Here is a 115343-nt window from a genome sequence, read left to right on the forward strand (position 1 = left end):
CGACCCGAACTGCTATCAGGCCAAGGTCGCTGCTCATCTTGCCAAGCGGGTCGCCGCGAAGCCGCAGCTCGTCCAGATCAGCACCGCTTACGGCAAGCAGCAGGAAGGCAGTAAGGTCTTGCCCCGTAACCAATACACCGCCATTCGGGACGAGAAGCCGAAATCAAAGGACGAGGCAAAGCGGCCCGAGTTCAAGGTCTGCAAGTTTGCCACAGAGGCCATCATCGCCGAGGGCAGCGATGTTGGCACCGTCCACAAGGTCTGCGCCAATTCCACTTGCCCGGTACATCGTCCCAAGCAGGAGAAGAATCGTGACGATGTGAAATGGAAGGCAGAACAGGAGAAGCAGCGCAAGGAGCAAGCCATCGCCAACACCACGGGCATTCGCGTATTGAAGGTTATTGGAGACGCTGTCCCGGTACGACTCATGAAGAAAGACTTGCTCTTCGTTCTGATCCAAACGTTTCCGCTGTTGAACGAGTGGCAGTTGCAAACACTGGCGCGGCAGCATGGTATCCGCAAAGACCGGGAAACCGACATGCTGGACAAGATGTTTCCCGCTCTCCTGCGTCGTGCTGACGAGGGAACACTATCTCGTTTGCTTGTCGAGGTGAGTGTCGTCCTTGCCACTGGCCGAAACAACGGAACGAACGCTCTTCGCGAGGCAGCCACCGTTTACAAGGTGGACACCGATGCGATTACTCTCAAGGTCAAGCAGGAATTCGCTGCCAAGGCGAAGACCAAGAAGGAAACCAAACCGCCAACTTCATCCACGGGCAAGAGTCGTAGAGCAGCGTAGGAAACTTTGGGGAGCCGCGAGGCTCCCCACTTTTCTTGTTTGCATTCTCGGCTCCGCGCCGGGCAGCAGGGCGACGTTCCCCCTTCCTGCACCTGCCCCCTTTACTGCCTGCGGCGCTCTCGAGAGACTACCTGCGAGGTCGATTAGGTTTCGAAGATTTATAAGAAGCGCGGCGCCCCCAACCACTTTCGTCCGATAAACATCCTGACCCACAATCCAAGCAAACCCTGCCAGGCATCAACCGTACGTAAGATCTGTGCTCTGACCGACCTCGATGATATAGCCGTCAGGATCGCGGATATAGCAGCGGATCTCGCCGTACTTGGGGATCGGCTCCGTGATGAACTCTGCTCCGCGACTCTTCCACAGTTCATAGCGCGCTTGAATATCCGCAACCCGGAAATTTAAGAAACTGTTGAGGTGGTTCGGGTCAGGGACGCTGAGCGATACCGTCGGCTTATCCGGGGTTGGTCCGCCCCCCACGTTGATAATCATCCAGATATTCGCAAGCTGAAGGTACCCGGGCGCGTTGCCGTCGCCCCTGCTCAAGATGCGAGCACCGAAGACCTTCTCGTAGTAGTCCAGCGATCGTTGGATATCGGCCACGGTTATAAAATGCGCGATGCTCATCCCCTCCTTCGGGGGCATCTCATAGCTTTTCTGATCGATTTGTACATTACTCATTTGACGACTCCAATTCGGATAGATTTACCAGCAGGGGGAACCGCGGAACCAGCCCTTACTTACCGACTCACTTTTTCTTCTCGTTGAGTGCTTGTAGAAGAAGTTTCAGAACTGCTTCATCAGAGAACGGGTTCTGGCCCGAGATCAACTCTCGATCCTGAAGGGCGTAGCTCCCCCATGGAGCGACAACACTCACGTCGCCACCCGCCGTACGCAAGGCGAAGTCCGGGTAAAACAGAACCTTACCACCAATCTCAAGCGGCTCGCGCTGCTGCTCTTCCGCCGTCGCAAAGATAGTCATCTTATATCCGGCATAGATCCAGCCTTGAGCCTTGGCCTGCGCTCCGGCGACATCGCCCGCTGCCAGCGCGGCGACGAACTCCCACGAATTTGGAAGAGCCGATAGCAGTGAAATCGGGCCATGGCAGAGCACAGCCGTAGGCTTGGACGTTTCGTGAAAGTGTCTCAGCACGATGCCGGCATTGGGATCATCCAGAAGATCGATCATCGGGCCATGGCCGCCCGGAACGAAAACAGCGTCATATTGATCCAGGCCCGACGCGATGACATCCCTGATGCGAACTGGATCTCTGAGCCCAAGCAAGCCGTCGCGGAATAGCAGGTAGTCCTGCAGCTTGGCCGCGTCCCCGCCGAAAAAGCCGATGACCTCGGAATAGACATCCACCTGCGGCGTATTGCCGGTGGGGTTGGCGAAGGTGATCTCGTAGCCCTCCTCCATCAGGGCGCGAACCGGAACCGTCACTTCGTTGAGGTAGTAGCCGGCGCCGGTATAAATCTTGCCATCCTTCAAGGGCAAACCGCGACCGCTCGAGATCAATGCCAGGATTTTTCCTTTTGTAGTCATTTTGTTCTCCTCTTTAAATCGGTGAGTTATGCCATCGGGGATGGTCTCTAGGTTCCGGTTATGGCAGCGCGATCCGGTCCGCGAGTGCCTCGGCCCCAGCCACCGTGGTCATGGCGTCCACCAGTACCCGCGTCGTGCTGGCCGAAGATCGACGTCGACGTGGCCGGATCAACACCGAGCGGCTCACCAAAAGGCCTTGGCCGCTCGCCGACTATGGCCTTTCCCAGAGCGGTAAGGATGTTGACGCCAAGTGTATTCGACGTGATGCGGCGGTCATGGGCCTGCTCTCCTTAAGTTCATATGGCGCTCCTCGCCTGACCCAGGGCGCCTGTCGATTCAGGGCCTTGTGTGTCTGATTAAGCCTGACAAGAGAAGGTAGAACAATTGGACCAAGGTATCGGGCCACACCTTGGTATTGATCGACACGTTCGTCCAATAGATTCATCGTTGGGCTTCTGGCCTAATCGACTTTTACGGGTGTCATTTCGGGGAGAAGAAAAGATGTTGAATGGCAGGATGGTCATCTATGGGCGCGCGAATTCGGCCGCGGGTTATGAGATACGCGATTTCCTGACTCGTAACTGCTCTGACTATGACTGGGTCGAACTGAATACGGACGAGGAGGCCCAGAGGCTGGCAGGAGTTTTAGGACTCACAGACCCCAGGCTCCCACTCTGCGTCGTTAGCGAGAGTTTGAGACTGTATTGTCCTAGTCTGCGCGAACTGGCGACGGCCCTGGAGTGGTTCAAAGGACCGAAGTACCAGTGCTACGACCTGGCGATCTTTGGCGCGGGACCGGCGGGTCTGAGTGCCGCTCTCTACGGTGCGTCTGAAGGGTTGCGAACTGTACTTTTTGAGAAGACTGCAGTCGGTGGGCAGGCTGGCAGTACCTCAAAGATTGAAAATTATATGGGGTTTCCGGATGGAATCAGCGGATGGGAACTCGCAAGCAGGGCGCGCCGACAAGCGATTCGAATGGGAGCAGAGATCATCGTAGGTATCGAGGGAGTGGCCGGAGAGCATCAGGATGGCTGGCAGTTAAGCTGGTTCGCCAGCGGCGAGCGGATCGCTTCGAAGGCCACGATCTGCGCCACCGGCGTCGAATACTCGCGGCTTGGGCTTGAACGAGAGGGTGATTTTCTGAATCGTGGCCTCTACTACGGTGCCGGCTCCAGCGAAGCTGGAATCTGCAAGGGACATGTCGTGATTGTGGGCGGCGGGAACTCCGCCGGCCAGGCTGCGTTGAACTTCGCGCGGCAGACGCAGGTAACGATGCTCGTCCGAGGGGAGTGCCTTAAAGATACGCTTTCGACGTATCTCCTAGAGCGCATTGAAGACACCTCGTCGATTACGGTGCTGACGAGGACTACGTTGATCGAACTCGAAGGGGATGATGCGTTGGAGAGAATTACGTATCGCAATGAGACTTCCGGCAAGACGGCAACCATCGAGACGCATAGCGTTTTCGTTTGTATCGGAGGCAGGCCTCGCCTCGAATGGGCAAGACCTGGGGTGCTGCATTGCGACCCAGCGGGCTACATTTTGACGGGCTCGGATCTCAACCGGTCGAGCCTGTCAGCGGAGATGTGGGCAGATGGTCGAGCACCACTCTTCATGGAATCGAGCATCCCAGGCTTATTCGCTGCCGGGGATGTCCGTCATAACTCGACGAAAAGGTGTGCGGCGGCAGCGGGAGATGGTGCAACCGCAGTCGCTATGGCCCATCAATTTCTACTTTCCGTGAAGTATCGGCTTTACGGTACTTCGCGGTCTGCGTTGAGATGATGCCGGGACTTTCTGAGATGGCGGACTACACGGCTGGAACCCAATTCCAGGGACTGATGTCCGGGCTGGCGGAGCGCCCGATATTCTTTATGCTGAATCATTGCGGCAGGCAGGTTCAAGTGAAAAATTGCGCCGCGCCCGACGGCTCTCTCGGCCCACAAGCGTCCACCATGAGACTCAACGATTGATCGGCTGATTCGAAGACCCATGCCAGTGCCGTTAGGTTTAGTCGTAAAGAACGCGGCAAATATCTGTGCCTCCAATTGTGACGGGAGCCCTATGCCCGTATCACTGAATGAAACAAGAATCTGCTCGTTCTCAGCTCGTTGCGACTTGATGACCATTTCTCGTATTCCATCAACGTCCTTCATCGCCTCGATACTATTGACGATTAGATTCATCGCGACCTGTTGCAATTGAACGCGATCCCCGACGATTTGAGGAAGATCGGCTGCCAGTTCAGTCCGGACCGATATGTTGTACCGCATCGCTTCGTCGCGCAGGAGGGCGACCGTTTCTCGAACGATTTCGCTTACATCAAGTGTCTCCTGCTTCAAGGATCCTTTCTCGAATTGCGATCGAATCCTGCCGAGAATCTCAGCGGCACGTTGTCCGTCTCTCACCATTCTGGCGACAGCCTCGCCCACTTCATTGAGATCGGGCTTCTCCCGCCCGAGCTTTCGGAGAGAGACATTTCCGTTGGTGATGACACCGCTGATCGGCTGACTGATTTCATGAGCCAGGGAAGCTGCTAACTCTCCCATGGTTGTGACCCGATTGATGCGGGCGAGGTCGCTCTGCGCCTGGCGCAGAGCCTCTTCGGTGCGCTTCTGATCATCGATGTCGGTCGTCGTACCGACGAATTTGAGGACTCGCCCTTCCGCATCGCGCAAAACCACGGCTTGTTGGAGATGCCAACGATAGGTGCCGTCCTGAGCGCGGAGAGACCGAGTCTCGAATGCAAAATTTTGTCCCGAATGCACGCCATCCCAAAAGCTTCTGACTGCTATGTCCCGGTCGTCAGAGTGGACTGCGGTCATCCAAGCCTCGGGATGCGACTGGACGAAGTCACGGGTCTGACCCGCGAATTCAAGCCAAACGTGATTCACAAAATCCGGTGTCCCATCGGGCCTGAGCGTCCAGGCGGATACGGGAAGATTCTGCAGCAGTCCAACCTGGAGCTGCAGATCGGCATAGAGACGCGTGTTCTCCAGCGAGACCGCTGCTTGTGCCGCCAGCAGATCTAAGACCGCGATTCGAGCCGCGCTGAATGCGTCTGTCAGCAACGTGTTCTCAAAAAGGAGAATCCCAATCAACTCATCTTGCTTGATCAAAGGAAGGCAGAGGACCGACTTCGATTGTCTCTTGCGTAGATAGTCGTCGGCGGAGAACAGGTTAGGCTTGCAGGCATCCGCGAGAGCCACGCTTTCACGCGTACGGATGACATGATGGATGAGCAATTCGGGACAGTCCATCCTGGTAATCGGCTTTTGACGCAAAGCGACTTCTATTTGATCGCCGGTCGCTCTCGCCTCCGCCTCAATTAGATATCCATCCTCAGACGGTAGGACCAAAAGGCCACGGTCAGCGCCCGAATTTTTCATTGCAATCTTCATTAGCCGCTCGATCAACCTGGGCAACATGATCTCGCTGGACAAGGCCCGGGAGGAATCAGCAATGTCTGCGAGCATATTGGCGCGGGCAACGCCAGCATAGAGCCTCGACGTTTCGGCAAGTAGAGCGATCAAAACAACTGTCGAGGTGAGGAGAGAAAACAGGCGGCCGGTATAAAAACCAAGAGAAGCCGTGCGCGGCCCACGTCCGCCGATCAGTGCTGTGATCGTCAGCTCTACGATCATGGCAAGCATGACTACCATGAGCCATTGATCCAACACTGAGCGCCTAAAAGTCCACAGCAGGGAAAGCGCAGCTGCGCATATCAGCATGGTGATTGCAGTGAGCCATCTCCCTCCTATCGGATCTACGGGCGGCAGTAAGGCGAGCCATGCGATGCAACTCACGAGGGCTAATGCGCCCAGACCTCCGAAGGTAGCTGCGATCTCTGTTGACGTAGGCGGGCCAGTCTTCGTACGGTCTTTCTCCCTAAGCCATATATATACAAACAAAGCCACGGGCAGGCCAAGATGCCACAACAGATAGATTCTGAAATTGGTGTGGGGACTTCCGCCTAGATTTCCTGTCGGCGAGATAACGCCCGGGAAGGTCAGCCCGTGTACGACGACCAGCGCTGCTGAAAAAAGATATCCGCACGCCAGCGCCCTGAGCGCTTTCAAGCGAGTGATTGAGAACTGCGCCAAAAGGAGGGCTGCGGTAATGAGGTCGGCGACAGAGATAACCGCGTCGAACGCGGTAATGAAGCCATTAACCAGCGGCAGCGGTCTGGCCGCGAAGGGAAGCAAAACGATCAATCCGAAAAGCAGAACTATCGCCCCGGCAAGTGCCATCCGCGTCTGCCGCAGCGTCGGCGGTAAATAGGCCAGCGAAATTGGAGGATGGTCGGCGCCAATTTCCTTCGAGCTGAGTTCGGAAGATATTCTCACTCGCGTACCTCGCCGCTGGGCCGTCAGGTGTAACCGGCACTCTGTGTAGTTCAACACAAACGGAAGATTTGTCGACACAAGAATAACCGAAAGTTGGAAAAGATTCGCTTTGAAGCGGATGTGGGGTTGAGCTGCCTTCGGTCGGGAGGCATTTCCACGCTGCCGCGTGCCCATCGCCAAGCTCGCTATCTATTTGTGAAGTCGCCAATGTCAGCTATCCGACATGTGAATTTCGGGATTGTCACAAGACTGCTAAATTATCCAGTTCCCGGCCGGTCGATGTTTTCGCTTTCCCATCTCTGATAAGAGGCTGACCGCACGCTTAAGTGTTTGGTTTGACATACGCGTCGCAACTACAGACGCTAGCTAGCCATACGATTCAGCAGGCTGGTCGCATCCGCAACGAGCGACGCGACGAGCTCGGAAGCGCTGTGGTGCCGTAAGAGACTTATACTCTGTCCTGCCCATAGTTGCATCAGTTCCGCTTGACCCTGTTTCTGAGCCTCGGCGACGACGGTCTTCATGAGGGACCGCTGGAGTGGGTATGGAAGAACCGCAAGGTTGCCCGTCTCTAATTCATCCATCAAGCGATTTCTGATTCCTCGCGCGAGTCTGCCGGTAAAGGTCTTGGTGAGATCTGTATATGCGCCGTTGCGGCCGAAGAGAGCGGCTCGATGTTGAGCGCTGGCTCCAGATTCATCGCATGCGAGGAAGGCCGTTCCTATTTGTACGGCTTCGGCGCCGAGTGCGAATGCTGCCACCATGCCTCTGGCATCGGCAATGCCGCCGGCTGCGATCACGGGAGCTAGAACGGCATCGACCACTTGAGGAATGAGAGAAATTCCTCCGGTTAGAGATCGCTCGGAGGAACGGATGAAAGAGCCGCGATGGCCGCCAGCTTCAAATCCGGAAGCGACGATAAGATCGACCTCTGCAGCATCGAGGGCCATGGCCTCTTCCGGTGTCGTCGCCGTCCCCATCGTAACGATGCCGAGGTGTTTGCATTCGTCGAGGACTTCCCTCGGGGGAACTCCAAGAATGAAACTGAAAACCGCTGGTTTGGATTCAAAGACGGCGCGAATCTGCTCGTCAAAATTTTGTGGTTTGAACTCTGGTGGCGGGGGCGGGTCGACACCGAGTTCGACGTAATATCGGCTGAGGGCGGCGACGCTTTCCTTGATGGTTTTGCGCGAAACGCTCTCGGCGCCATCGTCCGCCATTGATAGCCAGAGGTTGATGGCAAATGGTTTCTTCGTTATCGCTTTGATCTCGCTTACGATGTCTTTGATTGCTGTGCCGGACTGTCCGTGAGCACCATACGATCCAAGACCGCCTGCGTTGGAAACAACGGCAGCGAGCAGTTGGGTTGAGATTCCGCCCAACGCTCCCTGAATGATTGGATACTCGATGCCGAGGAGAGCAGTTGCTCTTGTGGATGTCCAACGCGGGGCAGGTTCGTTCGCGGCACTCATTATGTATCTCCCCTGAGATTTTAGATCCCGCTGCCGAGACCAACTGTCTCTGCGTTACGAGATGACAGCCGCGCCTGCTTTGCTGACGACTTCGTCCTGGGAATCTGTGCCTCCCGAACAGCCGACTGCGCCGATGATTACACCTTGATCGATCAGTGGAATGCCACCTCTGGATGCAATGATTCCGTCGAACGCGAACAGGTAGTTGAGGTGCATGAGTTGGACACCGTCTTCGAAGATTTTCGTCGGACGCCGAAAGGTCGCGGATGCGCGCGCCTTGTGCTCTGCAATCTTGATCGAGGCAAGCATTGCGCCGTCCATGCGTTGAAAGGCAACGAGGTTGCCGCCGGAATCGGCCACAGCTACATTCATCTTCCAATTCCTCTTCTTCGCCTCTGCCACAGCGGCTCCGATAACTGCCTGGGCACGGTCCAACGATATCGGCAGGCCGTAGGGGACGTCGAAGGGCATTTCGTCCGGGATGGCATCGAGTGGGTTCAGTTCAACTGGATGCGCTTCCGTGGAGACTACTGTTTTCTGGTTTGGCATGCGTCATCCTTTCAGTTCTCAATCACATCGCAATCAGAGCAGGAGAGCACGGACGGAACAATCAGACGAAGGTGTTGGTAATACCTTCGTATTGGTCCGCGATGCGCGTCGATGTCGCAGTTCGAGTTGATACGAAGGTATTGGCTACACCATCGTCCAATAGCGCAGGCCAAGGGGTTCTGGCTAAATGAATGCATTGCGAACTGACCGACGGCAACGACGTCCCCGATCAACCGATTTCAGTGACTAACAAATACAACGGAGAATCTTATGACAACTTTGATTGCACCCACAGAAACTGCACAGATTCGCCTTACGAAGCGGACGCCCGCCTACTGGTGTGTCACTATCGACAATCCGCCGATCAACGTCATGGGACCGGAGATGGTCAAGCAGTTCCAGAAAGTCATCCAGGCTCTTGAAGCTGACGAGCAGGTTAGGGTCGTGGTGTTCGACAGCGCCGTCGACGCATACTTTCTGAACCACTCCAATTTTCTGGCCAAGCTTGAGGATTTGACCTCGCTGCCGGAAGGGCCTACAGGTCTGACCCCATGGCCGGACTTTCTCGTGCGTCTGACCCGCTTGCCGGTGGTCTCCATCGCTCTCATCCGCGGCCGTGCGACGGGTAATGGCAGCGAGATTACGCTTGCTTGCGACATGAGCTTTGCGAGTCGCGAGAAGACGATCATTTCGCAATGGGAAGTTGGCGTGGGAATGGTCGCCGGTGGCGGTCCAATGGCGCGGCTGCCTCAACTAATTGGCAGGAACCGCGCCCTCGAGGTGCTGCTGAGTTCGGAGGATCTGAGGGCAGATCAGGCTGAAGCGTACGGCTACATTAATCGCGCGCTGCCCGACGCTGATCTGGATGCGTTTGTGGAATCGCTCGCGAACCGGATTTCCAAGTTCGACAAGTGGGCGATCACCCAAACCAAGCGCCTGGTCAACACCAGCCTGCCGCCGGACGTCGAGCTCGGAGCGGGATGGCATGCGTGTATTGCTTCGCTCGGACGACCTGCCGCGCAGGAGGGGATCAAGGCGCTGATCGCGCGCGGCTTCCACAAGCCTGGAGACATAGAGGATCGGCTCGGATACTATTTGGGTGAACTCGCCGCGCAATAAGTCGGAAGCCGTGGATTGGCAGATAATACTGAGGAGACATCGTGATTGCATCTTCTGATTTGCGGACTATGAGGATATCGCTGAACCACGGAACCGGCCAGATGCCAGCTCTTGGTTTTGGCACCCTGATCCCTGATCCAGCTGAAACGAAGCGCGCCACAACAGACGCACTGGAGGCAGGATTCCGGCACTTCGATTGTGCAGAGCGATACCGGAACGAGAGCGCGGTAGGTGAGGCCTTGCAGGCAGGACTTGCTGCCGGGAGGCTTACTCGCGAGGAACTCTTCGTCACCACAAAATTGTGGAACACGAATCACCGGCCCGAGCGCGTCGAACCCGCTTTCGAGGCAAGTCTTGGGAGGCTTGGACTGACCTATCTGGATCTCTATCTCGTCCACACGCCGTTTGCGTTTCAGCCGGGAGACAATCAGGATCCGCGGGACCAAAACGGCAATGTCATTTACGATTCTGGCGTGACATTGGTCGAGACCTGGAGGGCGTTGGAGAGTCTTGTGGACGGTGGCAAGTGCCGCGCCATCGGATTGTCTGACATCACGTTGGAGAAACTATTGCCTGTTTATGAAGCGGCGAGAATAAAGCCGGCCGTGATTCAGGTTGAAGCGCATCCGTATCTTCCCGAGACGGAGCTTCTAGAATTCTGTAAAGAGAAGGATATTGTGCTCCTGGCTTTTGCGCCCCTGGGTCATGGAGCGAGACCCGGACCGCTCGAAGATCCAGTGATCACCGCGATCGCGACGCGGGTCGGAAAGACGCCTGCACAGGTGTTGTTGGCTTGGGCGGTACAACGCGGCACCGCCTTGCTTACGACTCCCCGGACAGCGGACCGCGCGAAAGAGAATTTCAACATCTCCGCGCTTCCACAAGAGGCGCTGGAGGAGATTAATCGCATCCAGATCAGGCAGAGGCTCAATGACGTTGTGAATACTGGCAGCCCGGGTTTCATTCCGCGAGTGAACCCAGCTTGAAAATCAACGCGGCTACTGAGAGTCGTGGCAGCAGGGAATTGAGAAGGCAAATGTAGAGCCTGGGCCGTCGTTTCTGGCCGCCCATAGTTGGCCATGATGCGCCTCGACAATCGAGCGGCTCACGGAGAGACCTATACCCATTCCTTCTTCTTTGGTCGTAAAGAATGACTGAAAAAGCCGGTGCGTCATTTCGGGATCAAAGCCGACTCCGGAATCCTGTATCGAAACGCGCACAAGATCTCCATCCGCGTCCGTATGGATGATCAATTGTCTTGGCCTGTCATCCACTATTGTCATGGCGTCTGATGCATTGCGAAGCAGGTTGAGAATGACCTGTTGTAGTTGAACGCGATCTCCCATGACGCGGGGTAGATTTTCACTGAAGCGAAGCTGTAGAGCCACTCCGTCCTTCTGTAACTCGCCCAACAGGAGTGCGACCACCTCTCGAGTGGCTTCATTCATGTCCACCGATTCGATGTTGATCTGTTTCGTGCTGTAGAGCGTTCGCAGTCGAGTGATTACGTCTGTGGCACGATGTCCATCGCGAATTGTGCGTTGCGTCGTTTCTCGTGCCCCGTCGACATTCGGAGGATCGCTGTTCAACATGCGGAGACAGGTGCCTGCGTTGTTGATTATTCCCGACAGGGGCTGGCTCACTTCGTGCGCGATCGAAGCGGTCAATTGGCCCATGGTCATTACCCGCATCATTCTGGCGAGTTCTGATTGTGTGTTGCGTAGTTCTTCCTGGGCCTGCTTCCAATCATGCATGTCCACAACAGTGCCGTGCCACTTCAAAATGTGGCCATCATCATCGTGTAGAGGAAGCGCGCTTGTTACACACCAGCGATACGTTTGATCGGCAGCATGAATCGTACGAACTTCAACCCGGTAGGGCGTGCCACTCTCGACACAAGACTTCCATGTCTCCGCTGCAGGCCCGACATCGTCGGGATACAGAAGTTTCATCCAGCCGTCGCTCATAATGTCTTCGTGCGAAAAGCCGGTGTATTCGAGCAAGCGACCATTGCAGTAATCGATGGCACCATCCGGCGTCGCACTCCAAAGCATCTCCGGTATGGTCTCCGTTATCTGCAGCAGGTTGAGTTCGCGTAGACGCAGCGCTTCCTCCGCTCGCTTGCGATCGTCGATATCGGTGTTAGTGCCGTACCATTTGACGATGTTGCCTGCGTCGTCGCGCAAGGGGTTGGCACGGAACAGGAACCATCGATACACCCCATCGAAGCGGCGCATGCGTGCTTCCACGTCAACATCGGTGCCGGAAACCATTGCCGCTTGCCAGTAATTCAAAAGCCTTTTCGCGTCCTCCGGATGAATCGCAGCAGCCCAACCCCACCCGGCGCCTTCTTCCGCAGACATGCCGGCATAATCGAGCCAACGTTGATTGAGAAACTCAACGAAGCCGTCCGGACCGGTAGACCATGCAAGCATCGGAATCGTATTGATAATCAGATCGAGGTTGCGGGTGCCTGCTTGTACTGCCTCTTCGGCACGCTTCCGGTCTTCGATGTCGACGATGAGACAGTACCAGCGGATGATTGCGCCTTGCGTGTCCTTCACAGGAAGAGTGTGAAACTGAAACCAGCGATATACCCCGTCGGCACGACGATAACGGACTTCAATGTCGTAGGGAGTTCCGGTCGTCATGGCGTGTGTGAATTTCGCGATCACGCGCGGAAGATCTTCTGGATGGACCGAACCGTTATCGCCTTCCCACATGTTCAATTGCTCAACCGTCATGCCGAAGTATTCGGTAAGTGGCTGATTGGCAAGTTCGATCAGACCCGCCGGATTTAGCGTACATACCTGCCCGGGAATGCTGTTGAGAATCTGACGCAGCTCTTCCTCGCTTGCTCGCAACTCTTCGGCACGCTTCTGGTCGTCGATGTCGGTGGTCGTGCCGACGTATTTGAGGACGTTTCCCTGGGAGTCGCGCAAGACCACAGCTTGATTCAGGTGCCAGCGATATAACCCGTCTTGAGCGCGGAGAGACCGGGTTTCGATCGCGAAACCCTGTCCCAACTGCACAGCCTCCCAAAAACTTTTGCCTGCCCTCTCTCGATCTTCAGGGTGGATCGCAGTCATCCAGGCCTCGGGATGCGAGCGGACGAAGTCGAGGGTTTGGCCGGAGAACTCGAGCCAGACTCGATTCACGAAATCCGGTGTCCCATCAGGCGTGAGGGTCCAGGCAGACACAGGAAGATGCTGCAGTATTCCAACCTGGATTTCCATCTCGCTGTTGGTTTCGACAAGCTCCCTTGTGCGTTCCGCGACTCGGAGATCGACTTCACTTGCAGACCGCTTTTGCTCATCCACGCGTAGTGCGTGCAGCAAACCGATGGCCGCCTGATTCGCCGCTACACTTAGGACAAGCCTTTCGGTCTGTTCGGGAAAGCCTGATCTGCCGGATCCGGCAACGATGAGTCCAACCTCGCCTTCTGCTCCCATTTGCAGAGGGAAGATCGATACCTCCTTATCCCCCAGAGTTACCGAGGACTTGGTAATCCGTCGCTGCACACCTTCGCCAAACAATGGGTCCAGAGCCTGGCGAATTTGCTTTGGACTATGACTCGCGCCATAAGACTGAGCGGTTTTGAGCGCCTCGATCGGGATGCCGATGGAACCAATTCTGACTTGCACATACAGGAAGTCGAGATCGAGCATTCCTACCAGAGCATCGAGAAAAGTTTCAACGACTCGACCCGGTTCGCTACCGCTCCAAAGAGCTGGCAGAGCAAGCGCGCTTACCAGATCGTTCATGGAACGCTGTAGGCGTTGGACTTCAATAGCGGGATCGGAAGGGTAATTGTGCATGCTTGTATGCCGCAATCAAACCCTTGGCCAGAAAGGGTCTGCAGGATTTGAAGAACCGTCGGGACAAATCCTATTCTACTGTCCATTTTCCATCTCCAGGCAGCAATTGACCGGAAAACCGCCGCCAGCAGGTCTCCTCGACGTCAGACCAGAAAGGTAGAGGTCGAGTTGGAACCACTCCAGCGATACCGTGCCTATGCGCGCCGGTGAAGAAAGCGCAATCGGTGAATTGCCTTCATCACGTCCAATGTGAACAGGATTTGTTCAATAGCCGTCAACATCCACGACGGCCTGGGCAAAGTCAGTCGGGGCTTCCTGAGGTAGGTTGTGGCCGATGCTGCCTGTGATGATTCGATGAGCATACTTGCCGGAGAATTTATTGGCATAGGCACTGGCGTCCAGATGCGGTGCGGCATTGGCATCACCTTCCAGGGTGATAGTGGGCACGGCGATGACGGGACTCGCGGCTAGTCGCTTTTCCAACTCGTTATACTCCAGCTCTCCTTCAGCCACAGCCTGCCGCCAGCGGTAGTTGTGGATCACGATTTTGACGTGATCCGGATTATCGAAGGATGCCGCGCTGCGATCGAATGTGGCATTGTCGAAGTTCCATCCCGGCGATGCGAGCTGCCAAATGAGCTTCGCGAAGTCACGCCGATATTTCTCGTACCCCGCCTCGCCGCGTTCGGTGGCAAAGTAAAACTGATACCACCACTGGAGTTCAGCCTTCGGAGGCAAGGGCACTTTGCCGGCGGCGTGGCTACCGATCAGATAACCGCTCACGGAGACGAGAGCCTTGCAGCGTTCGGGCCAGAGTGCTGCGATGATGTTGGCCGTTCGCGCTCCCCAATCAAAGCCGGCAAGGATCGCCTTACTGATTTTCAGTGCGTCCATGAGAGCGATGGTGTCGAGAGCAACCACCGACTGCTGACCATTGCGCATGGTCTCGCCGGAAAGAAAACGGGTTGTTCCAAAGCCACGCAGATACGGAACGATGACCCTGTAACCCTTTGCTGCCAGCAACGGCACAACATCGACGAAGCTGTAGATATCGTAGGGCCAGCCGTGCAGAAGGATCACGGCGGCCCCGTCGGCGGGTCCGGCTTCAGCATACCCAACTTTGAGGAGGCCGGCGTCAACCTGCTTGAGGGGAGCGAAGGACGTGTTTGTGCCTCGCTTCGGCGCGGGAGTATCGGTGTCGACCGATTCTCCGGGCAGGGTTCCACTCCCCTGTGCGGAGAGTCTGTGCGATGAGAACAGGGCAGCGCTCGCCGAAAGTGCGGTCACCGCAAGGCGACGACGGGATAGAACTTCACGATTAGCAGCCATCTGATCTTTACCTTCATTTCTGTGATGTATACGTGGCGCTCCACTTGATGGACGCGGTAGCAAAATCACAACAGACCAGTGTGTCCGCAGCCATTAGACAATGGTTTCGGTCGATACGTTTGTATTGGTCAGCCTGATGGTGATGGCTTTATGTCTCTTAAAATCAGGCGGTTCTGCCACATGATCTGAATGTTCAAACTGATTGCAACGCGTGACGCCGTCGCGACTCTTCGGCATTGCTGAAAAGCATGGAATTGAGAATGAAAATGTGGCTCCGGGGCCGTCGTTTGGCATTGCCCATAGATGACCGCTGAAGCGCTCCACGATAGACCTGCAGATGGATAGCCCGATGCCCATGCCGCTACTCTTCGTGGTGTAGAACGCTTCGAAGAGCATCGCGGTGGCTTGAGCGTCGAACCCGATCCCGGAGTCTACAACGGTCAAGCGAACATGGCCGTGTTCGTCGAGTCCGGTTCTAATCAGCAACTGCCTTGGACGGTCTTCGACATCTTTCATCGCCTCCGATCCGTTTCGAAGCAGATTTAGAATGACCTGCTGAAGTTGCCCACGCAAACCTGAGACAGGCGGGAGACCGTCTGTAAGTTCCAACTGAAGGACTACGTGGTTTCGCTGCAACTCGTCCCATGTCAGTGCGATGACGTCTCGCGCGGCATCATTCAGATTCACGGGTTCGGTCAGGGGGTCATTGTTGGCGAAGAGTGCGCGGAGTTGTGTGACGACCTCAGCGGCGCGGTTGCCGTCGCGGATCGTGCGTCGTGCCGTTTCGAGTGCGCCGTGAATGTTGGGAGGATCAAGCGCCAACATCCGCAAGCAGGTGCTGGCATTGGTGATGATCCCCGATAGCGGTTGATTGACTTCGTGTGCAATCGACGCGGCTAACAATCCAAGTTTTGCAACGTTGATGGACGCGGGGACTTCAATGTTTACTGAGTTCTGGGGCAACGAATTTGCAAGCAGATTCATATCTAACTCCCTGTTTCGTTACGTGTCGCCGCTAAAAGAAAGTTGAACTCTTTTATGGTTGGGTCGATTCTGAACGAATGCGCTGATTCTGTGAAAGCCCAGATAGAGTCGTGCGCGAACTGCATTACGTCTGTGCAGGCCTCTTTCGAGTCAATAAAATCAGGAGCCCGCAGATTTGCTTCAGTCTCCGAGGTCGATTCTTTTCCACCCGAAGAGCCTGGCATCCAACGACCATGCTCCTGGTCCTATGAGTGCCAGGCCTGCACCGATCACGGCCGACAAAACAGTGGAGTACAGGTTTGCATGCTGGGCAAGAATGCTCCACGCGGCGAGTATCACCACGAGAGACCCTGCAACTGGGGTCCAAAGCCCCACCATAACCAGCACCCCGTCTGCGATGGTAAGAATATCGAGAATTGTCAGTTCAGGGGCCTGTCCGGAGCGGAATCTCACGATTCCGTTGGCAATCAGAGAGACACCCACCGCTGTTCGAATCAGTAAAAGCCCAACTCCTGGCCAGCCACAGGCAAAGGTAGAAAATAGTCGACGCAAGTAAACCTCTGTTAGAGGTTAGCTGGCTGTCGCACCCTCTCGATACCCCCAGAAGAGTCCAATGCTGACTCTTTCGAGGCGCTAAAGTTCGATGATTCCACGCCTTAATCCGATCGTTGCGGCGTGGGTTCGATCGTTTGCACTCAACTTCGACAGAATATTCTTGACTCGGCCTTTGACTGTCTCCTCGGTAATCGAGAGTCGATCGGCGATCTGTTTATTCGCGTTTCCTGCTGCGATCAGCCGCAGCACTTCCACTTCGGCCTTTGTAAGCTGGTCATCTGTCGCATGCTCAGCAATTTCGAAAGATGCTTCGGGCGATAAGGCTTTCTTGCCTGCGTGAACAGCTCGGATTGTATCCAGAAGATCTTTGTGAAGAAGGTTCTTTAGCAAGTAGGCTTGCGCACCGGCCCTTAGGGCGCGCAACACCTGAACGTCGCCGGTATACGTGGTCAACACAATGAGCTTGGCTTCGGGAAACTCCCCACGAATTGCAATGACGGCGTCGAGTCCGTTCATCTCGGGCATCTGCATGTCCATGAGAGTGATGTCCGGACGATGGGCGCGGTACTGCTGAATTGCGTCGCGTCCGTTGCAGCCTTCGGCGACAAGCAACATATCAGGCTGATCGGCCAGAAGACCCTTAATCCCGCCGCGGAAAATGGGATGGTCATCCACCGCCAGGATTCGAATCGGATTGGAATCACTATTCATTTTTTGGCTCGAAGAGATACAAGAAAAAATAACCAGCGCGAAGCTGAGGGTTTCGCGTAAGCGTTCGCCGACGGTATCTTCAGTTCAATCTCAGTGCCGGAGCCGAGCTTACTCCATATTTCAAAACTGGCCCCGATAAGTTTGGCCCGTTCGCGCATGCCGCGCAAGCCCCAGTGGCCGGGGACGTGTTCCTTATCGAGAACGCTGGTATCGATACCAGTGCCATCATCGCGGATTCGCAGCGTCAAGTGCCCATGGTCGTAACGTATCTCCACTTCGATTCGTTTGGCGTCCGAGTGTCGAATCGCGTTTCGCAGCGCCTCCGCTGTAATCCGGTAGGCTTCGTCCCGGACCACGGGATTCAGGTCATTCGGAGTGCCCTCCACCTGGACATTGAATTCTGGCAAACTCCCACTTGAAAAATTGCCGAGCAGTTCTTTGGCAAAACTTCTGATGGACTCCGCTAGATCGATGGTCGTCAGTCCCATGGAGCGCAGTTCATGCACGGCGTCTCTGCCCTCGGTAATCGCACCGGATCCCTCCTCGATCGCACTATCGATTCGCGTCTTGGCGTCCTCGGGCCGCGCTGGCAGCAAATTCGACACGGTCTGAAAGCGGAGAAGCAGCCCTTGGAAGCTTTGCAGCAGAGTGTCGTGCAGCTCTCGCGCGATGCGGGTCCGCTCATCCACGCGCGCTCGTAGCGTCGCGTTGAATTGCCGCTCAAGTTGGCTGAGGCGAAATTGATATAGTGCCCAAAGCAACAGAAGAAAGACTCCAACGCAGAGGACTTCGAACCATCTTGTCTGAAACCATGCGGGCGCGATGCTGAAGTCAAGGTTAGCGCCCTCTTCGTTCCATACACCATCGTTATTGCAGGCGATAACTTGGAAACGATAATGGCCAGGCCCAAGACCGGTGTAAAAGGTCTCGCGGCGTGTTCCGGCGTCCTGCCAATCGTGGTCCGATCCCTCAAGCTTGTAGCGAAACAGGACGCGTTCAGGGATCGCCAGGCTAAGCGCGGTATAGTCGATTTCTATCCTTCCGGTGCGTGGAGGTACCACGAGTCCTTTCAGATTCGAATGTGTTTTCCCATTCCAAGCTAGCGACCTGATGAGGACGTTTGGCGGCGTTGAATTGCGGGCTTTAGCAAGCGACGCCGGATCGAGCCATGCAACTCCTTTAATCGTGGCAAACCACAATCGGCCATCGCCGGCTTCAACAATCGACGGGATATATCTCTCTACAGCGAGGCCCGGAAGCCCGTCTAAGGTATCGAACTTCTCCCCTGAGACGGCGTAATCCGGGTTCTGTAACCACTTAAGCCTTAACATGTGCGATGCCTGAAAATCCGCTGGTCCAAAGATCCCCTGCTGCCGTTTCCACCATACCCGTCACTCGTCCCGGCAGGCTCGGATCTTTCCACCGCAACATGTGAAACTCGCCCTTGCTGAATAGTTGAACGCCATCTTCCGCGCCAAGCCAGACGTGCGTCCCTTTCACTGTAAGAGAAATGGGATAGCGGTTCTTTCCGGTAAAGGTGTATCGGTGGTAGTTGGCGCCATCCCACTCGATCACGTGGTTCGAAAAAGCGAACCAAACATTGCCTGCCTCATCTCCTTCCATGGCGCCTAATATGCCAGGTTCTCTTCCGAGCGCTTTGTTCTCGTTTCCCCAAGTGTCGCCGATGCGCCGATCTACCTGTTGATCAAAGGTGATTAGCCAGAGGTTATTGTTTTTGTCGACTGCCATCGAGGCGACTAATTCGACGGCATCATTAGGGAAAGTGACGGGCTTTATCCCATCCCAGGAGGCCTTCCAGAGGTGTGGGCCGGCACCCAACCCACTCGACCATACATCGCCTTTGAGATCGCGCCGGATCGTCATGGTTTGCTTGGTTTTGGCAAACGTCTTCGTCCTGCCATCGGGACACACCTCGGTGAGAGGCAGGCTTCGGTTACCAGTCCAAACACAACCATGGTCGCCGGACCCGACTGCAAACTGGTATTCATTGGTTGGCGGGGTCTCAAGCTGCGATATTACATTCCGTCGAAGTTGATCGAGCCCAGCGTTCGTCCCGATCCAAATGCTGCCTTCGCGGTCCACCAGAAGCTTCCGAACGACATCGGAACTCAGTCCCTGAGCAACGGTGAAGTTTTGCCCGGCCGCTGGATCGATACTCACCCCGATTGGCACTCCAGTCGCGTCTGGAATTCGTTTCAATCCGGTGCTGCTTCCAGCCCAGAGTGTCCCGCTGCTATCGAAGGTAAAGTTTACGAATCGCGGACCTTTCGGACGGTCTGGATCTGGCGCGGAGGTTGCTTCGAACGGCACGCCATTCTCCGACACCCGCCGCAGTCCCACAGCGTCGGAGAGCCACACCGAGCCATTTGGCCCATTATGCAAATAACAATTATTTCCAGCCGCGCCGTCGCCATACCGGCTCAGCTTGAACCTAGTTCCACCGTGCGGCAGATACAGGAGTTTGCCTGAATCCATCTTCACCCAGAGAGTGCCAGCTCTGTCAAACAATATGGCGTAAGGAAGGCCGTTGGGAAGTCCATACTTCTCGCCTACCCGTTCGCACCTTCCTTCGCCCACGATGAACAGGCCGGCTGACCCGCCGACCCAAATTGTGCCGTCAGGTCCCTCAACAGTCGATTCCGTTGGCAATCCCGGCGTGCAGCCCTTGATCGGATATGCCGATAATTTCCCGTCTCGCCAAAGTAGAAGTCCAGGCAATCGAGTTCTGAACCAGACATCTCCTGAAGACGAGACGAAGGCTGAGAAAAGTTCGAAACCTTTCGTGGCTCCCGAAGTGATTTCGTCGGCAGTCTGAAAACGAGATCCGTCGAATCGGAAGACTCCCCTCGAAGTGCTCAGCCACAAATACCCGTCTGGACTTTGCTGAATGTCCAACACTGCACCCATCGCGCCGTTAGAGGACCACGCAGTGTGATGAAAGTTTCTCAATTCCTGCGCGCCAACAGTCTGGATCACCCAGAACATCGTTGACAGCACAAGGAAACCGATCTGCGATCGTGTGATCGCACTGAGACGTGCCCGCAACATCCCACTCCCCATATACTGCGGAAGGGATGCTATTTGCTTCTTGATCAGCACGCCTGCCTGCCGTTCCCTTTCTCGCCAGCCTCATTCAGCCGTGGATCATCGCGACTCTTTTCAACTCTTCACTTATTCGCATGCCGGTCAACTATAGAACGGGTTCGAAGGCAGGCACCATTATGCTTTGGTATTGGTCAATTTATCCCGGAAGGAAGGGAGACAGTCGTTGCGTCTGAAATGAAGTATTTAGTGGATGGATCATGATGGCGATTCCGTCTCATGTCGAGGGACCCAATACCAAAGTATTATCGACATCGGAATGACTTATAGCGCATGCTGTTGCTACTGAGCACTGCCAGAAAGGACCCCGTGGAGGATGAGTCCAGTCGCGTTGTCAACGCGTTACCCGGATTGATTTGGATTGCGCTTACGAAAGGAAATGTTGATTTTGTAAATCGATACTGGTGCGAATATACCGGCATCGGTATGGGTGGAGCATGTGGTGTCGGCTGGCAGACTGCAATCCACCCCAAGGATCTTCCTGAGCTCCTCGAACGTTGGCAATCGATTATTGTCTCTGGTGAACCGGGTGAAATGGAAGCCCGCTTGCGGCGCTTCGATGGCGAATACCGTTGGTTTGTCTTCGCGGTAAATCCGATGCGCTACGAAGCGGGCCAGATTCTTAGATGGTATGGATTGAACTCCGATATCGAGGACCGCATGCGTGCTAAAGAAGACTTGCACGCTCACCAGGGAGGCAGTTTTCTCTCGATCGGCGACGGAATTCCAGCGTTGATTTCATTTACGAGTCCTACGGGCGAAATCGAAAGCGTGAATCGCCACTACTTGGAATACTTCGGAATCACGCTAGACGAAGCAAAACGCTGGGGAACGAATGACATGGTTCATCCAGCTCATCGTCAGACGACGCTTGATTCTTGGAGGCGTTCGGTACAGACGGGTAAGACCTTTGACGTAGAACACCGTGTGCGACGAGCCGATGGCGTCTATCGTTGGTTTCAGAGTAGGGGACTGCCTCTCAAGGACGTCGAAGGTCGAATCGTCAGCTGGTTTGTAACTGCGACTGATATTGACGACCGGAAGCTGGCGGAGGAGGCCCTGCAGAACAGCGAACGTAATTTCCGCCAGATTGTCGATAGTATTCCTGGGCTTGTGTGTACCCTGAGCCCAACCGGTGAGGTTGAACAGCTCAACCGGCCCCTCCTGGAGTATTTCGGCAAGGCTTCCGCTGAACTCAAGGGCTGGAAGATGACCGATGCTGTCCATCCAGAGGACCTTCCTCGCGTCGTCGCCGCTTTTACTGATTCTGTAACGACAGGTACCCCCTACGATGTCGAACATCGTTGCCGCCGTTTCGATGGGATATATCGATGGTTTCAGGTTCGCGCCCTCCCTGTGCAAAATTCGGACGGTCAAATCGCCGGCTGGTACGTCCTGCTGACGGATATAGAAGACCTCAAACAAGCCGAAGAATCGCTAGAGTCCGGTGAACTTGACCTGAGATCGGTCATCAACACGATTCCTATGACGGCATGGTCTACCGAAGCAGACGGCTACTGCGATTTCGTTAATCGGCGCTGGCTCGACTACTCCGGCCTCTCTTTAGAGCAGGTGCGAGGCTGGGGCTGGGGTGCTGTGATTCATCCCGATGACCTCGCTGACCTTGTGGAGCATTGGCAATCCTGTCTGGCCTCTGGTGCGTCAGTCAATACCGAAGCGCGCATGCGTCGGTTCGATGGTGTCTATCGTTGGTTCCTGTTCCTGGGCAACGCTTTACGGGACGAATCCGGTGACATCGTCAAGTGGTTTGGAACGAACGTCGACATAGAAGATCGCAAGCAGTCCGATGAAGCCTTGCGGGCAAGCGCCCGCAATCTCGACCTGATCATTAACACGATTCCTATGCTTGCATGGTCTACGGGGCCAGACGGCTTCGTCGAGTTTCTCAACAAGCGTTGGCTCAACTTCGCGGGCATGTCCGCAGAAGAGGGAGCTGGTTGGGGGTGGGCAGCTGTAATCCATCCAGAGGACTCGACGCGCCTTTTGGACTACTGGCAGGCGGCGATGGCTTCAGGCACCGATGTTGATGTGGAAGCACGCATACGTCGTTTTGATGGGGTGTATCGATGGTTCCTGTTTCGTGCCAGCCCGCTGCGCGATGAGCAGGGTACCATCCTCAAATGGTATGGAACGAATGTCGACATAGAAGATCGCAAGCGTGCCGACGAGGGGTTGCGGCGCAGTGAAGCGTTTCTCGCAGAGGGTCAGAGGCTAAATCTAAGCGGCAGCTTTTCCTGGCGCTTGGACACGGAAGAGATCACTTTTTCGGATCAGCTCTATCGTATCTATGAATTTGATCAGGACACTCCAATTACGCTTGAACTGATTGCCGGTCGATTGCATCCTGAAGATGTCTTGCTGGTGTCTGAAAAGACGGAGCTGGCGCGAACCGGCTGCAGCGATCTTGATCTCAACTATGAGTGCCGTCTGAAGATGCAAGATGGCTCAGTGAAGTATCTGCGCACGGTCGCTCATGCAACCAAAGACCGGGAAGGCAGGCCTGAGATCATCGGGGCGGTTCAGGATGTGACGGAGCGAAGGCTATCGGAAGAGGCGCTTGGCAAAGTTCGATCGGAGCTTGCCCGCATGGCAAGGGTTGCCAGCCTGGGAGCTTTGACAGCCTCAATCGCGCACGAAGTTAGTCAACCACTATCGGGGATCATTACAAACGCCAACACGGGAATACGAATGCTCGCCACTGAACCACCAAATGTCGATGGCGCCCTCGAAACTGTACGGCGCAGCCTCCGCGATGGTAACCGTGCATCTGAAGTCATCTCTAAATTGCGTGCGCTGTTCAGCAAGAAGAGCTTCACGGCCGAACTAGTGAACCTCAATGAGGCAACGCGTGAGGTAATTGCTCTTTTGCTAAGTGAACTCCAAAGAAATCGTGTGCTGCTGCGTACCGAACTTGAAGAGGATCTTCCCCCTGTCATTGGGGATCGCATCCAGCTTCAGCAGGTCATTTTAAACCTGCTGCTAAACGCTTCCGAGGCTATGACCGACGTCTACGATCGTCCAAGAGAGATACTCGTTAAAACGAATCGAGACGTCGACAATTCGGTGCGCTTCACTGTTCAGGACTCAGGTATTGGGATCGATCCGGAAGATCTGGACCGACTGTTTGACGCCTTTCACACTACAAAAAACGACGGTATGGGGATGGGTTTATCTGTCAGCCGGTCCATTATTGAGGCTCATCATGGACGCCTTTGTGCAATGTCCAATGATGGTCCCGGAGCCACTTTTTTCGTCTCTATGCCTGGTGCAAGAGAAAACAGAAATCTTTACTCAAATCAGGAACCTGCTCTGAACGACAAGCAGAGTGAGATGAGGGATCTATGAAAATCAAACGCTCACTCGTCTCCGTCGTTGATGATGATGAATCGATACGTGAATCGCTGCCAGACTTGCTGAGGGAGTTGGGCTATGCCGCGCATACCTTTTCGTCGGCAGAAGAGTTTCTTGAATCAGACTATCTCCATCGGACCGACTGTTTAATCCTCGACATTGCAATGCCGGGCATGACAGGACCCGAACTCCAAAGCGAATTGACGATTCGTCAACAGAGGATTCCGATCATCTTTATTACCGCCAAAAGAGATGAAGCACTCCGGCCACGCTTGCTCAAACTGGGAGCAGCAGAATGCCTGCTAAAGCCCTTCAGCGAAGCAGATCTTCTGGGAGCGCTCGATGCTGTGTTTCAAAAAAACTGAAGACGCGAGACGGCTTAGCTGCTTTATCGAATAAGCAATACCAGTAAGTCACGGGCCATAGGACACCATTTGAGGTCATCGCTATGTCATATCCCACGCCAATAGTTTTCGTTGTAGACGACGATATTTCAGTACGTGAGTCGCTGGAAATGCTGATCCGTTGCGAGGGATGGGAATCTGAGACTTTTGCGTCTGCTGAGGAGTTTTTAAATCGCCCGCGTGCTCTTGCTCCTAGCTGTTTGATCTTGGATGTTTCACTTCCTGAACTGAATGGTCTCGATTTGCAGAAACGTATCGCTGTCGATCGAAAAGACATGCCGATCATATTTATCACCGGTTATGGAGACGTCCCCACGACAGTCAAGGCCATGAAAGCAGGAGCCGTCGAGTTTTTGACGAAGCCGTTCGATGACACAACGTTATTGAACGCCATTCGGCACTCGATTGAACGCAGTCATATTATGCTTCGCCGGGAGACCGAGACTGGGACGCTCCGAGATTGTTACGCATCACTGACACCTCGGGAGAGGGAAGTGCTAGCGCTCGTTGTTTGCGGACTTCCCAATAAACAGGTGGGTGCTGAGCTGGGCATCAGTGAGATTACCGTAAAGGCGCATCGAGGCAAGGTAATGCAAAAGATGCAAGCCGAATCTCTTCCCGACCTGGTAAAAATAGCGACGAGGCTTCGACTGACACCCGCGCACAAGGTTTGACTTTTGCTGCAGAGAGCACTCCGCTCGTCCATCTGTTACGCACGACTACTCCGTTTAGCGATCGCAGCGCGTTGTCCCCCAGCTCAAAATGTGTGTCACTAAAGCGGGAAATAACTTGGGGGAACGTCCATTTTCGAGAAGCCAAACAACACGACACTGAGCACAATGCTAATCAATCGGAGGTTTTCTAAGTCACGACTCGAGCATGTTGTGCAAGTATGCACGCAAGCCGATCTGCCGTAAATTATCTGATTTCCCGATGCCGGTTTGATCCGTATCTGTCGTCGAACCAGCTACCGCTAATTCCACTTGATGGTGACAGTGGGGGCAAAGGCATTCGAAGCGCAGCAACTTCGTGTTTTGCAGACAATGAGGAAAAGTTCTCAAACATTCTGGGCAAGAGATTGCGAAAATAGCGAGAGCCTCGTCGTCGATCGGGACACGTGGTATCCAGATCGGTGCTGCGCCACGTATGGAATTACGTGTCGCCTCATCTTTGATCGAACGTAGAATCTCGAAGAATCGTGCGACGCTCGTTGAGCCTTTGGCATAAAAAGCATCGGCTGCAACCCCTTGGGGCACGGCTACGCCGAAATACGATCCGCTCATCGCAATGACGGCAATCGAAGGAAATCGCCGTCGTACGATTGATAGAAGTTCAAACCCGGACATACGAGGCATGTTCAGATCCGATATGAGAACATCCGGCACTCGCTCCCGTATCGACGCGAGTGCGGCAAACCCATCTGAGGCCGTCCGAACGGTATAACCGCTTTCTCGAAAGATCTCAGAGAGTATGTTAGCTAATATCTGGTTATCATCTATCACTAGAACGTCGTTCATTTCATTTGGCAAAGCTTTCCTCCTTTCAAGACCCCGAGTTTCAACGGAAGCGTCAGCCCAGTCTTCCCTTTAGAGTTATAGAGAGACATCGCAAGCCTCTTTTTGGAGGGAACCGTCGCTCTAATCAGCGCAATGAGTGGAAGGCTGCTCGTAACTCGGCGCTGAAGAGTTCCGGCTGCTCCCAGGCTGCGAAGTGGCCGCCCTTTAAAGGCCGGTTGTAATAGATCAGCTTCGGATATGCTCGCTCTGCCCAGGACCGCGGAGCTTGATAAATCTCGTCCGGAAAAGCGCTTACAGCAACCGGGACGGTCACACCCCTGGGGTCAAAAAAACCACCCTTATATTCCCAATAGAGACGGGCCGATGAGATCGCTGTTTTCGTCAGCCAATACAGTGTGATGTTTTCGAGGACATCGTCTCGAGTCAGCCCCTCGGTCTGACCAGCAAAGACGCGTGCGACCAGCGAGTAGCTGGCGGCATCGTGATCGAGAATCCAGGCTGCCAAACCGATCGGTGAATCCTCAATCGCATACAGAGTTTGTGGGCGCCCCGCCATTTCTTGGGCATATCCAAGTCCACGCTTATAAAAGAAGTCAAGCTGGTCCCAAGCGCGCTTCTCTTCGGCTGAGAGGCTATGGGGTGGCTGTCCCCCTGACTGGAGAGCTTTCTCCACGTCCCCCGGAACAGTAGCCGCCATATTAGTATGGATACCAATCAACTCAGAAGGTGCCTGCAGAGCCATGGTCTCGGTGACAGCGTTTCCCCAATCGCCGCCCTGGGCGACAAATCGGTTGTATCCGAGCCGCTTCATCAACACGGTCCAGGCACTTGCGATACGAACTGGACCCCAGCCGCTAGTAGCCGGCTTCTCTGAAAATCCATAGCCGGGCAGGGAGGGGATAACTACATCAAAAGCGTCTTCCGGCATTCCGCCGTAGGCGGCAGGGTCGGTGAGCGGGCCGATCAGCTTCAGCTGCTCGATGATCGATCCGGGCCACCCGTGGGTGATAACGATTGGCAGAGCATTCGCATTCTTCGAACGGCCGTGGATGAAGTGGATGTCAAGGCCGTCAATCTTCGTGACGAATTGTGGCAGAGCGTTCAGTCTTGCCTCAACCTTCCGCCAGTCATAGTCGGTCACCCAATAATTCGCGAGCTTTTGCATGGTCGCGAGTTGGACGCCTTGTGTTGCATCGCTGACCGTTTCGCACTCGGGCCATCGTGTCGCGACGATACGACGCCGAAGATCAGCGAGGTCCGCATTCGGGAAGCTAATGCGGAAGGGGCGAATGGCAGTGTTCTGTTCCTCTTCGCGAGAGTGGACAGAAAGTTCACTGAACGCGGAGGCTACGGCAAAACCGAAAGAATCCCTCGGAAAGAAACTCAAAGCACCTGCGGTCATCGATGCAGCGATAAAACTGCGTCGTGATGGACCACTACCGATGCTGCTGATGCCATTTCTAATTGCGAGCTGCACTTTGTCGAGTTGCGTCATAATGGTTCTCCTCGGACAGATGTTTTGGCATGGATAGAATTAGCCACGAGCTTGCTACACAGTTGCGATCAGACCAGAAGCAAGAATGAGAATCTATTAAACGTTGGTATTGATACGTACTTAAGTCTCACTCGGATAAACGTGCTTGAGGTGCCCGTTTACTTCTGCCTTTTCATGAACTCACGGACGAGCGAAGCAATATCATCCGCTTTCGTATCCAATGCGAAGTGTCCTGCGTCAAGTACGTGGACCTCAGCGTTCGGCACATCCATGCGATAGCGTTCCGGCTCTCCAGGATCGAATGAGAGATCATGCTTACCCCAAAGAACCAAAAGCCGCGGTTGGGCCTTTTGCATCCACTCCTGCCATCTCGGATATGCGTCCACGTTCGTACGGTAGTCGTAGAAGAGATCGCTTTGGATCTGGGCCTGTCCGGGTGAATTCAGGAACGCATACTCATCCGTCCAAAGATCTGGATCATAGAGCTCGACCTTCGGATCGTCTCCGATATGACGTCTCTTTGTGGCCGACAGCGACAGCAAGTCAGTTCGTAACGCGGCTTCTTGAGCGGAGCGGTTCGCCCAGAAGGCCCGCCTCGTTGCCCAGTTCGCCCCCAGGCCTTCATTGTGTGCAACTGCATCTTGGACGATGAGGGCCTGCACTCGCTCCGGGTGAGCCAGCGCCAAGCGAAAGCCAACCGGGCCGCCGTAGTCCTGCATGTAAAGCGTGTAGTGAGACAGGCCCAATGTCTGCGTGAAATCGTTCATCACATCTGCAATATTGTCGAAGGTATATTCGAACCGTTTCGGGTCGGCCCAGTCACTGTGTCCGTAACCCGGGTAATCGGGAGCAATTAGATAGTAGTGATCTGCAAGACTTGCCATTAGTGGTTGAAACATCCGTGACGATGACGGCAGGCCATGCAGGAACAAGATCACAGGAGCATCCTTTGGCCCAGCTTCCCTGTAGAAAATATTCAGACCATCGACTTTTGCAGTGCGGTAGAAGACGTGTTGAACCATTGGTTCCTTCTGTTCTGAGCGTTGAGGCCGACATTGATAGCAAATGCGACCGTCAAAGTCGTGAAGATGTGGAGAATAGATTTCGCCATGCTTTGCTTATCCTTGGTTGAAGCAGACGGTTCAGGCCAGTCAGGAGATTGCATGCTTTTCTTTCGCTTTACACCGGGAGACCGTCAGCGAACTGAGCGTGGTGCGTGCCCTATAGAGCCTCGACTTGGCGGCGGATTCGGAGATGCTCAAGCGGGCCGCAATATCCTTCACCGAACAGTTGTCTGCTAGGCGCATTCGAATTGGTATTCGGAGTTCCGGAGAGAGGTTCTGTATGGCGTGCAGAAGTTTTTCGAGCTTCTCCTGCTTTGCGTAAATCTGTTCAGGGTCGGGAGCTAGATCTCTAAATTCCTTGAGCCCATCCTCATTTTCCGACTGAATATCTAAGTTCAGTGCGCCTTCCGGCCGCGAGCGGCGCCTGCGTAGAATGGCCAAGCCCGAGTTGATTGCGACGCGAGTCAGCCATGAATAGAAGCTCGACCGACCCTCGAAGCTTTCAAGCGCCAGAAAGGCTCGAAAGAACGCGTCCTGCAGTGCGTCTTCGGCGTCATCGGCGTTCTTCATAATCGTCAAGAGGGTTCGGTACACGCGTCGCCAGTAAAGCTCCCACAATTCCCGAAATGCAATCTGGCAACCCGATCGAGCGGCAAGAACCAACTGTTGTTCTTTCGGCGTAGCAGTCTCACAAAGATGCTTACCGAGATTGCCGCCCGATCCGATGGGAATCGTCACTCGAAACGTGTAATCGTCCTGGGTATCCACTGTTTCCTCCATTCGCAAATACGTAACTTCTCGCATGCCTTGCTTGCGGATCATCATCAAGGGCCCAATTAGCTGGTCCAGCACCTCGGGCAATTACCGACGCCAATGTCGGCAGCGAGGTCGTGTACTTATGCGATGACTTCAAAGATGACTTCCAGTTCGATCGGCATGCCGAGCGGAAGACTGGCAACACCGATGACCAGCCGGACCGATGACTTTTCTTTACCGAAAACGTCTTGAAAGAGATCCGAAACTGCGTCCGCTACTCTTGGTTGATCGAGGAAGTCTCCGCAGGTGGCCATGAATACGCCAAGTCGCACGACTTTGCTGACCCGATCGAGAGATCCGAGATATTGTTTAGTCGCGGCCAGGGCACTCAGAGCGGCGGTGTAGGCGGCATCCCGCCCCGCGTCGGTATCGAGCTCTCTTCCAATTCGTCCTATGTACTTCGGACTATGGTCAACGACCGGAAGCATACCGCTTAGGAAAAGTAGATTTCCAGTCTGGACGGCTTCGACGTAATAACCAAATGGCGTTGGTGCGGCTGGGAGTGTAACGCCGAGATCTCGAAGCCGGCGCTCTGCACCGTGCTGCTGGAAATCCCCACCGCTTACCATCGGCCGGTGTGCGCACCACCGTCCACGTGCAGCACCTCCCCTGTAACATGATGAGCTTCGGCAAGATATAGGACGGCCTCGGCAATGTCCTCTGCGTCGGTGATCGTGCCGAGTGGTGAAAGAGTTTTCATGAAGTCCTTTGGAGTTCTCTTATGAAGCGGTGTATCGACGACACCCGGCGCTACTGCGTTGAAACGGATGTTCTCCTTGGCATATTCACTTGACAGGCTACGAGTGATGGCTTCGAGTCCGCCTTTAGTGATCATCGGAATCGATGCATTGACGCCGGCGATTGGGTTTTCCACCAAGGATGATGTGATGGTGGTAACGCTGCCTCCCACGCCCTGCGCCAACATCTGCTTTACTGCTAGTTGGGTGATAAAGATGAAGCCTTCAAGATTGATAGAGACGAAGCTTCGGAATTCGTCGATCGTGTATTCCGTGAAGGGCTTGGCCGAGAAGATTCCGGCGTTGTTGATGACATGGTCGATCGAGCCGAACTTGGCTATCGCGGTTTGCGTGACGCTCTCGGCCGTTGCTGCCAAGCTGATATCACCATCGACGATTGCAAGATTAGGCGATGCCGCGAGTCCTGCCTTTGTGGCATTGCGCGATGTTGCGACAACCTGATAGCCGTGATTAATAAACTCTCGAACGATAGCTGCTCCGATCCCCTGGGAGCCGCCCGTCACGAGGACTGTTTGTTTTCTTGGCATACGAGACCCTCTCTTCAGCTATTCCGGTAGTAGTACTCGGCCAGGATGTTATGGCCGTTATCCTGGCCTGGGGTGTTGACAATCGCTTAGGCGGCCTTTTGAACTGTAAGCGACTCCAAAAGCGCCAGGGCTGAGGAAGTCGACGAGGCGGGATTTGTCCTGTCACCAAGAGCCCATCGACGACGGAGAAGGGCTGCCAATCGGCCTTGGTGAGTTGCATCTCTTCCTCTTCCCCGTTCGTGAAGCCCGCCACATGTTTGCCCTTCACAAGCGGCACACCCTGATATTTGGCGTGACTGAGCACTCCCGGAGAATGACACACCAACGCAATGAGCTTACCCGAGTTGTAGAACGACTCGAGAAGAGCGATCGAAACGGGGCTCTCGGCAAGGTCCCACATGGGTCCGTGCCCACCCACATAGAAGACGGTGTCGAAGTCTACTGCTCTCATGTCGGCAAGTTTAGAAGTTTGGGAGAGTGGTTTTCGCACTTCTTCGTCCTTCTTGAACCGTGTCATCGCGGGCGCCTGACTTTCGGCAAGATCACTCTTTCGATCAAGTGGTGGCTGCCCGCCGTTCGGTGATGCAAGGGGTAACTCGACACCGGCATCTCTAAAGACAAAGTAGGGAGCCGCGAACTCTTCAATCCAGAACCCGGTTTTGTGGCCTGTCTCGCCGAGCTGATCGTGCGACGTCAGTACCATCAGTATTTTCATGGTGCTTCTCCTCGATTCCTCGGTTCGCGCCTTGATCAGGGCGACGGCACAACGCGATAACACCAGAAGCAGGGAGACTGAACAATTGGACTAAGGTATGTGTCGATACGAAAGTGTCGACACACAGTAGACGGTTGTATTGACTGAGACCTAAGTGTTTATCAATACCAAAGTTCAATAGATTTCCTTTCATCCTTCTGGTCTGATCCTCCCAAGAAAGCTGACGTGATTTGATGTCCCGCTTTCCCCAGAACTTCCGAGAGCTCGATTCGACATGAACCAGGAAATCAAGAAGCAGAAAAGGTACCGGCTTTTCACCGTAAATCTACGGGTCGGACTCCTGCTTATCACCTTCGGAGCGACGAGCCAACGGATAGAAGCACAGATTGAAACATCCAGAGGCTCCGGCATCGAAGCTGTAATGTCCCCGGACGCAGCTTCTGACATCGAGAACCTTACGCTAGTCGCGGCTGTTGATCTGGCGCTCAAGCAGAATCTCGACATCCAGATCGCCAATATTGAAACCGCGAGTAAGCAGCAAGAACGTTTGATCGCTCGCTCGGACCTGCTTCCACATGCTGGTTTCAGCGCAAGCGAAGCTGTCACAAGATACAACGCTAAAGCTCAGCTCGGGGTTCAGCCTTCCGTTATTCCGCATGACATCGGCCCATATCAGTCCATCCATGTTGGACCGACATTCTCGACTCCGATTTTTAATCTGACCCTGATCCGTCAATACCAGGCGAGCGGACACCGTCTGCTCGCGGGACGCGCCGATGAGCAGACAGTCCGCGAAGAGACTGTCTTGCTGACCGTGAGCGAATACATGGCCCATCTTCGCGCACTAGCCAGCATCACCGCTACTGAGTCGCGCGTCGAACTGGCCGACCGGTTGGCGCATCAGGCGCAGGACCTGCTCAACGATGGCGTAGCGAGCAAAATTGATGTATCGCGTGCTCAAGTCCGGCTCAGAGAAGAGAAGCAAGGCCTAATTGATAACCAGCGGGACGCGGAGACTACTCTCCATGCGTTGAAGCGCATTCTAAACATTTCGGACAGCGCGAAAATCGGATTCGTTGACCAGCGGAACTTTTTCTCGACACCTTCGCTCGATGTTTCTGATCCGCTAGCGACTGCGCTTGAGCAGCGATACGAATTGAGCTCCCTGTCTGAGAGCATCAAGGCTGCTGAATCGGCATACAAGGCAGCTATGGCCGAATCTATCCCGAATCTGACTTTTGATGGAAGGTGGAATGAGCAAGGCCAGACGCTCACCACGCTGGTTCCTGGATATGACTATCAATTTGATTTGAAAGTTCCTATCTTCACAGGGGGACGGCTTAACGCTGAACGCAAGAGCACAGCACTCGCAGAGCAGCGATGGCAGAAACAGCTCGCTCAGGAGCGAAATCTGATAACCGAGCAGGTGCGCGACGGGCAGGTCGAGTTGCAGGCAGCCTTGCATCAGGTAGAGCTTAGCCGAGAGGAGGTGCAATTGGCCAATGAGGAGGTCTCGCTTTCGCAGGGACGTTTTCAGTCTGGTGTTACCGACAATATCGAGGTCACCACTGCGCAGGATTCGCTCGCTCGCGCGAACGACGCGGAGATCGGTGCGCTGTTCCGCTACAACATCGCGCGTGCTCAACTTGCGCGTGCGATTGACACTGTGGAGAAGACGTATACCCATCCTTGATACATACACGTTTGAGAGAGGGGCAAGGCAATGAGTGAAGTAGCTTTAGCACCGCCGATTGAAGAATCAGTCATAGTGCCGGAACCTCCGAAGGCTGGCGGGATTGCCGCGAGGAAAAAAGCACTATTGATATGGGGAGGGGTCGCCGTTCTGGTCTTGTTGGTGGTGCTTGGCGTTCGATACATCATCTGGTCTGCACATCATGAGGAGACGGATGATGCGTATCTGGAAGGACATCTCCACCCAATTAGTGCTCGCGTCACGGATACAGTACAACAGGTCCTGATCGACGACAACCAGCACGTAGTTGAAGGACAGACCCTCGTCATCCTGGACCCCAATGACTACAAGGTGAGACTGGACCAGGCGAAGGCAGCCCTTGATGTTGCACGTCGCGAAGCTGATACCGCGGAGTCTGCGATCCGATCAACTTCCCAATCCGCTACGGCGCAGACCACACAAGCAGTGGGCACGATTGGTGAGACCAAAGCTTCAATCCAGGCGTCAAAAGCCGCAGTTGTCGCTGCTGAGGCAGGTGTTCCGCGTGCGCAGGCCCAGCTTCAAGAGGCAGATGCAACTCTTCATCGCGACGATGTTGACCTCCACAGGTACGAAGATCTCTACGCGAAGGAGCAAGTCTCGAAGCAAACCGTCGATCACCAGCGCGCAAGCTACCAAGTAGCTATTGCCGCGCAAGCCGCTGCTCAAGAGCAGGTGCGGCAGGCGCAGGCACAATTGGTTGCTGCACAACAAGGCGTCGTCCGCACGGAGGCGTTGCTGACGAACTCGGTGGGCGGATTGCAATCCGCGAAAGCTTCACGGCTTGAGACACGCGTACGGGAGGGCCAATTTGCAACGGCACAGGCCGCAGTCGCACAGGCTATGGCCGCGCTGGAGGAAGCAAAGCTTCAGCTTTCCTACACGCTCATCAAAGCTTCCGCGAGCGGACGCATCGGCAGAAAGTCAGTTGAAGCAGGGCAGCGAGTCCAGATAGGGCAGCCGCTGATGGCGATTGTGGAAGACAAGCCATGGGTGGTCGCTAATTTCAAGGAAACACAACTGCAGAATATGCGTACCGGCCAGCGTGTTGAGGTAGAGATCGATACATTTCCCAAGCACAAGTTTTACGGTTATATAGACAGTCTCGCTCCTGGCTCTGGTAATGAATTCGCGTTGCTGCCACCGGACAATGCGACCGGCAACTTCACCAAGATCGTGCAGCGCATTCCGGTTAAGATCGTGCTCGATCAGGATAGCGTGCGCGGCTATGAGAACCTGCTTTCACCCGGTATGTCGTCCATCGTCACCGTAGCCACGAAATAGGAAAACTCCATGGCAACTGCGATGATGAGTCCGGCGATACCCGCAAGAAATCCCGCCACAGAGACTGCCGATCATGTCTCGGTGAAGACCTGGATATGCGTTACAGGAGTTCTTCTTGGGTGTTTCATGGCGGTGCTCGATATCATCGTCACAAATTCTTCGCTTCGCGACATCGCAGGAACCCTGGCAGCCAGTTCAGATGAGATTTCATGGGTTCCGACGGCATATCTGGTCGCTGAGATTGTTGTGATCTCGTTGACCTCGTGGCTCTCTGCGGCATTTTCACTGAAGAAATATCTTCTAGTGAACTCGATCCTGTTTGTAGTCTTTTCTGTCTGTTGCGGACAGGCGCGTTCTTTGGAGTTCATGATCCTCTTTCGCGTACTACAGGGATTCACGGGGGGCGTACTCATTCCACTCTCTTTCGACGTGATCCTCAGATACCTTCCGACGACGAAGAGGGCAATTGGCATGGCCATGTTCACCATCACGGCGACTTTTGCTCCTGCCGTAGGACCTCTACTCGGCGGATGGCTGACGGACAACTATGGATGGCCATTCATCTTTTACATCAACGTAATTCCGGGAGCACTGCTAATCACAGCGGTGTGGTTCACCATGGAACAGCAGCCCATGAACCTAAGCCTGCTAAAGAAGGGTGACTGGTGGGGCATCCTGACTATGGCGATCGGCCTCGCTTCATTCGAGATCGTGCTCGAGGATGGAAATCGTAAGGACTGGTTCGGCGATCCGGAGATTGTGAAGCTGGCCGTGATCGCAGCGATCTTCATTCCCGCTTTCATTATTATCGAGTTGCGAGAAAAAGAGCCGCTCGTCGATCTACGACTCTTTGCGCGCAGGAATTTTGGGCTCGGCAGCATCGTCAATTTGGCTCTTGGAATTGGCCTCTATGGTGTCATCTTCATTCTGCCCACGTACCTCGGCCAGATTCATGGATACGATGCGACTCAGATAGGGACGGTGATCATCTGGCTGGGCCTTCCACAACTTGTTGTTATCCCCCTGATACCGAAATTGATGAAATTTATCGACGCGCGAATCATTATAGGCATCGGGATTCTTCTTTTCGGCGGTAGCTCTTTTTTAGATATTCATCTCGATTCCGATTTCGCCGGCCCGCAGTTTTATATCCCGCTTATCATCCGCGCGATAGGCCAACCTCTCATCATGACTCCTCTTTCCGCCGTCACCACGGCCGGCATGGCCGAAGGACGTGAAAGTGGGGCGGCATCGTCGCTCTTCAACATGATGCGTAATATAGGCGGATCGATCGGTATCGCCGGACTATCGACGTTGCTCTCTGTGAGAGAGCGGTTCCATTCGGAGCGCATCGGCGAATCGGTGACCATTTACGCGGGACCGGTGCAGGAACGCCTGCAGCGGTCTGCGAATTACTTCGCGTCTCAGGGCAGCGATCCGTACTCGGCTCGCGCTCGCGCGATCGGCGCTGTCGGCTCCGCGATCCGACGCCAGGCGTTTCTACTCGCCTATGGAGATTGTTTCCTGGTGCTGGGCTGCGTATTGCTCGTCAGTGGAGTCGCCTTATTTTTTATGAAAAAGGCAAGAATATCGGGTCCCGCGGGGGGGCATTGATAGATATAGGCGATGTATTCTTCTTTCAAGAACTGCGGAAGCTAGCCATCCGGAGCGCATTAGACGCATCCGATGAAGTAGATTCGGCTACTACTGCTATGTGGAGAATAGTTTGAAACATATACAGGAGCAAGAGCAGGGATTGCCGTTGAGCCATGATCGCGAACAGCAGCAGATGGGTGTGCTGGCCGGCGAAAACCGCGCCGGTACATCGGCTGAAGAAATTGCAGTTTCGTTCCGCAATCACATGACGCATAGCGTAGGCCGACCGCTGGAATCGTCCAGCATGATCGATAAATATCATGCGCTGTCAGCCGCTGTGCGCGATCGCTTGATGGATCAATGGCTAGAGACGATTCAGACCTACAGACAGAAAGATGTTCGGGTCCTTTCGTTCCTGAGCGCCGAATACCTGTTGGGGCCTCACCTACAGAACGATCTGTTGAATTTGGATTTGACTCCACAAACCGAGCAGGCGCTCAAGAGCCTCGGGCTGGATCTGACGGCCATCGCCGTCGAGGAGCCTGAGCCTGGCTTGGGCAACGGCGGGTTGGGTCGATTGGCGGCGTGCTTTCTTGATTCGCTCTCGACGCTGGATGTACCGGTGATTGGATATGGTCTGCGTTACGAGTTCGGTATCTTCCGCCAGGAGATCGTGGATGGATGGCAGGTAGAGAAGTCGGATAAATGGCTCCAGTTTGGCAATCCATGGGAGATTCCGGCTTCGATGTCTATGGAAGTAGGGCTCTTCGGGCACACCGAGACGTACACGGATGATAAGGGTTCAGTTCGTCGCAGATGGGTGCCTGGTTATACGGTGAAGGGCATTCCGTTCGATACGCCGATTCCGGGCTATAAGACGCGCACAGTCAACCGGCTGAGACTCTGGGAGTCTGAAGCTGTCGATTCGTTTGATTTGAGGCTATTCAACAGCGGCGATTACGCAGGGGCCGTGCACGCAAAGATGGAATCCGAGACCATCAGCAAAGTCCTGTACCCGCCGGACGAAAAGGTTGAAGGCAAGCGTTTGAGGCTGACGCAACAATTTTTCTTTACGTCGTGCTCTTTGCAGGACATGGTGCGGTTACATCTGGCACTCGGCAAACCGCTGACAGACTTCGACAAAAAATGGACGGTGCAGTTGAACGACACCCATCCTTCGATCGGTATTGCGGAGCTGATGCGGCTGCTGATGGATGAGCACGAGGTAGGCTGGGACGATGCGTGGCGGGTGACACAAGCTACTTTCGGTTATACCAACCACACGCTTCTGCCTGAGGCGTTGGAGCGTTGGCCGTTGGACATGTTTGCAAATCTGCTGCCACGGCATCTTGAAATCATCTACGAGATTAATCGCCGGTTTCTGGATGATATGCGCGCTCGCTTTCCTGACGACGACGCGCGACTTCGACGAATGAGCATCATCGGCGAGGACGGGGAACGCAGCGTGCAGATGGCACATCTTGCCGTCGTCGGCAGCAAAGCGATCAATGGCGTCGCGCAACTCCATACGGAATTGTTGGAAAAAACTACTCTGCATGACTACTACGAGGCCTTCCCGGAACGTTTCAGCAATAAGACCAATGGTGTCACTCCGCGTCGCTGGTTGATGCTTTCAAATCCGGAGCTTACAGGGCTAATCAATGAGACCATCGGGACTGATTGGCACAAGGATTTGTATGGTTTGAAGTCGTTGGAGCCCTTTGCCAAGGATACGGGCTTCCTCGATCGTTGGCGGAAGACACAGGAGGCTTCAAAGGGCCGGCTTGCTGCCTACATCAAGGAGACGATGTCCATAGACGTGGATCCGAAATCGATGTTTGACGTTCAGGTAAAACGGCTGCACGAGTACAAGCGCCAACACTTGAATGCACTGCATATTCTTTCGCTGTACTGCCAGATCAAGAGCGGAACAATAAAAAACCTTGCGCCGCGGACGTTCTTGTTTGGAGGAAAAGCCGCGCCCAGTTATTCGATGGCGAAGTTGATCATCAAGCTGATCTGTCAGGTCGGTGAGTTGGTCAACAATGATCCCCAGGTAAAAGATGTTTTGAAGGTCATTTTCCTTCCGAATTACTCGGTCTCGCTGGGCCAGCGTATCTACCCCGCTGCTGATCTCTCCGAGCAAATCTCTACTGCAGGATTCGAAGCGAGCGGAACCGGATGCATGAAATTCATGATGAATGGGGCCGTCGCCATTGGCACACTGGACGGCGCGAATATTGAAATTCGCAAAGAGGCGGGTGAAGAGAACTTCTTCCTCTTCGGCATGACGGCGCCGGAGATCAGCGATCTGCAGCAGGCAGGCTACAACCCACGCCGCTACTACGATAAGAGTCCGCTGCTGCGTGAGGTACTGGACGGCTTGCGTGATGGGAGGTTCTCAAATGGTGATCGCGATCTATTTTCGCCACTGGTAAATGACCTGATGAATCATGACCGTTATTTCGTGCTCGCTGACTTCGATGCCTACGCCGCGGCGCAGCAGGAAGCCGGCAAAGCCTATGCCGACATTTCACGTTGGGGGACCATGTCACTGCTGAATACAGCACGTTCAGGCAAATTCTCATCCGATCGCACGATCCGCCAATACTGTGAGGATATTTGGAAGCTTCCGCTCGGAAGCTAGCCAACAAGAAAGCCGCGCGCTATCGCACTTCCTCACTTCAAGAGCACATAATGTCCCCCGTCCGTGAAGGCGATCACTAGATTGATTAGGATGAACATTAGGTCGTAGTGCCAGCCGTAGGTTGTTTGCCCCCAGAATCCTATGTGCCAGGAAAAGATTTTCTTCTCGATCGCTCCTAGCATGAGGAAGATCAGTCCAAAAGCGGCGAGTTGTGTGAGGACACCAAAGGTGACCCCCAGGCTGCCAGCGACCTCGGCGATCCCGAGAAAAATCGTGAAGCCCTTCGACATCTCGATGCTCTTCGAGCGCGCCTCCGGATCCTTCAGATGACCATAGCCGCTTGTGATGAAGACTAAGCCCACCATAAGCCGCAGCAGGAGCAGACCGAGATCGGTAAAGTGAGCGAGTTGCGGGAACATCATAAATATCTCCTAAGATTTCACGAGCCAGCCGCGGTTGGTGACATCATCGAAAGAATGCGTAAGCGTTGAGCTTTTTGCTTGATTGCTTCGGATGGTGCCGCGGCAGTGGTCATAAAGCCTCTTCTTCAGATTTCAACTCTGGGCTCCGCTGGCTAGACGGCTACGAACTGCTGGCCACCATCGATGTCGTAGGTGGCACCCGTAATGGCGGTGTTGCTCATGATGTGCACCGCCAGCGAGGCGACATCTGCTGGTTGAATAACCCGCCGGATGGGGAGTTTGGCTCGAAGCTGGTTGCGACGTTTTTCAAGTTCATCGCCCAGGAGTGATGCGGACAGCTCCGTGTCGACGAATCCGGCGGCGATGAGGTTTACGCGAACCGGTGCGAGTTCAAGAGCTAGATTGGCGGTGAGGGCGGGAAGTGAGGCCGCTACCGTCGATGCGATCCCGATGCCAATGCCTGGACGACGGCTATCGGCGTCGCCCATAAATATCAATGTTCCTCCATCTCTTACCTTGCCAGCTGCGTTCCGCGCGACTTCGATAAAGAGTAAGAGGCGGTCGGTCAGAGCACGGCGTGCGCGGTCGTATTCCTGATCAATGATGCGCCCGTAGGAAGGCTGGCCGGCGGTCACCATGATGTGATCGATTGGAGCCTGCAGATCGCGGAAAAACTGAGCGAGCAGCGGAGGATCCGTGGCGTCAAAAGCACTACAGCTCAGCGCATTTACCTCGCTCGCTGCGCGCTGCAGACGCTGAAGATCGCGGCCGGTGAGGATGACCTTTGCTTGCTCCGCACTTGCTCTTCGGGCGGTTTCGAGCCCGATTCCTAAGCTTCCACCGATGACGACTACGGTTTGCCCTGAGAGGTCCGGTTTCCGCTCAACATGACGGACAGCGATTATTGCGCTCATAATTCCTCCGACCAGCTTCAAGGTGATTAAGCAGGAATCGCGATGACAAATCTATTGGACGAACGTATTGACTGCCACCAAAGTATGGATTGGCAGGAGCGCGGAGCGGTGCGTCCTCTATTCTGCGGGTTCCGATACAAAGGTATTGCCGATACCATCGTCCAATTGCTTCACCGGAATACCTCGGGTGTAATCGCTCCATCTCAGTCGGGCATCAGGCTCGCTGCCAGGAGAAAATGATGAGCATAATTGATAAGGCATTAGAAGCAAACCGTAAGTACGCGAAGGGCTACGACCCATCTCACGGAAAGCCCCCGGCTCCCAAGATCGTAGTCGTAACCTGTATGGACCCACGGCTCTCAGACCTGCCTGCGATCCTGGGCTTGCCGGAGGCCGATATCGACGTTATCCGGACTGGCGGACCAGCGGTAACGGAAGATGTCCTGGGAGAGCTTGTTGTGTCGAACCATGTGCTCGGAACCAAAGAGATATTGCTTCTCAACCATACCGGCTGTGGGTTCACAACCTTCACTGACGCTGAACTGAACGCGAAGCTGAGCGCTTCTACCGGTGATGCGTCGCCGGCCCCGATGCGGTTCTTCTCCTACAAGGACCCGGAAGAACACACGCGGGAGCAGATGAGAAGGATCAGATCGCATCCATGGATTGACAAAGATATTCCCGTGCGCGGCGTGGTTTTCGACATGGAAACGGGGAGATTGCACGAGGTCAAAGACCTGAAACATGAGCACGCCGCCTGATTCGCGATCACGTTTCTTTGTTCGTCGGCGGTCCTGCAAGGCTTGTATGTGATCGGGCCGTCGGCGGTTAGTCTGCTGGATGTTGGCAATGTAACGTATCTCATTTCGCACCAGGACCTTTCATAAGAGGAAATATGGACCACAATGAGGTAGTCCGCAAATTTGATCATTTGTTGAGCAGAGAGGCTGAGCGCGCGCACGAAACGGCGATCGAACTTGAGGCTTTGATACCGCTTCTGCTCGGGCACAAATCTCGACCGCTCGCTCAGCTCCAGCTAAAAGCGAGTCACAAGCGGGCGAAAGATTTCCGGGAGTTAGCGCAGAAAGTCAGAGAAACGTAGGAGTCTTATGAAGGCAATCGTTGTGACCGAATATGGTGGTCCGGAAGTGCTAAAGTTCGAGGATTACCCTGACCCAGTTCCGGGACCAGGCGAGGTACTGGTGCAGATCGCCGCAACGAGCGTGAACCCCATCGACTACAAGCGACGTGCCGGGTTAACGAAAGACTTCTATCCGATGACTTTTCCGGGATTGATAGGAATCGATATTTCTGGAACCGTGGTGAAGGTCGGGCCGGAAGTGGAAGGCTTTTCCGTCGGTGACCAGGTATTCGCCATAGCGGACAATACTTATGCCGAGCTCTGCGTGGTAAAAGCAGAGGTTCTGGCGAAAATTCCGCAAGGTCTGGATTTGATTCAGGCGGCGGCGCTGCCGCTGGCAACTATAACTGGCAACCAGCTCCTTTCATCTACGGGGATCGAAACGGGCCAAACGGTTATGGTCGTAGGTGCTGTGGGAAATGTCGGACGTTCGGCGGTATTCACCGCGAAGGACCGCGGGGCGATTGTAATCGCGGGGGTTCTGAAGCGGCAGATGGATGAGGCGAAGACTCTTGGCGCAGACTGGGTAGTCGCAACCGACGATGACACCGCGATTGCGAATCTTCCGCCGCTCGATGCGGTGGCGGATACGGTCGGCGGGAAGATCGCCGAGAAGCTGCTTGCCAAGGTCAAGCCTGGAAGTGTGTTTGCTTCAGTTAACGGGGCACCGCAGAACGCCGCGAAGTATCCCTCTGTAAAAGTGGTGACAGTGTTCTCGAAATTTGACAGGAAGACGCTCGTGTTTATGGCAGAAGCCGTGCGAGATGGCAAGCTGGTCATCCCGATCAGCCAGATACTGCCTCTGAGTGGCGCCGCGAAGGCTCATGCAGCGGCGGAAAAGGGCGGCATCGGGAAGATATTGCTGGTGCCCTGAAGATTTCTGGGCCGACTCTGGCAGACCGATCGGGGTATTTCATTGCAGACCGCGTCTCATCTCGCTTATGAAATCCAGAGGCTATCACGGGCCAGCTTGCCAACTCATACGGCTGAGCTGGCCAGATATCTCATCGGCAAAACCATTGCACATAAGATCGGAAGAAGCACACTTAGCGGTCGTATTGTCGAGACAGAGGCTTACCCGCCAGGCGATCCGAGTGGCCATGGTTACCGCGGGCGCACGGCAAGGAACAAATCGCTATTTTTAGAAAAAGGGTTTGCCTATGTGTACTTCATCTATGGGACGTCGTTCATGCTCAACGTGTCGGCTGAGGAACCGGAGGTTGGTGCCGGGGTGCTGCTGCGCGCCATCGAGCCTCTTCAAGGAATTGACATAATGAAACAGCTCCGCGAAACCGACAAGCTCACAGATTTGGCGAGAGGTCCGGGACGGCTTGCGGCTGCATTGGAAATCGACCGGCAACTGGACGGAGTCGACCTGTGTGCCAATGGTCCGCTTTGGCTTGGCACTGCAGTTCGAGAAACCGGGCACATCAACACGAGCGTGCGCATCGGCATCACGCGTGAGATAGACCGGCTGCTGCGTTTCTATGAAGCAGGCAGCCCGTTTGTTAGCGGACCCCGCAAATGAGATGAGAGGTAGTTAGGTTCGACCGTCTTCCCAATACCATCTCTGTACTCTTACAACTTAAGAGAAGTTTCACTCCCACATCGTCCGGTCGTCATCAGCACGATTGACCGGGATTGAACGGTGTATGCGGTGTGATCGTTCGTCTCAACTTCTCGCTCCAAAAAATCTAACGGTGTGTCCTGAAATGTATCGATGAGCCGACGCCACGATCCACAACCATCTGGACGAGGAGGCAGAGTGAAGCTCAGTGGCTTCCAATATGCGTTGACCATCAAGTGGAACCCACCTTCATTCTCAATATAGGCGGTGGCTGCGAGGCTGTGAGAGTCACCCGAAAGATCAGGCGCCCACAGGTGCACCCCGTTCCACTGGATCTTCGCTCGCTCAATGAAGTCCGAGAGTGACAGGAAATTCCCGCTCCGATCCGAAGCAAAACGCAGCCGCAATTGGATCAGGAGTTGAACGAACCTATGAATATCGGCATGCTTTTGGCAGAGGTTCCAGTCGAACCAACTCATCTCATTGTTCTGGCAATACGCGTTGTTATTGCCAAGCTGCGTCCTCCTGACTTCATCTCCCATCAACAGCATCGGAGTACCAACCGAAAGCAGGTTGAGCGTCAGGGCGTTGCGGATCTGGCGCGCTCGAAGGCGCTCGACCGCCGGATCATCGGTAGGACCTTCTACCCCGCAGTTCCAAGAGTCATTTACTGAGGCCCCATCGCGGCTATTCTCCCGATTCGCTTCATTCTGTTTTCCATTGAACGATACAAGGTCATTGAGAGTGAAACCGTCATGACATGTCACGAAATTAATACTCTGTCCAGGAGGCTGGTTTCTTTTCGTATAAATATCCGGACTTCCAAGCAGCCTCTGTCTAAGATTGAAGACTGTGTCTCGATCGGACTTGAGAAAGCGTCGAACATCGTCGCGAAAACGTCCATTCCATTCCTTCCACCGGTCTCCTGCGAAGGACCCGACCAGGTAGAGACCGCCTGCATCCCACGCCTCTGCTATCAACTTCCTACCCGCAAGTATGGGTTCGGAATCAATCTCCCAGAGAAGAGGCGCGTCAGGAACCGATCTGCCATGTTCGTCACGGGTGAGCACCGCAGCAAGATCGAATCGAAAGCCATCGATATGCATCTCGGAAACCCAGTATCGAAGACTGTCGCCAATCATCCGTCGTAGAACCACAAAGTTCGTGTTGAGCGTATTGCCTGTGCCGGTGTAGTCCGCGTATTGCGAGAAATCACCCGATAGAAGGTAGTAGAGCCGATTATCCAGCCCTTTCAATGAAAAGGTAGGTCCCGCGCCACCACCTTCAGCAGTGTGGTTGTAAACGACGTCGAGAATAACCTCAATACCGGCCTTGTGAAGTGCTTTCACCATGTCACGGAACTCGTCGAGGCATCCCAATGGGTCACCGCTGGAGGAGTAGCCGCCATGGGGTGCAAAGAAGGACATAGGACTATAGCCCCAATAGTTTTCTAGGCCTGTCGGCGCATCCTGTGCGTCGAACTGGAAAACAGGCATCAACTCCACCGCGGTGATCCCCAGGGCCTTCAGGTACGGGATCCGTTCGATCAACCCCGCATATGTGCCTCGCTTCTGTTCGGCAACGCCAGAGTTTGGATTCCGCGTGAATCCGCCAACGTGCACCTCATAGAGGACGGTGCTGGAGAACGGGTGATCAAGAGGCTGATCGCCCTCCCAGTCATACCCGCTGAGATCTGCGACCATGCTTTTCGCGGCTGCTTCTACGTTGTCACCGGATTGAGTGGCGGCACCACGTTGATAGTTCTTCAAGGAGATCGCCCTGGCATAGGGATCGAGAAGTAGTTTCTCAGGATCGAAACGGTGACCCAGATCGGGAGCATAGGGCCCGCTCATCCTGTAGCCATATAGTTGGCCTGCCTTTATCCCCGGCAAGTGAGTATGCCAGTAGTGCGAGGTGCGGTTCCTCCCGGGAACGAGATCGATGATACGGCTTGGCTGTGCTGCATCCTCAGTGTCGAAGAGCAGCAATTCGGCACGAGTCGCATGGTATGAGAACACGCTGAAGTTGACGCCTGTTGCTGTGACGCTTGCACCCAGTGGATATGGGCTCCCCATCTTCATTTTCTTTCTCACAATCTCCACCCACACTGTGATTAAGCCACAAACCCGGCGCCGTATCTAGTGGACGATTGTATCGGCCAATACCAACGTATCATCCATACCAAAGTTCAATAGATTTCCTTTCGCGCTTCTGATGTGATCCAGGAGCAGGCCATAGCGATCTGTCGCTAGGAAGGAATAAAGATGCACTCCTTATCACAACTGCTGGAGCAATCGCAGGCATCCGGAGTGGCGATCGGGCACTTCAATGTTTCCGATATTGTTTTGTTGAAGGCCGTGGTTTCGTCCGCGCTGGAGTTGCAGGTGCCGGTGATGGTCGGAGTGTCAGAAGGTGAACGGCAATTTATTGGAACTCGCCAGATAGCCGCACTCGTTTACAGTCTGCGTGAGGAATACGATCTCCCGATCTTTCTCAACGCAGATCACGCACACTTGCTGGAGAGCGCCGTTGAAGCGGCAAGGTGCGGTTTCCACGCCATTACGTTCGATCGCTCTGAGTTGCCGTTTGAACAGAACATTTCCGAGACTCGGAAGGCAATCGAAACTCTCAAGTCAATCAATCCGGACATCATTGTCGAAGGAGAGATCGGAGAAATCGGAACCGGTTCCGAGATCCACGAAGAAGATTCTCGCCAGGCAGGCAGTCTCACCACTCCTGCGGAAGCACAGCAGTATGTTGATCTAACCGGCGTCGACGTACTGGCTCCAGCTGTGGGCAATAGACATGGACTAACGAAGAGCATGGTATCGGGAACGACGAAGAAGCGCTTGGACGTAGCTTTGATTGCTCGAATTAAGAATACGGTCAGAATTCCACTAACCCTGCATGGTGGATCTGGGACTGACGATGACGATTTGCGAAATGCCATTAGCGCGGGTATCACCATCGTTCACATCAACACAGAACTGCGAGTCGCGTGGAGACGTGGATTAGAGGAGGGCCTGTCTAAAGATATTTATCAGGTGGTCCCTTACAAAATTCTTTCCCGTGCCGTGGAGTTAGTCAGCCAGGTAGCCCACTCGAGGTTGCAGCTGTTCAACAGTCCACCACCCCTACTCTAGAGAAGAAGATTGCATCGCCGTGACGTGATCAAAGAACGCTGCCGGGCCTGCATAGCAATTTGAATAGATAAAGGAGAAACGACAAATGAGAGATCTTCAAAGAATAAAGGAGTTAGAGGCACAGATTGCTCAAGACAAAAATAGATATAGCGAAGTCGAACGCCTGGAAGCAGAACTATTGGGAAACGTCACTCCACAAGGATTCAACGAAGCTACCACGATAGGAAGGTATCGCGTCGAAAAAGAAGCTCTCGCATATTCGATCCGCGTAGCCGAGGAGATGTTGGCGGGAGCGAGAAGCCAGCCCGATTTTGTCCCATAGTGGGCTAGGATCCCTCTCGACCGTCGCCTGAACTGACTGTCTAATTAAAATCTGTCCAGCCAACTTGCATTGGTTGTAGTCAGCACCACCTAAATTCGCAGTAGACTCGAGGAGACCCGCGGACCTGCTTAGCGGGCGATTTCAGGTTACTACTGCCCGAGCTGATCATCAGTTCCAGCGGATAAGAGGGCAACCATCATTCGTAATAGGCCGGCAACTTCCTTTGCCTGTCGCTTTGTGGCTGGTCGTGATTAATCCAGAGCTGCGCATGTTCTTTCAGCATGATCGCTGCTATCTTGTCCATGGACTGGAGCGAAGCCTGCTTGCTCCAATTATTGCTTGGTACATAGCGATGTTCAAAGCTTGTCTCGAAATGCGCAACATCGCCGCTAAGAATGACCGGTCCGGTTTTAGGAAGTCTCACGAGCAGAGATTGATGGCCGGGCGTGTGTCCAGGCGTAGAGAGAAGCACGAGGCTCCCGTCGCCAAAGATATCGTAGTCGCCATCAATAAGCTTCACTGGATGCTTTTTGTTAAAGGCGACGGTATCCTGGCGGCTCCCAGCCCATTCATATTCGACTCTTTGCACCAACAGCATCGTGTTGAGAAACATTTCGATGTTACCCGCGTGGTCAGGATGACTATGTGACACGGCCATCAGCTTGATGTCAGAGGGCTTAACATGTATCTGTTCAAGCTGGGCCGCAAGCGTGATCGGTTTGCCCCAGATAGGCCCAGTACCGGGCCCCCATTCGTGCAGCACCAGTTCATGATTCGGCAGTTTTGCCACAGCATCATCAACGCCTGTGTCCCATAGGAACCACCCTTGAGTGTGGTGAATGAGATAGCAGTGGTCGGGGAAACTGACCGGGGTTCCAAGATTAGCTCCCGGCGTCCAACGTGATTCATCCGGCCCCTTGCCGTCGCCGCAATCGATCACGTAAAGGCGGTCTACCCCAGATCTGGGTTGCTGATTCGCGGCTGCGGAAATCCGCGGCTCAGAAATAGCTGCCGTAAGCGTCAAGAACGCAGCTACCAAGATATGCTTAACGTTCGCTGTCATAACACTCTCCTTTGAAATTAGATTGAAGTGGACACGACCACTCTTCCTATACGTATCCGCTCGCCTTCGTCCATTCGTATGCTCACGGATCGCCCATCGCACTCGAAGCAGTACGCATGTACTATGGCGATTGCAGGCCCTGCGAAGCGTCCGAACCCCTCGATGAAATCCGGTAACGACTGAAAAGCCTGAACCAGGCTTCAAGCAAAACTGACTACGATGGACTGACTGTCCCAGACTCGCTCCAGCAATCAATCGGACGATCCATTGCATTCAGCCCGTTCACAATTCGGCTGAGCGTTAGTGCATACCAATGGCGTGAATCCTTCCACGTCGTTTCTATCTGAAAGCCCGAGTGAGAAAGAAGGGTACTGAGCATCGCGTCGGTAAATTTGTAACTGTTCTCCGTATGGATAGTCTCACCCTTCGTAAAATCGAGCTCAAGTCCAGCTAGAGGAATCTTGGCGGTTTGGATACGTATGCTTTCGAGATGCATTTCAATTCGCGATTCGATCGGATTCCAGCGCGCACAATGTCGAAACCCATCAAGATCAAAATCTGCATCGAGTTCTCTGTTGAGACGATTCAAGATGTTCAAGTTGAAGGCACCGGTGACGCCTTCGTTGTCGTCATAGGCCGAGACCAGCGTGGACGCGTCTTTCACAAGATCAGTTCCCAATAGAAATGCATCTCTGGGACCTAATTGACAGCCAAGATTGTGGAGAATTGTTTGCGACTCCCTCGGCGTGAAATTCCCAATGCTGGTTCCAAGGTAGAGCGCGAGAGTAGAGCCATCGAATTGCTCGAGTTCTGGCGGGCTTTCCACGTAATTCACGACGCGCGGCTCAATGGTTACTCGTGGAAACGCGCTCTCAATGTTGTCGCACGCCATCTCTAGAGCACCGGCAGATACGTCCAGAGGCATGAAAACTATGTCGACCAGTCTTCTTGCGGCGGCAGCAAGCAACAAGCAAGTTTTTGATGCTGAGCCCGCGCCGAGTTCGACGATACGCAATGGCTGTGAACCGTCACACACAGACGCGACAATTGCATCGGCGCGACTTTCAAGTAGCATGCGTTCAGTGCGGGTAGGGTAGTATTCCGGTAATGTCGTAATTTGCTCAAATAGACGAGATCCCAACTCGTCATAAAACATCCACGGTTTGAGCGAACGAGGCCGTGAACAAAGACCATCCTGGACATCTCGTATCAATTCTGTCTGTGCTTCGATAAAGGGCCGCTGCTCTGGTTCAAATACAGGAGAAAGAGTAGGCATAGATCATCCTTTTAGTTTGCTAGGCGTATTCCGCTGAACTGCCATCGTGTCGCGGGAGAAAAGAAGTTTCGATAGGTTGCGCGCATGTGATCCGCGGGTGTGACGCACGAGCCACCTCGCAGAATCATCTGTGCAGACATGAACTTGGCGTTGTATTCGCCCAATGTGCCTCGGAGAGGTTTGTATCCTGGATAGCCTGTATAAGCGCTGGCCGTCCATTCCCAACAGTCACCGAATAATTGCTCGACGCCCTCCGCGCCATTCAACACTGACGGATGAAGTCTGCCTGACTCGAGAAAATTACCTCGTACGAGTTCCTGACTCGCGAGCGCTTCCCATTCGATTTCGGTGGGAAGTCGACAGGAACTCCACTTGGCAAAGGCGTCGGCCTCGAAGAAACTGACGTGACAAACTGCAGTGTCGAATTGATCCGAAAGTCCATACCACCCCCTAAGAGTAAAGATTCTCCAACCGGTGCTATCGCTCGGGTCCCGTTCCCAATAAAGCGGCGCGTGCCACTTCGATTGCTTCACAGTCTCCCAGCCGTCCGATAACCACAGATCGGGTCGGTTATATCCCTCATCGGACATGAAATCGAGATACTCGCGACACGTTACCTTGCGGCTTGCGATCCTGAATGGCTGCAGGTAGACCCAATGACGCGGAGCTTCATTGTCAAAGCAAAAGTCCAAAGGGTTGTCGCGGTCCGGCGAATGGCCAATCTCCCTAAGCCCACCACTGTAGCTGAGCCATTGCAGAGCCGGAACTTGATCAGCACGCTCTTTCGCCAGCGTATTGGCCTGGTAGGCCGGACGGAGAGGATTCGAGAAGAATGCATGCTTGATGTCGGTTAATGCTAGTTCCTGATGCTGTTGCTCATGGCTCAGGCCCAGGATGACGCGTCGAGTCACCTCTTCATTGATGGGCTGCTTAAAGAGTCTCTCCATCTCCCGATCTACATGCGCCCGAAAGGCTACAACCTCTTCAAGTGATGGACGAGAGAAGGACGATCTAAGCTTTTTTTCGGGAATTTCGTCTCCTAGAGACAGGTAATAACTGTTGAAGAGATGATGGAAATCTTCACGGAACGGTTTGTAGCCTAGAAGGTACGGTCGCAGCACAAACGTCTCGAAGAACCATGTCGTATGCGCTTGATGCCACTTCACTGGACTGGCATCAGTACATGACTGAACCATCTGATCCTCAGCGGATAATGTCGCAGCCAGACGACGCGTCATCGATCTCACAGACCGATATCTTGAGTGAAGAGAGGAAGCAGCAAGATCGGAGCTCCCGGGTGCTCCGGGATCATGAGGTTTTCTCCGATCGCTTGGAATGTATGCGGCGGATCCCGTGGCTAGGCACATTGTTCCTTCAGTGTGAAAAGCACTCATTTTGTTCCTCCTGTGCAATCCGATTAGGCCGGAAGAAGCTAGAGACGGCAATTGGACGAAGGTATCGGCAATACTTTGGTATTTGTCACCGTGCATCTTGGATAGGAGGCAGTGAGTCGGAGTTTGCTGATCAAGCTGCGTTGGATCGAGACCCTGCTCGCGCACATTGCCGACGAGTCTGCTGCACGGATGTATAGCCGCCGTTGCGTGAGGTTTCGATCAATCCCTTCGTCTGCTAGTGCTCTCGCAGGTGTTAGCCGGCGAGAGCTAAAAGGGGAGGCGTTGACTTCGTCGCACTGCGCATGGAGTTTTAGTTATTCCATCTCATGAAGTTCTGGCAATGCGCTGCGTCGCGTTCGTTTGCGAAGATGGGAGCGAAACGTAAGACCACAGTCGCTACCAAATTTTGTAGCCGAACCGGAGCGCGACTATCAGAAATGACAGAATGACCGCAACCGCGACAAGAAATCCCAGCATCACCGAGTTTGGGTGGATATAGAAGTAGTCTTCATCTGAAGACATCTGATAAACGTGAAATGAACGTGTCTTCTTGCCAAGCATGAATAATTTCATGGCTTAGCCTTGCGAATGAGCAGATCCTCTCCCTGCAACTCGCTCAGTCTTCGTGGTGCGTCCCCCTGATTCGACAGGGGACAGTCGAGAAAAACACTTCTCGGAATGATGTCAAAACGCATCGCAGTGCTCCCTTCCAAACGCAATGTGATTAAGCCACGAGCGCGGAAGCGAATCTATTGGACGATGGTGTTGGCCAATACCTAGGTGTCCATCAATACCAAGGTTCAATAGCTCTGCTCTCACTCTTCTGGTCTGATCTTTCGAGAAAGCTTTAAAAAGGAGATTTAACTCATGAGTTCAACTACTAATATTTCGACGTGGAACCTCGATGCTGGCCATTCGGCCGCCGGCTTTAAGGTGAGACATATGATGATCTCCCATTCGAAGGGTGAGTTCTCAGGCCTCTCAGGTGTGTTGCAGCTAGACGAGGTTGATTACACTCATTCGACAGTTGAGGCTTCGATTCCAGTCTCTACGCTGAGAACCGGTGATGACAGTCGCGATGAGCATCTGAAAAACGCAGATTTTTTTGATGTCGAGAGGTTTCCCACGATGACATTTGAGTCCACCAGCATGAGGTCTACCGGCGCCCGCAATTATGCGGTAACCGGCGATCTGACCATCCACGGTGTTACAAAGTCCGTGACACTGACCGTTGAAGATGTCAGCCAGCCTTCTAAAGACCCTTGGGGTAACTGGCGCATCGGTCTATCCGCCTCCGCTAAGATCAATCGCAAAGACTTCGGGCTAACCTGGAACTCCGCGTTGGAGTCGGGAGGGGTGCTGGTAGGTGACGAAGTGACCCTCACACTCGATGTGCAATTCGTTCAGGGATAAACGGATCAAATGGCATCCATTATCTGGGGTTGCGCGTCGCTTTGAAAAAGACACGACCTGCCGGACTGATTGATCCCAAGATTGACTATGCCGTTGAGCCGTATGAACGGCCGCAGCCGGGGAAAATGTAGTGCCCATTGACAGAGCATGAACTGGACCTTTGAGAAGCTTCTTCGGGTGGGGCTGGTACAGTCTGCTCTGGCCGAGCTGTAGTCGAATAGATAGTTCGCATCACAGTTCAGAAAGCCAAAATATGGACAATGGCACGGATATCATTCGACAACTCCATGGAAATATACAGCGACATCTTCGACGGATTCTGTGTTTCTTCGTGATCTTTGCGAGCACATCGTTAGCAGCACACGGTCAGGATACGCAACAACAACTGCAGCAACTCAAAGAACAATTGAAAGCGACTACGAAGGAGTTTGAGCAAAGAATTTCCACGCTGGAGCAACAACTGGAGAAGGAGAGGGTCGCCAACCAGCAAAAAGATACGACGGCCGAACAGGCACAAACGATAGAGGAGCTGACAAAACCGACAATTGCGCAAATTGTTCAAAAACCTGGAAAGCCCCTATTTGTCGAATCAAATCAAGTCGGTGCTAAATTTCAAGGGCAACTACCTTCAGAACCCACGTACGACTTGCTTAGAGATGCGGACCAGAAAATCGCTAAATTGCAGGAACGTGAGAGTTCTTTTGAGTTTCACGGATATTTTCGTTCAGGCTTTGGATTGAACAGTAAGGGTGGTCAACAGGTGGCATTCGAAGCACCAGGGGCACAAGCCAAGTACCGTTTGGGAAACGAAGCTGATTCTTATGCAGAATTGATCTTTGTCAATAATTGGGTGAAGCCAGAGCCAAATTCGGATAGGGCTTGGTTCAGGAGTGAGTTCTTGATTGAAGCCAACACTTCCAATTCTGAAGACTTTGCCGATTCATCGAGCGGGGTCGGCAGCGATCAATATCGCGTTCGCGAAGCATTCGTGCAGACTGGCAATATCTTCGGGAGTCAGCCGAACGCAAAGTTTTGGGCTGGGGAACGGTACTACCGCAGGCAACATATTGATAGCGACGATTTCTTCCCATTGGATATGAGCGGTTACGGTGGGGACGTAGAGGACCTCGACCTCAAATTTGGCAAGGCGGCGGTGGCTTTCATTGGCGTCGCGCGGCCAGATGTCATCACGCAAAATGACAACCTAGCAACAAGCCACATTGACGCGAGAGTATATGACATCAACGGACCATTGGGCTCTTGGGGTGTCTGGTTCGACTACGCGACCACAAAAGGCGGTCAAATGACAGCCGGTTCCGTCCCAGGTTCATCCGATGTCACAAACATTCCCTCGACTAGCGGCTACGCATATGGGATCCGTCATCAGCGGTTAGAGTGGCACGGAGGCTATCATACGTTCCTGATTCAATACGGTACCGGAGCAGCAAGCAACTTCAGCGGTCACGGTATAGGAACAACAATTCCGACTCCTTCACTTGACACAGCCCGTTCGAGGCAATTCTTAGCCACCGAACAGATTGTTCTGCAGCCAAATGACAAGTTCGCCGTAATGCCCAATGTTTTGTTTCAGCGAATGAGGAACTTGAATACGCAAAACCAATGGCAGCAATGGATCTCATTTGGTGTGAGGCCACAAGTTTTTCTTACTAAGCACCTATCGTTGACAGGTGATTGTGGATTCGACCATACGAATCTTCCAGGCGCTTATGATGGTTGGCTGCGCAAATGCACTTTTGCTCCGCAAATTGATCCGGATCGAAAGTTCTTCGGTCGCCCCGTATTGCGCGCTTTCGTCACATACGCCAACTGGTCAAAGACGTTTCGCGGCCTGGTCGGTGGAGTACCGTTTCAGAACCAAACGAGTGGGTTTACCTATGGTCTCCAAGTCGAACACTGGTGGTAGTTCTCGGCAGAGCTACTCATATTGCCTGTCCCACTCATTTGAGAGATCTTGGACAGTGCTGGTCCGCAATCGGCCAAATCTCGGCTGGAATAAGACTGATCAAAGCTTTGAAGACTGTGTGGCATTGCGACTATGGTGTTGGTGGATACTTTTGTATTGGTCAGGGGAGGACATAAGGCTTGAGCATCTCAGCTAAACTAAACGTCGTAGTTTGAATCGAGGTTGCCTGTGTTCGAAAGACCCATCGTCATTGGACAGCGTCTCCGCTGGAGGTACGCCGACAGTAACAAGCCCTCAGAGGACGCTGTAATCGTCAATGTTCGAACCGACCTTGAGGAAGGTCTATCGCCGGAAGCAACGGATTATGCAGCGCTTTGGATCGAGGCAAAATACGTGCAAGACCCACCGGAAGCAAGACCCTTTACGATTGAACTCGCTACGGACAAGCTAATTTACATCGAGGGCAAAGAGGTCACCATCGACCTCCTCGAGTCATGAAAGAGCGGGGTGACCCAAAACCGGCTGCGGCATGCTCGCGTCGACCGACTGAACGGCCAGCGACCTCAAAACTGTCTTCAAGGTCAGTGATCGCATCAGAACAAAACTGGCTTGAAAGCAGCGAAAGGCATTATCAGTATGAAAAAGATTGGCTTTCTTTCATTCGGCCATTGGACACCTTCTCCACAATCACAAGCACAGACTGCGGCGGACGTGCTGTTGCAGTCCATTGATTTGGCGGTAGAGGCCGAGCGTTTAGGGGTGGACGGAGCTTATTTTCGCGTTCACCACTTCGCTCAACAGCTGGCCTCACCGTTTCCACTGCTCGCGGCGGTGGGGGTCAGAACGAAAAAAATTGAGATCAGCACCGGCGTGATCGATATGAGGTACGAGAACCCTCATTACATGGCGGAGGACGCCGGCTCCGCGGATCTTATCGCTGGCGGACGCCTGCAGCTGGGGATCAGCCGCGGCTCTCCTGAGCAGGTGATCGAGGGCTGGCGCCATTTTGGCCACAGTCCAGCAGCAGGAGAGACCGTCGCAGACATGGGGCGGCGGCATGCCGAGAAATTTCTCGACCTGCTGGGCGGCAAGGGCTTCGCTCAGCCTAACCCTCGCCCGATGTTTCCGAATCCACCAGGTCTGCTGCGGCTTGAGCCGCACTCTGACGGTCTGCGAGACCGTATCTGGTGGGGTGCGGGATCAAACGCAACGGCTGCCTGGGCCGCTAAGCTCGGGATGAATCTTCAATCATCAACACTTAAATTCGACGAGACCGGTGAGCCGTTTCACGTTCAGCAGGCCAAACAGATCCGTGTTTTTCATGCAGCATGGAAGGAGGCCGGTCACACTCGGACTCCGCGCGTGTCAATCAGCCGCAGCATCTTCGCGCTCGTAGACGACCGGGATCGTGCCTATTTTGGTAAAGGTGGTAATGACGGGGATCAGTTTGGCTACATTGATGGGCCCACAAGGGCAGTCTTCGGCCGGACTTATGCGGCCGAGCCGAATGTGCTGATCGAACAACTCAAGGAGGACGAGGCGATTGCGGAGGCAGATACGCTATTGCTGACGATCCCGAACCAACTAGGCGTTGCCTACAATGCGCACGTACTCGAGGCGATTCTCACAACTGTCGCACCGGCTTTGGGTTGGCGCTAAGGGCTGCGATTGGTCTGGATGAATAAGCTGTGGGATACGGGAAGCCGGGGGCAGGAAACGAAGATGTTACGAAACTCCTGGCTGACAGTTTGATGAGCAGGATTACTGACGAGAAGCCGACTTATCATTACCTACTTTTCGGGCGAGGGGTTGTTCCCAGTTTCAGAAAGGCCTACTTTCTGGCAGAGCTACCGGGCCGGGCTGCTGGGAATTTAAACGGTTTGCCAGTTGAACTGCCCTTTTGTTTGAGGCATCATAAAAATTGCTCGAATCGCACGGTTCGCGGTTCAACCTTAGAAGAGCCCGAAGTTCCGCGGAGGAGTTATGTCACTTCGTCGTGCGCTGATAGTGGTTGGCTTATTCTTTTGCAGTTCAGCGCCCCTTATGGCGCAGGATGACCGCCCGCTTACTGAACCAACCTTTCCCAAAACTTGCATTATTCTCCAGGCGCCTCTACGGTCTTTTGGCGACGGGCCACTCATCGGGCAGACGGTGACCGAGCAGGACAAAGAGTCTGAAACGGAGACTGAGGTGCTTACGGAGGCATTGGAGCATTGTGGTCCAAGCCAAGCGGTCGAATTAGCGTTTGGTGCCGACCGGTCCTATAACGCCTTTCTGATTAATCCAATTCTCATACCCCAGGGTATTTCCCTAATCATCGATGGTGGCGTTACGGTGTTCGCTACGCGGGATCCAAGAAACTACCAGGACTCTTCCGATGCAACTTGTGGAGCCTATGGCCCCATTTCGACTTACATCGTTGACGTGGGCTGTCGTGCACTGATTACGATGGAAGCCAACAGCGGCGTATATGGATACGGTGTGATTGACGGCCAGGGGCAAATGCCGTTCCTGTTCTATCCAGGATTTCCAACCGGGACCGTTCCACCGCCTCAACCGTACAACTGGTGGGATCTGACGACCCAAAAGGAGCAAAGCCAGAACACAATACCTAATTGTCCGGTGAAGAATTGCGGACAAGCAAGTCCTGAGATGATTTCTGGGGGAAACATTCAGGGCGGTGTGAATGAGAATCTGGTTCTGTACAAGATCACGATCCGAAATCCCCCGTACCATACCGTGAAGCTCGGCGGGAAATACGTAACCGTGTGGGGAGTTAAGATCCAGGCCCCATGGAACATCCCCAACACTGACGGCTTCGATCTCCATGCCTCGGAGGCCACTATCTATGGCTCATCGGTCGCTAATGGCGACCAGGAGATCGCTCTTATTTCGAGCGGAGGGAAGGATACCGAGAACGTCACTGTAGACCACTTCAACGGATACAGCAAAGGGGGAATCACGGTCATCGCCAGTGGAACAGGTCTATCTAAGATTCTGGTCCAAAACGTGAATATCATTGGGGATCTTCCAAGCGTTGTCCCGACCGTTAGCGTCAACGGAATGTCAGTCAGCGAAATGACGAAGTTGTACAACATTACGACATATGGACAGGCGCTTCCGAACGCAACGAATGATTTGAAGGCTATTCAGATCACCGATAGCAGCCAGACAAACCCGACCAAGGCTGGCGCAGCGATCTCAGAGGTCACCTTCAGTTCATTTTGTGTCCAGGATATCGGCAAGCCCATCAGTTTCGTATTTTCTCCGGCGGATGAACTTCCGAACCTTGAAGGTGCATACCTTCAGAACATCCACATCCTCGCGCCCACATCGCAGTTTCCGGACATGTTGAAGGGGGTGCCCACCGGCAAGCAAGGCGGCTATCAACTTTCATTTGTGACGCACGTGCCGTCCTCAGGGGTGTCAAGCCCCAATCAGATTACGTTGGACAATGTCATCGTGGACGACTATGCCCCAAACGCAACGAGTGCAATGACGACTTCGATCGCATCGATCGATGCCGAAATAAATAACTTCACAACGAAGACGAATATTTACCCGTCCCTGTTCAACGGACTCAAGGCGACAGGACCGACCCCCATCACCGTACCTGGGCCACCAAAGCTGACTCTGTTCTCGAACGCTTATGGATCAATGACGAAAGTAAGTTCTCCCGCCCCGGCGAACAATTGCCTAGCACCCTTTATTACGGGTGATCTTTATTTATCGGTGGGAAGCAAGCTGGCAACTGGCGACGTCAACAATCTCCAGTCAGCAACTGTTACTGCCGGCGGCTCAATCACATTGAATGCCGTCGTCCAGCCCCACGATGTCCCAAACAACAAACTTTGTGGCAAACAGCTATGGAGCTAGCCCTGGCCTTCTTGCCGTTGGTTCACCGTCACTCAAGAGTCCGATCATTTTCTACGAGGGCTCAAGGCCGATCGGATTCGGAATTCTTTCAGCCAACGGAACACTGGCGACAAGTGTGGTGAGGAATATCTCACAAGGCTCCCATACTTACACTGCACAGTATCTAGGGGATCGTTTCTATAAACAGATGAATTTCGGTTCCGTGACCGTAGAGGCCACTCCCCCTCCCCCCGCTCAGGTCACCCTGTCGCTGATCGGACCTTCGGTAGCGATCGCTGGACAGCGAGTATTGGGCTTCTTTGTGACCCCACTGAACGATCGTGGAGGTATCGATCGCGATTTTTCCGGCAACGTAACGATCACTCTTTCAGATCAAGGAGGCATAGTTGAGCAGACCACTCAGTTCCTCCATGGTAGGCCGGAGTTGATCGACCTGAACACGAGCTATCCCCGTGCTGGCATCTACACACTGACAGTGTCCTACCTAGGATCCGTTGCGACCCGCTCGGTTCGTGTTCTACCGCGAGGTTTTTAAGGGCTTAGGTATCTCATGCATCGAGGGATGATTTCTTAGAGACGAGGTTTCCGAAAACCTGAGGCGTATTTCTGTAAAAGCCGTGTTCCCGCAAGATGGCGTTTTCGGAAATCAGCGGATTACTCCTCATAAACGCGCTTCACGCCACTCGGCTATCACTTCCGAAAAGGATTTCATCTAGCCAATCGAATGCTCGCATATTGAAGGTGGATCTTCCCAGGCTTTCGCAATGCCCGGCAGCACCTTCGGCCGCGGTAAAACGCAATCGTGACTTTGGGGAACGAACGGCAGCGTACAGTGCATCCGCCGTTTGGCCGATGTCATCGTTCTCCGCCGAGCAAATCAGCATGGGACAGCGAATCTTCGACCCATCCGTGACATACTGTTCGGCCAGCTTCAGATATTGAAACGGAGTTTGGACCCCGTGAACCCAAAGGCCTCGCCGCAGTGGCCAACCTTCGGTCAGATGTTTCATGCGCCGGTTCATCACCCGTTCCAGAATCCTGAGCAGAAACCTGTTGCCGTTCGGCACGTGGGGGGCGATGAACTTCGGCAGCCGGGTGCGGAACTCCTCCAGTAGGCTCTGCTGTCCCGGATCGGCGATGGTTGCAGCGAGTCCTTCTACGCCGGATGCGGCTCGCGGCCCAAGATATCCGCCGAAGCTGATGCCAAGCTGCGCAATCCTGGCCGAATCCACATTCGGTTGCTGCTGCACCCACGCCAGCACCGCACGCAGCACGGTCTCCCAGTCTGGCCGAAATACCTGGCCATTCTCGATCAGTTCTGCTCCCTGCCCGGGGCCGTCATAGGTCACAACGTGATATCCGCGCGCCAATGCAGCGGGACCGGAAAAGAAGTACGACTCTTCGGCAGTCGAGTCGTAGCCTCCCGTGATGATAAGCACTGGCCGAGGGCCGGGAGATTGCGAAGGAAAAAAGTAACCATGCAGGTGCCGCTGTTCGAACGGAATTTCGATCCTCCTGCCCCATTGGGGAAACAGAACCGTGACCTTCTCGAAGGCGCGTCGCCGCGCCTTATATGCCGCCAGCAACCGCGAATCCGGCTCCGGCTGCATCATGAACATATACGCGGCATGGTAGTAGTTGGACGCCTTGAGCAATCCCGAACGCGCGCTGGCCGTGTGCCCCAATGCCAGCGATGCTTCCGCCTGCAATTCTGTCCGTTGCGCTAGACCGTGCCAGCCGGAATACCAGCTCTCGCCGTCGCCCTCTCGTACGGAGGAGGCGGCAGCGTAACATTCACCGATGTCAGCGCCGCCGGCACCCGTATGGCCTACAAATCGCTGCAACTGAGCATTAAGTAGTGAATCCTTAAACACATTCAATGGGCGAACGTTATGAGTGTGCATGGCATATATAGGGTAAGAGCGAAGTGCATGCAGTGTCTAATCGGCAGTCGGTATCCCGGACTCCAGGCAAAGTACCGGGAAACGCGCTTCTCGGAAGTGATGCTTACTCGCGATAAACCGACATATCGGGACCTATAGACCTTCTATGCGCTCCGATCTCCTAGTTGATAACGCAGGAAGAGGTAGTCTGCTGCACTTTTTGTGCTGAGAAGCTTCCACCAGGGAGCCGTCGCTGGAGAGAACTCAACGTTGGCGACCAGACCTGGCCTCGGGTGCGCTGCGACTCTTCCCGCAATCTGAGGCGCGACTGTCAGAAAAAGTTCATCCATGAATCCGCCTGCGAGAAATTCGCCAAACAGTGTCGGGCCGGCTTCGTTAAGCAGTAACTCCACTCCAGCTTCGCGTCTGAGCGACGTCAGGATCGCAGAGGGTGGAATGTCTTTCTCTGCTGTGGGGAGCGCCTTCACCTCGACTGAGACGAGTGCCTCCGATCCGCTTTGCGACAACCTCTGTTTGCCCTGCTCTGTAGTCAGTATGAGCACCCTGGTTCGAGGTGTATGAAACATGGCGCTGGCGAGGTCCAGGCCGCCGGTTCCGGTGACGATCACTACGAGTGGATACTCCGGCTTGCGGAGCACCTCGGTGCGATATTTCCGGTATAGATCCTTCGCTGGTTGATAGACAGATTCAGGGAGCCAAGTGCCCTGCGGGCCGACGGCTTGAAGCGTCCCCGAACCCACCAGCACCGCGTCTGCCGAGGCCCGCAGCAGGCCCATGATGAAGCGGTCTTCTTCGTTCGATTTACTGATCTGAGCTCCTTCCGACTGACCTGGCATGTTGAAGCTCACGACACCGTCGAGTGTCGACACGAAGTTTGCGATGCAGTAGGGACGCTCTTGCGGGGCCAACGGAAAAGAAAGATCTCCGTCATATCTGGCACGAAGCCCTTCGGGGAGGACTACTTGCGACGGATGAGAGGGGCGAGCCGCGAACAGCGTGCGAATAGGTTCTTCCATAGTGAAAAGGTTACTTCACACTGAAAGCTGCTCACGGCGGGGCGATCTGACCTCGTGCCTGAGTTGGTCGGATTGGAGCTCTGAGTCTGTGGGGGATTTTGTGGGGACTCTGCATCAAAATGATGGGTAATAGCGAGTAATCCCCACAGTCTAAGTGTTGAATCGAAAAACGGTAAACTCATATATTAAAGCAACATAGAGAGCCAATGAGTAACCATGAAATGAGCAAATATCTAGCTGTTTACCTAGCCCTTTTGTAGTCGCCCATTTATTGGCAGAACCCACCTGCATGGCAACGTTTTGATTTTTTAGTATCGTGAGGTCCGTGTCAGGTTCGTCTATTTCCACGTCAAAAAAAATGTTAGCAGGGTTGTCTTTGGTTGCGCTGATCGACCAGGTGATGGGTGGAATAAACTCATATGCTGTTGGGCTGACAGGCGGACCCCCAAATGGAACGTTGTTGCTGCAACGATGGTGCTGTCCGTCCCACGCGACGCCGTCCCAGTCTCCCTTGGGAAGCGGACGAAAATTGACGCCCGAATTTGGATTACCGTCCTTGAGCCAAGTCCAGATGATTTGTGACATACTTTCTCCTTTTGCTTGCTTAAATTGCTTGGTTGGACCGGGAGCAGATGCCTAGGCACTCGCTCCCATTCGCGACTCCGCAATGTTTGCGTTTTATATAGCCATCTTTCTTCGGCTCCAGAGAGCAGCCACCCCTGACAGGCCCGTTCCGACCAGCAACAGCGATCCCGGTTCAGGTACAGGCGACGCGCTGACATCCGCAGCATAAGCCAGGCCAGCCATATTGTTGGGCGTGAAGGGAATCCCATTGATAGAGTCGTTGAGCTGATATCCGCCCAGGCCGCCATCGCTCCACAAGTCAGCCGTATACCCGCCAGCCACGTCGAACGCCATCCCATACACGTCAAAGTAGCCGCCGAAAAAAGCAAGGGCGTCCGTGCATACTGCCGGTGAGTTCCCACCAGGCCAAAAGAGGTCATCGTAGGAAAACCCGGCATCAGTGACGGCAGGAGGGCCAAAGGTATTCGGTGCTGCAGGAGGCGAGACATTGAACGTCGGAGGGGGAGCAGATTCCAACCCCGTGATCGCTCCCGAGATACCGTTGTTCGAATCCGAGAATGATCCGGTGATCCCCGTCACGGTATAGGCCCCCAAGGGGCCGGTGTTCGAAACCTGGATGACACCCGACGCCTGGATGCCGCTTCCGTTCACTGAAAAGTTATAGGAATCCGCTCTGGCAGCCTGCGACATCCCTATCGGGGCCACTAACGCGATCACTGTTAAAAGGACCTTGGCATGCGACTGGACAATATCATTAACCCTGGACTGGAAGTACCCAGAAGCGAACCAGCGGTTGCTAAGCATTGAGTTTTTCATATTTACTCCTTCATGGCCCTCTTTTGAGTGGCCGCAGACACTTGATTCAGGCGGCAGACTAGCATCCAGTTATGGAGATCCGCATGGTCTCTTTTGTGGAGTTTTTCTGATGTTTTTATGATGACGGCCCAAATCGCGTGCTAACGTCACCATGCAATGGGCTAATTCCTGATTCCTGCCTCTCAGTTTTCGAGCTCTGCGGATAAAATGGGCAACGGCATCTCCCTGCAGCAGCAGGCTGCAGCCGGACGGGGCTGCGCTGAACATTTTGGCGGGGAATTCTTGTAGCAGACAGAAGGTGCGCCGATGATCTATCGCTTCGCAGATTTCGAGCTCCGCGAAGAGGATTTCTGCCTGGTGCGCGAGGGCGCACGCGTAGCGCTGGAGCCGAAGAACCTGCGTGTTCTGCTACAGCTCGTCAGCCATGCAGGCCGCTGTGTCCAAAAGAACACCCTTCTGGACACAGTCTGGGCCGATACCTTTGTCGAAGAAAATACTCTGACGCGCGCCATTGCCGTCCTGCGTCGTGTGCTAGGCGACAGCGCCCAGGACCCCAGGTTCATTGAGACGATTCCCACCCGCGGTTATCGCTTCATCGCTCCCGTGGAAGCGCTGCCGGAGACTCCACCTGTGGTTCCCGCGCCCAAAAACGCCCCTCAGGAATCTTTCGTAGCCGCCAGCCAGGAACGGCTTCCAGCCCGTTCCTTATTGCCAGCGGTCGCCGTTCTCGCTCTATGCCTAGTGGTCATAGGAACTACTTCCGTCCTATTGTGGCACCGGCACAAGACGATCGCGACGGTACGCCGAGGACCCATCTCGATCGCTGTGCTTCCCATTCTCAATCAGACCGGAGACCCTTCCCTGGATTACGTCTCAGACGGTACGACGCAAAGCGTGATCCAGGACCTTGCCGGCGTCCTTGGCCTGCGCGTTATCGGCAGCACGACCGCGTTCCGCTTTCGCAATACGCCACAGGACGCGCAGAGTATAGGACATAACCTTGGGGTCGATGCGGTGCTTCAGGGTCGGCTGCAACGCAACCAGGACAAATTGGTCCTCAACGTCGAGCTGACCCAGACGAACAACAACAGCATCCTTTTGAGCCATCAGTACCTCTCCGATACCCCGGATCTACGCAGGGTTCAGGCAGATATTTTGCACGACACTCTGCAGGCGCTTTCCTTCGATACCGGCAAACTAAACGGGCAGTCCCCGCTTGGCCAGCACACGAATAGTCCGGCAGCATACGAGGAAAACCTTCGCGGGGAGGCGCTGACCCGAACCGATTCTCCCCAGGCCTTCCGCGAGGCCGTCCAGCACTTCCAGAAGGCTACCAGGCTGGATCCGAACTATGATCGCGCCTGGTCCGATCTCGCTCAGGCCCATCTCTTTTTGGGGATCTATTACGAATCGCCCCTCGACCACATGCCCATCGCGCGCACGGCGGCGCTAAGAGCCCTGCAACTCAATCCTGCGCTGCCCGAGGCCCACGGCTCGCTAGGCGTCGTCGATCTGCTCTACGACTGGGACTATGCCAGCGCTGCATCGGAGCTCGAAAAAGAAGGAGCCATGCGCTCAGCGATGAGCATGCTTGCCTGTACCGCCCATCTCCGTGAGCAATCCGGGCATCCTCAACGCGCGGAAGAAGAGGTGCGACGACTTCTGGCCTATGATCCCCAGTCCGAAATGCTGGTCTCCGAGCTCGGATGCGCCGCCTACTATGAGCGTCACTATGACGATGCAGTCCGCTCCTACAGCTCCGCAATGGAGCTCGATCCGGGCTCACCTCTGCCCTATCTCGGTATCGGAAGGTCCTTGACCCAGCTCGGAAAGTATAAAGAGGCTGTCGATGTGCTGGACTCGTTCTCTAAGCGCAATGGTTTTGCTCCTCCAATCCTCCTGGCGGAGTCGGGATATACCTGTGCACTTTCGGGAGACCGAAAGGGCGCCATGCAGCGCATGGAATCGCTCGAAGACCAGGCGAGGTCCGCATATGTCGATCCTTACCTGATCGCGTTGATCTATCACGGGCTCCACGATCACACGGCGACTATCGATTGGCTGCAAAAGGCGGCGGCCGTCCATTCATCACTTCTTTTCTCAGTCCTGAGCGATCCGATGTGGCAGGACTCGCAACAGGATCCGCAGTTGATCGCCATCGTCGACAAGATGGAGAGTAAAGCCGATTGAGTCCTCGATCTTATAGGAGTGTGACGGATTCGATGGGATCTATATTTTCTGTGTGAGCATAAATTCACGAATCCGGAATTCTTCTGGCGTTTGCTCAAGTCTCGCTGAAGCTATCAGTCGCGCGGATTCATGCGGGTCTGACTATTTCCAGAGACATATACAAGAATGGATGAGGCTGGTCGGCCTCATCCATTCAGACGATTATTCGTCGTCGGCTCCATCCGAAGGATCGTCCGCGGCCTCGATCTTCGAGAGCCGCTTGATGCTGATGGCATGTATCTCAGCGATCCGGGGCTTGAAGGTGACGCCCTTGATTTCATCCTCTACCTCGCGATAGCGGAGGATACCTTCCAGGGTAACGAGCTGCCCCTTTTGGAGAGTTTTGGCGAACTTCGAGAGATTCCTCCAGGCATCGACGCGATGCCATTCGGTGCGGTTTTCGTAGTCGCCCTTGTCGTTCTTCCAGCTCTCCTGGGTTGCGATGCTAAGGATGACGTACTCTTTGTTGTTCTGAGCGGTTTTGGCTTCTGCGTTCTGCCCGAGGCGGCCGATGAGGATGATTTTGTTGAACATGGTGTTTAACTCCGTTTCTTTTGCTTTGTCAGCTGTCTGCGGTACATGCTTGCCCAACGGGTGTGCCGTCGCGATTCACTCCCTCGGCGACTGGACAGAATCTGCGGAAGGGGACCACAGCTTGCCTTGGGCAGGAGTCCGCACCTCTTGAGAGGCGCATAGCGGATTCTGCGAAGGAGAGCGTGCGTCCGAAGGGCGTGGGTGGGCTACCCTTTTGGCAGCGCAACCGCGCTCTCAGGAGAACCACACTATGAAGAAGTCCATTCTTTACCTCGTTGCAATCGTTGTTCTTTCCGCCTCCACCCTCACCGCTTCGGCAGCTATGAGCGGCTCTAATCCCCGTCCACAGAGTTCCATGAGCGGGGTGGGCGCCGGGATTCTTATGTACTTCGGCTTCTAGCAGAATAGGAGACAATTAGCGAAGATCTCTGAACCGAGGTGCTCGTGAATCTGTCTCTGATGGCGACAGTGTTGTGGGCGGCAGGATTCGTACTGAATGCCGTCCTCCTTTTCGTTCTGCTCTATAAGCGGAGATACCGCATCGTGCCCTGGTTCACAGTCTGGATCGGGTGCGGGTGTGTTTACACAATCGCACTTTTTGTCAGCTACAGATTCGGTTCCAAAGGCGTTTACGCGCTTACCTATTGGTCGTCAGACTTCATTGACGTGTTGTTGCAGATAGCCGTGATTTTAGAAATCGCGGCTATCGTTCTCCAGCGCAGCGGTCGTTTGGTTGAGGGTGCGCGTATGCGCCTGAGCATCATGGGAGCGACCGCGCCCCTGGTGGCGTTAGGCATGGCATGGTTCATGAAACCAGCGGCGGAGACGAACCTGGATGCGTGGGCGGCGCGGACAAGCCTTTTTACTACTGTTCTGGTTCTGTTGTTATTTGTGGCTGTCGTAATGGCTTCGCATCAACTTGGTCTGGGATGGCGAAGCTACGCCATGCGCGAAAGTTACGGCCTTTTCGTCTGGGCCGTGGCTGCTTTTGCGACTGACACGCTTCATGCCTATTGGCGCACTCTTGGACACTTCACTTTGCTCGAAAACATGAGAATTGCTGTATTTCAAATTGCGGCAATCTACTGGATCGTGACCTTCTGGCTGCCCGAACCTGTGAGGGAAACGGCAGCGCCCGAGAATATAAATGGCTTGAAGGAACTGAGAAAGAGGCTAGAATATGGCCAGCAGTCGCGTTGAGTCCTTAGACTGATGGAATAGGTGTGTTCGCATGGCGTTTCTCGCCTTCTTGGTTGTATTCATTCTTGCTATTGCCGGCTATGTGTTCTATGTGAGCTTGCACCGTCGCGAGCTCCTCGGCAGAAGCTCGGAGCATGACTTGATCAGCAAGATGGAACCGGTGGATCTGGAAGGATTGCGGAGAATCTCGGAAGCGTTTCAGCAACCAGAGAAAGGCAGGCCAGGGATTGATTCTGATGAGATGTGGCGGATTGTCGGCGGCCTTGAAGGCCTTCGCCGACTCCGCAGGAATGCTTGGGTAATGCTTGATCTGGCTGTTTATGTTGAACGCTGGAACGATGAGCAGGCCGCAGAAATCTCTCAGATGATGCGACGCGATGCAGTGCGTTTGAATCGCGCTATCACTCACATTGTGTTGAGGCATCTATTGCAAATCGGGTTCCGGCGCGCTCCTCTTCATATCGGCGAAGTCGTCGCTTCGTACTGTCTCATCAGAAGTCGTCTTGTTGATCTTTATCAAGTTAGGAATGCCGATCTAATCAGGGAGTGGAACATCGCCTAACAAAGTTGTGTACTGACCCGGGGGGGCGGCGCGGCCGACAGTAAGGGACACCTCACTAAGCGGAAATTTATGTATGCTAGGGCCAGCAGCAGCTTTTCTTCAATCGCCAGGCTCGGCACGATGGACTAAGCTCCAAAGCCGCATTGCACCAGAATGTGCCAAATAATTAGCAAAACGACACCATGAATCACTTGCTCATGGACGGGGAGGCAGATCGCGACTGCCTAGCCTACGTCGACAAAGCCGGAGGTCAAGCCGCTATGGATGCTGCTTGCGCCTTCGTAGGTCGAGGTTGGGCACTGTTTTTTGGTAATTGATGGTCACATGGTCAAAGTTGGCAATGGTGCGGGCTTGGGTTTCGGTGAGTCCTTCGCGGCTCATTGAAAGCGCGAGACGCTTTGCCTGCGAGATAAGTGCCTGATTCCGATGCGAAATGGCCGTGATCTTGGTCACCAGATACTCTCTGGCTTGTATTGCAAAGAACTTCGGACTACGCCAAATAATTCTGAAGGCAACACACATGGGGAAGCGGTGAATCGCGTTTGTGGGCTGAACAGCTGAAAGTAGAAACCAGCGATACCGATGTCTTGTTGCGGTATGGCAAGAGCAACGGATGGCTCGATGACCAGCCAGCTGCTGTCACACGCGTGGTCGGCAAGGGAAGAATCACATAATAGGTGCATGGCTTGACACTGGTTCCATGAAGAACGCAGTTTCGTGGATGCTGCCGGTCAGCGGTGTAAACAAGTTTGAGCTGGAATTGCCCGATGGAGTTGAAGGTTCGACCCTTAGCGGCGCCGGAAAGAAAATCTTGATGTTGGTCAACGTCGCGGACGGCGTGAGATCGGTTGCACTTCCTCACCCAATGTTCGATATCCTTACTAGAGAGAGGAAGAACACAATTGTCGGGCTGCACTTAAATCCCGGAATTTCCCATTCGGGCCTCGTTTCCTGCACTTAAATCCCGGAATTCGATGGTGTTTATGTACTCTAATCCCGGACGAAAAAGCGTGCTCCGGAATGGCGCGCATCGTAGTTGCGTACATAAAATTCCCTTTCTTGAGGTGTCCCAAATACCGCACCGGATCACACTATTTCCGTAGAATTTGCCGAATACCACAATGCTAGGGTGAGTCAATGACTCCCTTCCCGTACCCCTGTAGTGGGCCGGGTAGTTGCTATGCGTCCATTGTGAGCAGTACGGTGCGGACGCCTGTTCCTGCACCGATAAAGGTATCAGGGGGAAGCTCTTCTCAGATACCGCCTCGGGCGTCAACGATGGGACGCAGTTTGTCATTCTGACGCGGGCCGTTCGCGCATATCGCGACAAGCCGACCACCAGGGGAGAGGTAACGGAGTGCGTGGGTAATGTGCTTGATGTCCTGGCCGTTTGCAAACGGAGGATTCATCAGAATCCGGTCAAAGGTCCCAAGCTCGTCGTTTCACTCCAGGAAATCCCCTTGATGGACATGTAGACCGGAGAGGCCAAGGGTGAGCAGACTCCGCACAAGCTGACCGTTGATTTCCACGGCTACTTTGTCCGGTGCATTGCCGATCAAGCGCAGGATGTTGCCGGTTCCCGCGCTTGGCTCCCGGACGCGGTGCATCTCTTCGATCCCAGCGAGCTCGACCATACGCGCGGCCAGCGCGGGCGGGGTAGGGAACAGTTGCGGAGGTGTCACGACTTGCACCCCTGTCTTGAGTGATTGCCGCATGGCCTCGATTCCGCTACCGAGAGCGAAGGGGCCGACCTTCGCCCCTGGCTGCGCCCTGAGGTGTCCCCTCTGTTGATTGTCAGTTGACAGCGGGAGGTATCTGTCCGATTTGCCGACTTCTCAGCCAAGTGGATTGACCGCGGTTTGGCGACGATCTCTGGGTTGAATACCACATAGTGATGGGCAAAGTTGATATAGACACCATTGAAGAGCGCGGTTGGCAACACTCCATCCTCTTCGCGGTCTGGGAGATTCTGCGCAGTGCTCACCGGTGTTACAAACGGAACTTGGCTAAAGGTACGGCTCCCGACTCGCATATCTTGTGGCGGCAGGAGAGCAAAGGATTGTTGTGATTTGCTCGAGTTGTCTCCTCGTAGCTTGGCGCGCTTCAATAACGGCAGTACCGTTTTCTTGTTGGCTGCGTAGAGAATGGGTCCGTCACTGCCGGAATCCAGCTGCAGCAGAACCTGACGGCTTCCAGTACCGGAGAGACGTACCGGGATGACCAGTCGTTCCGTCAATGGCAATTCATTTTCGGGACGCTGGGGCGCCACCAGTGGAATACGCTCGCCGCGCACGTATTCCTGCATCATTCTTGCCTCATCGAGACAAAGCAGTCTTTGCGGGTAGTCGATGAGCAGGTCGAAATGCGCGAGAAAATTCTCGCCGAGAACCCCTCGAATGCGGCGGTCGGCGGCTTGAATCTGCTCCAAGTCCTCGACGACGACATATGAATTGGCGACTACGTGAGAGCCTGCTTCCAGCGTATCCAGCGTGGCGACTGAAGCCTGCGAATAGCTGGCCGTCTTGACGAGACCTACAGTGCCTTCGGACTTGAGACCGATTTCGGAGGCCAGCAACGGGTCGACAACGGTGATCTGGGTGCCTGTATCCAACATGAAATCAAATGGGCCTGCGCGATTGATCTTCACCGGAATCACGATCAAAGCACGCTGAATGAATCGCGGGGTAATACCATCGATGTTTCCCGGGCAGTGGTGCTCGGCCTGAAGCGCCGAGAGGTTTATCCCCAGCCCAACACATAGAAGCAATTGAATTGGGTATTTCATGTCGTCCTTCCGCTCAGGCGGCGATAGCTTCAGTCCCGGGTCAGGACGGCGGACAGCACGCCAAGGCGGTTCTCGCGGAGGTTGCGGGACAGATTGCCGACGATGGCTGGGAAGTCCGGACCCATCACGGCACTGAGGTTGGGTCCGGCTGGGGGCAAGCCGGTCATGGCTGCCTGAAACCAGTGGAGCGCGGCCTGGGTGTCGTCGCGCCAGAGGACCGCCTTGAACCCGGCTCGTTCCAGCGCGGCGCGGGTATCGCCTTCGCTGAGCAGGAAGCTGGTCGATGCGTCGCGCGCCCATGGAACGGGATACACGGTATCACCAACGCGAAGCACCAGATCATGGACGGCGAACCGGCCTCCCGGCATCAGGATTCGACGGACCTCGGCGTAGAGGGCGGAACGGTCGTCGACGTTCATCGCCACGTGTTGCAGAAAAACTGTATCGAACGCCGCGTCCTCGAAAGGCAGATCCAGGGCGTTGCCGACCTGGAACGTGGCGAGATCGGACAGCCCGCAGCGCTCCGTGAGATAGATGGCCGCGTCGATGAAGGCAGGGCTCAGGTCGACGCCTGTCACCCTGCAGCCGAAGGTCGCGGCGAGATAGCGCGCCGGGCCGCCGATGCCGCAGCCAAGATCCAGCACGCGCGTCGACGGCTCGAGTCCAGCCGCGTCGGCGAGTTCGGTGGTGGCGAGGATGCCCCGGGTATGGAACTGATCGAGTGGAGCGAGCTGAGCGACGGTCAGCGTGTCCCCTTCGGGAGTGATCGCCGCGAGCACCGACCTGATCCGGTCGCTGAGGTCCGTGCCGCGGTAATGCTCGCGCACTTTGGTAGTGGTGTCAGTCATAACTCTTCTCCAGCCAAGATTTTTGATTTCGCGAAACCGAATTGCGACAGAGTAGCTCGGTCGATGAGAATCCGCCTAAGACGAAACCAACTTGCCGGAAGCGGTTTGAGCTGCCCTGCCTTGAGGACGCAACAACCAATAGATAGCGGCGATGTGCGTGATCATCAACATGGGCACGTAGATAATCGTGATCGAGTACATAACGCCCAGCTGCCCCGCCAGCGCAGGAAGGCCGCCCCGGATGGCGTGGTAGTAGTCAAAGAGGATGTCGGCCATCCCCACGAGATTGAAGGAGACGACGAACAGCCAAAAGAGCGGACGTATTCTCACCGTAAGAAGCGCGAGGATGGCCAGTATGCCGGTTGCGAAGTCTCCGTAGGCGGCGAAGGTGGCGAAGGTCACTGGCAGATTGGGGCCGACGACGCCTGGAAGGATGAAGGCGAGCCCGAAGAAACGAAAGCTGTGCAGAGTGGCGATGGCGCGTTGCGCATTGCCCCGATCCATCGACTTTAGCCTGGGCAAAACGTAGCCCCTGAAGCAAAGCAGGCACGCGACATAACCCAGCACGAGCTGCGGCAGGAAGATAATTTGCGGCGACATTTGAACTCCTTCGAATCGAAATAACTATCCCATGAACTCAGAGTGCTTTGAACTGTACCGAAGAGTAGCGTCAATGAGCCGCAGCGGCGAACGATTCGGCGTTGGCCCGGAAGAACTCCTCCAACGTCTGCGGATTCCGGCCGGTGACCGAACGAACCGTGTCGGTAGCGTGGTGGCGCGTCTTCCCTTTGCGGAAGAACCGCCAGAGATTGGACAGATGATCGAGTGCATGAGGATTGAGTCGCGCTTTCACTGCGTCAGCCCACTGCTGGTCTGTGATGGGCACATAACGAATCGGCCGCCCGATCGCCGTGCCCAGAGTCTGGACGATCTGCTCCACGGTGAGAGTTTCGCTTACAAGCGAGTAGACCTTTTGAGATGGCAGATCGGGGCTGGCCAGAAGAGTGGCGGCCACACGGGAGACGTCTTCCGCGCCGGTGAGTGGAATGACGGCGCTGCCATCGCCCCATGGCAGGAAAGCTGTATTTTGCTCGGCCACGCTATGGCTGACAAGAGCGCGTAGATTTTCATAGTAGGGCGGGGTTTGAATGTGAACGGCCCCCACGCGCGCCCAGTCGAAGATACGATCGGCCAGCCGATGCTGCAGATTTCGGAAGGAGGCAGAGTGCTGGAGGTCTCGGAATGCAGGATCATCGGACGTTCCTTGAAACTGTGAGTTGTTCACTATTAACTTCAGGCCCTCAGTACGAGCCGTTGCGGCGAAGATGGTGGTTGCCTCAAGCAGCCCATCGGTTACCGAATAGGTGAAGAAAGCGCGCTGTACACCTCTCATCGCCGCCTGGACCGAGACGGGGTCGAGGAGATCGCCCTCAACGATTTCCGCACCTTGCTGGCGGAGTTCATCGGACCGGGCATCGAGTTTATGGACGAAGGCGCGAACAGAGATTCCCTGCTTGAGCAGAAGACCAGCGACGAGGCGTCCGGTCGATCCCTGTGAACCGCCGGCTGCGCCTGTAATCAGAATGGGATGGGGCATGGAAAGTTCTCCTTTGCTGCATAGGATGATGACTGTAATCCTACAGATTCACATTTTTCTTTTACACGTCTCGGTGCGGCATCGTGGGATGATCGTGAGCATCTTATAATCAGTTATGCGTTACCGACCCGAACATAAAGCGGAAGTCCATCAGAAGATTGTGAAAGACGCCTCGCGGCGCGTTCGCGCCGAAGGTCTAACCGGCGCAGCGGTTGCAGCGGTCATGCAAAGCACAGGTCTGACGCACGGGGGTTTCTACAAGCACTTCGAAAGCAAAGACGAGCTTCTGCTGGAGTCGCTGCATGAGGCCTTCCGGGAGATCGGCGACACCTTGGTCGGTGCGGCGGAACAGTCGCGCCCAGAGGCGGCGTGGAAGGCGATTGTGAAGACTTATCTGAGCGCGGAATACTGCGATCACGTTGAGCGCGGCTGTCCTCTGCCGACACTTGCCCCTGAGCTGGCGCGGGCCGACAAGGAGATGAGGGGCAGGATATTTATCGAGCTTGTGAACTACAAAGATCGAATGATTCCCTTTATGCCGGGCCGGCGAATCGCAGACAGGGAGCGCGCTTTCTTCGTCATCTTTTCAACGATGATCGGGGCGATTGAAATAGCTCGCATGCTGCCAGAGTCCGCGATGCAAGAGAAGGTACTGGCGAACGCAAGAGAATTTCTCTTACACAGTTTTTAAGCTCCTCAGTCATTCTGGCCCGGTTACCGAGCAGAATTGAAAGTCTCGCTGTTCACCGCGTACCAGATTTTAGTTTCAACTTCCGGACAGCCGACGCGCCAAAGTGATGAGCCGATTTCAGTTGCCTCGATTTGCATATCCTCCGAAGAAATCTTGACTTTGCTAAACAGTGTTCATTACTATGAACACTGTTTATGATTACATTGATCGTATCTCGCCGACAGAAACAAAAAGAGGAGTTGCGTAGAGTCATTCTGGATGCCGCCCGCGAGATCTTTGTCGATCAGGGTTACGAAAATTTCTCTATGCGCAAGCTGGCGAAGAGGATCGAGTATTCGCCGGGAAGTATCTATTTGCACTTCAAAAACAAGGAAAACCTGTTCGAGGTTCTCGTAGAAGAAAGCTTCGCGCTACTGCTTATCAGCCTAAACGATCTACGACACAGGCGGAATTGGCACGATCCGCTGGAAGAGCTTAGAAGTGGAATGCAGGCTTACGTCGAGTTCGGATTGAAGAATCAAAGTGACTACCACTTTGTGTTTATGCTGACATCCTCTCCCCAAAAGCGCCCCTACAAGGTGCATGAAGCATTTGATGTCCTGCGCGACATGGTAAAGCGTTGTGTGGAAGAAAAACGGTTTCGAGCGGTCGATGTGGAGCTCACGAGCCAAGCCCTATGGAGCTCTATCCATGGAATCACATCCTTGCTGATACAAAGACCAAAGTTTCCCTGGGAGCCGCAAAAGAAATTAATCGGGCACGTGATCTTCACCGCCACCGAAAGCCTGATCCAAATACCGAACTCCGCGAAGAGGTAGATGACCCTCATGCCAAAATCTACGGCCTATCAAGCGCGTGACCTAAAAGTTTCGATGTGCCGAACCGATCTACCCGTCACGGAACGATCCAATTCATGGCTCTGCCTGGCGATAGCTGCGGTATTGTTGCTGTTCTCAAATGGAGCAAACACGATTGCCCTCGCGGCGTGGCTATCGCCTGTGTTTATGCTGCGTTTTGTCCGCCGACAGCGCTCATACCTTGGTCTCCCGATCGCCTACATCTTGTTCGTCGCGACGTTTTCCTTTCAGTTTAGAGGAATGGTGCCAATCCCCGGAATCGGCTACTATATCTTTCTTGTCGCGTGGGGTGTTTCGCTGGTTTTGCCCTACATCCTCGATCGATTCATAGCGCGCAGACTCACCGGCCTCGCATCGTCCCTCGTCTTCCCAGCCTCATGGGTCGTCACTGAGTACGCCCTCTCGCAAGCGCCATATGGGACATGGGGATCGGCGGCCTACTCACAGTATGGGAATTTGGCGCTGCTACAGCTTGTCTCAGTTACCGGCCTGTGGGGCATAACCTTCCTGATTGGCTGGTTCGCTGCCGTGTGCAATTGGGTCTGGGAGGACGGACTCTACTTCGCGCCTGCGCGTCGAGGCGCATGGCTCTGCGCCGGAACCATTGTGAGCGTGACGCTTCTAGGCGGAGCGAGACTGGCGCTCTTTCCTCCATCGTCACCTACCGTGCGTGTGGCCTCGCTCTCCAGCAGAGAAGTTGCGCCAAAACCCGATCCGGCAATCATAGGGCGAGTGTGGGCGGGCAATGCGACGGCATCTGATAAGACTACGTTCCGTGCCTGGTCGGCGGCTACAAATCAGGATCTGATGACTCGAGCCGAGCAAGAGATGCAGGCAGGCGCCAAGATCGTATTCTGGGGAGAGATCAACGGGCAAGTGATGAAAGGTGATGAAGCTGCATTCGTGGCGCGCGGTGAAGACCTCGCATCAAAGTACCATGCGTATCTGGGAATGGCTCTGGCCGTTCTAAATCAAGGAAAGACTCCCGCTGTAGAAAATAAGTTCGTCTTGATACGACCGGACGGCCGTGTCGCCTGGGAGTACAACAAGGCGCGGCCTATACCTGGCCCTGACGCTAGCCAACAGATACGGGGAGACGGCAGGCTCAGAGCATTGGATACACCGTATGGAAGAGTCAGCTCCATCATCTGCTTCGATGGCGACTACCCCCAATTGCTCGCGCAAGCGGGAACCCTGAAAGTGGACATGATCCTTGACCCCTCAAACGATTGGAGGGCAATTGATCCATGGCACACGCAGATGGCGAGTTTCCGCGCTATCGAGCAGGGGACAAATCTGATTCGACAAACAAGCAAAGGATTCTCTGCCACATTTGATTACCAAGGGCGACGATTGGCGACGATGGACTATTTCCGAACATCGGATTTTGCGATGGTTTCACAGATCCCGAATCGCGGTGTACGGACTATCTATTCGCACCTCGGAGATTGGTTCGCGTGGCTGTGCATAGCCGGATTGCTTGTACTAGTTATCATTTCATTGACTAAGGTACGCCCAACTTGAAATCTCTAACCAGCACATGTTAAAGATAGCGCGTGCGATTGCCGAATGCCAGTGCGATTAGGTCTGCCTTGTTGCACCCACGGATAGGGAAAGTTGGCGCAAGAGGTTTACAAGGTGCTTTTGGTCTGCGCCTGAAAGCTGTGACAGCATACGCATTTCGACTTCCATATGAAACTCAACCATTCCTTCGATCAACTTTTGCCCTTTCGCCGTAAGCGTTATGCGCGAACCTCTTTTGGAAGGCTTGAGTATGGAATCTCTTCTTAGTCCCCGTGTAGTTGAAGCGGAGAGATTGGATGGAGGCGTAATCATCACGTTCGACGATGGCAAGTGCGCTATCCCCCTGAGACTCAATGATTCTGCTCAGTCCCTCCCGGAAACAGGATGGTCTTCAGCGCAAAGAAGTCAGGTTCACATTAAGACCTGCTTAGCGGTCGGACCGTTCCAGATCAACACGCCCAGATTGAGGTTTGCGGCGTGCGGTCGCTGGGATTCCTTGTTAAAGCTCTTGCGCCCAAATCAGTTTTCTAATTTGCGTCCCTGACGAGAACCGCGCATTTGTGGATTGAGGATAACGAAAGACTGTTGGTTTGCGACGTAGAGAGCATTGAACGCTCCAGTTGGGAGCAGCCCGTCGATGGCCAGATGGTCGAGGAGGTCGTCGATGATCCAAGCCTCCGAATCAAGTTTAGTGCCCCCAATCGTGAGCCTGGTGCGAATCGAGCTGGCCGGCACAAATCTTCCGCTATCATTCGACACCCACTTTGATTTAGAGGGCGGCACGGTGACTTTGAGCACAGCAGCACGCAACATTACATGCGTTGTGCCGCTATCGAGCAACAAGCGAACAGAGTGGGTGCTGCTGTCTGTGAGGCCAGTGAGGAAGAGGTCGCGCGTCTCAATTCCTCCAACCCGTGTCTTTACGCTTTCCATCTTGATGTGCTCGCCAGTCAAATTACGAAGGAGAAAGCCGTCTGTATCAACCTCAATTCGGTGATGCTGGTTGTCAATTAGGTAATTGAGTTGAGATAGGACGTCCTGTCCTAGAACCCCGTGAATTTGCGTGTCAAAGGCTTTGTAGGTTACGAGCGACCGCACAAGAGCGAACGCTGGACCTATCTCCCTTGAGCCAAAGTTCACGCGATCCAAGATAACTCGTCCTGTGAATGCCGTGCCGGTCGTTGAAGCTACTTGGGCGCCGGTGGAATGTGGAAGTTGCAGTGCCTCAACCAAGGCTTCATCGATGCAAGAGGAGGTTGCGCCTGTGTCGAGCAGGAAGTCATACGGGCCGTTCCCGTTGATGCCGACTTGGACGACCATCAGAGTGCCATTCAGAGTTACAAACGGAACTATGCTTGCATCTTTGACTCCCTGAGCCGCAAAGCACAAGCCGGGCAGAAGCCAGATCGCGAGAAAGGATCGGTAGGTATTGACCAAGTGCTGTTTTATAGCCTGCCTCATCGCTGCTTCCTTCGATCGGCAGGCTTCGCAGGGTCTTATTGCTCTCTTGAGAGGGATCTATCACTACACCAGGGAGGGCTTGCCTTACCGATGAAGCAACAGTAGGAGCATGTAGGAGACACCGAAAGCACACATGAGGACTTTTAGCGGGCGGAATGGGCCATCTGTGCGCGGCAGGCAGAATGACCCGGCTTCTGCTAACAACGTTCTTCATGCCCAGCGCCACAAGCAAGCTCGTCGGTCCGCGAGCAAGGCACGGGCGCTGCGTCGGGTTAGCGCAGATCTGTGTCGGAAAGGGCTCGGACCTCCGCGGGACTGTGCGAGTACACTCGCTGCCAAGCACGACGAAATTGGCGAGTAGAGGAGAAGCCGGCTCTATCGGCGATATTCTCCATGTCAAGCTCGCTTCGAAGCACTAGCTCCCGCGCAAGAGCGACCCTGATGCTATTACGATACTCAGGAATGGACATTCCTACGTGTTCATGGAAAAGCCGTGAGAGGTGCCGTCCACTGGCACCGGCGAGCTTTGCAAGTTGCGTTCGCGTCCAGGTCTGCGTGGGATCCGCGGAGATGGTGTCCTGTATGCGGTGGACAGCGGGATGGATGTGATTGCGCCCTTCAAGCCAAGGAGAATTCTGGGAATCCGAGCCGTCGCGGCGGAAATAGACGACAAGGTATCTCGCGATAGCCGCTGTGCACGCCGAACCGACCAAACGGCTGACATAGTAGAGCATCAAGTCGATACCGGCAGTTACTCCAGCGGACGTGTACAGATTGCCTTCATGGACGTAGAGGCGATCTGTCAGCACTCTAGCCTTCGGTGCCAGGCGTGAGAGCTCGGTTGTATCGAGATGGTGCGTAGTACACGATCTACCATTAAGCAACCCTGCTTTGGCAAGCAGTAGAGTGCCTGAACAGATTGCCATAAGCGTGTGAGTCGGGCGAATGCTTGTTCGCAGCCAGTCAGCAATGTCTTCCATATCCCGCGCGTCTTCGTTCTTATCGGACGGACTACACCAGGAACAGGGCCGCGCAATATTGCCCACGACCACGACGACACAGTTTTCCGGCAGACTTATGGGCAGGGAATCGGGGCATTGCAGGGAAATCCCTATCGAAGTTGAGATCGATGGCCGAACGCCCAAATAACGGACGTGAAATTCGACGACATCTTGCGTGATATTCGCGCATCTCAGCACCTCGAGCGGCCCGGCTAGATCCAGAAGTGTGGTGCGGGGCAACAACACAACGATGACATGCACGTCACGCTTCTCACGTGCGCTGTCAGGCTTATGGGTGTCATTTGTGTGACCGTGGATAGCGGGGCCATTCATTGAGGGTCTCACTGGTTGAACCCAATTTACTCCGTTTTGCGCGGACAGCAAGGAGAATCCTGGACATCTAACGGACACAATCGGCCATATCCCTTCCGCCATCAAGTCCCCGTAAGGTTGTTGAATGTTCGTACTACGTCGTCTCGCCCCCCAAAAGGCGAGAGAATGCAAGCGGCTTTACGCTAAGCCGCCCCCACCTGCGACCCGTCCCGAAAAGTGGTCTTCATTGAGCCAACCCCCCTGCCCGATAAGAAGACATGGCGGATCGGCTGGCCAGGATACTCTAGTTCGTGATTAAGTTCCAAGTCGATCGCGCGTAACTGGAGTCCTTCGACGGCTTCGTACGGGAGATTCTGCAGCGGTTCATTACGATACTGTCGATTCATCGCCTGTCCTTCGGCTTGCCCCTTGGGAAGAAGCTAAGTTTCAGGACCGTAGATCACGTACAAAATCATCATGAAGCCGCCTAGGCGTGCAGCCTCAATCGAGGCTTCGACATCTTCGAGTTTGCCATGAGATGAATCCGATGCATAAAGTAAACGCCGTCTACCCCCAGTTCTGCTTGCCCGGAAAGTCTGCAAGCGGCATGATCTTGGCACCTCCAGGTGACAAGATGCGCGTTTGTTGGTATCTGTCCACGAAATTAAGCCAGTTCATTCCGAACGATTGCTCTTGTTTAAGTACGAGACATATACTCCCATGGAACGATTACCTAAAGGAAGAAGCGCCCGACTAACGAGGCTGAATGCGCAATCGTCCCATCTCCATATTTCTTTGCTCACCCTGTTGTTCAGTTGGGTCTTCTACTTTTTGATCATCCGTTGCGGTCACCTGGGTGGCGGCTTGGGCGCATACGTCGCAGGTCTCATGTGGTGCCGGGTATGGCCGCGCTGATCACCTGCAGGTTGCTCGGCCGCGACATGAATACGCTCGGCTGGAGCTGGGGTAACGGCCTCGGACCCGGTGTGAAAATCACCCTCGATTTTGACAATAAACGAAGACCATATGTTCCCCCAACTGACACAAGACGGGTAAGCAGCTCATTCAGGAAATGGGAACCCGTATGGGCTTACGCGACCTAGCAACGTGGAGCCACCCCACCAAATGTGAGAGTCTGGACCTTAACTCTTAGAGACGCTGCTTACAATCCTTTGGATGGAGGAAAGAATGAGGGTTACGAATTCAGGATCGGCGAAGATCTGAGATGCGTCAAAGGATTTACCCAACAGTGGAATTGTAATTTCCGCATCCGCAAGAACTTGAGCATCCATCGTCTTTAGGATTTCTCTCAAGGATGCTTGCGCATATGCCCCTCTCACAGAAGCGTTGAAGAGAGCCACCGGCTTGCCGGAGAGTTCTCCGCTGCCGACGATCCAATCTAAAGCATTCTTCAGTGCGCCAGGCACGCCGTGAGCATATTCAGGAGTTGAAAAAAGTACCGCGGACGAATCGCGCAAGGCTGCACGCAAACGCGAGACGGAATTTGGCCCAGGTTCTAAGTCGAGGTCAGGATTGAAAGGCGGGATGGTTTCCAACTCGTTATACAGAACGACATCGACATGAGGCGAAGCAATCAATTTCACCGCGTTGAGAAGTGTCGTGTTCGTCGACTGAGCGCGAAGGCTCCCCGAAATCGCCAACGCTTTCATCTCATTTCGATGAGTAAACGGGCGGAAGGATTCATGGAAGTAGAAGATTGGTACCAGCAGGATCAGAATGCTTCTTACGCAAACGAACGCCAAGTTGCTGAGCTAAATATACTGATTATCCAAACTTAATTGGGGTCCCGTCAGAAAACGGACAACAGCGTACGCTTAGGGTGCTTGAGGCGGCCATCCACCGGTAGACAATAGGCACAGAGACTCCGAGGCGCTGGCTACATCCCATGGGGGCACTCCGCTGGCAAGGAGTTGCTGGATGGAGGTGGCAGCCGACGGAAGTTGATCGTCGGCTTCAGCCACACTGCTATATTTTGGAGCAATTATCGCGCCCTCAGTGTCGGACGAGCTTGATGAGAGCTTCTAATTCCTGTTCCACGACGGCGGCTACCTCAGCCGCCGTGGTATCCCTTCCAACCGGCACCGTCATTGTGACCACACTGCCACCGAGCGGCTTGGGAATAACTCGCAGATAAGCCCCCCGGTGTTTCCATCTGCCATGTGCCTAAGGTAGTCCACCGACAAAGCCGATGGATTCAACATGACATCAACGATGAAGCTGTCGCCGCGTTTGGTGACGCGGAAAGATGAACTCTCTACATTTTCAATGCTGTCGGCGAATACCGGAGCCCACTGGGGTGTTGTCTTTCACTTTTTCTGTCGTATTCTTTTCACGCTAAATGGGGTCCCTTCAGTCCTCCAAGAGCAATAACTGAGCCGAGCGCCTCAGCATTGTTTCCATACGTCAGCCAGTGCCAAGGATGATAGATCTGATACCAGATGTTTTTCATGATTACCCACATCTTACGAAAATGTTCTCGGGCCTAACCATGGACTTCGTTGACTAGCGCTCTACTAGTAAGAAGTTGACCGGTCCGGTTAGCGGCATCGGGATTCTTCAGCTTCGGTGGGAACAACGGATATCCGGAGTGGGTCGCCCTCAGGATCGCCTCGAAGATTCTTACTGATAAACGCCGTCCTCGGAAGTAAAAGGACAGGTCAATCCTCAATGAGTGACTTGACCTGTTAGCGACAATTGAGAGCCAAGCCGCGACAGGCTGAACGATTGGGAGTCAACACAAGCCGACTAGCACCGATTCTTGCACTCTTGCTAGCGGTGCCGACGTGAATACATCCCGTCGGCACCGCTCGTCGATCCAGAGAACCAGAAACCCGTCAATTGACTGTAATTCGCGTGGAGGCCATCGTCCCTGTCACTTCAATTAATGTGGGGCTTCCGTCCAGGTTCCACACTTTGAAGGTGAAGCGGCCACTGTAAGATTTGTTGTCCTCGGCCACCGTAACCTCCTCATCCAGGGTGAAAGTATTGGTAGCCGTCGCCAAAGGTGTGCTTGGAGTGAAGAGCCAGCCAATGTGATGGAGCTTGTAACTTCGCGCGCTCGTTGGCGTCCACACTCCCACGCACACGTTGCCGCCCGCCGGCGCTAGAAACGCACTTTCAAACTCCGTGCCATCGCTGTGCCAGGTGTCAAAGGTATCGTTGAAGATCGATTGATCGACGCTGTTGGTATAGATAACATGCCAGAGACCAACGACCGTTGGCCTGGCTCCAAAGGGTGAGGGGAAATCAAAAGCGGCTTGCGGAATCGAGGGCAATTTAATTGCGGATTGCAGTCCCGGTGTGTTGAACCTTCCGCAGGCTGCGTTGGCCCCGGTTGGGAGAATAAAAAGGCATAGGCCGGCAAGGAGTGCCAGGCCGCCGCCGGGAAAGAGACGCGCCCGCAACCTGCCGGCCGAGGTGATTGAGACTGCTAAATTCCTGACGATTCGATTCATGGTGTTTCTCCTTTTCGGGTCTGGTCTGAGCCAGCAATGTTGCCCGAGTCTGCGGCACCGGCACGATTTAGAGCAATGCCCGCGAGGCGATTTGTTTGTCCCCGTGCAATCCCTGTTGCTGCAAGGAATGAGGCGATCTTGTCCCCACTCGACAGAGGATCAGAAGAACTCATGCGCCCGCACCATACGGGTGTAAAATCTGTTCTTCACTGGTACAGGAGGTGCGGAGTGGCTGTTTTGCCGACCCACGAGATGGTTCGCTTCGGCCTCTTCGAGCTCGACCTCAAGGCTGCGCAGCTGACCAAAAACGGAATAAGGATCCGGCTGTCGCAGCAGCCTCTTCAGCTTCTGTCTGTCCTGCTCGAATCACCCGGCGAGATCGTCACCCGCGAACAGCTCCGTCAGCGACTCTGGCCATCCGACGTCTTCATCGACTTCGACCATGGACTGAACAAGTCCATCCAGAAGCTTCGCGACGCGCTCGGCGACTCGTCCGACTCTCCCCGCTATATCGAAACCATTCCGCGCGTCGGCTATCGCTTCATCGCTCCAGTAAAAGACGAAACACCGCCAGTGGAGTCCGAAGCAGATGCCGAGATCTCTCAGAGTACGCCAAATTTCATTGCTTCTCCGGCGTTGGTTGCTGGCAACCAAAGAGTGCGATGGCTCCTCTTCGCAACAGGGGGCCTCGTGGTAATCGCCGCAATCGGCATCACGATCTATTTCTCTTCCCGTGCCCGTCCCGCCGTCGTAAATTACACACAGCTAACCGATTTCACTGATTCTGCATCAGCTCCCGCCGTATCGCCAGATAGTCATATCCTCGCGTTCATCCGCGGAGATAGCTCCTTCATGCCAGCCGGTCAAATCTATGTCAAGATGCTCCCCGATGGCGAGGCCACGCCTCTGACCAATGATGCGCAGTCGAGATATGGCCTGGCATTCTCGCCAGACGGCTCGCAGATCGCCTACACGGTCTTGGAGGGTTCCTCATTCGACACCTACATCATCTCGGTATTAGGCGGCGGTCCGCATCTTCTCCTTAGCAATGCGGCGGGACTGACCTGGCTCGACCCATACCACCTTCTCTTCTCCAGAATCCGCTCCGGCCTGCATATGGGAATCGTCACCGAAACAGTAACGGGCGACGACTTTCGAGAACTCTATTTTCCCCCTCATGAACGGGCCATGGCCCATTACTCATTCGCCTCCCCTGATCGCAAATCAGCTCTTGTAGTCGAGATGAACGGACAGGGAGATTGGACGCTGTGCCAGCTCATCTCTCTCGTGGGCGAGTCCGCTCCAAAACCAGTAGGGCCAGACGGTGCATGCACCGCCGCAGGTTGGTCGCCCGATGGCTTGTGGATGTACTTCATCGCGATCGTTCAAGGCCAAAGTCATCTCTGGCGTCAGCGCTCTCCAAACAGCCACCCCGAGCAGATCACCTTCGGCCCCTCAGAAGAGGAAGGATTGGCCGTCGAGCAGGATGGCCGATCCGTCATCTCCTCGATTGGTGCGCGTGAAAGCTCCATCTGGATTCACGATGCTGCGGGAGAACGATCCCTGTCGTCCGAAGGAGAGATCGTCGCGGACCTCTCGCCTCCGTCCTTTGGAGCGGACGATAAAACCCTCTACTACCTTCTGCGCCATCAGGATGCGAATGCTGGCCCCGAACTCTGGCGTTTGACGCTGGACACTGGCAAGAGCGAAGCGGTCTTTCCCGGAACGTCCATGACCTCCTACGATGTGTCGCCGGATGAAAAACAGGTCGTCTATACCAACCTGGGTCGCGACGGCAGGTCCCAGGTGTGGCTCGCCCCGATGGACAGAAGCTCCCCCGCCCGGAAGATCGGCCACTCTGGGGAAACAACGCCCTACTTCGGCCCACAGGGACAGATTCTGTTTCGGCTTGCAGAGGGAAACGTCAATTATCTGGAACAGATCAATCAGGATGGCTCCGGACGGTCCAAGGTCCTTCCATACCCCATCAGCGAAGTGCAAAGCATCTCGCCAGGGCGAAGGTGGCTGATGGCAGTCGCTCCTTTTCCTGAAGGCAACAGGATCATACCCATGGTCGTGGCGATTCCGCTCGGCGGCGGATCTCCGCGCCGCATATGCGCAAGCGACTGCGTCCCGGTATGGTCGTCAAGCGGGAGATTCCTGTTTGTTCCAGTCGAAGCATCGTCGCAAACGACTCCGGGACGAAGCCTCGCTATTCCGGTTGGCCCCGGAGAAACCCTTCCGGAGCTTCCTCCCGGAGGCATCCAGCCGCTTGCAGAACCGAGCATCGTTCCGGGTGCCCGGTCGATTAGTCGCGCAGAGCTCGTCCCCGGCAAAGACCTCTCACACTATGCCTACGTGAAGACCGCAGTGCACCGCAATCTCTATCGCATCTCGCTTCCCTGAAGTTATGGTATCTGGGAGTGTCAAACCCGCTATAAAATCCACTAGATACGACGTCAATCTTTGGAATTCCAGAGGTTGGTGCCGCGATCTGGCTGTCTCGCTTGATGACAAATCGCCAATGCACTCATTGAGCTTACAGGTTGAGACTTCCGCATTGCTCCCGAGTCACGGTCAAACCGGAAGCAAAAATTGAGCGTCTGCCCAGCGTATTGAATACCGCCTTCGGACTCAAGTATCTTGGAATGATTCTGCAAAGCAGATGCACCCTGGTGGAAGGAACGTCGAACAATGAAGCGACGAGTCTGCTCCTACGATATGTTCGCCGTCCCTGACCCTTCTTTCGTCCTGAAGGATTCGGGCGGGGAGATGCACTTCTGCAATTTGCGATGCTTCTGTGTCTGGTCGGTGGGGCTGGCGACGCGGCCGAACCTGTCTGAAGAAGCTAGATCGGATACTTATACGTTGACCACCCCATCGGGTGAACAACATCGGTTCACCGGGATTGTGAATGTAGCGCGGTGGGCTACGGCTCTTGCTTTTGAAGAAAAACATAGCGCTAGTGAAACGGCATAGCGAGAAAAGGGATCAAGGGGAAAACCGAAGGGGTATGTCCTCTTGCGCTCGGACCGCAGGGGGCCGCTCTGCGGCGGTTCCCCCCTGAAGTGGGCGGATTTCTATAGTACCTGGGCGGTCATGCTGAGTAGGACAGTGCGGACGCTCGTTCCTGAACTGATGAAGGTATGGGCAGGAAGCTCCTGCCATACTCCACCGTGAGCCTCCACGACAGGCCGCAGCTTCTCATTTTAACGTGGGCCGTTGGCGCATATTGCGACGAGTCGGCCTCCCGGCTTCAGATGTTTGAGCGCATGGCTAATGTGCTTGATGTCGGCTCCATCGGCGAACGGTGGATTCATAACAATCCGGTCCCACTGGTTTCCAAGGCCGTCGACTTCAAGAAAATCTCCTTGTAGTACGTTCTTGCAAATGCCCGCGGCTTTGTCCTCGGGTGGGTTGATGGTCTGCGATAGAAGTTCGCAGAGTTGGGAATTGATTTCAACCGCGAAGACCTGGGCGGTCGGGTGGGCGGCTGTGATCGCCTTGCAAAGAACACCGGTCCCTGCACTCGGTTCCAGGACCCGATGGCCGGGCTCGATCTGGGCAAGCTCGACCATATGAGCGGCAAGATGCGGTGGAGTAGGGAAGAGCTGAGGTGCTGAGACGACACGAACACCACCTTTGAGAGTTTCCCGCATGGCCTCGATCTGGCCGCCGAGTGTGAAGGGGCCGACCTTCGCCCCCGGCTGTGCCTTCGCCGTCACCTCCGCAAGGAGTTGGTCTTGCCGTTCTTTCGAGACTCCCTTAGCGTCCCAGATGCGACGTAATGCAGCTTCGGGGTCTTCCTGTTGCGGCTCCTCTAGCGGTGGTTTCACAAGAAAGAAGCCGATGCCCTCGGCGGATTCAGTCAAGCAGCCAGCGTCACGCTTCTCCTGCACCTCGGCGGCGCTCATGACTGCGGCGAGCTTGTCGAAGGGTATGATTCGGGTGAAGCTTCTTCCCCCATTGCCATAGGTGTCCAGAATGCTGACAGAAACCTTGTTGACCTTCTGGATGTACGACCATCCGCCACGCGGCGAAGCCCAGCATCGGCATGCGCCACCTTTCTCCGGTCTGGTCCTGTCGGCGATGATGCCGCCGTTCTCGCCGCCGAGCATGGCTCGCTGGTAGGCGATGCGGTTTTCATAGTGCTGAAGCCAACGATTCGCCCCATGAATCACTCGCTTATGGAAAGGGATGCAAATCGAGATTGCCTGGGTCACGTCGATAAGGCCGGAGGCCAAGCCGCTATAGATGCTGCTTGCGCCTTCGTAGGTAGAGGCTGGGTACTGGTCTTTCTTGTAATAGACGGTCACATGGTCAAAGTTGGCGATGGTGCGGGCCTGCGCTTCGGTGAGTTCTTCGCGACTCCACGCCTTCAGAAACTTTTGCGATTCGGCGATAGTGCGCTCCTGCCTGCGCTTATCGGCTTCAAGCGTCTTGATACGGCGGGCGCGAACATCGGGCCGCTCTTTGTATTTGGCATGACGGACAGCACCAGCGGCGCGGTCGGTCCAATACTTCGACGTGTTCCACATCTTGATTGCTTTACGCATCCCAGACTCGATCCGCTCGGCGTCCTTGCGGGCGCGGCGCTCGGAGTGGTGGCCTACAAGGATGGGCTGGCCGTAAGGGATTCCATCCGCGATAGCAGAGACGGCGGTATGTGCTCGATCTGCATCCTCGGCTCGCTTGTCGCTGTATTCGCTGAAGCGTTCGCTTCGTTCCTCGGCCCGCTCGACCAGGGTTCTATCTTCATCGTCGATCTCTCCGCACATTTCAAGGAGAAGATCTTCACGGTGCGGTGTCCACATGGGCGCATAGAAAAGCTCTTGTTTCGGAGCGTAAGAAAACCCTGCTTCCTTCACTCGTGCATAGGTCTCGGCATCGAGACGGCCGGAGCTGTAGAGCCTGAGTTTGTTGTCTTCGGGGGAGTAGGTCGCGGTGTAGCTCATGCGGGGTGTCTCCTTGAATTGAGTTCGTTTGGGGGTGTCGATGGGGTACCGGGCTAGATGATTCCTGCTGCTCGCATGAAGGAAGGGCAGCCGTGCGGGCAAGTGCCGTCCGGCTCTACTTCGCATTGCTCCTCGCAGAGAGCGGTTGCGTTCTCGTCTCCGAACATGACCGCGCTCACCATGTCTTCAAAGCTGCGGCCCTGCTTCTTCAACATCTCGGAAAGGGTGATTCGGTATGGGTTTGGCATTCTGTCAGTCCTCCCTTTTTTGAATGGCTGTGCTGTGTTTGCTCACAAACACGCCTTGGCCCTGGCCCACGCCAGCAGGGGCGGCAAGTGCAAGAGGAGGGGTCTCCACCCTTGGAACGGAGCGGTAGCGGAGTGGAAGGGGCGGAGCGCAGCGGAGGTCTGCACAAGCGCAGCGCGGAAGATTGGGGTGCCTCTTGTCGCGCGCCAGGGACGGAGTCCCTCAGGAGGCATGGTCACCTTGCTCCAGCGCGTAGCGCAGAGACTGCTTTCGTCGTGGTTCCGGCTTCTAGAGGTGGGCGTTGCGGGCGGGAAAGGCCCGCAGAGGTTGGTGATGGAAGACAGCAGGGCCGGCCGAAATCCGGGAGGAGACATCATCCCTCATTGGCCACGCATTTTGCTTAGGATCTATACTCCAATTCGAGGTGGCGAGAATGGGTGAATGGGCGAGACTACTTGGGGATGCGCGAGCTTGGTTGATGGTGGGAGCCTTGGCGATGGTTGGATTCGTATGGCTAATTCGGCGTTAGGCAATTCTTCTGATACTTAGCAACTACCGAAGACTCTGCAAAAAATAGTGACGCCGTCCGAATCGGTGGCGAACTCAGGAAACTGACATAATCCTGATTCATTGCAAACTCAACTACAATCAAGGGCGACCCGAGCAAGGAGCCCAAGTCTCTCTTATGCAGACCTTTAACAAGCGTTTTAGCGTTATCGCCGGCTTCGGACTGTTGGTGATCATATTGACAGCAAACGCCATTATTACCAGGCGCCAACTCGGCGTGCAGGTCGAGAATCAGGTATGGGTGGCGCATACCAGACAAGTTCTGTTCGAGCTGGCTCAAACAGAGTCCATACTCAAGGACGCTGAAACAGGCCAACGTGGTTTCCTCTACACGGGGGATCCGAAATACCTGGCACCATATAATCTCGCCATTGGTCAGGTGGGGCCAAACATAGACAAGTTGGCGAATATGACCGCCGACAATCCCCGTCAACAGGCCCACATATCCGCGTTGCGTAATCTTGCGCAGGCGAAGGTGATCGAACTCGCCCAAACGATCACGCTATATCGATCGGGCAGAACCGAAGAAGCCAAAGCGCTCGTTTTATCCGATGCGGGTCTGTTTACGATGAACAACATCCGAAAGCTGACCAGCGAAATGGGAGAAGAAGAGACCTCCCTGGAAGCCGTCCGGTCCGCCGCCTATCAAAAGAGCATTCGGGTAACGACAGTCTGCATCTATTTAGCCAGTTTCATTGCGGCTTTGGGCCTGATTTTTCTTGCGTATTACATACTCCGCGAAATGGAGCTTCGCCAACGGCATGCCCGCCAAATATTGGAGCGTGAAGAATGGTTCAGGGTGACGTTGACAAGCCTTGGCGACGCGGTGATCGCGACCGATGAACAAGGCCAGGTAACCTTTCTGAATCCATTAGCGGAGCAACTGACCGGAAGGAATCTGGAGTACGCCAGGGGAAGGCCCATTCAGGAAGTCTTCCCCATCTTCAATGAGTCCACACACCACATAGTAGAAAACCCGGTGAAGAAAGTGATGGAACTAGGTCGAATTGTGGGTCTCGCAAATCATACCGTGCTGCGCAACGCTAATGGAAACCTGATTCCAATTGAGGATAGCGCGGCGCCCATCCGCGATGCCGATCACAAACTGATCGGAGTCGTTCTGGTCTTCCGCGACGCAACCCTTGAACGCAAGTCGCAAGAAGTCTTGCGTAAGACTGAAAAGCTGGCCGCTGCAGCCCGTCTGGCGGCAACCGTCGCCCACGAAATTAACAATCCGCTGGAGGCGATCGGCAATCTGCTCTACATCACAAAGGGGATGGCTGGCCTTCCCGCCGAGGCTGCCGAACAACTGACGCTCGCGGAAGATGAAGTCGCTCGCATCTCGCACATCGCCCGTCAGACGCTTGGGTTCTACCGTGAATCCAACGTACCAGATCAAGTGGAAATACCTGCTCTTGTGGATTCCGTCCTCAACATCTACTCAAATAAGTTCAAGACCAAGAACATTACGCTTCAACGTGAATTTGGAGACTGCCCACCTATTCGGGGTTTGGCTGGGGAACTGAAACAAGCCATAGCGAATCTGATTTCAAATGCCGCCGACGCTGTCAGTCACAATGGGACGATACGAGTCAAATTGGAATGCGTTGAAACCTCTAATGGCCAGCTCGTTCAGGTGTTGATCGAGGATGACGGGCCTGGCATCGGAGCTGAACAGAGAGACCGAATCTTTGAGCCGTTCTTCACCACCAAGAAGGACGTCGGCACTGGTCTCGGATTATGGGTGACCAAAGAAATTATAGACAGACATGGGGGAAGCATCGAGGTCCATTCCCGAGAAGATAAGCATACTTCTGGCGCCATATTCAATGTCCTTCTACCGAGCGCTCCCAAGTTAGAGAATCCGGCGCAAGAGAGCTGACCTGCCCACCGCTATCAGGTGGAACATCCGAAGAGGTTCTACCCCGCTCAAAATCCGGACGGTTGTTGGATACTTCGCAAATACTCCTTCAGACGAGTGCCTTCGCATGGTCACTTGAGAACGATGATTAATCCCTCAGAAGCTCTCATATTGATCAAACCACTCACTTCTTGCCCCGCTCGGTCAAGGTACGTCGATGCGAGGATAGTCCCCGTTTCCACCGTCATTGTCGCCGGGTCTGAGCCAATGTTCAGCAACACGATAATGCGCTGCTTATCATCTATGCGCTGATAGCTCAACATGTTCTTTTCAACGGTAATAGACTGCAGCGCACCACTCACTAACGTCAAATTGCTGCGCCGCAGATTGATTAGATTGCGATAGAGCTGCAGAATTGACGCAGGATCATGCTCCAGTGTTGCGACGTTCACCGCTTCATGATCGCCGATAGGAAGCCAGGGTCGCCCCGTGGTGAATCCAGCCGAGGGAGAGCCGTTCCATAGCATCGGAGTTCGTTCCGGGTCGCGGCCCAAACTGAGTCCCGGTTCGTTTTTCTCCGCAGGATCTTGCACCTGCTCGGGAGGAATCGACACGTTCGTCATCCCAATTTCCTCGCCGTAGTACATCGTTAGGGTTCCGGGAAGAGTGAGAAGCAACATCGCCGCGACAGGTGCCTGGGACTTTCCAACCCTGCTAGCGATGCGGGCATTATCATGATTTCCCAAAACCCAATTGGGCCATGCGCCCTTTGGCAGGGCGGCGTGGTAATCAGATATGACCTGCTTCACCGCTTCAGCGGTCCATGCGCATTGCAGCAGGTGGAAGTTGAATGGCAGGTTCGCCCCTTTGAGATCTCTTCCGTAGTACGACATCAACTGTGCCACGGGTAAATAAATCTCTCCAATCAGCACGCGCTGTGGAAACTCATCGACCACCGCTCGCATTCTGGCCACGAGGTCGTGAACCTCAGGTCGGTCCGAGTTATATATCGGCAACTGGCGGTGACTGGAGGGCTGGCCTAAGCGATAACCGGGGTTTGGCGGGTTATCGCGAAATAGGTCGTCCTTGATCATCAGCCACATAACGTCAACGCGAAAGCCATCCACACCTCGTCGCAGCCAGAACCTCAAGACATCAAACATAGCGGATTGCACGGCAGGGTTGCGCCAGTTGAGGTCGGGCTGTTGCTTGAGGAATGAATGGTAGTAGTACTGTCCGGTTGTTTCGTCCCGTTCCCAGCCGGAGCCGCCGAAGTTGCTTAACCAATTATTCGGTTCATCGCGCCACAGGTACCAATCTCGCTTCGGATTATCGCGAGAGCACCGGCTCTCCAGAAACCAGGGATGCTGATCAGAGGTGTGATTCGGCACAAAATCGAGAATCATCTTCAGACCGCGGCGATGAACCTCCGCGAACAGGCGATCAAAGTCCTCCATTGTCCCAAAGATGGGATCTATTCCATAATAATCGGCGACGTCGTATCCGAAATCGGCCATGGGTGACGGATAGATCGGCGAGATCCAGATCGCATTGATGCCAAGCTCTACCAGATAGTCGAGACGCCGCGGAATTCCGTTCAGGTCACCAATGCCATCGCCATCGCTATCTTGAAAAGAACGCGGGTAGATTTCGTATATAACTCCGTGCTGCCACCAGGTCAACCCTTGCATCTCATCAATCACTCCTGAAGATTTATTTTCTAACGGAAGGTTGCTCGCATGATCAATGACCTTTGGTACAAGAACGCGGTCATCTACTGTCTCTCCGTTGCTACTTATATGGATGCAAACGGCGACGGGGTCGGTGACTTTAAGGGCCTGATGCGTCGCCTGGATTATCTGCAAGGAATGGGTGTAACAGCAATCTGGCTAATGCCGTTTCAGCCGTCTCCCTGTAAAGATGACGGCTATGATGTAGCCGACTACTACGGTGTCGATCCGCGATACGGCTCACTCGGTGATTTTGTGGAATTTGCCGAAGGCTGTAAGCAGCGTGGGATGCGCGTCCTTATCGACCTCGTTGTGAATCATACTTCGAACGAGCATCCATGGTTTAAGGAGGCCTGCCGCGATCCACAATCGAAATACCGAGATTGGTATGTGTGGTCTAACAAGAAACCGAAGAACGCGGCTTCGGGAGTGGTGTTCCCTGGAGTGCAGAAGTCCACATGGAACTACGAGAAGACTGCGAAAGCATATTACTTCCATCGCTTTTATGACTTTCAGCCGGACCTTAATACGACCAACCCAGAGGTGCAGGCAGAGATCCTGAAGATTATGGGCTTCTGGTTGCAGTTGGGTGTCTCGGGCTTCCGCATGGATGCGGTTCCCTTTGTCATCGCCCAAAAGGGCGCCGAGCTCAAAAAGCCCGGCGAACAATATGACATGTTGAGGACGTTCAGTGAATTCCTGACCTGGCGGAAAGGGGACGCAATCATTCTTGCGGAGGCCAATGTCCTGCCGGACACAGATCTAAAATACTTTGGCGAGTTCGGGGAACGGTTGCAAATGATGTTTAATTTCGCCGTCAATCAACATCTGTTCTTTGCGCTGGCCAGCAGCGACTCGAGGCCGCTGGTCAAAGCGATGCAGACCACAAAGCCTCGTCCGGCTACTGCACAATGGGGGCAGTTCCTGCGCAACAACGACGAACTCGACCTCGGCCGTCTCAGTGACAAGCAGCGTGAGACTGTCTTCGCGGCGTTTGGTCCGGATAAGAATATGCAGCTTTATCAACGCGGGATTCGGCGGCGACTCCCACCCATGTTACAGGGAGACCGCCGACGGTTGGAGCTCGCTTACAGTTTGATGATGACCCTGCCAGGCACCCCGGTGATTCGCTATGGCGACGAGATAGGAATGGGAGACGATCTTAGCCTCCCGGAGCGAAACTGCGCTCGTACACCAATGCAGTGGTCAACCGAGCCGAATGCGGGCTTCACGACAAGTGACAAGCCCATCATGCCGGCGATCAGCGAAGGCCCCTACAGCTTTCAGCATGTCAATGTAGCAGCTCAGCGTCGCGAGCCAAACTCACTTCTGAATTGGATGGAACGTATCATTCGCATGCGTAAAGAGGTACCTGAGATTGGCTGGGGAGATTTTTCATTCATCCCCATGAAAACACCTCGGGTTTTGGCCATGCGCTACGCTTGGCGCAACAATTCGGTGGTATGTATGCATAACTTGAGTGGCGAGCCTCAGGAAGTTCAGTTCTCGATGCGCGCAGAAGACGAAAAGGAATGCACTCTTGTGAACCTTCTGTCTGAAGACCATAGCTACCCTGAGAAGAATGGTAAGCACTCCATCTTGTTCGAGCCTTATGGCTACCGGTGGTTTCGTATTTGCGGTTTGGATTATCTACTAAAACGTTCAGAAACGCTAAGCTAAATTAATGTAGAACCCTTCGGGAATATCCATCATTGAGGTCATCTTTACTCCCTACGAACCTTTACCCGGTCTCCGGGTTTGGTACATGAGACAACTTCAGCCATCTTTTAGTTCTACAACATTTCTGAACAGAAGATGAATGCCCAGAACCGTACCGAGCGAGAGAAAAGCGCGGTCAGCGTACCCTAGAAGGAGTGACCAAGGAGAGCGCATGCCCGATATAAAACCTGTAGTTTTTGTCGTCGATGATGAAGCGGTGATCGCGCAGACACTTGCCATTATTTTGAATCAGGCGGGATTTCAGGCGAGTGCCTACGATCACCCGAACAAGGCTATTGCCGCCCGTGCGGAACTGGTTCCCGATCTTCTTATCAGTGACGTGATGATGCCGGGCATGAGTGGCATTGAGTTGGCGGTTCACTTCCGCCAGGCGCAGCCCGAATGCAAAGTGCTCCTGTTCTCTGGGCAGACTGCAACGGCGGATCTGCTGGAAAAGGCTCGCGAACAGGGATACGATTTCGATCTACTCTCCAAGCCGGTGCATCCCGCCGATCTTTTGGCGAAGCTACGCAATTGAAAGTCGACCGTTTGGTTGTCAGGTAGACAACGCGCCCGGTGCTTACGAACTCGACTAATTGTGGCAAACCAACCTTTGGCCACCAAATCTCCTCAGATAGCTATGGACTCGCCTCTTGTACCTCGCGAATCCTTTGAGGACGAAGGTCAGAAGCTCAAAGTCTGCGAAGAAAATCTGAAGCGCTATCACCAGCTCGCCTTGGCGGGGAGACTGGTTGGCGCGACAATGCACGAAGTCAACAATCGCCTGGCAGCCCTGACCAATCTCATCTTTCTGGCAAGGACTCTTTCCGAGCCTCCGAATCCGAGTATTGAGTACCTGGATGAGGCCGACCTCCAGCTCCGAAATTTGGGAGAGATCACATCCAGAAGTCTTGCCTTCATCCGCGTGGAAGTCGATCCTAAGGAAGTTGACTTAGTAGAGCTAGCGACATCGGCTTTACGTCTTCACGAGCAGCAAATTGCAAAGAAGCGAATCCAGGTTCAGACCCGTTCCGCCGAATCGGCTGCGGCGGTTGTGAAAAGGGGCGAGATGTATCAGGTCCTCACCAACCTGCTTCTCAATGCAATCGAAGCGCTGCCGCATTCAGGAGACCTACACATACGGGTCGCTCTTCATTCGCCAAACGCGACGATCACGATTGCTGACAATGGACCCGGAATCCCCGAATCGATGCGAAGCACTCTTTTTGACTCGTTCAAAAGTGGAAGAATGGATGGAAATGGGCTTGGTCTCTGGATCGTGCGTGAAATCGTTCATTCCCACGGAGGCACGATTCGCTATCGGAGCAGCGGTTTACAAGGAAAGAGTGGAACGGTCTTTCGCGTAACTCTTCCGACGCGCAAGACCTAAGTGTCAGTCTCGGTCAGCAACACAACCGGCGGAGATGGTGCCCTTAGTTGTTACTGCACTGTCCACAAAAGGTTCGATGCGCACCGCCATGTCAGACTGCTCTTGAGGAAGGGTACGAGTAAAGTTCGTTTCAGCCTTGCCGTGGCGCTCGAAAAGTTAGTCTCAATCTGACGCATTAGTACCGCGCGGCTCCGTCCGTGCTCGATGGCCGCATGCGCGTACCATCCGCGCTCCAGACCCGCGGGTACACGCAAAATTTGAATATTGTGTCCCCAAGGTAATTTGGCAACAAGCTGTTGCACAATTGAAGTATCGGGCCACTCTCTCGCTTTGTCTCGCATATTGCGCAGGTTACGTGATCCCAACCCTTCTATTCCCGGGAATTCTCGCACCCTAGCTCTGAATCGCATCCCCGTCGAGAAATAGATGACTTGCGAAATACGGCTGCAGAAGCAAAGGGCAACTCTGGTTCCCCTCATTTGGCTTCATTTTGAGAGAGCGCTCTAGGCTATTCCCGTTTTCTTGTAAAATCAAACGGGTCTTACACGATTTCAGTTACATGCAAGATGGGAGTACGAATGCCGAAGGTATTGGACGCAGTTCGAAAGAATCAAGGAGCCGTGCTCGACGGATGGCTACAGAGCCTTAAAACCGGAATCCGCAGACGTGATTTGATAGATGAACGTGAACTCAAGTCGCAGGCTGGAGAAGTTCTTGCAACCATCTGTGCTGCTCCACCGGATACACCGCTCGACGATCTCAGTGTCGCGGCCTGGCAACCTCTGAGAGACCTTCTGGCCAGTCTTTCGGCGTCTCGGGCAGTTCAAGGGTTCACTCCGTCGGAAACTGCAGTGTTTGTGCTCTCGCTCAAGACTCCTTTATTCAGTCTGGTTCGTGACCAAAAGGGAGACAACGCTGACCAACTCTACGCGGAGATGACCGCGACAGGCGACTTCATCGACAAGCTTGCGCTGCACACGACGGATAGCTTCATCCATGGTCGCGACCAGGTGATTGCTCGCCAGCAGGAAGAGATGCTCGAGCTTTCCACTCCCGTGGTGACGCTTTGGGATGGGATCGTCGCACTTCCACTGATTGGCACGCTGGACAGCGCACGTACGCAGGTCGTTATGGAGTCGTTGCTTCAGGCGATTGTCCAAACAAACTCGCGATTTGCGATTATTGATATTACAGGGGTGCCGACCGTAGACACACTGGTCGCGCAGCACTTGCTGAAAACCATTACCGCAGCACGGCTGATGGGCGCGGAGTGCATTTTGAGCGGAATACGTCCGCAGATCGCGCAGACGATCGTCCACCTCGGAATCAACCTCGAAGATGTCATCACTAAAGCTAAACTGTCCGACGCTTTCAAACTCGCATTGGAACGCAGCGGTCGCGCGGTTACGCGTGTGGCTAAGGTCAACGCTTCGATACCGTCCGGGGCGCGGGAGCTGTAATGGAACGAATTCCAATCTTGCGGATGGGTAACTTTCTTCTCGTCACCATTCAGGTCGATATGCACGACAAACTGGCACTTACGCTGCAGGATGATCTAACAGCGAAGATTGCGGATGTTGGCGCCAAAGGCGTTCTGATCGACATTTCATCGCTCGAGATCGTGGACTCCTTTATTGGAAGAACGCTGGCAAACATTGCATCCATGGCGAGAGTCCTGGATGCTCAGACGGTGGTCGTCGGCATGCAGCCGGCGGTGGCTATAACGCTCGTGGAACTGGGGATGTCTTTGCCGGGTATTCGGACCGCGCTGAATGTTGAGTCAGGCATGCAATACCTCCATGAGACAGCTACAGCTTACGGAGACAGCGAGGATTATGACGGGGACAGTGAGTAAAACTGAAAGGCTCCCCATCAAAGATTCTTCAGATGTGGTGTTTGTGAGACAACGGGTCCGGGTCTGGGCGACGAACTTAAAACTCAGCCTGGTCGACCAGACAAAAATCGTTACAGCTGCCAGCGAACTGGGACGCAATACTCTTGAGCACGGCGGCGGCGGAGAACTCGAAATTGCGGAAGTCGTTGATGGCGTCCGTAAGGGCATCCGGTTGAGCTTCTCCGATAAGGGCCCCGGAATCGCCGACATTAAGCAAGCTCTTACAGATGGATTCACCAGCAAACAGGGCATGGGATTAGGGCTTGGCGGTAGTAAACGGCTCATGAACGAATTCGACATTAAAACTGCTCCTGGCGAAGGAACTACTGTCACTGTGACCCGATGGAAATGAGAAAAAGAGCGGGCATCGTGCTGTCGGTAACTGCTGGCGACTCCAGTCAGGTTGGTCATGCACGCCGCCAGGCTGTCGCGATGGCGGCGGCTATGGGATTCAGCGAACTGAGACAAGGCCAGCTCGGAATCATCATCACCGAAGCTGCCGGGAACATCGCGGCTCATGCCCAGCAAGGAGAAATCGTCTTAACTCCATGGCAGTTTCAGAAAGACATTGGGATCGATGTGCTGGCGCTGGATAGTGGAAAAGGTATAGCGGACATCGGGCGTTCGCTGGAGGACGGATATTCGACTGCCGGGACGCCGGGCCAAGGGCTGGGAGCGATGTCTCGTCTTTCGTCTACGCTCCAGATTTATTCGTCACCCGGTAAGGGAACTGCGTTGCTTGCAAGGGTGGTTCAGGAGTCGGCGTCAGCTGAAGTTGTTGCTAATGATTATGCTCTTGGAGCAGTGTCGTTGCCGATTGCCGGTGAAACGGCCTGCGGCGACGCCTGGAATGCTGTTTATACTCCCGGCCGAAGCATCTACATCGTTGCCGATGGTTTGGGGCACGGGCCGTCGGCGGCAGAGGCCTCAGCAGAAGCCATCCGTATCTTTGCGGAATCGGCGCACCTTTCACCTGCCCGCATCCTGGCGGATGCCCATGGCGCTCTCGCCAAGACTCGCGGAGCGGCAGTCTCGATCGCCGAGATTGACCACACCAAGGGGCTGTTAAACTACGCTGGGGTAGGCAACGTTGCCGGAGCAATCCTTCAAGGTTCCAAGACGCGTAGCATGATTTCAATGAACGGAACTCTTGGTCACACTATCGGGCGTATTCAACAGTTCGCCTACCCGTGGGAAAAGAATTCCTCGCTCATCATGCACTCAGACGGCCTCGCAACTCGATGGAGTTTTGAGCAATATCCCGGGCTTTCTGTGCGTCACCCGGCCCTGCTAGCGGGAGTGCTTTACAGGGACTTTTGCAGGAAGCGTGATGATGTCACAATACTTATCACGCGTATATAGCCATGGAAAACCGCTATGAATTCCCACTTCTGACGATTCCCTTGCGGCACGACAGACATGTTGTGCACGCGCGTCAACGCGCCCGCGATATTGCCGCCGAATTGGGTTTCGAGCATCAGGATCAAATTCGTCTTGCAACGGCCGCTTCGGAGCTCGCGAGGAATGCTTTTCGTTATGCCGAAAGCGGTGCAGTTGCCTTTTCTGTGACGAAATCCACCCCGCAGGTCTTCATCATTTCAGTGACTGACAAGGGGCACGGAATACCCAACCTTGCGGAGATTCTTGACGGTCGATATATCTCCAAAACTGGCCTGGGCATGGGTTTGATCGGTACTAAGCGCCTGATGGATCACTTTCACATCACAGCGACCGGGATTGGTACGGAGGTTGAATGTGGCAAAATTCTTCCCTCTATTTCCCGTGAGGTGACGTTGCCTCGCGTCAAGACCATCTCGGCGAAGCTTGCCGGTGGCAACGCGGTTGATCCCTTCGACGAGATCGAGCGGCAGAACCAGGAGTTACTGAAGACGCTTGCGGAACTCAAGGAAAAGCAGGACCAACTTGCGTCTCTGAATCAGGAGTTGGAAGACACCAATCGCGGCGTCGTGGCCCTTTACGCAGAATTAGAACAACACGCGGACGATCTACGCAGGGTGTCGGATCTCAAGACAAGTTTCCTATCCAATCTTTCTCATGAGTTCAGAACTCCCCTAAACTCAATCTCCTCGCTTAGTCGTTTACTGATCGGTCGTACGGACGGTGACCTCTCAACAGAGCAGGAGAAGCAGGTAACGTACATTCAGCGTTCGGCTGCTGATTTGTCCGAATTAGTCAATGACCTCCTCGACCTTGCAAAGGTAGAGGCCGGGAAGGTCGATGTGAAGCCAAGACTGTTTGAAGTAAGTGAGTTTTTCGGTGCTCTGAGAGGCATGCTGAAACCGCTCCTGGCCGGAAATAGCCTCGACCTCATTTTCGAGTCAGCCTCAGATATCCCCACGTTATTTACTGACGAAGGCAAGGTATCTCAGATCCTACGTAACCTTATCTCCAACGCGCTCAAATTCACCCGCAAAGGTCATATCCGAGTGACGGCAGAAGGTGCTGCCGAAGGCCAGGTAATCTTTCGGGTCTCCGATACCGGCATCGGTATTTCAACTGAGGATCTCGAACGCATTTTCGAAGAGTTTGTTCAAATCGAAGGCGAGCTTCAAAGCCAGGTCAAAGGTACAGGGCTCGGTTTGCCGCTGTCGCGGAGGTTGGCCGGACTTCTGGGTGGAACTTTAGACGTCGAGAGTTCGCCAGGTCTGGGTTCGACCTTTGTGTTGAAAATTCCTGCCCGATTCGCTCAGTCTCAGCCGCAGGTAATAGCGCCTTCACCAATTGCCGAAGGGACTGGCGCTGCTATTCTTTTCATCGAGGACAACCGGGAAACAAGCTTCGTCCACCAGTCCGCTTTGAAAAATAGCAACTATCAAGCCGTTTTTGTTTCGAACATTCCAGAAGCGCGCATCGCGATGAAACAGATCAGACCCAGATTAGTGGTTTTGGATCGCTTGATCGACGAGAAGGATTGTCTTTATTACATTGATGAGCTGAAGGGCCAGGGATACAGCGGGCCGGTTCTCGTTGTCAGTGTGGTTGACGATGCGAAATCTGCGACGAATGCCGGAGCATCTGCGTTCCTCGCGAAGCCGGTGCCTCCGTTTACCTTACTGAATACCGTGCGCGAACTCATCGAAGAAGTACCCTCCAAGGCAATCCTTCTTGTCGATGATGATGAAGTGACGCGATATTTAGTAGGCGGTGCGCTGGCGAAAGTCGGTTACAGGATCCTCGAAGCTCATGGGGGCCGGGAAGCCGTCAAACTGATCTCCAGCGAAAATCCAGACGCGATCATTTTGGATATCGTAATGCCCGACATGACCGGCTTTGAAGTTTTGCGAGAAATACGCGGTGCGGCCCTATCCAAATCGATTCCAGTGATCGTGCACTCCTCTCGAGAGCTGTCTCAACAGGAAAGATTATTAATTGCAGATTTTGATGCTTTGATCTATTCCAAGCAGTCGTTCACAAAGCACGGTGGCCCTGAGGGTTTGGTGGAGTTGCTGCAATCGGCGGGAATCGGGGCTTGATCATGCCAAAGGATGCAATTCTTGTAGTGGACGATCGACCGGCTAATCGCTACACCGTCGCGCATGCGTTGAAGCGCGCCGGATACGATGTGATCGAAGCGGAAACCGGAACCGAGGCGTTAGAGCTGGCTAAGCAAATTCCTTCAGCCATCCTGCTTGATGTAAAGCTGCCCGATATTCTGGGCTATGACGTGTGTCGACGTCTCAAAGCGAACCCGCGGACGAGCCATATTCCTGTGCTGCAACTCTCGGCGGCTTTTGTCGACAACGAGAGCAGGGTCTATGCATTGGAAAGCGGAGCGGACGCCTATCTGACCCAGCCTGTCGAGCCAAATGTTCTCGTGGCGACCGTACGCTCCTTGGTCAAAACCCATGAAGCTGAATCTCTGGCTAAACTTCGTTCGAAGCAATGGCAGGCAACCTTCGATGCCTTAAGCGAAGGCGTCGCGGTGTTGGATGAGTCGGGCAAGATTCTGCGCTGCAATCGAGCGATGTCGGAGCTCTTGGAGCTTTCCTACGCCGAAATCGAAGGAAGAATGCTCGGCGAGATTGTCGATGGAGGTCTCACGTCGTTACTTGCTATTGATGATCAGGTTAAGCTCAAGGAAGTGGCACATGGCACTCGATATTTTCAAGCAAGGCTAGAACCGGTATTTCTCGATGACGAACCCACGGGGAGTATCCTGGTTCTTGCTGATTTCACCAGGAGACGGCTGGCCGAACATGCCGCGCTCATGAATGAACGACTCGCTGCAACGGGACGGATGGCACATACAATTGCCCATGAGATCAACAATCCTCTCGAAGCAATCACGAATCTTCTTTTCCTACTGGGAAATCCCCGGACAGGCCCAAAGGAGGCCGCGGAATATCTCTCGTCAGCGGAACAAGAGGTGGCACGTGTTTCGCGGATAGCTAAGCAAATTTTGACCTTTCATCGAGAGTCTGCATCTCCGATTTCGGTTGACCTCGGTAATCTCATGGAAGATGTTCTCGCTCTAAATAACCGCGCAATTGTCGAGAAGAACCTAGAAGTGTGTAAGGAATGGAGTTCGGGTATCTGCGTCGAGGCCTTCCCTGCACAACTTCGTCAGGTATTTTCAAACATCTTGCGTAATGCTATCGACGCGTCCAAAAGTGGAGACAAAATCCGCATCAGGATCTCCCGCTCCTTCCTGGGACACGATTTGGTCGAGAGGGGTGCGAGGGTGACTATAGCCGATAGTGGGATCGGTATTCCGACAGAAAATATTGCCCGCGTCTTTGACGCATTTTTTACGACTAAAGAACTGAAGGGAACAGGTGTCGGTTTGTGGCTGAGTTCCACGATCGTCCAGGAACACAGAGGACGAATTCAACTCAAAACTAGTGTCAGGCCGGACGGCAGTGGCACCTCCGTTTCAGTTCTCCTCCCGACAGAGCGACAGTCCGCTCCTGGCTACGGTAATGGCAGTGGGACGGGCGAACCGTAATAAGAGCGAAAAGGAGAGCAAACCAAAGCAAAATTGCTGAGGTTAATATCGGCAAATTCAAAGCCGCCGGATGGCAAGGAATAATGACAGATGGGCAACAAGAGCGCACCCATGCACTCAAGCTCATGGGCTGTGACAAATGATGTGTCCCGCTAAGTTAGTTTCGCGGAAATCACTAAGCTGGAGGGAACGTGCGAATGCTTCAGATGCGGGACCAAAACAGGAAGCGCACAATCTACGTGCAGTTCGAGCGCGATCAAGGTCCAAGGAGCTCGGCCAGGGCCGATGTTCATGCACTAGATTTGGCAGGATAAGAATTTCCCCTTGTTCAACGCCCAAGATCTAATAGTGCGACAGGCCTCGCAAGTTGAAGATGCCTAAAATCAAGGTCCAGCCATGCTTAATCCGTAAGAGGCTTTCTTCTATAAGACAGGCTATGAAATTGGGCTACTAGCAATCATAAGTCAGGGTTCCAAAGCTAAACGACATGGCGACGTGGACAGAATTAATCGGTCATGCGGAATGACGTTCTTTTGTCGATGATGAGGGACATTTGTGGCTCGAACAGAACTTCTCCAAACGGTCAAAAGGGCGAAGTTCGCGCGCGGAGGCCGCCAAGAAGTTCGACAAGCCGACTGAAGATAATTCCAAGTTCAAGACAGGATCTTTTTAGCATCAATTCGCAAGGACGGTCGTTTCCTTCACGGCAGCGAAACACATCTCTGAAAAAGAGGAAGGAAAGATTACTTCGCCCGTGTTAGGCCCGAAAGCCGACTGCGACACTCATCGACAAAGCTGAGAAGCAAATACCGGACCAACCCACGCTACTTCTTCTTTGGATTGTGGAAGCTCCACCGGACCGACCACGGCCTCATAATATTGCCAACTTGTTTGCCACCTTCCTGCCACAGAACGGGACCGGCTGGACAGGGGAAGCCGTCCCTGGATTCATCTGAGAGGTTGGCCGCCAAAATGAGTTGGCGATCCGACTGCGCGTTCCAGAAACGAATAACGACTGCTCCAGCTCCAATTACTTCAAACATTCCCGCATAACCTTCCATCTCCCGAACATGAGGGATTACCGACCTCTTTCTGACTTCAAGGATGCGTCGATACCATTCCAGCCACTCGGCGTGAACCTCTTCCGTCGATTGAGCCCAGTCAAGCTTTGCCGATTGAAATGTTGCTTCGGCATTGGGATCCGGTATCCTTTCTCGCTGTTGTGGATCTTGAAATTCCGGGAAGTTCGTAAACTCCTCTCTTCGACCATTTCGAACAAGCTTACCCAGTTCGCCCTCAAAATCACAAAAGAAAGGAAAGGGCTGAGAGCTGCCCCACTCCTCGCCCATGAAGAGCATCGGGGTTTGAGGAAGAAGAAGATAGATTGCAGCGATCGCATGCACGGCCTCCGGGGAGGCAATCGCGTTGATGCGTTCACCAAAAGCTCGGTTACCAATTTGATCGTGGTTCTGCATGAAGGCAACGAACGCATCGGGCGGCAGGTGGGCAGACGGCTCTCCTCTTGATGTATTGCGAGCCCGCATCACCTCACCCTGAAACGCGAACCCTTCGGCCAGAGCACGGCCGAGTTTCTCCGTATCGTTTTTGTAGTCTCCATAGTAGCCACTCGATTCGAGGGTCGCAGCAGTATGAAGGACGTGATGCATATCGTCGTTCCATTGCGCTGTAAATGAAGCGGGCTCGCCGCGCTCGTTCCGACTCAGTCGAGAGGCTTGATTGTCTTCGTTTTCGAGAAGCAAATGGACGGGACGGGGAAAAGCCGCGGCGCGAACTCGCTCTGCCAGCTCGTCCAAAATGTGCCTCGAGCTATCGTCTTTGATGGCATGCACAGCGTCCAAGCGCAGGCCGTCGAGGTTGAATTCTTCAATCCAATAGAGCGCATTGTGAATAATGAATTCGCGCACAGCTTCACTGCCGTCATTGTCATAATTCACGGCATCGCCCCAAGGCGTTTTGTGGCGATCGGTAAAGATCTGTGGGGCATACGAGGGAATGACATTCCCGTCAGGCCCGAAGTGGTTATAGACCACGTCCAATATAACCATCAGGCCGCGTAAGTGTGCAGCCTCAATCAAGGCCTTGAAGTCCTCTGGCCTTCCATAAGACGAATCGGGAGCATAGAGGAAAACCCCGTCATACCCCCAGTTCCGCTTGCCTGGAAAGTCTGCAACCGGCATGATCTCGATAGCAGTCACTCCGAGTTGTACCAGATGGTCGAGTTTTTCGATTGCAGCCAGAAATGTACCATCCTCTGTGAACGCGCCAATATGCAGCTCATAGAGGACAGCGTCAGACCAGGGGCGGCCTCGCCATGCCGAGTCCTGCCATCGATATGCTGTGGGACTAATTACTTCGCTTGGCCCGTGTACATCCCCCGGCTGAAAGCGTGAGGCCGGATCTGGCACTAGCGTTCCATCTGGAAGTAGGAATCGGTAAAGCGTTCCCTCGCCCGCTTCATGAGTGAGCTCGTACCAGCCTCCGGGCTCTGCCGAAAAGGGAATGGCTTGATCATGGCCTTCGACGCTTAAGGATAGGGATTCTACCGCAGGTGCCCACACTCGAAATCGAACCTTACCATCAGGCCGGATTTCTGCGCCAGCTGGCATGTGGTGAATACGTGTTGTATTTGAGTTCAACGATGACGAGGTTGACTCCTCGAATTCAAACGAGGAGATTGGTGGAGTTGAAGCCATAGCCCCTCCTTAACGATCTACATGACTGGCAAAATCTCTGACTTCCAATTCACTAATTTGGTTGGCTGCGCAACTGTAAGATTTGTGCCAGCCTACGAGCATCTTCATCGAAAGAGGCCAGCTAATCTGCTGCCGCATCGCTGAGCAGCTTCAACGATCTGCCGCCAATGATTATCTTGTCGGCCACGGTCATTTTTACAAACGGATCTTCCACGTTTTCCGTATCGATCACCTGAAGCCAAGGTCTTCCTGCAGGCGATGATGGAAGGGAGAATTCGACGCCATCCTGAGCCGCATTGACGACAAGGATGAAGCTGTCATCCTGAATGGGTACGCCTCCTTCGTCGACGGCCTGGAGCGTCTGGCCGTTAAGGAGGATCGCGATCGATCGGTTCCATGTCGTATTCCAAACCTCGTCCGAAACTTGGTTGCCATCGGTATTGAACCAGGCTATATCCTGCACGAGGATATTTTCTCCTTTTTTGCGAATCTCGCGGTCCTGAAAAAACTTACGACGATGAAGATTCGGGTGTGCAAGTCGAAAGTGAATGAGTTTGCCCGTAAAATCAAGCAGACGTTTGCGCGGCTCGTCGAGATTCCAGTCATGCCAGGTAAGTTCATTGTCCTGGCAGTAGCAGTTATTATTTCCGCACTGCGAACGGGCTATATCATCCCCCCCGTTCAACATGGGTACACCTTGCGAGAGCATGAGCGTGGCTAGGAAGTTGCGCATCTGACGCTCGCGTAAGCGATTTACGTCTTCATTGTCTGTCGGACCTTCTGCTCCCATATTCCAGGAGTCGTTATCGTTCGTGCCGTCCTTGTTGTCGTCCTTGTTCGCTTCATTGTGTTTCTCGTTGTAGCTGACGAGATCGGCGAGGGTGAATCCATCATGTGCGGTGAGAAAGTTAATGCTTGCGTATGGTTTGCGACCGTCGAACTGATACAGATCACTTGAGCCGGTCAGTCGATTGGCGAAGTCGGAAAGTTGGCCCGGATCACCCTTCCAAAAGCGGCGCATGGTATCGCGATATTTTCCATTCCATTCCGCCCAAAGAACAGGAAACTGCCCGACCTGATATCCGCCTTCGCCTACATCCCATGGTTCCGCGATCAGTTTCACATCCGCCAGCGTGGGATCCTGGTGAATGGTGTCAAAGAAAGACGAAAGCCGGCTCACATCGTGCAGCTCGCGGGCAAGCGTCGCGGCTAAGTCGAAACGAAAGCCGTCCACGTGCATCTCTGTCACCCAATAGCGTAGCGAGTCCATGAGCATCTTCAAAACCTGCGGATTGCGGACATTGAGGGTGTTTCCTGTGCCTGTGTAGTCCATGTAGTAGCGGGGATTGTCCTGCACCGACCTGTAGTAGGTGCTATTGCATATTCCCTTCCAACTCAACATGGGACCCATGTGATTGCCTTCACAGGTGTGGTTATAGACGACGTCGAGGATTACCTCGATTCCGGCAGCATGGAAGGTCTTTATCATTGCCTTAAATTCGTTGACTTGTCCGCCTGCATCGCCCGACGAACTGTATCGCGACATCGGAGCGAAATAGCCGAGAGTGTTATACCCCCAGTAGTCGGCCAGATCCTTTTCAACGAGGTGACCCTCGTCAATAAAGTGATGCACAGGCAGAAGCTCAACGGCCGTCACTCCAAGCTTCTTGAAATAATCGATGCTCGATGCATGGGCTAATCCTGCGTAGGTACCGCGAATCTCTTTGGGAACCGCTGGATTTTGTGTACTGAAGCCCTTGACGTGAACCTCGTAGATGACCGAATCAGCAAGTGAGGTCTCAGGAGGGCAGTCGTCGCCCCAGTCGAATCGGGTGTCGACCACAACGCTTTTCGGGACCCCATCCGCGCTGTCCTGAGTGTCCATCTTCAAATCGTCCCCAGAAAGCACATCGTATGGGAATATGGGTGCCTTCCAGTTGACCTTTCCCGAGATTGCTTTGGCGTATGGATCGAGAAGCAGCTTGTTGCGGTTGAAGCGATGGCCTTTTTCTGGCTCCCATGAACCATCGATCCTGTAACCGTAAAGTTGGCCCGGCTCGATTCCGCGAACGAAGCCATGCCAAACGAACGCAGTTCGCTCCCGCAGAGGAATGCAATCGATCTGTTTACCTTTGACGTCGAAGAGACACAGGTCGACTCGCGTGGCATCTTGCGAAAAAATCGCAAAGTTTGTTCCCTTGCTTGAGACGGTAGCGCCTAGTGGATAAGGACGACCAGGAAGGAGTGTGTAACCCATATGCCCTCGGATGTAGATTGCGAATTATTTGAAAGCGTGTTGCGAAGTGAAAAGTCAAGTTTCAGAAAGCCGCATGCCGCATGCGGCGAACGCCCATGTCCTAATTTGACGTTGCCAGTGAGGACTCTCTTTCTCCAACTACGGATGCAAGGGTGAGAGTGCTAATCTTTATTTGTTGATCCTGCTACCTGAAGATCATTCGTCACCTTGAAAACGCCAAATACGGAATTGGCGCGAATGTTCGCAGCATCTTTGTCGGCTTTGTTGTCGACCACTCCATATAAGGTGACATTTCCGTTCTGAACAGAGATACGAATCGGCTTCGCGGGGTCCATGGCGTATTTATTGAGCGAAGGAAACCCATAGATGCTTCGGAATACCTGGAGTCTGATGCGATCGTCCATAGGCGAGAGGGGGTCAACCTGAATCTCATTGATTACATCTTTTACCCCCGGCGTATTGGCCGCTACGGCTGCCGCCGAATCAGCGTCCACTGGGCCGTAAGCATGCCCGGTCAGTGTCACGGCTCCGTTCTGAACATTTACAGCGATGGCATTGAAGGGCGTAGTTCCGTAACCGACCCGATCGTAAGAAATAGCTTTCACTAACTTCTGTTCCAATTCGCCGTCGGGGATTTGCGGTCCAGCTACCTCAATGTTGTTCCGTACCGCTTGGACTCCCTTGATGCGATGAACACGCCTGTCAGCTTCTTCTTTGAGATCGAACACTTCTACGGTGCCCGTCAGTGTGGCAACGCCATCGTTGAGGGACACGTGGATATTCTTCAGTTTCGACTTGTTCAAGGCTTTATTGATAATTTCACTTTGTAGAGTCGCATCGCTTTGGGAAGATTGGGCCACCGCCGCGACCGAAGCGAAGATAGATCCCGCAAGCAATAGAACAAAAGGCAAGTGGGTGATGAACTTCGTCTTTGTTATTCGCATTGGTTTGATTCTCCTGGATTGTTTCTCGAACCTTCGACCATTTACGCGTCGAACGTGCGCAAAGGTTATGACTTCGGCATCGCCTCTTTAGATGTATGTGAGACAAAGAATAATCGACGACACTTCTGTCGGATTGCAGACGTTGCTTAATGTGGGGCTGAACACGGCAAGCGAACCCATGGTGCCTCGGATTCATCACGAGCAAAAACGATTGAGAGGCAAGCAATTACGCGTGAAGGCCGATAGCAGGAAAACTGACGCGAGGCCGGCGAATCAAGTGCAGGCACCGACCGCAACTATTGCGAGACGGTATATCTTGGGAATGATCATCACGTTTCGTGATCGAGGGCGCGGTTCGAGAGCGAAGTAACCTATAGCGGGGTCCGACCTCCGGTCGCACCATATATCTCACCCGAAACATAGCTCGCGTCGGCAGAAGCGAGGAATACGAATAGCTTCGCCAATTCGATTGGCTGGGCAGGCCGCTTGAACAAGGTATTTTCACCAAATGATTTCACCTTCGCGGCGGGCATCGTTGAAGGGATGAGCGGAGTCCATACTGGCCCCGGCGCCACGGCATTAACGCGAACTCCTCGCTTGGCAGCAAGTTTGGCCAGACTCTTGGTCATGTTCGCAATCGCCGCCTTTGTAGCGGCATAGGCGACCAGTTGCTCTCCGGGCTCAAATGCTTGAATGGACGTTGTGTTGATAATCGAGGCGCCTGGCTTCATTTTAGGTAATGCTGCCTGGGTGAGGAAGAATGTGCCAAAGACATTTGTCCGAAAGGTATGCTCGAATTCTTCGGCCGGAATCTCTTCGATGCTGTCATGAGTCATCTGAAACCCGGCATTGTTCACGAGAATGTCCAGATGGCCAAATTCCTTGATTGCGGCGGCAACCAGAGCCCTTGCGTAGTCGATCGAACCTATATCTCCGGGGAGGCGAACTGCCTTTCTTCCCATCTCATGAATCACAATAGAAACCTCGAGCGCATCCTTTTCTTCCTCCGGCAGGTAAGAGAGCACGACGTCCGCACCTTCTTTTGCGAACGCAATTGCTGTCGCACGGCCGATGCCACTGTCTGCGCCTGTAATGATCGCAGCCTGTCCCGCCAGCCTCCCCGTTCCGATATAGCTGTTTTCGCCGTGATCCGCCGGTGGATTCAACCATTTAACAGATCCGGGGTGGTCTTGTTTTTGATCGGGAAACGGAGGCTTCGGCCCCTCATCGCGGGGATCAGGATTCGTAGACATATTTTCTCCAGACAGTAGGCAGCTGTTAGAGGCGGCGGAGGTTGGAAAAGGTAGCTCAGTCCCCCTCAGATCGGAATGTGCGATGACCGTCTCACTCAATTTCATTCCAGTTCATGCAAGTGTGAGTTGCATGCATGAGGGACGAATAGGTTCATATGACCAAGTCACCACTTTATGGCTGGCCTCCGCCACCACCAGCGCCATAGATATTTCCGGTGGTGTAGCTGGCGTCGTTCGCTGCCAGCTGCACATAGATGCTGGCCAGCTCGGCTGGTTGTCCCGCACGGCGTAACGGATAGGTTTCGCCGAAGTGAATCAAGTGATCCTGAGTGGCTCCGCCTGAGACCTGCAGAGGCGTCCAGATGGGTCCGGGAGCAACACCATTCACACGAATCCCCTTAGGACCGAACTGCTTGGCTAGGGATTTCACGTAGTTCATGGTCGCAGCCTTGGTTTGAGCGTAGTCATACAGATTGCCTGCAGGATCGTAGGCTTGCTCGGAGGTTGTGGCAATGATGCACGAGCCCGGTTGCAGGTGTGGGAGTGCTGCCTTGATGATCCAGAAGGGAGCATAGATATTGGTCTTCATAGTAGCATCGAAGGCTTCTGTCGTAAGCTGAAGAAGATCTTCGCATTGTTGCTGGCGGCCAGCGTTAGACACTAGGATGTCTAGCCCACCAAGTGCGGCGATGGCCTTGGTCACGAGCGCTTTGCAATAGCCCTCTTCGCGGAGATCACCCGGTATTGGAATTGCTTTGCGGCCCTCGGCTTTGATTAATTGGATCACCTCGCGAGCATCCGGCTCCTCGCTGGGGAAATAGCTGATGACAACATCAGCACCTTCCCTCGCATAAGCAATAGCAGCAGCGCGTCCCATACCGAGTCTCCGCCTGTTATAAGGGCTTTGCGTCCCATGAGCCGACCCGACCCTTTGTAGCTCGTCTCGCCGTGGTCCGGACGAGGATTCATCTTACCGGCGAGGCCTGGCCATGGTTGAGATTGTCCCGGATAGGGTGGCTTTGGGTATTTCGATGTGAGGTCGACAAAGGGCGCTGTAGTATTAGCGTTAGCTGTCTGAGCCTGCGCATTTGGAATTGCGGACGTGATTGCCGCTCCCGCAATGCCCGCACCCAGATGCGTGACGAGATCGCGGCGTGAAATTGGGTTTTCAGGACTCATTCAATATCTCCATGTATCGACGAAAGTGCAACGTCACTACCTATGCTGCGGTTTCCGCCCATGGATCGATCACGATCTTGGTCACATTTTCTTTCTTGTCTCGCCACACCTTGTACATTTCGGGTGCCTGCTCAAGTGTGATGCGGTGGGAGATGATGTAACTCGGATCGATCTGTCCTTTCTCAATTCGCTCAAGCAACGGCTTCATGTAGTTATGCATGTTGGTCTGACCCATCTTCATGGTGATGCCTTTGCCAAAGGCCGCCCCGAACGGCACTTTATCGAGAAGGCCACCATATACTCCAGGCACTGACAGCGTGCCGCCCTTACGTACAGCCTGAATAGCTTGTCGAAGTACGCTCGGTCGGTCTGTCTCCATCAACAGAGCCACTTTGACCTTGTCGTAGGTTCCTTGAAGCTGAGCCGAATGGGCTTCGAGGCCCACAGCGTCGATGCAGGCATCCGGGCCAATTCCGCCGGTCAGATCCTTGAGCGCAGTTAAGACACTGACATCCTCTTCGGAGTAGTCGACCGTAATTGCGCCAAGACTTCGCGCCATCGCGAGTCGTTCCGGCAGGCGATCGATCGCAACCACCCTTGCGGCGCCCAGCATAAATGCGCTGGCGATTGCGAACTGCCCCACTGGGCCACAACCCCAGACGGCAATGGTATCGCCAGGTTGGATCTGGGCATTCTCCGCCGCCATATAGCCAGTCGGGAAGATATCGGAGAGGAATAAGACCTTCTCATCGGGAAGATCGCTCTCAATCTTCAATGGCCCCACGTTCGCGAATGGAACACGCGCGTATTGTGCCTGGCCGCCGGCATAGCCTCCCATCATATGGGAGTAGCCGAAGAGTCCCGAGCCGGAATATCCATAAGCCGCTTCCATCAGGTGGGCATTCGGATTGCTGTTGTCGCAGGCAGCCCAGATCTTCTTCTTACAGAAGAGACAGTTGCCGCAGGCAATAGTGAAGGGCACAACTACTCTATCTCCTCGATGTAGGTTGGTGACATCTTTCCCCACTTCTTCGACGAGACCCATGAACTCGTGGCCCAGTATGTCTCCTGATTCCATCGTAGGAATGAACCCATCGTAGAGATGCAGGTCGGAGCCGCAGATGGCGGTCCGCGTAATTTTGATTATCGCGTCATGCGGATTCAAGAGCTGAGGATCAGCCACGGTAAGAGTCTCCACTTTGCTTTTTCCCATCCAACAAACAGCCTTCATAAATCCCCCCAATTTTGGTAATCAGAAATGAATAGGTCTAGCTCGCGATTCGATTTGAACCTGGAGGCGTTGGGACTGTCTCCCCATAGGTCGATGCCTTCATCTTTCCTATTAGGCCGCGGTCTTCATGGGGCTGCCCCTGATTCCTTGGAATTTCGCCGGTCTCAGCGAGAGCCTTGAAATGCCGAAGATTCTCAATCACGGCTTGTTTCGGATTGCGGCCTACAAAGGTCTCCCAGACGCTAGCCAGTTTTCCCATGCGGAATTCCTGAAGCACAGTTACTATGGTGCCCCGGCCACCGGGAGCGTCCTCAAAGATGACCTCCCCGGCATTGTCCGAGTCGCCGCCAATGGACCGCCATGCGATCCGCTTACCCGGTTCGTCTGCCAGGACTTCGGAATCCCATTCAATTGTTTTGTCGTCCGCCTTCATGACCCAATGCGATGTTCTGTCACCGGTTATGACAACCTGCGTGATCTGTTCTTGCCAGGACGGCGCGTCTTCAACGTTGCGCCACTTTGTATACAAGCTTTTCGGGTCCGCTTGAATCAGCGCGGACGTTCTTACCCAGAGCTTGCCATCTTTGTCTTCTGGCGGCGGCACGTAGCGTCCCTCAATAATCATGCCGGCGGCTCCGGTGACGGGCAACTCTTCCGCATACGGCTTTTCCTTCAGTGCATGGGACATCGCGATCTCCTTTGCGTATCCGTGCAACACAGTCTTTGGATTCGTCTCGGGCTTGCTCGCAGACGTACTGACATAGACGCATAAATGCTCGGTCGCGTGGTCTGGTATTAAAGGATCAGAGGCCCGTCTATGACTGGCCTCTGATGTGGTCTGGTTTTGGTGTTGTTACTTCTCGGAGTTAGGCTTTGCCATCTTCTCGTGCATAGCGCCCTTGACGTTTCCGGGTGTCAAATTGGCGAGCGCCCCTTCTAACTTTGTCTTAAGCGATGCCGCATAGACGTGGTCTTTGCCCGCTAGCAGCGCATCGATACCCTGGCGAGCTACATCGTCCGGTTGGCTCTCGGACTTCCCCTTCTGTCCAACTTCTGTGTCATCCATACCCGCGCGATGAAAGAAATCGGTGTCGGTGGGACCCGGTTGGAGTGCGGTGACAGTGATGCCGGAGTCTTTCAGCTCATATCGAAGGCTATGGGCAAAGGACAAAACAAATGCTTTGGTCGCAGCATAAACGGCTTCCCGCGGCGCAACCATCTCACCTGCAATCGAAGCCGTGAATAAAATGTTCCCGGCACCAAGCTCTGTCATCTGGCGTACGACGTGCTTCGCCAGTTGAACCGTGCCGGCGCAATTGAGTTCCACCATATTGAGTTCGGCATCGAGAGCTGTCTCGTTGAAAAGACCGCCCACGCCAACTCCTGCGTTGATACAGGCAATGTCGAGTGGACGACCGAGTGATTGCACTTGTGCCCACAGCTGATCTATCCCTTCCCTGGTTGCCAGATCAGCATTCACTTCAACGACCTGATGTCCGCGGCTCCGAATGTCCTCTGCCGCTCCGGCCAGCCTATCCCCAGCAGAAGCAATGACGACGTCATAGCCGCTGTTTGCCAACTCCTTTGCTAACTCGAGACCGATTCCGCTCGATGCACCTGTAACTAAAGCCAACTTGTCATCCATAACATCTGCTCCTGCCGCTCATATGCGTGCGATCATTCCACGCAGTCTGATGCAGGCGCATCCTGAGAGGATTGTCTGAGGCAAGCAGGGTCGTCAGGAAGGAAGCGATTCGCTAGAGCCGGCTTCGTCCTCGTCCAAAGAGCAGGTAGATGACTACCAACGCAAGAATGAGACTGATGCCGCCGCCACCGTAGTAGCCGATTCCGGGACCCATGTAGTAGCCGCCACCGCCGAAGAGAAGTAACAAGATGATGAGAATCACTATGAGAGGCATGGGCGAAAGTCTAGCACGGGTCGTCGAAACATAGCGATGTGTCCTGTGATGGATCCTCGACATGGCGTCTCTATAGGTCTTTTTCTCTGTAGCGAGGAATTGGCATCGTAGTTAAAGTACGCAGCACGCAAACTCAGACAGAGGTTTTTAGCTATGTATCATCACGTCAAAAAGTTGATGTATACCGTCAACATCGGGGAGCCGGACGTCCGGTTCGGCAACATGTTGCTTGAGCAATTTGGCGGCGCCAACGGGGAGTTAGCCGCGGCAATGCAATACACGATCCAGGGATGGAACTGCGTCGACGATCTCGGCCGCCGTGACCTCTTGCTCGACATCGGGACTGAAGAACTCAGTCATCTTGAAGTCGTGGGGGCTTTGATTCGGATGCATCTCAAGCCGCTCAAGACGGATCGCGAAGCTGCGGAAGCAGATCCCTTGGTCACGATTGCTGGGGGAGGCGGGGTGAACCTATTTGACTCCATGGGAAACGCATGGACCGCAATTATCTCAAGATCACTGGTGAACTGGACGTCGACCTTCGGAGCAACATCGCGGCTGAAGCGCGGGCAAAGATCGTGTACGAGCGCTTGATCGATCACACTGACGATCCCGGGTCCATCGATACCCTCCAATTCTTGATGACCCGAGAGATTACTCACATGAAGGCGTTCCAGGCTGCATTAGACAGCATGGAGAAACAGCCATTCTCCATCGGGATGCTGAAGCCCACCCCGGGCATTGTGGATGAATACTTCAATGGATCTACCGGCGATGGTCCTGAGGGCGACAGCGATATGCGTGGGCCGTGGACGTCATCCTTTGGCCTCCATCCTGTCGAATCTCAAATCGTAGGAGGGAAGGGTCTTTCCGTCGGCGATATCAATGGAAAGATTGCAGGGGAGGATCGCGGGAATCAGGACGCAGCTCAGAAGGCCGCAACTTCCCCTGGCAACGAAGCGATTGGTAAGGCAAAAGCCGCTAAAGGAGCGGACGCAAAGGATACCTCTCCGAAGAAACACTCTTGATCTGTCAAGAGTTTAGTCAAGGACGAAACGATGAGCGCCGCTATAGCAGTACCCTACATGGAAAAGCCCTCTTCAACTTCGAAGAGGGCCAGTCAAGTCCATGTACTGCTATAGCTTCTTCTTAAGGTCGTATGCCATATTTTTGTGCGCCGCCACAGCAGTCTTGCCTTTAAGCACCGCAGTACGAAACTTTACATCCTTCGTATCCTTAGCTTCAGTTGTAAATGCGCTGAGCGCTTTGGAGTGGTCTGTCACCATTTGGCTCATGTATTCCTTGTCGAAGTCAGCGCCTGAGAGTCCGTTGAGCTTATCCAGCTCTTTCTGGTGATCGGCATCCGGTCCGTTGGGAGGGGTCAACCCCCATGAGTCGGCGAATGGTTTCATACTTTCGGACATCTTAGTGTGTTCGGCAACCATCTTTTCGGCAAACGCCTTCACCGCCGGATTGGTAGCTTTCTGCTGAGCTAGCTGGCTCAGGGCGATTTCGTTCTGGTCTGATTGGGCGGCCATAGCAAGAAACTTCTTGTCATCGTCGCTGGCAGCCTTGGCCTTTGAAGGCATCATGGTCGATGCGAATCCTAAAACTGCACAACATATTATTTGGGTCGTTTTCTTCATTTTGGGCTCCGGGATGCGGCAAATGCCGCGCGTGTAACTCCACCCGTGTAAGAGGCAGTCTCGAACTCCCGCGTTGCATGAGATCCCATGTTCTGCGTTGATATCGCCAGCCGGAAGATCGTGAAAAGGCGCAATCCCTAGCAACAGTAGCTGACTGGAACTATGAGTAACGCACCTAAGCCGGCACGGAGCGGAACAACGTTCATGGTGTCTCCCCCCCTTAGAGTCTCAAGCAAGTTAATCTGGGCCGTGCATCGAGCTTCGGTTAAATCACAAAAAGCCCGCCGATTCGGCGGGCTAGGCTGGGGTTAATCTGGTTCTATTTATTACCCTTAAGAACTTCCTTGGCATCACCGACGCTCTCTCGGGTCTGGCCCTTTGCCTGGTCGAATTTGCCTTTCGCCTGAGTGTCGGGGTTCCCTGTGATCTTGCCAAATTCTTCTTTCACCTTGCCGCCCGCTTTTTGTGCTGCACCCTTCACTTGATCGCTGTTCATTACTTCACCTCTTTTGCCCGCTCTGGCGGACCATAGCTTCTATGATGCGGATCGTCGGTGTCTGGGTTACTCCTGTGTGCCGGCCAAGCCGGTTTGGGGCTGCCTCAATAAGAATATTAAGCCACATTTAGGTCGCTCACGATGAGCTTGCCGCCTTTTGAGGGATCGCTACGTGCTGAAACCCGTCGCCGAGGTTGCCGTAGGCGACATGGGACTGAAGCATCGCTTTGCGTGGAGTAGGATTAGTTGCTCTCTGGAAAAGAGCAATAATGCAGGATATTACTACTTCTCTGACGGAAGCGCCCTTTACGGAACCAATCGAATGTATCCTCTGTCGTATTTCGGAAATGGACGATCTAAATCAATGCGCAAACTGCTTAGAAAGTATCTGTGCATCGTGTCCGATGAATGCGTGCTCGTGCCCAAGTGAATATGGCATTGCGGGGCAGCTGAAAACGGAACTTCGCGCTAGGGCAATTGAACTCGGTAAGCTCAAAGCCATTAGCAGGCAAGGAATAACCACAGACTCCCAACAAGAGCGCATAGATGTTCTCAATGCCATAGTGAGCAACTTGTCTTACGAGCTAATGGGCTATGACAAATGATGCACGCCGCCGAGGGCGATGCAGCGGTTTGTATGAGGGTCGTCTGCGCGCTTAGGATTGGAGCGAAAACAATTCTGTCAGAGTGGGTCTGTGGCATTCTGGTTTATTCGGAGGCAAGACTCTCCTGGATCGTCTGTGCGACGTCGGCGATTGAAGTATCCTGACTCAGCGTTTCGATGTCTTTATTCTTTGCGACCGCTTCAAGACCCATTCTCCCGGCAATCTGTCGCTCCATGCTCAATACTGCCGTGATTTCTCTCTCCGTTAGGAGAAGTATCTGGAGCATCAGATGATCGCGTTCGTCGCTACGACGACCCATGCGCGATTGACGCATCAGAATAAAGCTCGCCAACAGAATTGCTTCAAGAGCCACAATTGTCCCCAGAAGCGAATAGGGAGCAGGATCGAAGTGCGGGATGTGGGCGATTCGAAACGTATTCACCGCAGTCCATCCAATGAAGACAACAACGTGAACGATGACAAAGGTGAGGCTTCCGGCGAAAGCCGCAATTGAATCGATCAAGCGTTCCGAGGGTGTGCGTTTGGCCAGAAACTCCTGCTCATGCTGGGCTATGAGATCGATATGTTCCTGGATTGGGTTTTGAGAGACTGTCATCTGTTTTCTCCGCCTCCATGCAATTTTCAGGATCGCATAACAGGCTGAGTAAAAGATGTTGTATCAAAATGGCGATGGTTAGCTTCCCCGTAAAGAGATCTCTCGATCCCCACGCAGAAACCGGGCAACGCGTCGTGGGAAGGGATCATCTCTACGGAGAGCGAACGAAAAGCGCAAATTGGAGGTCGGAGATGACAGATGTAACGGTCAACCATGTCAACAGCAACCTGGAGGCGTCCGACAAGGTACGAAAGGCAAGAGAGAGGGCGGAGCTCGCTGAAGCGGAGCTCGCACGTGTGACGGAAGAAGAGGCAGCGGAGAGGGTGGAGCGTCCATCAAAGACACCCGTGTCCGAGGGAGCAGTCACGGACGGCGGGGAGGTAGAGTTACGCAAAGACTCGATGATGGCATATCTGCTTGACGCCCTTCAGCAAGGCCGCGATATAGGCCACTATGGCAGGCTGGTATTTGCAATCACGGCGCGACATTTCTTATCGCATGAAGATCTCTTGACATGGCTGAGCCGGGATCCAGACATCAATGAATCAAAGGCGAAGGCATTGATCAGACAGGTTGAGGAGCACGGATACAATCCTCCGAAGCGCGAACGGATCCTGGAGTGGCAGGCCGAGCAGGAGTTTCCGATTTTGCCCAATCCAGAGGATCCGGACTGCGGCAATGTCTATCGAAGTTTGAAGTTTCCTGACGCAATCTATGAACACATTGAGGAGTATCAGGAGCAGAAAGAGAGCAGTGGTTGAGTTCTCTCTTCTACATTCCCCGTCTTGATTGAAGTTGAGACGCAGAAGACGGACACCCATCGATCAACCAGTTTACGAATGGATCAACTTAGCGGAGTTGAGTGAGGATTCAATGATTGAGGCCGTGCTATGTGATATCGACGGAACTTTACTACAGAGCAACTGGCTGCACGCGGCCGCTTGGAAAGACGCGTTCGCCCAAATTGATATTGATGTTCCGCTCGAAGATGTTCGCCGTCAAATTGGGAAGGGAGGCGATG

The 115343-nt window shown here is 54.2% G+C and carries 99 protein-coding genes and 3 pseudogenes (1 of these 102 cut by a window edge); 43 read left to right on the plus strand and 59 right to left on the minus strand.

Features of this window, described 5'->3' with window-relative positions:
* A pseudogene (locus GSQ81_RS17525) lies at positions 1–799 on the plus strand (chromosome partitioning protein ParB); the annotation flags it as partial.
* A 237-nt stretch (positions 800–1036) separates the two neighbouring features.
* Here the strand turns inward: GSQ81_RS17525 and GSQ81_RS17530 are convergent.
* A complete protein-coding gene (locus GSQ81_RS17530; protein ID WP_158911913.1) occupies positions 1037–1483 on the minus strand; it encodes a VOC family protein in 447 nt (148 codons plus the stop codon).
* Between the two features lie 67 nt (positions 1484–1550).
* Positions 1551–2348: a type 1 glutamine amidotransferase domain-containing protein gene (locus GSQ81_RS17535; protein WP_158911914.1), complete on the minus strand. Its 798-nt coding sequence runs from the start codon at positions 2346–2348 to the stop codon at positions 1551–1553.
* Between the two features lie 501 nt (positions 2349–2849).
* Here GSQ81_RS17535 and GSQ81_RS17540 point away from each other — a divergent pair.
* On the plus strand, positions 2850–4133 hold the full coding sequence (locus GSQ81_RS17540; protein ID WP_216846466.1) for an NAD(P)/FAD-dependent oxidoreductase: 1284 nt from the start codon (positions 2850–2852) through the stop codon (positions 4131–4133).
* Here the strand turns inward: GSQ81_RS17540 and GSQ81_RS17545 are convergent.
* From GSQ81_RS17545 to GSQ81_RS17555, 3 genes are all read right to left on the minus strand, one after another.
* The gene (locus GSQ81_RS17545) at positions 4103–6868 is read right to left on the minus strand and encodes an ATP-binding protein (protein WP_254060318.1); all 2766 of its coding nucleotides are present in this window, start codon (positions 6866–6868) and stop codon (positions 4103–4105) included. The two genes, GSQ81_RS17540 and GSQ81_RS17545, sit on opposite strands and share 31 nt — an antisense overlap.
* Before the next feature lie 188 nt (positions 6869–7056).
* Complete coding sequence (locus GSQ81_RS17550; protein ID WP_158911916.1) at positions 7057–8166, minus strand: nitronate monooxygenase family protein; 1110 nt, start codon at positions 8164–8166, stop codon at positions 7057–7059.
* Between the two features lie 54 nt (positions 8167–8220).
* Positions 8221–8715 (minus strand): heme-binding protein, encoded by a 495-nt coding sequence (locus GSQ81_RS17555; RefSeq protein WP_158911917.1) that lies wholly within the window; start codon positions 8713–8715, stop codon positions 8221–8223.
* Positions 8716–8985: 270 nt separating this feature from the next.
* On the opposite strand from GSQ81_RS17555, the gene GSQ81_RS17560 reads away from it, so the two are divergent.
* Together GSQ81_RS17560 and GSQ81_RS17565 are read left to right on the plus strand one after the other, a co-directional pair.
* On the plus strand, positions 8986–9834 hold the full coding sequence (locus tag GSQ81_RS17560) for an enoyl-CoA hydratase/isomerase family protein (RefSeq protein WP_158911918.1): 849 nt from the start codon (positions 8986–8988) through the stop codon (positions 9832–9834).
* 41 nt (positions 9835–9875) lie between these two features.
* Positions 9876–10820 (plus strand): aldo/keto reductase, encoded by a 945-nt coding sequence (locus GSQ81_RS17565; RefSeq protein WP_158911919.1) that lies wholly within the window; start codon positions 9876–9878, stop codon positions 10818–10820.
* A 12-nt stretch (positions 10821–10832) separates the two neighbouring features.
* Here GSQ81_RS17565 and GSQ81_RS17570 read toward each other — a convergent pair whose 3' ends face one another.
* The 7 genes from GSQ81_RS17570 to GSQ81_RS17600 form a co-directional block, all read right to left on the minus strand.
* Complete coding sequence (locus tag GSQ81_RS17570) at positions 10833–13652, minus strand: PAS domain-containing sensor histidine kinase (protein ID WP_216846467.1); 2820 nt, start codon at positions 13650–13652, stop codon at positions 10833–10835.
* A 264-nt stretch (positions 13653–13916) separates the two neighbouring features.
* Positions 13917–14981, minus strand: a complete 1065-nt coding sequence (locus GSQ81_RS17575; protein WP_158911921.1) for an alpha/beta hydrolase — start codon at positions 14979–14981, stop codon at positions 13917–13919.
* A 93-nt stretch (positions 14982–15074) separates the two neighbouring features.
* Positions 15075–15965 (minus strand): sensor histidine kinase, encoded by an 891-nt coding sequence (locus GSQ81_RS17580; RefSeq protein WP_158911922.1) that lies wholly within the window; start codon positions 15963–15965, stop codon positions 15075–15077.
* Between the two features lie 180 nt (positions 15966–16145).
* Positions 16146–16517 carry a hypothetical protein gene (locus GSQ81_RS17585; RefSeq protein ID WP_158911923.1) on the minus strand — a complete coding sequence of 124 codons (372 nt, stop codon included), beginning with the start codon at positions 16515–16517 and terminating at the stop codon, positions 16146–16148.
* Positions 16518–16598: 81 nt separating this feature from the next.
* Complete coding sequence (locus tag GSQ81_RS17590; protein WP_158911924.1) at positions 16599–17231, minus strand: response regulator transcription factor; 633 nt, start codon at positions 17229–17231, stop codon at positions 16599–16601.
* Positions 17228–18292 (minus strand): triple tyrosine motif-containing protein, encoded by a 1065-nt coding sequence (locus GSQ81_RS17595; RefSeq protein WP_158911925.1) that lies wholly within the window; start codon positions 18290–18292, stop codon positions 17228–17230. Before GSQ81_RS17595 ends, GSQ81_RS17590 begins: the two co-directional genes overlap by 4 nt.
* A 256-nt stretch (positions 18293–18548) precedes the next feature.
* Complete coding sequence (locus GSQ81_RS17600; RefSeq protein WP_158911926.1) at positions 18549–19901, minus strand: two-component regulator propeller domain-containing protein; 1353 nt, start codon at positions 19899–19901, stop codon at positions 18549–18551.
* A 726-nt stretch (positions 19902–20627) separates the two neighbouring features.
* On the opposite strand from GSQ81_RS17600, the gene GSQ81_RS17605 reads away from it, so the two are divergent.
* From GSQ81_RS17605 to GSQ81_RS17615, 3 genes are all read left to right on the plus strand, one after another.
* On the plus strand, positions 20628–23720 hold the full coding sequence (locus GSQ81_RS17605) for a PAS domain-containing protein (RefSeq protein WP_158911927.1): 3093 nt from the start codon (positions 20628–20630) through the stop codon (positions 23718–23720).
* Entirely contained in the window at positions 23717–24091 is a 375-nt protein-coding gene (locus GSQ81_RS17610; RefSeq protein WP_158911928.1) for a response regulator, read from the plus strand. The genes GSQ81_RS17605 and GSQ81_RS17610 overlap by 4 nt, the downstream gene beginning before the upstream one ends.
* A gap of 83 nt (positions 24092–24174) precedes the next feature.
* Complete coding sequence (locus GSQ81_RS17615) at positions 24175–24804, plus strand: response regulator transcription factor (protein WP_158911929.1); 630 nt, start codon at positions 24175–24177, stop codon at positions 24802–24804.
* 192 nt (positions 24805–24996) lie between these two features.
* Here the strand turns inward: GSQ81_RS17615 and GSQ81_RS17620 are convergent, their stop codons facing one another.
* The 8 genes from GSQ81_RS17620 to GSQ81_RS20375 form a co-directional block, all read right to left on the minus strand.
* The gene (locus tag GSQ81_RS17620) at positions 24997–25659 is read right to left on the minus strand and encodes a response regulator (RefSeq protein WP_158911930.1); all 663 of its coding nucleotides are present in this window, start codon (positions 25657–25659) and stop codon (positions 24997–24999) included.
* 112 nt (positions 25660–25771) lie between these two features.
* Positions 25772–27142: an epoxide hydrolase family protein gene (locus tag GSQ81_RS17625; RefSeq protein ID WP_158911931.1), complete on the minus strand. Its 1371-nt coding sequence runs from the start codon at positions 27140–27142 to the stop codon at positions 25772–25774.
* Positions 27143–27300: 158 nt separating this feature from the next.
* Positions 27301–28164, minus strand: coding sequence for an alpha/beta fold hydrolase (locus GSQ81_RS17630; protein ID WP_158911932.1), 864 nt, complete (start codon positions 28162–28164; stop codon positions 27301–27303).
* Positions 28119–28253: a hypothetical protein gene (locus tag GSQ81_RS20240; RefSeq protein WP_256369682.1), complete on the minus strand. Its 135-nt coding sequence runs from the start codon at positions 28251–28253 to the stop codon at positions 28119–28121. Before GSQ81_RS20240 ends, GSQ81_RS17630 begins: the two co-directional genes overlap by 46 nt.
* A 40-nt stretch (positions 28254–28293) precedes the next feature.
* Positions 28294–29058: an RNA polymerase sigma factor gene (locus GSQ81_RS17635; protein ID WP_254060319.1), complete on the minus strand. Its 765-nt coding sequence runs from the start codon at positions 29056–29058 to the stop codon at positions 28294–28296.
* Between the two features lie 44 nt (positions 29059–29102).
* Complete coding sequence (locus GSQ81_RS17640) at positions 29103–29591, minus strand: RidA family protein (RefSeq protein ID WP_158911934.1); 489 nt, start codon at positions 29589–29591, stop codon at positions 29103–29105.
* The gene (locus tag GSQ81_RS17645; RefSeq protein ID WP_158911935.1) at positions 29585–30307 is read right to left on the minus strand and encodes an SDR family NAD(P)-dependent oxidoreductase; all 723 of its coding nucleotides are present in this window, start codon (positions 30305–30307) and stop codon (positions 29585–29587) included. Before GSQ81_RS17645 ends, GSQ81_RS17640 begins: the two co-directional genes overlap by 7 nt.
* Positions 30231–31022 carry a type 1 glutamine amidotransferase domain-containing protein gene (locus tag GSQ81_RS20375; RefSeq protein WP_216846468.1) on the minus strand — a complete coding sequence of 264 codons (792 nt, stop codon included), beginning with the start codon at positions 31020–31022 and terminating at the stop codon, positions 30231–30233. Before GSQ81_RS20375 ends, GSQ81_RS17645 begins: the two co-directional genes overlap by 77 nt.
* 421 nt (positions 31023–31443) lie before the next feature.
* Between GSQ81_RS20375 and GSQ81_RS17655 the strand changes: the two genes are divergently transcribed.
* The 4 genes from GSQ81_RS17655 (at position 31444) to GSQ81_RS17670 (ending at position 38281) form a co-directional block, all read left to right on the plus strand.
* On the plus strand, positions 31444–32715 hold the full coding sequence (locus GSQ81_RS17655; RefSeq protein ID WP_158911936.1) for a TolC family protein: 1272 nt from the start codon (positions 31444–31446) through the stop codon (positions 32713–32715).
* Between the two features lie 30 nt (positions 32716–32745).
* Positions 32746–34038 (plus strand): HlyD family secretion protein, encoded by a 1293-nt coding sequence (locus GSQ81_RS17660; protein WP_158911937.1) that lies wholly within the window; start codon positions 32746–32748, stop codon positions 34036–34038.
* Positions 34039–34164: 126 nt separating this feature from the next.
* On the plus strand, positions 34165–35652 hold the full coding sequence (locus GSQ81_RS17665) for a DHA2 family efflux MFS transporter permease subunit (RefSeq protein WP_254060320.1): 1488 nt from the start codon (positions 34165–34167) through the stop codon (positions 35650–35652).
* 112 nt (positions 35653–35764) lie between these two features.
* Positions 35765–38281, plus strand: a complete 2517-nt coding sequence (locus tag GSQ81_RS17670; RefSeq protein WP_254060274.1) for a glycogen/starch/alpha-glucan phosphorylase — start codon at positions 35765–35767, stop codon at positions 38279–38281.
* A 32-nt stretch (positions 38282–38313) separates the two neighbouring features.
* Here GSQ81_RS17670 and GSQ81_RS17675 read toward each other — a convergent pair whose 3' ends face one another.
* Together GSQ81_RS17675 and GSQ81_RS17680 are read right to left on the minus strand one after the other, a co-directional pair.
* Positions 38314–38703 carry a DoxX family protein gene (locus GSQ81_RS17675; protein WP_158911938.1) on the minus strand — a complete coding sequence of 130 codons (390 nt, stop codon included), beginning with the start codon at positions 38701–38703 and terminating at the stop codon, positions 38314–38316.
* A 152-nt stretch (positions 38704–38855) separates the two neighbouring features.
* Positions 38856–39617 carry an SDR family oxidoreductase gene (locus GSQ81_RS17680; protein WP_158911939.1) on the minus strand — a complete coding sequence of 254 codons (762 nt, stop codon included), beginning with the start codon at positions 39615–39617 and terminating at the stop codon, positions 38856–38858.
* Between the two features lie 236 nt (positions 39618–39853).
* Here GSQ81_RS17680 and GSQ81_RS17685 point away from each other — a divergent pair, with 236 nt between their 5' ends.
* The 3 genes from GSQ81_RS17685 (at position 39854) to GSQ81_RS17695 (ending at position 42286) form a co-directional block, all read left to right on the plus strand.
* Positions 39854–40378 (plus strand): carbonic anhydrase, encoded by a 525-nt coding sequence (locus tag GSQ81_RS17685; RefSeq protein ID WP_158911940.1) that lies wholly within the window; start codon positions 39854–39856, stop codon positions 40376–40378.
* A gap of 348 nt (positions 40379–40726) precedes the next feature.
* The gene (locus GSQ81_RS17690) at positions 40727–41632 is read left to right on the plus strand and encodes an NADP-dependent oxidoreductase (RefSeq protein WP_158911941.1); all 906 of its coding nucleotides are present in this window, start codon (positions 40727–40729) and stop codon (positions 41630–41632) included.
* A gap of 96 nt (positions 41633–41728) precedes the next feature.
* Entirely contained in the window at positions 41729–42286 is a 558-nt protein-coding gene (locus GSQ81_RS17695; RefSeq protein WP_216846470.1) for a DNA-3-methyladenine glycosylase, read from the plus strand.
* Between the two features lie 50 nt (positions 42287–42336).
* On the opposite strand, the gene glgX (GSQ81_RS17700) is transcribed toward GSQ81_RS17695, so the two are convergent.
* The gene (gene glgX / locus GSQ81_RS17700; RefSeq protein ID WP_254060275.1) at positions 42337–44433 is read right to left on the minus strand and encodes a glycogen debranching protein GlgX; all 2097 of its coding nucleotides are present in this window, start codon (positions 44431–44433) and stop codon (positions 42337–42339) included.
* Positions 44434–44589: 156 nt separating this feature from the next.
* On the opposite strand from glgX (GSQ81_RS17700), the gene GSQ81_RS17705 reads away from it, so the two are divergent.
* Complete coding sequence (locus tag GSQ81_RS17705; RefSeq protein WP_158911943.1) at positions 44590–45468, plus strand: class II fructose-bisphosphate aldolase; 879 nt, start codon at positions 44590–44592, stop codon at positions 45466–45468.
* A gap of 85 nt (positions 45469–45553) precedes the next feature.
* Positions 45554–45790 carry a hypothetical protein gene (locus tag GSQ81_RS17710; RefSeq protein WP_158911944.1) on the plus strand — a complete coding sequence of 79 codons (237 nt, stop codon included), beginning with the start codon at positions 45554–45556 and terminating at the stop codon, positions 45788–45790.
* A 196-nt stretch (positions 45791–45986) separates the two neighbouring features.
* Here the strand turns inward: GSQ81_RS17710 and GSQ81_RS17715 are convergent, their stop codons facing one another.
* The 3 genes from GSQ81_RS17715 to egtB all read right to left on the minus strand — a co-directional run bounded on the left by GSQ81_RS17715 (position 45987) and on the right by egtB (position 49466).
* Positions 45987–46853, minus strand: coding sequence for an N-acyl homoserine lactonase family protein (locus GSQ81_RS17715; RefSeq protein ID WP_158911945.1), 867 nt, complete (start codon positions 46851–46853; stop codon positions 45987–45989).
* Positions 46854–47067: 214 nt separating this feature from the next.
* Complete coding sequence (egtD, locus tag GSQ81_RS17720) at positions 47068–48129, minus strand: L-histidine N(alpha)-methyltransferase (RefSeq protein ID WP_158911946.1); 1062 nt, start codon at positions 48127–48129, stop codon at positions 47068–47070.
* 11 nt (positions 48130–48140) lie between these two features.
* Complete coding sequence (gene egtB, locus GSQ81_RS17725) at positions 48141–49466, minus strand: ergothioneine biosynthesis protein EgtB (RefSeq protein WP_256369695.1); 1326 nt, start codon at positions 49464–49466, stop codon at positions 48141–48143.
* Between the two features lie 924 nt (positions 49467–50390).
* On the opposite strand from egtB, the gene GSQ81_RS17730 reads away from it, so the two are divergent.
* The 5 genes from GSQ81_RS17730 (at position 50391) to GSQ81_RS17750 (ending at position 56736) form a co-directional block, all read left to right on the plus strand.
* Positions 50391–50936: a YceI family protein gene (locus tag GSQ81_RS17730; RefSeq protein WP_158911947.1), complete on the plus strand. Its 546-nt coding sequence runs from the start codon at positions 50391–50393 to the stop codon at positions 50934–50936.
* A gap of 253 nt (positions 50937–51189) precedes the next feature.
* Entirely contained in the window at positions 51190–52860 is a 1671-nt protein-coding gene (locus GSQ81_RS17735) for a carbohydrate porin (RefSeq protein ID WP_158911948.1), read from the plus strand.
* 228 nt (positions 52861–53088) lie between these two features.
* Positions 53089–53358 carry a hypothetical protein gene (locus GSQ81_RS17740; RefSeq protein WP_158911949.1) on the plus strand — a complete coding sequence of 90 codons (270 nt, stop codon included), beginning with the start codon at positions 53089–53091 and terminating at the stop codon, positions 53356–53358.
* Between the two features lie 138 nt (positions 53359–53496).
* Positions 53497–54519 (plus strand): LLM class flavin-dependent oxidoreductase, encoded by a 1023-nt coding sequence (locus GSQ81_RS17745; RefSeq protein WP_158912329.1) that lies wholly within the window; start codon positions 53497–53499, stop codon positions 54517–54519.
* Between the two features lie 324 nt (positions 54520–54843).
* Entirely contained in the window at positions 54844–56736 is a 1893-nt protein-coding gene (locus GSQ81_RS17750; protein ID WP_158911950.1) for a glycosyl hydrolase family 28 protein, read from the plus strand.
* A gap of 674 nt (positions 56737–57410) precedes the next feature.
* Here GSQ81_RS17750 and GSQ81_RS17760 read toward each other — a convergent pair.
* From GSQ81_RS17760 to GSQ81_RS17775, 4 genes are all read right to left on the minus strand, one after another.
* Positions 57411–58580: a S9 family peptidase gene (locus GSQ81_RS17760; protein WP_158911952.1), complete on the minus strand. Its 1170-nt coding sequence runs from the start codon at positions 58578–58580 to the stop codon at positions 57411–57413.
* 203 nt (positions 58581–58783) lie between these two features.
* Positions 58784–59656: a dihydrofolate reductase family protein gene (locus GSQ81_RS17765; protein WP_158911953.1), complete on the minus strand. Its 873-nt coding sequence runs from the start codon at positions 59654–59656 to the stop codon at positions 58784–58786.
* A 150-nt stretch (positions 59657–59806) separates the two neighbouring features.
* Positions 59807–60241 carry a hypothetical protein gene (locus tag GSQ81_RS17770; RefSeq protein ID WP_158911954.1) on the minus strand — a complete coding sequence of 145 codons (435 nt, stop codon included), beginning with the start codon at positions 60239–60241 and terminating at the stop codon, positions 59807–59809.
* A 93-nt stretch (positions 60242–60334) separates the two neighbouring features.
* Positions 60335–61057 (minus strand): PEP-CTERM sorting domain-containing protein, encoded by a 723-nt coding sequence (locus tag GSQ81_RS17775; protein ID WP_158911955.1) that lies wholly within the window; start codon positions 61055–61057, stop codon positions 60335–60337.
* A 306-nt stretch (positions 61058–61363) separates the two neighbouring features.
* Between GSQ81_RS17775 and GSQ81_RS17780 the strand changes: the two genes are divergently transcribed.
* On the plus strand, positions 61364–63247 hold the full coding sequence (locus GSQ81_RS17780) for a winged helix-turn-helix domain-containing protein (protein WP_158911956.1): 1884 nt from the start codon (positions 61364–61366) through the stop codon (positions 63245–63247).
* Between the two features lie 201 nt (positions 63248–63448).
* Here GSQ81_RS17780 and GSQ81_RS17785 read toward each other — a convergent pair whose 3' ends face one another.
* Positions 63449–63820, minus strand: a complete 372-nt coding sequence (locus GSQ81_RS17785; protein WP_158911957.1) for a single-stranded DNA-binding protein — start codon at positions 63818–63820, stop codon at positions 63449–63451.
* A gap of 250 nt (positions 63821–64070) precedes the next feature.
* On the opposite strand from GSQ81_RS17785, the gene GSQ81_RS17790 reads away from it, so the two are divergent.
* From GSQ81_RS17790 to GSQ81_RS17800, 3 genes are read left to right on the plus strand one after another with little or no spacing between them, the layout of a single operon-like run.
* Positions 64071–64220 carry a lipoprotein gene (locus GSQ81_RS17790; RefSeq protein WP_158911958.1) on the plus strand — a complete coding sequence of 50 codons (150 nt, stop codon included), beginning with the start codon at positions 64071–64073 and terminating at the stop codon, positions 64218–64220.
* A gap of 44 nt (positions 64221–64264) precedes the next feature.
* A complete protein-coding gene (locus GSQ81_RS17795) occupies positions 64265–65020 on the plus strand; it encodes a hypothetical protein (RefSeq protein WP_216846471.1) in 756 nt (251 codons plus the stop codon).
* Positions 65021–65051: 31 nt separating this feature from the next.
* Entirely contained in the window at positions 65052–65582 is a 531-nt protein-coding gene (locus GSQ81_RS17800; protein ID WP_158911959.1) for a hypothetical protein, read from the plus strand.
* 258 nt (positions 65583–65840) lie between these two features.
* Here GSQ81_RS17800 and GSQ81_RS17805 read toward each other — a convergent pair whose 3' ends face one another.
* The gene (locus GSQ81_RS17805) at positions 65841–66035 is read right to left on the minus strand and encodes a hypothetical protein (RefSeq protein WP_158911960.1); all 195 of its coding nucleotides are present in this window, start codon (positions 66033–66035) and stop codon (positions 65841–65843) included.
* A 247-nt stretch (positions 66036–66282) separates the two neighbouring features.
* Here GSQ81_RS17805 and GSQ81_RS17810 point away from each other — a divergent pair, with 247 nt between their 5' ends.
* Entirely contained in the window at positions 66283–66543 is a 261-nt protein-coding gene (locus GSQ81_RS17810; protein WP_158911961.1) for a hypothetical protein, read from the plus strand.
* A gap of 292 nt (positions 66544–66835) precedes the next feature.
* Here GSQ81_RS17810 and GSQ81_RS20380 read toward each other — a convergent pair.
* From GSQ81_RS20380 to GSQ81_RS17835, 6 genes and pseudogenes are all read right to left on the minus strand, one after another.
* Positions 66836–67000, minus strand: a pseudogene (locus GSQ81_RS20380) (hypothetical protein); the annotation flags it as partial.
* A gap of 24 nt (positions 67001–67024) precedes the next feature.
* Entirely contained in the window at positions 67025–67297 is a 273-nt protein-coding gene (locus GSQ81_RS19880) for a hypothetical protein (RefSeq protein ID WP_216846473.1), read from the minus strand.
* On the minus strand, positions 67261–68367 hold the full coding sequence (locus tag GSQ81_RS17820; protein ID WP_158911962.1) for a retropepsin-like aspartic protease: 1107 nt from the start codon (positions 68365–68367) through the stop codon (positions 67261–67263). Before GSQ81_RS17820 ends, GSQ81_RS19880 begins: the two co-directional genes overlap by 37 nt.
* 29 nt (positions 68368–68396) lie before the next feature.
* A complete protein-coding gene (locus GSQ81_RS17825; RefSeq protein WP_158911963.1) occupies positions 68397–69215 on the minus strand; it encodes a cyclopropane-fatty-acyl-phospholipid synthase family protein in 819 nt (272 codons plus the stop codon).
* A 75-nt stretch (positions 69216–69290) separates the two neighbouring features.
* Positions 69291–69815 (minus strand): hypothetical protein, encoded by a 525-nt coding sequence (locus GSQ81_RS17830; protein WP_158911964.1) that lies wholly within the window; start codon positions 69813–69815, stop codon positions 69291–69293.
* Positions 69816–69885: 70 nt separating this feature from the next.
* Positions 69886–70812: an NmrA family NAD(P)-binding protein gene (locus tag GSQ81_RS17835; protein WP_158911965.1), complete on the minus strand. Its 927-nt coding sequence runs from the start codon at positions 70810–70812 to the stop codon at positions 69886–69888.
* Between the two features lie 160 nt (positions 70813–70972).
* On the opposite strand from GSQ81_RS17835, the gene GSQ81_RS17840 reads away from it, so the two are divergent.
* The 3 genes from GSQ81_RS17840 (at position 70973) to GSQ81_RS17850 (ending at position 73884) form a co-directional block, all read left to right on the plus strand.
* Entirely contained in the window at positions 70973–71503 is a 531-nt protein-coding gene (locus GSQ81_RS17840; protein WP_158911966.1) for a TetR/AcrR family transcriptional regulator, read from the plus strand.
* A gap of 194 nt (positions 71504–71697) precedes the next feature.
* Positions 71698–72321 carry a TetR/AcrR family transcriptional regulator gene (locus GSQ81_RS17845; RefSeq protein ID WP_158911967.1) on the plus strand — a complete coding sequence of 208 codons (624 nt, stop codon included), beginning with the start codon at positions 71698–71700 and terminating at the stop codon, positions 72319–72321.
* 9 nt (positions 72322–72330) lie between these two features.
* On the plus strand, positions 72331–73884 hold the full coding sequence (locus GSQ81_RS17850; protein ID WP_158911968.1) for a nitrilase-related carbon-nitrogen hydrolase: 1554 nt from the start codon (positions 72331–72333) through the stop codon (positions 73882–73884).
* A gap of 519 nt (positions 73885–74403) precedes the next feature.
* Here GSQ81_RS17850 and GSQ81_RS17855 read toward each other — a convergent pair.
* The 4 genes from GSQ81_RS17855 to GSQ81_RS17870 form a co-directional block, all read right to left on the minus strand.
* Entirely contained in the window at positions 74404–75345 is a 942-nt protein-coding gene (locus GSQ81_RS17855; protein WP_158911969.1) for a retropepsin-like aspartic protease, read from the minus strand.
* 272 nt (positions 75346–75617) lie between these two features.
* Positions 75618–76781 (minus strand): GlxA family transcriptional regulator, encoded by a 1164-nt coding sequence (locus GSQ81_RS20385; protein ID WP_371715339.1) that lies wholly within the window; start codon positions 76779–76781, stop codon positions 75618–75620.
* A 1019-nt stretch (positions 76782–77800) separates the two neighbouring features.
* A complete protein-coding gene (locus tag GSQ81_RS17865) occupies positions 77801–78328 on the minus strand; it encodes an NADPH-dependent FMN reductase (protein WP_158911971.1) in 528 nt (175 codons plus the stop codon).
* A 1185-nt stretch (positions 78329–79513) separates the two neighbouring features.
* Entirely contained in the window at positions 79514–80134 is a 621-nt protein-coding gene (locus tag GSQ81_RS17870; protein WP_158911972.1) for a hypothetical protein, read from the minus strand.
* A gap of 228 nt (positions 80135–80362) precedes the next feature.
* Between GSQ81_RS17870 and GSQ81_RS17875 the strand changes: the two genes are divergently transcribed.
* On the plus strand, positions 80363–82540 hold the full coding sequence (locus GSQ81_RS17875; RefSeq protein ID WP_158911973.1) for a winged helix-turn-helix domain-containing protein: 2178 nt from the start codon (positions 80363–80365) through the stop codon (positions 82538–82540).
* An 803-nt stretch (positions 82541–83343) separates the two neighbouring features.
* On the opposite strand, the gene GSQ81_RS19885 is transcribed toward GSQ81_RS17875, so the two are convergent.
* The gene (locus tag GSQ81_RS19885; RefSeq protein ID WP_216846474.1) at positions 83344–85089 is read right to left on the minus strand and encodes a DUF3560 domain-containing protein; all 1746 of its coding nucleotides are present in this window, start codon (positions 85087–85089) and stop codon (positions 83344–83346) included.
* 53 nt (positions 85090–85142) lie between these two features.
* Entirely contained in the window at positions 85143–85337 is a 195-nt protein-coding gene (locus GSQ81_RS17890; RefSeq protein WP_158911974.1) for a hypothetical protein, read from the minus strand.
* A gap of 683 nt (positions 85338–86020) precedes the next feature.
* Between GSQ81_RS17890 and GSQ81_RS17895 the strand changes: the two genes are divergently transcribed.
* The gene (locus GSQ81_RS17895) at positions 86021–87784 is read left to right on the plus strand and encodes a CHASE3 domain-containing protein (RefSeq protein WP_158911975.1); all 1764 of its coding nucleotides are present in this window, start codon (positions 86021–86023) and stop codon (positions 87782–87784) included.
* Positions 87785–87894: 110 nt separating this feature from the next.
* On the opposite strand, the gene GSQ81_RS17900 is transcribed toward GSQ81_RS17895, so the two are convergent.
* Positions 87895–89454, minus strand: coding sequence for an alpha-amylase family glycosyl hydrolase (locus GSQ81_RS17900; RefSeq protein ID WP_158911976.1), 1560 nt, complete (start codon positions 89452–89454; stop codon positions 87895–87897).
* A 48-nt stretch (positions 89455–89502) separates the two neighbouring features.
* Here GSQ81_RS17900 and GSQ81_RS17905 point away from each other — a divergent pair, with 48 nt between their 5' ends.
* The 3 genes from GSQ81_RS17905 (at position 89503) to GSQ81_RS17915 (ending at position 92602) form a co-directional block, all read left to right on the plus strand.
* A complete protein-coding gene (locus tag GSQ81_RS17905; RefSeq protein ID WP_158911977.1) occupies positions 89503–91173 on the plus strand; it encodes an alpha-amylase family protein in 1671 nt (556 codons plus the stop codon).
* Positions 91174–91384: 211 nt separating this feature from the next.
* Positions 91385–91750, plus strand: a complete 366-nt coding sequence (locus tag GSQ81_RS17910) for a response regulator (RefSeq protein ID WP_158911978.1) — start codon at positions 91385–91387, stop codon at positions 91748–91750.
* Positions 91751–91852: 102 nt separating this feature from the next.
* Complete coding sequence (locus GSQ81_RS17915; protein WP_158911979.1) at positions 91853–92602, plus strand: sensor histidine kinase; 750 nt, start codon at positions 91853–91855, stop codon at positions 92600–92602.
* A gap of 50 nt (positions 92603–92652) precedes the next feature.
* Here GSQ81_RS17915 and GSQ81_RS20390 read toward each other — a convergent pair whose 3' ends face one another.
* Positions 92653–93081 (minus strand): DUF1016 N-terminal domain-containing protein, encoded by a 429-nt coding sequence (locus GSQ81_RS20390; protein ID WP_371715340.1) that lies wholly within the window; start codon positions 93079–93081, stop codon positions 92653–92655.
* A 99-nt stretch (positions 93082–93180) separates the two neighbouring features.
* Here GSQ81_RS20390 and GSQ81_RS17925 point away from each other — a divergent pair, with 99 nt between their 5' ends.
* The 6 genes from GSQ81_RS17925 to GSQ81_RS17950 are packed head-to-tail and all read left to right on the plus strand — an operon-like array spanning position 93181 to position 99462.
* Positions 93181–94062, plus strand: coding sequence for an STAS domain-containing protein (locus tag GSQ81_RS17925; RefSeq protein ID WP_158911981.1), 882 nt, complete (start codon positions 93181–93183; stop codon positions 94060–94062).
* Complete coding sequence (locus GSQ81_RS17930; RefSeq protein WP_121470348.1) at positions 94062–94457, plus strand: STAS domain-containing protein; 396 nt, start codon at positions 94062–94064, stop codon at positions 94455–94457. Before GSQ81_RS17925 ends, GSQ81_RS17930 begins: the two co-directional genes overlap by 1 nt.
* On the plus strand, positions 94438–94848 hold the full coding sequence (locus GSQ81_RS17935; RefSeq protein ID WP_158911982.1) for an anti-sigma regulatory factor: 411 nt from the start codon (positions 94438–94440) through the stop codon (positions 94846–94848). Before GSQ81_RS17930 ends, GSQ81_RS17935 begins: the two co-directional genes overlap by 20 nt.
* On the plus strand, positions 94845–95858 hold the full coding sequence (locus GSQ81_RS17940) for a SpoIIE family protein phosphatase (RefSeq protein ID WP_254060278.1): 1014 nt from the start codon (positions 94845–94847) through the stop codon (positions 95856–95858). Before GSQ81_RS17935 ends, GSQ81_RS17940 begins: the two co-directional genes overlap by 4 nt.
* Positions 95859–95860: 2 nt before the next feature.
* Positions 95861–97990: an ATP-binding protein gene (locus tag GSQ81_RS17945; RefSeq protein ID WP_158911984.1), complete on the plus strand. Its 2130-nt coding sequence runs from the start codon at positions 95861–95863 to the stop codon at positions 97988–97990.
* A gap of 2 nt (positions 97991–97992) precedes the next feature.
* Positions 97993–99462: an ATP-binding protein gene (locus GSQ81_RS17950; RefSeq protein ID WP_158911985.1), complete on the plus strand. Its 1470-nt coding sequence runs from the start codon at positions 97993–97995 to the stop codon at positions 99460–99462.
* Positions 99463–100286: 824 nt separating this feature from the next.
* On the opposite strand, the gene treZ is transcribed toward GSQ81_RS17950, so the two are convergent.
* The 10 genes from treZ to GSQ81_RS17995 all read right to left on the minus strand — a co-directional run bounded on the left by treZ (position 100287) and on the right by GSQ81_RS17995 (position 110959).
* Complete coding sequence (treZ, locus tag GSQ81_RS17955) at positions 100287–102176, minus strand: malto-oligosyltrehalose trehalohydrolase (protein WP_216846475.1); 1890 nt, start codon at positions 102174–102176, stop codon at positions 100287–100289.
* Between the two features lie 121 nt (positions 102177–102297).
* Positions 102298–104433 carry a glycogen debranching protein GlgX gene (glgX, locus tag GSQ81_RS17960; RefSeq protein ID WP_158911986.1) on the minus strand — a complete coding sequence of 712 codons (2136 nt, stop codon included), beginning with the start codon at positions 104431–104433 and terminating at the stop codon, positions 102298–102300.
* A 161-nt stretch (positions 104434–104594) separates the two neighbouring features.
* Entirely contained in the window at positions 104595–105377 is a 783-nt protein-coding gene (locus tag GSQ81_RS17965; protein ID WP_158911987.1) for a BON domain-containing protein, read from the minus strand.
* 371 nt (positions 105378–105748) lie between these two features.
* On the minus strand, positions 105749–106729 hold the full coding sequence (locus GSQ81_RS17970; protein WP_254060279.1) for an SDR family oxidoreductase: 981 nt from the start codon (positions 106727–106729) through the stop codon (positions 105749–105751).
* 73 nt (positions 106730–106802) lie between these two features.
* Positions 106803–107507 carry an SDR family oxidoreductase gene (locus tag GSQ81_RS17975; RefSeq protein ID WP_254060280.1) on the minus strand — a complete coding sequence of 235 codons (705 nt, stop codon included), beginning with the start codon at positions 107505–107507 and terminating at the stop codon, positions 106803–106805.
* Positions 107414–107809 (minus strand): twin-arginine translocation signal domain-containing protein, encoded by a 396-nt coding sequence (locus GSQ81_RS20140; protein WP_254060281.1) that lies wholly within the window; start codon positions 107807–107809, stop codon positions 107414–107416. Before GSQ81_RS20140 ends, GSQ81_RS17975 begins: the two co-directional genes overlap by 94 nt.
* Before the next feature lie 40 nt (positions 107810–107849).
* Complete coding sequence (locus GSQ81_RS17980; RefSeq protein ID WP_371715341.1) at positions 107850–108992, minus strand: zinc-dependent alcohol dehydrogenase; 1143 nt, start codon at positions 108990–108992, stop codon at positions 107850–107852.
* Positions 108993–109077: 85 nt separating this feature from the next.
* The gene (locus GSQ81_RS17985) at positions 109078–109728 is read right to left on the minus strand and encodes an SRPBCC family protein (protein WP_158911989.1); all 651 of its coding nucleotides are present in this window, start codon (positions 109726–109728) and stop codon (positions 109078–109080) included.
* A 165-nt stretch (positions 109729–109893) separates the two neighbouring features.
* Positions 109894–110685 (minus strand): SDR family oxidoreductase, encoded by a 792-nt coding sequence (locus tag GSQ81_RS17990; protein WP_158911990.1) that lies wholly within the window; start codon positions 110683–110685, stop codon positions 109894–109896.
* Between the two features lie 112 nt (positions 110686–110797).
* Positions 110798–110959, minus strand: a complete 162-nt coding sequence (locus tag GSQ81_RS17995) for a DUF3309 domain-containing protein (RefSeq protein WP_158911991.1) — start codon at positions 110957–110959, stop codon at positions 110798–110800.
* Between the two features lie 177 nt (positions 110960–111136).
* Between GSQ81_RS17995 and GSQ81_RS18000 the strand changes: the two are divergent.
* Positions 111137–111987, plus strand: a pseudogene (locus GSQ81_RS18000) (manganese catalase family protein).
* Between the two features lie 108 nt (positions 111988–112095).
* Here the strand turns inward: GSQ81_RS18000 and GSQ81_RS18005 are convergent.
* The 3 genes from GSQ81_RS18005 to GSQ81_RS18015 form a co-directional block, all read right to left on the minus strand.
* A complete protein-coding gene (locus tag GSQ81_RS18005; RefSeq protein ID WP_158911992.1) occupies positions 112096–112605 on the minus strand; it encodes a DUF4142 domain-containing protein in 510 nt (169 codons plus the stop codon).
* 319 nt (positions 112606–112924) lie between these two features.
* Positions 112925–113101 carry a CsbD family protein gene (locus tag GSQ81_RS18010; protein WP_158911993.1) on the minus strand — a complete coding sequence of 59 codons (177 nt, stop codon included), beginning with the start codon at positions 113099–113101 and terminating at the stop codon, positions 112925–112927.
* 708 nt (positions 113102–113809) lie between these two features.
* Entirely contained in the window at positions 113810–114322 is a 513-nt protein-coding gene (locus GSQ81_RS18015) for a DUF1003 domain-containing protein (protein ID WP_158911994.1), read from the minus strand.
* A 191-nt stretch (positions 114323–114513) separates the two neighbouring features.
* Between GSQ81_RS18015 and GSQ81_RS19890 the strand changes: the two genes are divergently transcribed.
* Positions 114514–115083, plus strand: a complete 570-nt coding sequence (locus GSQ81_RS19890) for a hypothetical protein (protein WP_216846476.1) — start codon at positions 114514–114516, stop codon at positions 115081–115083.
* 112 nt (positions 115084–115195) lie between these two features.
* Positions 115196–115343, plus strand: partial view of an HAD family hydrolase gene (locus GSQ81_RS18025; RefSeq protein ID WP_158911995.1) — the 5' portion only. It continues 515 nt past the right edge of the window; the window shows 148 of its 663 coding nt (coding positions 1–148); it begins with the start codon at positions 115196–115198; its stop codon lies off the right edge, out of view.

Origin of the sequence: Granulicella sp. L56 (assembly GCF_009765835.1) — a bacterium.
Taxonomy (GTDB): domain Bacteria; phylum Acidobacteriota; class Terriglobia; order Terriglobales; family Acidobacteriaceae; genus Edaphobacter.

Coding starts and splice junctions, on each gene's coding strand:
- GSQ81_RS17530 (WP_158911913.1), bottom strand. CDS start 1,483: ATGAGTAATGTACAAATCGATCAGAAAAGCTATGAGATGCCCCCGAAG.
- GSQ81_RS17535 (WP_158911914.1), bottom strand. CDS start 2,348: ATGACTACAAAAGGAAAAATCCTGGCATTGATCTCGAGCGGTCGCGGT.
- GSQ81_RS17540 (WP_216846466.1), top strand. CDS start 2,850: ATGTTGAATGGCAGGATGGTCATCTATGGGCGCGCGAATTCGGCCGCG.
- GSQ81_RS17545 (WP_254060318.1), bottom strand. CDS start 6,868: ATGGGCACGCGGCAGCGTGGAAATGCCTCCCGACCGAAGGCAGCTCAA.
- GSQ81_RS17550 (WP_158911916.1), bottom strand. CDS start 8,166: ATGAGTGCCGCGAACGAACCTGCCCCGCGTTGGACATCCACAAGAGCA.
- GSQ81_RS17555 (WP_158911917.1), bottom strand. CDS start 8,715: ATGCCAAACCAGAAAACAGTAGTCTCCACGGAAGCGCATCCAGTTGAA.
- GSQ81_RS17560 (WP_158911918.1), top strand. CDS start 8,986: ATGACAACTTTGATTGCACCCACAGAAACTGCACAGATTCGCCTTACG.
- GSQ81_RS17570 (WP_216846467.1), bottom strand. CDS start 13,652: ATGCACAATTACCCTTCCGATCCCGCTATTGAAGTCCAACGCCTACAG.
- GSQ81_RS17575 (WP_158911921.1), bottom strand. CDS start 14,981: ATGGCTGCTAATCGTGAAGTTCTATCCCGTCGTCGCCTTGCGGTGACC.
- GSQ81_RS17580 (WP_158911922.1), bottom strand. CDS start 15,965: ATGAATCTGCTTGCAAATTCGTTGCCCCAGAACTCAGTAAACATTGAA.
- GSQ81_RS17590 (WP_158911924.1), bottom strand. CDS start 17,231: ATGAATAGTGATTCCAATCCGATTCGAATCCTGGCGGTGGATGACCAT.
- GSQ81_RS17605 (WP_158911927.1), top strand. CDS start 20,628: ATGCTGTTGCTACTGAGCACTGCCAGAAAGGACCCCGTGGAGGATGAG.
- GSQ81_RS17610 (WP_158911928.1), top strand. CDS start 23,717: ATGAAAATCAAACGCTCACTCGTCTCCGTCGTTGATGATGATGAATCG.
- GSQ81_RS17615 (WP_158911929.1), top strand. CDS start 24,175: ATGTCATATCCCACGCCAATAGTTTTCGTTGTAGACGACGATATTTCA.
- GSQ81_RS17625 (WP_158911931.1), bottom strand. CDS start 27,142: ATGACGCAACTCGACAAAGTGCAGCTCGCAATTAGAAATGGCATCAGC.
- GSQ81_RS17630 (WP_158911932.1), bottom strand. CDS start 28,164: ATGGTTCAACACGTCTTCTACCGCACTGCAAAAGTCGATGGTCTGAAT.
- GSQ81_RS20240 (WP_256369682.1), bottom strand. CDS start 28,253: ATGGCGAAATCTATTCTCCACATCTTCACGACTTTGACGGTCGCATTT.
- GSQ81_RS17640 (WP_158911934.1), bottom strand. CDS start 29,591: ATGGTAAGCGGTGGGGATTTCCAGCAGCACGGTGCAGAGCGCCGGCTT.
- GSQ81_RS17645 (WP_158911935.1), bottom strand. CDS start 30,307: ATGCCAAGAAAACAAACAGTCCTCGTGACGGGCGGCTCCCAGGGGATC.
- GSQ81_RS20375 (WP_216846468.1), bottom strand. CDS start 31,022: ATGAAAATACTGATGGTACTGACGTCGCACGATCAGCTCGGCGAGACA.
- GSQ81_RS17655 (WP_158911936.1), top strand. CDS start 31,444: ATGTCCCCGGACGCAGCTTCTGACATCGAGAACCTTACGCTAGTCGCG.
- GSQ81_RS17660 (WP_158911937.1), top strand. CDS start 32,746: ATGAGTGAAGTAGCTTTAGCACCGCCGATTGAAGAATCAGTCATAGTG.
- GSQ81_RS17665 (WP_254060320.1), top strand. CDS start 34,165: ATGGCGGTGCTCGATATCATCGTCACAAATTCTTCGCTTCGCGACATC.
- GSQ81_RS17675 (WP_158911938.1), bottom strand. CDS start 38,703: ATGATGTTCCCGCAACTCGCTCACTTTACCGATCTCGGTCTGCTCCTG.
- GSQ81_RS17680 (WP_158911939.1), bottom strand. CDS start 39,617: ATGAGCGCAATAATCGCTGTCCGTCATGTTGAGCGGAAACCGGACCTC.
- GSQ81_RS17685 (WP_158911940.1), top strand. CDS start 39,854: ATGATGAGCATAATTGATAAGGCATTAGAAGCAAACCGTAAGTACGCG.
- GSQ81_RS17690 (WP_158911941.1), top strand. CDS start 40,727: ATGAAGGCAATCGTTGTGACCGAATATGGTGGTCCGGAAGTGCTAAAG.
- GSQ81_RS17705 (WP_158911943.1), top strand. CDS start 44,590: ATGCACTCCTTATCACAACTGCTGGAGCAATCGCAGGCATCCGGAGTG.
- GSQ81_RS17710 (WP_158911944.1), top strand. CDS start 45,554: ATGAGAGATCTTCAAAGAATAAAGGAGTTAGAGGCACAGATTGCTCAA.
- GSQ81_RS17715 (WP_158911945.1), bottom strand. CDS start 46,853: ATGACAGCGAACGTTAAGCATATCTTGGTAGCTGCGTTCTTGACGCTT.
- egtD (WP_158911946.1), bottom strand. CDS start 48,129: ATGCCTACTCTTTCTCCTGTATTTGAACCAGAGCAGCGGCCCTTTATC.
- GSQ81_RS17730 (WP_158911947.1), top strand. CDS start 50,391: ATGAGTTCAACTACTAATATTTCGACGTGGAACCTCGATGCTGGCCAT.
- GSQ81_RS17735 (WP_158911948.1), top strand. CDS start 51,190: ATGGACAATGGCACGGATATCATTCGACAACTCCATGGAAATATACAG.
- GSQ81_RS17745 (WP_158912329.1), top strand. CDS start 53,497: ATGAAAAAGATTGGCTTTCTTTCATTCGGCCATTGGACACCTTCTCCA.
- GSQ81_RS17750 (WP_158911950.1), top strand. CDS start 54,844: ATGTCACTTCGTCGTGCGCTGATAGTGGTTGGCTTATTCTTTTGCAGT.
- GSQ81_RS17765 (WP_158911953.1), bottom strand. CDS start 59,656: ATGGAAGAACCTATTCGCACGCTGTTCGCGGCTCGCCCCTCTCATCCG.
- GSQ81_RS17770 (WP_158911954.1), bottom strand. CDS start 60,241: ATGTCACAAATCATCTGGACTTGGCTCAAGGACGGTAATCCAAATTCG.
- GSQ81_RS17775 (WP_158911955.1), bottom strand. CDS start 61,057: ATGAAAAACTCAATGCTTAGCAACCGCTGGTTCGCTTCTGGGTACTTC.
- GSQ81_RS17780 (WP_158911956.1), top strand. CDS start 61,364: ATGATCTATCGCTTCGCAGATTTCGAGCTCCGCGAAGAGGATTTCTGC.
- GSQ81_RS17785 (WP_158911957.1), bottom strand. CDS start 63,820: ATGTTCAACAAAATCATCCTCATCGGCCGCCTCGGGCAGAACGCAGAA.
- GSQ81_RS17790 (WP_158911958.1), top strand. CDS start 64,071: ATGAAGAAGTCCATTCTTTACCTCGTTGCAATCGTTGTTCTTTCCGCC.
- GSQ81_RS17800 (WP_158911959.1), top strand. CDS start 65,052: ATGGCGTTTCTCGCCTTCTTGGTTGTATTCATTCTTGCTATTGCCGGC.
- GSQ81_RS17810 (WP_158911961.1), top strand. CDS start 66,283: ATGAAGAACGCAGTTTCGTGGATGCTGCCGGTCAGCGGTGTAAACAAG.
- GSQ81_RS19880 (WP_216846473.1), bottom strand. CDS start 67,297: ATGCGGCAATCACTCAAGACAGGGGTGCAAGTCGTGACACCTCCGCAA.
- GSQ81_RS17820 (WP_158911962.1), bottom strand. CDS start 68,367: ATGAAATACCCAATTCAATTGCTTCTATGTGTTGGGCTGGGGATAAAC.
- GSQ81_RS17825 (WP_158911963.1), bottom strand. CDS start 69,215: ATGACTGACACCACTACCAAAGTGCGCGAGCATTACCGCGGCACGGAC.
- GSQ81_RS17830 (WP_158911964.1), bottom strand. CDS start 69,815: ATGTCGCCGCAAATTATCTTCCTGCCGCAGCTCGTGCTGGGTTATGTC.
- GSQ81_RS17835 (WP_158911965.1), bottom strand. CDS start 70,812: ATGCCCCATCCCATTCTGATTACAGGCGCAGCCGGCGGTTCACAGGGA.
- GSQ81_RS17845 (WP_158911967.1), top strand. CDS start 71,698: ATGATTACATTGATCGTATCTCGCCGACAGAAACAAAAAGAGGAGTTG.
- GSQ81_RS17850 (WP_158911968.1), top strand. CDS start 72,331: ATGCCAAAATCTACGGCCTATCAAGCGCGTGACCTAAAAGTTTCGATG.
- GSQ81_RS17855 (WP_158911969.1), bottom strand. CDS start 75,345: ATGAGGCAGGCTATAAAACAGCACTTGGTCAATACCTACCGATCCTTT.
- GSQ81_RS20385 (WP_371715339.1), bottom strand. CDS start 76,781: ATGGCGGAAGGGATATGGCCGATTGTGTCCGTTAGATGTCCAGGATTC.
- GSQ81_RS17865 (WP_158911971.1), bottom strand. CDS start 78,328: ATGAAAGCGTTGGCGATTTCGGGGAGCCTTCGCGCTCAGTCGACGAAC.
- GSQ81_RS17870 (WP_158911972.1), bottom strand. CDS start 80,134: ATGAATCGAATCGTCAGGAATTTAGCAGTCTCAATCACCTCGGCCGGC.
- GSQ81_RS19885 (WP_216846474.1), bottom strand. CDS start 85,089: ATGAGCTACACCGCGACCTACTCCCCCGAAGACAACAAACTCAGGCTC.
- GSQ81_RS17890 (WP_158911974.1), bottom strand. CDS start 85,337: ATGCCAAACCCATACCGAATCACCCTTTCCGAGATGTTGAAGAAGCAG.
- GSQ81_RS17895 (WP_158911975.1), top strand. CDS start 86,021: ATGCAGACCTTTAACAAGCGTTTTAGCGTTATCGCCGGCTTCGGACTG.
- GSQ81_RS17900 (WP_158911976.1), bottom strand. CDS start 89,454: ATGCAAGGGTTGACCTGGTGGCAGCACGGAGTTATATACGAAATCTAC.
- GSQ81_RS17905 (WP_158911977.1), top strand. CDS start 89,503: ATGATCAATGACCTTTGGTACAAGAACGCGGTCATCTACTGTCTCTCC.
- GSQ81_RS17910 (WP_158911978.1), top strand. CDS start 91,385: ATGCCCGATATAAAACCTGTAGTTTTTGTCGTCGATGATGAAGCGGTG.
- GSQ81_RS17915 (WP_158911979.1), top strand. CDS start 91,853: ATGGACTCGCCTCTTGTACCTCGCGAATCCTTTGAGGACGAAGGTCAG.
- GSQ81_RS20390 (WP_371715340.1), bottom strand. CDS start 93,081: ATGAGGGGAACCAGAGTTGCCCTTTGCTTCTGCAGCCGTATTTCGCAA.
- GSQ81_RS17925 (WP_158911981.1), top strand. CDS start 93,181: ATGCCGAAGGTATTGGACGCAGTTCGAAAGAATCAAGGAGCCGTGCTC.
- GSQ81_RS17930 (WP_121470348.1), top strand. CDS start 94,062: ATGGAACGAATTCCAATCTTGCGGATGGGTAACTTTCTTCTCGTCACC.
- GSQ81_RS17935 (WP_158911982.1), top strand. CDS start 94,438: ATGACGGGGACAGTGAGTAAAACTGAAAGGCTCCCCATCAAAGATTCT.
- GSQ81_RS17940 (WP_254060278.1), top strand. CDS start 94,845: ATGAGAAAAAGAGCGGGCATCGTGCTGTCGGTAACTGCTGGCGACTCC.
- GSQ81_RS17945 (WP_158911984.1), top strand. CDS start 95,861: ATGGAAAACCGCTATGAATTCCCACTTCTGACGATTCCCTTGCGGCAC.
- GSQ81_RS17950 (WP_158911985.1), top strand. CDS start 97,993: ATGCCAAAGGATGCAATTCTTGTAGTGGACGATCGACCGGCTAATCGC.
- treZ (WP_216846475.1), bottom strand. CDS start 102,176: ATGGCTTCAACTCCACCAATCTCCTCGTTTGAATTCGAGGAGTCAACC.
- glgX (WP_158911986.1), bottom strand. CDS start 104,433: ATGGGTTACACACTCCTTCCTGGTCGTCCTTATCCACTAGGCGCTACC.
- GSQ81_RS17965 (WP_158911987.1), bottom strand. CDS start 105,377: ATGCGAATAACAAAGACGAAGTTCATCACCCACTTGCCTTTTGTTCTA.
- GSQ81_RS17975 (WP_254060280.1), bottom strand. CDS start 107,507: ATGGGACGCGCTGCTGCTATTGCTTATGCGAGGGAAGGTGCTGATGTT.
- GSQ81_RS20140 (WP_254060281.1), bottom strand. CDS start 107,809: ATGAGTCCTGAAAACCCAATTTCACGCCGCGATCTCGTCACGCATCTG.
- GSQ81_RS17985 (WP_158911989.1), bottom strand. CDS start 109,728: ATGTCCCATGCACTGAAGGAAAAGCCGTATGCGGAAGAGTTGCCCGTC.
- GSQ81_RS17990 (WP_158911990.1), bottom strand. CDS start 110,685: ATGGATGACAAGTTGGCTTTAGTTACAGGTGCATCGAGCGGAATCGGT.
- GSQ81_RS17995 (WP_158911991.1), bottom strand. CDS start 110,959: ATGCCTCTCATAGTGATTCTCATCATCTTGTTACTTCTCTTCGGCGGT.
- GSQ81_RS18005 (WP_158911992.1), bottom strand. CDS start 112,605: ATGAAGAAAACGACCCAAATAATATGTTGTGCAGTTTTAGGATTCGCA.
- GSQ81_RS18010 (WP_158911993.1), bottom strand. CDS start 113,101: ATGAACAGCGATCAAGTGAAGGGTGCAGCACAAAAAGCGGGCGGCAAG.
- GSQ81_RS18015 (WP_158911994.1), bottom strand. CDS start 114,322: ATGACAGTCTCTCAAAACCCAATCCAGGAACATATCGATCTCATAGCC.
- GSQ81_RS19890 (WP_216846476.1), top strand. CDS start 114,514: ATGACAGATGTAACGGTCAACCATGTCAACAGCAACCTGGAGGCGTCC.